This window comes from Wenzhouxiangella psychrophila (assembly GCF_042310375.1).
In the GTDB taxonomy this organism is placed as follows: Bacteria; Pseudomonadota; Gammaproteobacteria; order Xanthomonadales; family Wenzhouxiangellaceae; genus Wenzhouxiangella.
Map to the genome: position 1 here is coordinate 222883 of NZ_JBHJMQ010000003.1, position 114961 is coordinate 337843.

Annotated in this window: 103 protein-coding genes and 2 tRNA genes (1 of these 105 cut by a window edge); 48 read left to right on the top strand and 57 right to left on the bottom strand. The window is 64.6% G+C overall.

The annotated features are described in order from the left end of the window. Positions 1–401, top strand: the end of a protein-coding gene (locus tag ACDC66_RS05725) for a tail fiber domain-containing protein (RefSeq protein WP_376695726.1). The gene continues 571 nt to the left of window position 1, outside the view; only the last 401 of its 972 coding nucleotides appear in the window; the start codon falls outside the window, past its left edge; its stop codon occupies positions 399–401. Between the two features lie 468 nt (positions 402–869). On the opposite strand, the gene ACDC66_RS05730 is transcribed toward ACDC66_RS05725, so the two are convergent. The 5 genes from ACDC66_RS05730 to ACDC66_RS05750 form a co-directional block, all read right to left on the bottom strand. Next, a complete protein-coding gene (locus ACDC66_RS05730; protein ID WP_376695727.1) occupies positions 870–1205 on the bottom strand; it encodes a hypothetical protein in 336 nt (111 codons plus the stop codon). Positions 1206–1208: 3 nt separating this feature from the next. Continuing rightward, the gene (locus ACDC66_RS05735; protein ID WP_376695728.1) at positions 1209–2909 is read right to left on the bottom strand and encodes an RCC1 domain-containing protein; all 1701 of its coding nucleotides are present in this window, start codon (positions 2907–2909) and stop codon (positions 1209–1211) included. 610 nt (positions 2910–3519) lie between these two features. Next, positions 3520–3596: transfer RNA gene (locus ACDC66_RS05740), tRNA-Ile, on the bottom strand. A gap of 7 nt (positions 3597–3603) precedes the next feature. Beyond that, positions 3604–3960, bottom strand: coding sequence for a DUF3144 domain-containing protein (locus tag ACDC66_RS05745; RefSeq protein ID WP_376695729.1), 357 nt, complete (start codon positions 3958–3960; stop codon positions 3604–3606). Positions 3961–4050: 90 nt separating this feature from the next. After that, on the bottom strand, positions 4051–4881 hold the full coding sequence (locus tag ACDC66_RS05750) for a methyltransferase domain-containing protein (RefSeq protein ID WP_376695730.1): 831 nt from the start codon (positions 4879–4881) through the stop codon (positions 4051–4053). Between the two features lie 48 nt (positions 4882–4929). Here ACDC66_RS05750 and ACDC66_RS05755 point away from each other — a divergent pair, with 48 nt between their 5' ends. Then, a complete protein-coding gene (locus ACDC66_RS05755) occupies positions 4930–5631 on the top strand; it encodes a ComF family protein (RefSeq protein WP_376695731.1) in 702 nt (233 codons plus the stop codon). A 2-nt stretch (positions 5632–5633) separates the two neighbouring features. On the opposite strand, the gene ubiA is transcribed toward ACDC66_RS05755, so the two are convergent. Genes ubiA through ACDC66_RS05790 form a run of 7 tightly spaced genes read right to left on the bottom strand, consistent with a single transcriptional unit; the run spans position 5634 to position 11561 of the window. Beyond that, the gene (ubiA, locus tag ACDC66_RS05760) at positions 5634–6524 is read right to left on the bottom strand and encodes a 4-hydroxybenzoate octaprenyltransferase (protein ID WP_376695732.1); all 891 of its coding nucleotides are present in this window, start codon (positions 6522–6524) and stop codon (positions 5634–5636) included. Positions 6525–6526: 2 nt separating this feature from the next. Then, entirely contained in the window at positions 6527–7195 is a 669-nt protein-coding gene (locus ACDC66_RS05765; RefSeq protein WP_376695733.1) for an SPOR domain-containing protein, read from the bottom strand. Continuing rightward, positions 7192–7926, bottom strand: a complete 735-nt coding sequence (locus tag ACDC66_RS05770; protein WP_376695734.1) for a type III pantothenate kinase — start codon at positions 7924–7926, stop codon at positions 7192–7194. Before ACDC66_RS05770 ends, ACDC66_RS05765 begins: the two co-directional genes overlap by 4 nt. Further along, complete coding sequence (locus ACDC66_RS05775; protein ID WP_376695735.1) at positions 7916–8869, bottom strand: biotin--[acetyl-CoA-carboxylase] ligase; 954 nt, start codon at positions 8867–8869, stop codon at positions 7916–7918. Before ACDC66_RS05775 ends, ACDC66_RS05770 begins: the two co-directional genes overlap by 11 nt. 14 nt (positions 8870–8883) lie before the next feature. Further along, a complete protein-coding gene (plsY, locus tag ACDC66_RS05780) occupies positions 8884–9522 on the bottom strand; it encodes a glycerol-3-phosphate 1-O-acyltransferase PlsY (protein ID WP_376695736.1) in 639 nt (212 codons plus the stop codon). Beyond that, positions 9515–11329: a DAK2 domain-containing protein gene (locus tag ACDC66_RS05785; RefSeq protein WP_376695737.1), complete on the bottom strand. Its 1815-nt coding sequence runs from the start codon at positions 11327–11329 to the stop codon at positions 9515–9517. The genes plsY and ACDC66_RS05785 overlap by 8 nt, the downstream gene beginning before the upstream one ends. A gap of 1 nt (position 11330) precedes the next feature. Continuing rightward, the gene (locus ACDC66_RS05790; protein WP_376695738.1) at positions 11331–11561 is read right to left on the bottom strand and encodes a glutaredoxin family protein; all 231 of its coding nucleotides are present in this window, start codon (positions 11559–11561) and stop codon (positions 11331–11333) included. A gap of 106 nt (positions 11562–11667) precedes the next feature. Here ACDC66_RS05790 and ACDC66_RS05795 point away from each other — a divergent pair, with 106 nt between their 5' ends. Together ACDC66_RS05795 and ACDC66_RS05800 are read left to right on the top strand one after the other, a co-directional pair. Further along, positions 11668–13038 carry an L-serine ammonia-lyase gene (locus ACDC66_RS05795; protein WP_376695739.1) on the top strand — a complete coding sequence of 457 codons (1371 nt, stop codon included), beginning with the start codon at positions 11668–11670 and terminating at the stop codon, positions 13036–13038. A gap of 73 nt (positions 13039–13111) precedes the next feature. Next, positions 13112–14002 carry a peptidoglycan DD-metalloendopeptidase family protein gene (locus ACDC66_RS05800; protein ID WP_376695900.1) on the top strand — a complete coding sequence of 297 codons (891 nt, stop codon included), beginning with the start codon at positions 13112–13114 and terminating at the stop codon, positions 14000–14002. 3 nt (positions 14003–14005) lie between these two features. Here the strand turns inward: ACDC66_RS05800 and ACDC66_RS05805 are convergent, their stop codons facing one another. Further along, complete coding sequence (locus tag ACDC66_RS05805) at positions 14006–15694, bottom strand: hypothetical protein (RefSeq protein WP_376695740.1); 1689 nt, start codon at positions 15692–15694, stop codon at positions 14006–14008. After that, positions 15691–17409, bottom strand: a complete 1719-nt coding sequence (locus ACDC66_RS05810; protein ID WP_376695741.1) for a hypothetical protein — start codon at positions 17407–17409, stop codon at positions 15691–15693. Before ACDC66_RS05810 ends, ACDC66_RS05805 begins: the two co-directional genes overlap by 4 nt. A gap of 146 nt (positions 17410–17555) precedes the next feature. Here ACDC66_RS05810 and ACDC66_RS05815 point away from each other — a divergent pair, with 146 nt between their 5' ends. Together ACDC66_RS05815 and ACDC66_RS05820 are read left to right on the top strand one after the other, a co-directional pair. Further along, positions 17556–19157, top strand: coding sequence for a peptide chain release factor 3 (locus ACDC66_RS05815; protein WP_376695742.1), 1602 nt, complete (start codon positions 17556–17558; stop codon positions 19155–19157). A gap of 181 nt (positions 19158–19338) precedes the next feature. Further along, positions 19339–21429, top strand: coding sequence for a protein kinase domain-containing protein (locus ACDC66_RS05820; RefSeq protein ID WP_376695743.1), 2091 nt, complete (start codon positions 19339–19341; stop codon positions 21427–21429). Positions 21430–22301: 872 nt separating this feature from the next. Here the strand turns inward: ACDC66_RS05820 and ACDC66_RS05825 are convergent. Beyond that, positions 22302–23318, bottom strand: coding sequence for a CsgG/HfaB family protein (locus ACDC66_RS05825; protein WP_376695744.1), 1017 nt, complete (start codon positions 23316–23318; stop codon positions 22302–22304). Positions 23319–23544: 226 nt separating this feature from the next. Here ACDC66_RS05825 and ACDC66_RS05830 point away from each other — a divergent pair, with 226 nt between their 5' ends. Continuing rightward, positions 23545–24807 (top strand): NupC/NupG family nucleoside CNT transporter, encoded by a 1263-nt coding sequence (locus ACDC66_RS05830; protein WP_376695745.1) that lies wholly within the window; start codon positions 23545–23547, stop codon positions 24805–24807. A 13-nt stretch (positions 24808–24820) separates the two neighbouring features. Beyond that, positions 24821–25339, top strand: coding sequence for a GNAT family N-acetyltransferase (locus tag ACDC66_RS05835; protein ID WP_376695746.1), 519 nt, complete (start codon positions 24821–24823; stop codon positions 25337–25339). 7 nt (positions 25340–25346) lie between these two features. Here ACDC66_RS05835 and ACDC66_RS05840 read toward each other — a convergent pair whose 3' ends face one another. After that, positions 25347–26084 carry a class I SAM-dependent methyltransferase gene (locus ACDC66_RS05840; RefSeq protein WP_376695747.1) on the bottom strand — a complete coding sequence of 246 codons (738 nt, stop codon included), beginning with the start codon at positions 26082–26084 and terminating at the stop codon, positions 25347–25349. On the opposite strand from ACDC66_RS05840, the gene ACDC66_RS05845 reads away from it, so the two are divergent. Genes ACDC66_RS05845 through rsmA form a run of 5 tightly spaced genes read left to right on the top strand, consistent with a single transcriptional unit; the run spans position 26044 to position 32455 of the window. Continuing rightward, the gene (locus tag ACDC66_RS05845) at positions 26044–27114 is read left to right on the top strand and encodes an aminopeptidase (RefSeq protein WP_376695748.1); all 1071 of its coding nucleotides are present in this window, start codon (positions 26044–26046) and stop codon (positions 27112–27114) included. The two genes, ACDC66_RS05840 and ACDC66_RS05845, sit on opposite strands and share 41 nt — an antisense overlap. Before the next feature lie 54 nt (positions 27115–27168). After that, a complete protein-coding gene (locus tag ACDC66_RS05850) occupies positions 27169–29337 on the top strand; it encodes an LPS-assembly protein LptD (RefSeq protein WP_376695749.1) in 2169 nt (722 codons plus the stop codon). Between the two features lie 32 nt (positions 29338–29369). Continuing rightward, positions 29370–30671: a peptidylprolyl isomerase gene (locus tag ACDC66_RS05855; protein WP_376695750.1), complete on the top strand. Its 1302-nt coding sequence runs from the start codon at positions 29370–29372 to the stop codon at positions 30669–30671. Positions 30672–30686: 15 nt separating this feature from the next. Then, the gene (gene pdxA / locus ACDC66_RS05860; protein WP_376695751.1) at positions 30687–31658 is read left to right on the top strand and encodes a 4-hydroxythreonine-4-phosphate dehydrogenase PdxA; all 972 of its coding nucleotides are present in this window, start codon (positions 30687–30689) and stop codon (positions 31656–31658) included. Beyond that, positions 31655–32455, top strand: a complete 801-nt coding sequence (rsmA, locus tag ACDC66_RS05865) for a 16S rRNA (adenine(1518)-N(6)/adenine(1519)-N(6))-dimethyltransferase RsmA (protein ID WP_376695752.1) — start codon at positions 31655–31657, stop codon at positions 32453–32455. The genes pdxA and rsmA overlap by 4 nt, the downstream gene beginning before the upstream one ends. A gap of 16 nt (positions 32456–32471) precedes the next feature. Here rsmA and ACDC66_RS05870 read toward each other — a convergent pair whose 3' ends face one another. Continuing rightward, positions 32472–32876, bottom strand: a complete 405-nt coding sequence (locus tag ACDC66_RS05870) for a DUF2782 domain-containing protein (RefSeq protein ID WP_376695753.1) — start codon at positions 32874–32876, stop codon at positions 32472–32474. 91 nt (positions 32877–32967) lie between these two features. Here ACDC66_RS05870 and polA point away from each other — a divergent pair, with 91 nt between their 5' ends. From polA to ACDC66_RS05895, 5 genes are all read left to right on the top strand, one after another. Beyond that, the gene (gene polA, locus ACDC66_RS05875) at positions 32968–35655 is read left to right on the top strand and encodes a DNA polymerase I (protein WP_376695754.1); all 2688 of its coding nucleotides are present in this window, start codon (positions 32968–32970) and stop codon (positions 35653–35655) included. Between the two features lie 456 nt (positions 35656–36111). Next, the gene (glmU, locus tag ACDC66_RS05880) at positions 36112–37470 is read left to right on the top strand and encodes a bifunctional UDP-N-acetylglucosamine diphosphorylase/glucosamine-1-phosphate N-acetyltransferase GlmU (protein ID WP_376695755.1); all 1359 of its coding nucleotides are present in this window, start codon (positions 36112–36114) and stop codon (positions 37468–37470) included. A gap of 78 nt (positions 37471–37548) precedes the next feature. After that, positions 37549–37956: an ExbD/TolR family protein gene (locus tag ACDC66_RS05885; protein WP_376695756.1), complete on the top strand. Its 408-nt coding sequence runs from the start codon at positions 37549–37551 to the stop codon at positions 37954–37956. A gap of 36 nt (positions 37957–37992) precedes the next feature. Continuing rightward, the gene (locus tag ACDC66_RS05890; RefSeq protein WP_376695757.1) at positions 37993–38370 is read left to right on the top strand and encodes a DUF4870 domain-containing protein; all 378 of its coding nucleotides are present in this window, start codon (positions 37993–37995) and stop codon (positions 38368–38370) included. Positions 38371–38435: 65 nt separating this feature from the next. Then, positions 38436–39563 carry an acyl-CoA desaturase gene (locus ACDC66_RS05895; RefSeq protein ID WP_376695758.1) on the top strand — a complete coding sequence of 376 codons (1128 nt, stop codon included), beginning with the start codon at positions 38436–38438 and terminating at the stop codon, positions 39561–39563. Positions 39564–39699: 136 nt separating this feature from the next. Here ACDC66_RS05895 and ACDC66_RS05900 read toward each other — a convergent pair whose 3' ends face one another. Genes ACDC66_RS05900 through ACDC66_RS05915 form a run of 4 tightly spaced genes read right to left on the bottom strand, consistent with a single transcriptional unit; the run spans position 39700 to position 42631 of the window. After that, complete coding sequence (locus ACDC66_RS05900; RefSeq protein ID WP_376695759.1) at positions 39700–40491, bottom strand: TatD family hydrolase; 792 nt, start codon at positions 40489–40491, stop codon at positions 39700–39702. A 25-nt stretch (positions 40492–40516) separates the two neighbouring features. Continuing rightward, positions 40517–40960, bottom strand: a complete 444-nt coding sequence (locus ACDC66_RS05905) for an Rrf2 family transcriptional regulator (RefSeq protein WP_376695760.1) — start codon at positions 40958–40960, stop codon at positions 40517–40519. 10 nt (positions 40961–40970) lie between these two features. Then, positions 40971–42176: an NnrS family protein gene (locus ACDC66_RS05910; RefSeq protein ID WP_376695761.1), complete on the bottom strand. Its 1206-nt coding sequence runs from the start codon at positions 42174–42176 to the stop codon at positions 40971–40973. Beyond that, complete coding sequence (locus tag ACDC66_RS05915) at positions 42158–42631, bottom strand: YbaN family protein (RefSeq protein ID WP_376695762.1); 474 nt, start codon at positions 42629–42631, stop codon at positions 42158–42160. Before ACDC66_RS05915 ends, ACDC66_RS05910 begins: the two co-directional genes overlap by 19 nt. Positions 42632–42829: 198 nt before the next feature. Between ACDC66_RS05915 and ACDC66_RS05920 the strand changes: the two genes are divergently transcribed. After that, positions 42830–42905 (top strand) — tRNA-Thr (locus tag ACDC66_RS05920). Positions 42906–42978: 73 nt separating this feature from the next. Further along, positions 42979–43530, top strand: a complete 552-nt coding sequence (locus ACDC66_RS05925) for a lipocalin family protein (RefSeq protein WP_376695763.1) — start codon at positions 42979–42981, stop codon at positions 43528–43530. A 2-nt stretch (positions 43531–43532) separates the two neighbouring features. On the opposite strand, the gene mnmC is transcribed toward ACDC66_RS05925, so the two are convergent. Continuing rightward, positions 43533–45392 carry a bifunctional tRNA (5-methylaminomethyl-2-thiouridine)(34)-methyltransferase MnmD/FAD-dependent 5-carboxymethylaminomethyl-2-thiouridine(34) oxidoreductase MnmC gene (gene mnmC, locus ACDC66_RS05930; RefSeq protein WP_376695764.1) on the bottom strand — a complete coding sequence of 620 codons (1860 nt, stop codon included), beginning with the start codon at positions 45390–45392 and terminating at the stop codon, positions 43533–43535. A gap of 105 nt (positions 45393–45497) precedes the next feature. Here mnmC and ACDC66_RS05935 point away from each other — a divergent pair, with 105 nt between their 5' ends. After that, the gene (locus ACDC66_RS05935) at positions 45498–45923 is read left to right on the top strand and encodes a MerC domain-containing protein (RefSeq protein ID WP_376695765.1); all 426 of its coding nucleotides are present in this window, start codon (positions 45498–45500) and stop codon (positions 45921–45923) included. A 70-nt stretch (positions 45924–45993) separates the two neighbouring features. Next, positions 45994–46383 carry a glycine cleavage system protein GcvH gene (gene gcvH / locus ACDC66_RS05940; protein ID WP_376695766.1) on the top strand — a complete coding sequence of 130 codons (390 nt, stop codon included), beginning with the start codon at positions 45994–45996 and terminating at the stop codon, positions 46381–46383. On the opposite strand, the gene nfi is transcribed toward gcvH, so the two are convergent. From nfi to hemH, 7 genes are all read right to left on the bottom strand, one after another. Further along, positions 46356–47021 (bottom strand): deoxyribonuclease V, encoded by a 666-nt coding sequence (nfi, locus tag ACDC66_RS05945; RefSeq protein WP_376695767.1) that lies wholly within the window; start codon positions 47019–47021, stop codon positions 46356–46358. The genes gcvH and nfi overlap by 28 nt on opposite strands. Next, positions 47022–49574, bottom strand: a complete 2553-nt coding sequence (gene glnE / locus ACDC66_RS05950; protein ID WP_376695768.1) for a bifunctional [glutamate--ammonia ligase]-adenylyl-L-tyrosine phosphorylase/[glutamate--ammonia-ligase] adenylyltransferase — start codon at positions 49572–49574, stop codon at positions 47022–47024. Continuing rightward, entirely contained in the window at positions 49571–50356 is a 786-nt protein-coding gene (locus ACDC66_RS05955) for a gamma-glutamyl-gamma-aminobutyrate hydrolase family protein (protein WP_376695769.1), read from the bottom strand. The genes glnE and ACDC66_RS05955 overlap by 4 nt, the downstream gene beginning before the upstream one ends. Continuing rightward, on the bottom strand, positions 50353–51345 hold the full coding sequence (locus tag ACDC66_RS05960) for an amidoligase family protein (RefSeq protein ID WP_376695770.1): 993 nt from the start codon (positions 51343–51345) through the stop codon (positions 50353–50355). Before ACDC66_RS05960 ends, ACDC66_RS05955 begins: the two co-directional genes overlap by 4 nt. 46 nt (positions 51346–51391) lie before the next feature. Further along, positions 51392–52138: an SGNH/GDSL hydrolase family protein gene (locus ACDC66_RS05965; protein ID WP_376695771.1), complete on the bottom strand. Its 747-nt coding sequence runs from the start codon at positions 52136–52138 to the stop codon at positions 51392–51394. Between the two features lie 27 nt (positions 52139–52165). Further along, the gene (locus ACDC66_RS05970) at positions 52166–52555 is read right to left on the bottom strand and encodes a hypothetical protein (RefSeq protein ID WP_376695772.1); all 390 of its coding nucleotides are present in this window, start codon (positions 52553–52555) and stop codon (positions 52166–52168) included. Positions 52556–52650: 95 nt separating this feature from the next. Further along, entirely contained in the window at positions 52651–53790 is a 1140-nt protein-coding gene (gene hemH, locus ACDC66_RS05975; protein ID WP_376695773.1) for a ferrochelatase, read from the bottom strand. Between the two features lie 184 nt (positions 53791–53974). On the opposite strand from hemH, the gene ACDC66_RS05980 reads away from it, so the two are divergent. The 4 genes from ACDC66_RS05980 to tatC are packed head-to-tail and all read left to right on the top strand — an operon-like array spanning position 53975 to position 56233. Then, on the top strand, positions 53975–54934 hold the full coding sequence (locus ACDC66_RS05980; protein WP_376695774.1) for a DUF6923 family protein: 960 nt from the start codon (positions 53975–53977) through the stop codon (positions 54932–54934). Between the two features lie 56 nt (positions 54935–54990). Continuing rightward, on the top strand, positions 54991–55227 hold the full coding sequence (gene tatA / locus ACDC66_RS05985; protein WP_376695775.1) for a twin-arginine translocase TatA/TatE family subunit: 237 nt from the start codon (positions 54991–54993) through the stop codon (positions 55225–55227). A 3-nt stretch (positions 55228–55230) separates the two neighbouring features. Beyond that, the gene (tatB, locus tag ACDC66_RS05990; RefSeq protein WP_376695776.1) at positions 55231–55494 is read left to right on the top strand and encodes a Sec-independent protein translocase protein TatB; all 264 of its coding nucleotides are present in this window, start codon (positions 55231–55233) and stop codon (positions 55492–55494) included. Further along, a complete protein-coding gene (gene tatC / locus ACDC66_RS05995; protein WP_376695777.1) occupies positions 55469–56233 on the top strand; it encodes a twin-arginine translocase subunit TatC in 765 nt (254 codons plus the stop codon). The genes tatB and tatC overlap by 26 nt, the downstream gene beginning before the upstream one ends. On the opposite strand, the gene ACDC66_RS06000 is transcribed toward tatC, so the two are convergent. Both ACDC66_RS06000 and ACDC66_RS06005 read right to left on the bottom strand, forming a co-directional pair. Next, the gene (locus ACDC66_RS06000) at positions 56218–57054 is read right to left on the bottom strand and encodes a BPSS1780 family membrane protein (RefSeq protein WP_376695778.1); all 837 of its coding nucleotides are present in this window, start codon (positions 57052–57054) and stop codon (positions 56218–56220) included. The genes tatC and ACDC66_RS06000 overlap by 16 nt on opposite strands. Next, entirely contained in the window at positions 57051–57650 is a 600-nt protein-coding gene (locus ACDC66_RS06005; RefSeq protein ID WP_376695779.1) for an LOG family protein, read from the bottom strand. Before ACDC66_RS06005 ends, ACDC66_RS06000 begins: the two co-directional genes overlap by 4 nt. Before the next feature lie 31 nt (positions 57651–57681). Here ACDC66_RS06005 and ACDC66_RS06010 point away from each other — a divergent pair, with 31 nt between their 5' ends. The 8 genes from ACDC66_RS06010 to ACDC66_RS06045 all read left to right on the top strand — a co-directional run bounded on the left by ACDC66_RS06010 (position 57682) and on the right by ACDC66_RS06045 (position 66046). Next, positions 57682–58155 (top strand): c-type cytochrome, encoded by a 474-nt coding sequence (locus ACDC66_RS06010; RefSeq protein ID WP_376695780.1) that lies wholly within the window; start codon positions 57682–57684, stop codon positions 58153–58155. After that, positions 58152–58805, top strand: coding sequence for a rhomboid family intramembrane serine protease (locus ACDC66_RS06015; protein WP_376695781.1), 654 nt, complete (start codon positions 58152–58154; stop codon positions 58803–58805). Before ACDC66_RS06010 ends, ACDC66_RS06015 begins: the two co-directional genes overlap by 4 nt. Before the next feature lie 27 nt (positions 58806–58832). Then, a complete protein-coding gene (locus tag ACDC66_RS06020; protein WP_376695782.1) occupies positions 58833–61775 on the top strand; it encodes a ligand-binding sensor domain-containing diguanylate cyclase in 2943 nt (980 codons plus the stop codon). A 138-nt stretch (positions 61776–61913) separates the two neighbouring features. Further along, on the top strand, positions 61914–62474 hold the full coding sequence (locus ACDC66_RS06025) for a MarR family winged helix-turn-helix transcriptional regulator (RefSeq protein ID WP_376695783.1): 561 nt from the start codon (positions 61914–61916) through the stop codon (positions 62472–62474). A gap of 46 nt (positions 62475–62520) precedes the next feature. Further along, the gene (locus tag ACDC66_RS06030; protein ID WP_376695784.1) at positions 62521–63720 is read left to right on the top strand and encodes an aspartate kinase; all 1200 of its coding nucleotides are present in this window, start codon (positions 62521–62523) and stop codon (positions 63718–63720) included. Next, positions 63710–64216 carry a diaminobutyrate acetyltransferase gene (gene ectA, locus ACDC66_RS06035; protein WP_376695785.1) on the top strand — a complete coding sequence of 169 codons (507 nt, stop codon included), beginning with the start codon at positions 63710–63712 and terminating at the stop codon, positions 64214–64216. The genes ACDC66_RS06030 and ectA overlap by 11 nt, the downstream gene beginning before the upstream one ends. Positions 64217–64251: 35 nt before the next feature. Continuing rightward, positions 64252–65538 (top strand): diaminobutyrate--2-oxoglutarate transaminase, encoded by a 1287-nt coding sequence (gene ectB, locus ACDC66_RS06040; RefSeq protein ID WP_376695786.1) that lies wholly within the window; start codon positions 64252–64254, stop codon positions 65536–65538. Positions 65539–65653: 115 nt separating this feature from the next. Continuing rightward, positions 65654–66046, top strand: a complete 393-nt coding sequence (locus ACDC66_RS06045) for an ectoine synthase (protein WP_164231472.1) — start codon at positions 65654–65656, stop codon at positions 66044–66046. 475 nt (positions 66047–66521) lie between these two features. Here ACDC66_RS06045 and alkB read toward each other — a convergent pair whose 3' ends face one another. Then, on the bottom strand, positions 66522–67190 hold the full coding sequence (gene alkB / locus ACDC66_RS06050; RefSeq protein ID WP_376695901.1) for a DNA oxidative demethylase AlkB: 669 nt from the start codon (positions 67188–67190) through the stop codon (positions 66522–66524). On the opposite strand from alkB, the gene ACDC66_RS06055 reads away from it, so the two are divergent. Beyond that, a complete protein-coding gene (locus ACDC66_RS06055; RefSeq protein ID WP_376695787.1) occupies positions 67189–68223 on the top strand; it encodes a serine hydrolase domain-containing protein in 1035 nt (344 codons plus the stop codon). The genes alkB and ACDC66_RS06055 overlap by 2 nt on opposite strands. A gap of 990 nt (positions 68224–69213) precedes the next feature. Here the strand turns inward: ACDC66_RS06055 and hemF are convergent. The 5 genes from hemF to ACDC66_RS06080 all read right to left on the bottom strand — a co-directional run bounded on the left by hemF (position 69214) and on the right by ACDC66_RS06080 (position 75455). After that, positions 69214–70125, bottom strand: a complete 912-nt coding sequence (hemF, locus tag ACDC66_RS06060) for an oxygen-dependent coproporphyrinogen oxidase (protein WP_376695788.1) — start codon at positions 70123–70125, stop codon at positions 69214–69216. Between the two features lie 7 nt (positions 70126–70132). After that, positions 70133–72562: a DNA topoisomerase I gene (locus ACDC66_RS06065; RefSeq protein ID WP_376695789.1), complete on the bottom strand. Its 2430-nt coding sequence runs from the start codon at positions 72560–72562 to the stop codon at positions 70133–70135. A gap of 114 nt (positions 72563–72676) precedes the next feature. Beyond that, entirely contained in the window at positions 72677–73153 is a 477-nt protein-coding gene (locus ACDC66_RS06070) for a Smg family protein (RefSeq protein ID WP_376695790.1), read from the bottom strand. A 12-nt stretch (positions 73154–73165) separates the two neighbouring features. Continuing rightward, positions 73166–74314, bottom strand: a complete 1149-nt coding sequence (gene dprA, locus ACDC66_RS06075) for a DNA-processing protein DprA (RefSeq protein ID WP_376695791.1) — start codon at positions 74312–74314, stop codon at positions 73166–73168. Positions 74315–74324: 10 nt separating this feature from the next. Continuing rightward, complete coding sequence (locus tag ACDC66_RS06080; protein ID WP_376695792.1) at positions 74325–75455, bottom strand: LysM peptidoglycan-binding domain-containing protein; 1131 nt, start codon at positions 75453–75455, stop codon at positions 74325–74327. Between the two features lie 165 nt (positions 75456–75620). On the opposite strand from ACDC66_RS06080, the gene def reads away from it, so the two are divergent. The 9 genes from def to ACDC66_RS06125 are packed head-to-tail and all read left to right on the top strand — an operon-like array spanning position 75621 to position 85663. Beyond that, positions 75621–76139, top strand: a complete 519-nt coding sequence (gene def, locus ACDC66_RS06085; protein WP_376695793.1) for a peptide deformylase — start codon at positions 75621–75623, stop codon at positions 76137–76139. Next, on the top strand, positions 76139–77056 hold the full coding sequence (gene fmt / locus ACDC66_RS06090; protein ID WP_376695794.1) for a methionyl-tRNA formyltransferase: 918 nt from the start codon (positions 76139–76141) through the stop codon (positions 77054–77056). The genes def and fmt overlap by 1 nt, the downstream gene beginning before the upstream one ends. 12 nt (positions 77057–77068) lie before the next feature. Further along, on the top strand, positions 77069–78382 hold the full coding sequence (gene rsmB / locus ACDC66_RS06095) for a 16S rRNA (cytosine(967)-C(5))-methyltransferase RsmB (protein WP_376695795.1): 1314 nt from the start codon (positions 77069–77071) through the stop codon (positions 78380–78382). After that, the gene (locus ACDC66_RS06100) at positions 78342–78911 is read left to right on the top strand and encodes a DUF4390 domain-containing protein (protein WP_376695796.1); all 570 of its coding nucleotides are present in this window, start codon (positions 78342–78344) and stop codon (positions 78909–78911) included. The genes rsmB and ACDC66_RS06100 overlap by 41 nt, the downstream gene beginning before the upstream one ends. Next, positions 78901–81033, top strand: coding sequence for a sensor histidine kinase (locus ACDC66_RS06105; protein ID WP_376695797.1), 2133 nt, complete (start codon positions 78901–78903; stop codon positions 81031–81033). The genes ACDC66_RS06100 and ACDC66_RS06105 overlap by 11 nt, the downstream gene beginning before the upstream one ends. A 54-nt stretch (positions 81034–81087) precedes the next feature. Further along, a complete protein-coding gene (locus ACDC66_RS06110) occupies positions 81088–82437 on the top strand; it encodes a sigma-54-dependent transcriptional regulator (protein WP_376695798.1) in 1350 nt (449 codons plus the stop codon). Between the two features lie 21 nt (positions 82438–82458). Further along, entirely contained in the window at positions 82459–83835 is a 1377-nt protein-coding gene (trkA, locus tag ACDC66_RS06115) for a Trk system potassium transporter TrkA (RefSeq protein ID WP_376695799.1), read from the top strand. 9 nt (positions 83836–83844) lie between these two features. Next, positions 83845–85299, top strand: a complete 1455-nt coding sequence (locus ACDC66_RS06120; RefSeq protein ID WP_376695800.1) for a TrkH family potassium uptake protein — start codon at positions 83845–83847, stop codon at positions 85297–85299. 55 nt (positions 85300–85354) lie between these two features. Next, entirely contained in the window at positions 85355–85663 is a 309-nt protein-coding gene (locus ACDC66_RS06125; protein WP_376695801.1) for a tetratricopeptide repeat protein, read from the top strand. 1 nt (position 85664) lies between these two features. Here ACDC66_RS06125 and ACDC66_RS06130 read toward each other — a convergent pair whose 3' ends face one another. The 4 genes from ACDC66_RS06130 to ACDC66_RS06145 form a co-directional block, all read right to left on the bottom strand. After that, positions 85665–88094, bottom strand: a complete 2430-nt coding sequence (locus ACDC66_RS06130) for an FtsX-like permease family protein (protein ID WP_376695802.1) — start codon at positions 88092–88094, stop codon at positions 85665–85667. Continuing rightward, entirely contained in the window at positions 88091–88795 is a 705-nt protein-coding gene (locus ACDC66_RS06135) for an ABC transporter ATP-binding protein (protein ID WP_376695803.1), read from the bottom strand. Before ACDC66_RS06135 ends, ACDC66_RS06130 begins: the two co-directional genes overlap by 4 nt. A gap of 32 nt (positions 88796–88827) precedes the next feature. Next, entirely contained in the window at positions 88828–90021 is a 1194-nt protein-coding gene (locus ACDC66_RS06140) for an efflux RND transporter periplasmic adaptor subunit (protein WP_376695804.1), read from the bottom strand. Positions 90022–90194: 173 nt separating this feature from the next. Then, positions 90195–91088, bottom strand: coding sequence for a lysophospholipid acyltransferase family protein (locus ACDC66_RS06145; protein WP_376695805.1), 894 nt, complete (start codon positions 91086–91088; stop codon positions 90195–90197). 90 nt (positions 91089–91178) lie between these two features. Here ACDC66_RS06145 and dtd point away from each other — a divergent pair, with 90 nt between their 5' ends. Further along, positions 91179–91619 carry a D-aminoacyl-tRNA deacylase gene (dtd, locus tag ACDC66_RS06150; RefSeq protein ID WP_376695806.1) on the top strand — a complete coding sequence of 147 codons (441 nt, stop codon included), beginning with the start codon at positions 91179–91181 and terminating at the stop codon, positions 91617–91619. 8 nt (positions 91620–91627) lie between these two features. On the opposite strand, the gene ntrC is transcribed toward dtd, so the two are convergent. The 5 genes from ntrC to ACDC66_RS06175 form a co-directional block, all read right to left on the bottom strand. Beyond that, entirely contained in the window at positions 91628–92998 is a 1371-nt protein-coding gene (gene ntrC / locus ACDC66_RS06155; RefSeq protein WP_376695807.1) for a nitrogen regulation protein NR(I), read from the bottom strand. After that, the gene (locus tag ACDC66_RS06160; RefSeq protein WP_376695808.1) at positions 92991–94025 is read right to left on the bottom strand and encodes a two-component system sensor histidine kinase NtrB; all 1035 of its coding nucleotides are present in this window, start codon (positions 94023–94025) and stop codon (positions 92991–92993) included. Before ACDC66_RS06160 ends, ntrC begins: the two co-directional genes overlap by 8 nt. Continuing rightward, positions 94026–94553 carry a DUF4124 domain-containing protein gene (locus tag ACDC66_RS06165; RefSeq protein WP_376695809.1) on the bottom strand — a complete coding sequence of 176 codons (528 nt, stop codon included), beginning with the start codon at positions 94551–94553 and terminating at the stop codon, positions 94026–94028. Between the two features lie 81 nt (positions 94554–94634). After that, positions 94635–96044: a type I glutamate--ammonia ligase gene (gene glnA / locus ACDC66_RS06170; protein ID WP_376695810.1), complete on the bottom strand. Its 1410-nt coding sequence runs from the start codon at positions 96042–96044 to the stop codon at positions 94635–94637. 170 nt (positions 96045–96214) lie between these two features. Further along, positions 96215–96844, bottom strand: a complete 630-nt coding sequence (locus ACDC66_RS06175) for a YbhB/YbcL family Raf kinase inhibitor-like protein (protein WP_376695811.1) — start codon at positions 96842–96844, stop codon at positions 96215–96217. Positions 96845–96920: 76 nt separating this feature from the next. Here ACDC66_RS06175 and ACDC66_RS06180 point away from each other — a divergent pair, with 76 nt between their 5' ends. Then, on the top strand, positions 96921–99461 hold the full coding sequence (locus ACDC66_RS06180; RefSeq protein WP_376695812.1) for a M14 family zinc carboxypeptidase: 2541 nt from the start codon (positions 96921–96923) through the stop codon (positions 99459–99461). A 137-nt stretch (positions 99462–99598) separates the two neighbouring features. On the opposite strand, the gene ACDC66_RS06185 is transcribed toward ACDC66_RS06180, so the two are convergent. Together ACDC66_RS06185 and hemN are read right to left on the bottom strand one after the other, a co-directional pair. Continuing rightward, the gene (locus tag ACDC66_RS06185; RefSeq protein WP_376695813.1) at positions 99599–100366 is read right to left on the bottom strand and encodes a helix-turn-helix domain-containing protein; all 768 of its coding nucleotides are present in this window, start codon (positions 100364–100366) and stop codon (positions 99599–99601) included. A gap of 14 nt (positions 100367–100380) precedes the next feature. Beyond that, entirely contained in the window at positions 100381–101775 is a 1395-nt protein-coding gene (hemN, locus tag ACDC66_RS06190; RefSeq protein ID WP_376695814.1) for an oxygen-independent coproporphyrinogen III oxidase, read from the bottom strand. 158 nt (positions 101776–101933) lie between these two features. Between hemN and ACDC66_RS06195 the strand changes: the two genes are divergently transcribed. Together ACDC66_RS06195 and ACDC66_RS06200 are read left to right on the top strand one after the other, a co-directional pair. Continuing rightward, positions 101934–104423 (top strand): S9 family peptidase, encoded by a 2490-nt coding sequence (locus ACDC66_RS06195; RefSeq protein WP_376695815.1) that lies wholly within the window; start codon positions 101934–101936, stop codon positions 104421–104423. 106 nt (positions 104424–104529) lie between these two features. Continuing rightward, positions 104530–107247: an IPT/TIG domain-containing protein gene (locus ACDC66_RS06200; RefSeq protein WP_376695816.1), complete on the top strand. Its 2718-nt coding sequence runs from the start codon at positions 104530–104532 to the stop codon at positions 107245–107247. Positions 107248–107328: 81 nt separating this feature from the next. On the opposite strand, the gene ACDC66_RS06205 is transcribed toward ACDC66_RS06200, so the two are convergent. The 9 genes from ACDC66_RS06205 to ccoO all read right to left on the bottom strand — a co-directional run bounded on the left by ACDC66_RS06205 (position 107329) and on the right by ccoO (position 114957). Next, on the bottom strand, positions 107329–108039 hold the full coding sequence (locus ACDC66_RS06205; RefSeq protein WP_376695817.1) for a sulfite exporter TauE/SafE family protein: 711 nt from the start codon (positions 108037–108039) through the stop codon (positions 107329–107331). 160 nt (positions 108040–108199) lie between these two features. Beyond that, the gene (gene ccoS, locus ACDC66_RS06210) at positions 108200–108466 is read right to left on the bottom strand and encodes a cbb3-type cytochrome oxidase assembly protein CcoS (RefSeq protein ID WP_376695818.1); all 267 of its coding nucleotides are present in this window, start codon (positions 108464–108466) and stop codon (positions 108200–108202) included. Between the two features lie 115 nt (positions 108467–108581). After that, on the bottom strand, positions 108582–111056 hold the full coding sequence (locus ACDC66_RS06215; protein ID WP_376695819.1) for a heavy metal translocating P-type ATPase: 2475 nt from the start codon (positions 111054–111056) through the stop codon (positions 108582–108584). After that, entirely contained in the window at positions 111053–111565 is a 513-nt protein-coding gene (locus ACDC66_RS06220; RefSeq protein ID WP_376695820.1) for a FixH family protein, read from the bottom strand. The genes ACDC66_RS06215 and ACDC66_RS06220 overlap by 4 nt, the downstream gene beginning before the upstream one ends. 4 nt (positions 111566–111569) lie before the next feature. Further along, positions 111570–112958, bottom strand: a complete 1389-nt coding sequence (ccoG, locus tag ACDC66_RS06225; protein WP_376695821.1) for a cytochrome c oxidase accessory protein CcoG — start codon at positions 112956–112958, stop codon at positions 111570–111572. Next, on the bottom strand, positions 112955–113239 hold the full coding sequence (locus ACDC66_RS06230) for a hypothetical protein (RefSeq protein WP_376695822.1): 285 nt from the start codon (positions 113237–113239) through the stop codon (positions 112955–112957). Before ACDC66_RS06230 ends, ccoG begins: the two co-directional genes overlap by 4 nt. Next, a complete protein-coding gene (gene ccoP / locus ACDC66_RS06235) occupies positions 113226–114140 on the bottom strand; it encodes a cytochrome-c oxidase, cbb3-type subunit III (RefSeq protein WP_376695823.1) in 915 nt (304 codons plus the stop codon). Before ccoP ends, ACDC66_RS06230 begins: the two co-directional genes overlap by 14 nt. Beyond that, positions 114137–114310, bottom strand: a complete 174-nt coding sequence (locus tag ACDC66_RS06240; RefSeq protein ID WP_376695824.1) for a cbb3-type cytochrome oxidase subunit 3 — start codon at positions 114308–114310, stop codon at positions 114137–114139. The genes ccoP and ACDC66_RS06240 overlap by 4 nt, the downstream gene beginning before the upstream one ends. Further along, positions 114307–114957 (bottom strand): cytochrome-c oxidase, cbb3-type subunit II, encoded by a 651-nt coding sequence (ccoO, locus tag ACDC66_RS06245; protein ID WP_459117383.1) that lies wholly within the window; start codon positions 114955–114957, stop codon positions 114307–114309. Before ccoO ends, ACDC66_RS06240 begins: the two co-directional genes overlap by 4 nt. Positions 114958–114961 lie beyond the last annotated feature (4 nt).

The following is a 114961-nucleotide window of genomic DNA, read 5'->3' on the forward strand; positions in this document are numbered from 1 at the left end:
ATGCCAAAACCGACTTTCAGCCGGTGAGTCCCGATGAAATTCTAGCGGGTGTTGTGCAGATGCCGATCACCAATTGGGAGTACAAGAGCGATCAGGGTGTGCGTCACCTGGGACCGACGGCACAGGATTTCGCTGCGGCCTTCCAACTCGGCCGTGGAGACAAGACCATTTCCACGGTCGATTCCGATGGCGTGGCGTTAGCCGCCATTCAGGCTCTGTATGGGCAGCTGGAGCACAAACAGCAGCAGATTGAAAAACTGGACATGCGCCAGACTGCGCTGGAAAACGAGAACACCGAGTTGCGCCGCCTGGCCGAACGCAACGCTGAGCTGGAAGATCGACTGGCTGCTCTTGAAGCACTGCTGGTCGATCACGGTCAGCTGTCCGAAGTGGCGCCATGATGGTTAGATATAGGTGGAGATGGTTGCAAGGGATTCGGTTTTCCCTTGTGAGTGCCGCCGTGCCCTTCATCAGGGCAATCTAGACCGGCTAGTGCCCGGTTGCACCGAGTCGGTGCCCGATCGCTCCGTTGCCGCCGAATGCCTCACTCGAGAGAAATGGGCCGCCCAGCCGGTGGGGAAGTTCTGCCAGGCGAGTAGGCGAGTGGCCGGGCGACCCGACGATGAGGTTAGCGAGGTCGCTTGGTCCCCGCCACAGGGGGAGCCGCAAGAGATCCTAAAGGCGTTGTTCCCAAGAACTGGAAGGTCTCCAGGGGGGAGCAACTGCCCACTGCAAGTCAAGGAGACGGTCGCCAGTAGTCGCTGACTGGCCGCTCGTGCCAGGATCTCGTAGCGCTCGTCCAGTCAGGTCTCCACAACACCCCGCGGTCACCGTCCCGTTTGAATATCCCCCAAGCGCGCCGTGGGCTTTCAATCCATGGACGTTTGGAAGCGGTCGCTGAAGATAAAATCTTCCGTAGGTGGCGGCTCAGGCTCGGATTCGGTCGCCGTCGGGGTCCAGAAACCTCCGGTGACAGTCCAGTTATTATTGCTCACGGCGCGGGGAGGGGTCGCTTCCCATTGGCCCAACGTGCCGGAAACACGCCACTGATTGTCGGCAGTCCATGTCTTGAGCGTGCCGGCCGTTGCAAAAACGCTGCGGGTTAGCTTCAGCTGTTCGGCCAGAAGCAGGCCGGGCGCGACGGCCAAGCCCAACCCCAGGGCAATGGTTCGCAGCAGAGTAGATCGGTTCAAATGCCAGCGCATGACCTATTGCTCGACCAGGCGCAGCACCGGAATGGCGCGGGCCACAGTGTGCGTACCGCCATAGACGTTATCGTCCTGGAAGGAACCACGCTCCGATCCCAGTTGGCCGCTTGGGTTGTATCCCCAGCACCAGGCCCGACCCCCGCTGTCCACAGCACAGCTGAATTCGTCCATGGAGGTGCTGACCTGCGCTACGCGGGTCAGCACGCCGCCATCGGCTCCGAAACGGTCGAGGCGATCCTGGTAGACTCGAACCGCACGCGATATGCTCATGGGCTGAGCAACCCCGTTTCCGAGCTGTCCTACATCGCCAGATCCCCAGCACCAGGCGCTGCCGTCTTTTCGGGCTGCACACGCGTGATCCCCAGAGCCCGTGCCTCCGCCGCCGGCTTGGCCGATGCTGTGCAATTGATCGAGCGGGCCGCCATCGGCCGTACCGTCAGCGATTCTGATTTGCTGTGGAAAGACGAAATTTCCACTGAACTCGCCATTGCCCAATCGTCCAGAGGAGGCGGATCCCCAGCAATAACCCTGATTCTGCCCGCCATCGGAGACAACCGCACAGGTGCTGCTATCGAACGCTGAGACGTTGAAAACGTTGGTGAGCGAATTGGCTTCATTGCGGCGGATTCGGACCGGAATACTGCTACTAGCGTCAAATCCCGATTCGCCGTTGCCCAGCTGGCCAGCATTGCCTTGTCCCCAGCACCAGGCGTCACCATCTTTGGTGGCGGCGCAGGTATGTTCCCGTCCTGTTGTAACCTGAACAATCCCGCTGAGAATTCCGGCGCTCTCTCCCACGACCTGTTGCGCCCGGCTCTGGCTGATCGTGTTGCCAATGCCCAGCTGGCCACGGCCATTCCAGCCCCAACACCAGACGCTACCGTCAGCGTCAACTGCGCAGGCATGATTTTCCCCAGTGCTCACCTGCTCCGCACTGTCCAAAGGGGAGCCGGTGCCCTTGATAACCGCGACTGCCCGAGTCGTGTCGGCGTTGCTACCGTTTCCAAGCTGGCCATCGGAGTTGGCACCCCAACACCAGACTTGCCCGTCTGAATCCAATGCGCAGCCGAAATCATCGCTGGCGGCAACGCCGATGGCGCCGGTCAGGGGGCCACCATTGTTTCCGCCATCGTCGACCTCGACCTGAACCGCACCGTATACACGGTCTGAAGAGCCTAAGATCCCGTCGCCCAGCGAACCCGATGATCTTACACCCCAGCACCAGGCACTGCCGTCGTCGAGTGCCGCGCAGGCATGATCGGTCCCGGCAGCGATGTCGACCACGCCGGCCAGGCCGCATAGCGGCAGGCCGTCATCGCGCATACCCAGCAGTGGCCCGCCGGCATCGCAGAACGAACTATCGCGTTGGGCAAAGCGTGCCTGCGGGGTGGCGCCCACCCGTTGCCTATCGGCTAGAACGCTGCCGGCCACTTCAATCTCCAGCCACAGCGGGCGGCCGTCGAAGACATCGCCGTACTCCAGCTCAACCTGGAACAGCCCGTCGACCACGCTGACCGTCCCGGCATCATGCACGGCCACGGGCTCGCCGCCATCCGGCGCATCGAAAAGCAAAAAGCGCATTGTCACGCTTCCGTCATAGGGCCCTTCAGGATCTTCAAGTTGGCCCTGGTAGGTAATCGGTGCGGCCTGGAGCGTGAGCGCAAGACCCAGGGAAAAAGCCAAAGTAATGCTACGAATCATATTTGCTTCCCTCTGCCATTTATTGCCTGTATACCCACCACTATACGCAGTTTAGGCAAAATAGCTGACATTCGTTGCCATCCGCGGGCACGACGTATTCCCGAATGAACTTTGGGTGTCTATGCAGAGAAGGGAGGCATTGATAAGTGCCTCGTAGCGGATCTTTTTTGAAAATGATCGTCCTGTTACAAGGGTTTGGGATGAACCCTTCAGGGAGTTTAAAGCCCGCCCCATGGCAATCCGGCGAAGCCGGTGCGTGGTTGATCAGTGCGCGTGCCCGATTGCAGCCGGTTTCGCCCGGGTCGGCTTGGGACCGCCTCCGATTTTCTGGATATCTGGGATTCAGATTGGAGTTTCTTAGTGTGCTGGATACATTGGACTCCCAAGATCAGACCTTCGAGTGGGTCTCATCGTGAGGGTCCGAAGTGTTTATGGATCGGGGGACATTCAGCTTTTAACGTGCCTCCCCCAGTGACCTTGGTCAGGTGGCTGTAGCCCATCGCGGCCTTGGGGTCGGAGTAGCCGAGGGCAGTCACACTACGCCTCGACCCGACCACCCGACCGCAAGTCTATGAGTCACCCTCCCGTAAACTCATAGGATTCAATGAAATGGTGGGCCCTGCTGGACTTGAACCAGCGACCTACCGATTATGAGTCGGCTGCTCTAACCAGCTGAGCTAAGGGCCCGATATTTTCAGTCGTCATCGGTCTTGGTGTCGGCGCTGGTGCTGGCGGGGTTCTGCGCGTCGCCCTGGGCTTCGGCCATGGGCTTGGGCTGGAGGCCCTGTGCTTCCAGCTCTTCCTTCTTGCGCTTCTGGATGTAGTTGAGGTTGTTCTTGTACATGCTGGCGACCTTCTCCACGCCGTTTTCGGCGAGAAAGCCCTGGTTTCCTGCGGCCACGAAGGTGGCGTAAATGCCGGAGGCGGCCATCAGTGCCGCGGACACCACGTTCTGGTTGAATCCGCGATCGTTGACCATCTTGTTGGCCAGCTCGATGAATTCGTTGGTGGCCTGGTTATGGGCGTCGATCTGGTTCTGTTGTTCGGACATGATTGGCTCGAAAATCTTGTGAATTGGTGCCCGGCAGGCGGCGCTGCCGGCAGAGGCGCAAGAATATCATGATCGATGACGGCTTGGCCGTCAGTTGCGGCGCTTGCGGATGCCCAGGCTGGCGGCGGAAATGCTGGCTTCGTCGCCGCGCTCGGTTCGGATGGGCTGCCCCTCGTCCGGCGACCAGGCGGTGGCGTAGAGCATTTCCCAGGTCATGGCGATTTCGCCATCCCCGCTTTTCAGGCCGAGCCATTCGGTGCCGCCCGGCAGGGTGTAGCGCAGCCCCAGGTGCTCGAGATCGGCGAGAAGGCTCGAGAGGTCGCCGTGGGTGGTCGTGAGCCAGTCTGTGTCGAGCACCGGTTCCTGGAATCCGGCGCGGGTGAGCAAATCGCCCAGCTCCTGCGCGTGGGTGCGCGTGCCGCCGTCGACCACGGCGCCGACGCGCTGCAATTCGACCAGCGTGTCGGGTCCGGGCAGGGTCATCAGCAGCAGGCCGCGGGGGCGCATGATGCGGCGCAGGCCCGCCAGGGTGGCGGCCAGGTCGCCGCTCCACTGCAGCGACAGGTTGGCGTAGACGAGGTCGACGCTCGCCTCGGCCAGCGGTAGTCGGGACACATCCGCGCAGGCCAATTCGAATCGGGGGCGCCAGCGGCCGCGCCGTTTTCGGGCTTGGCCCAGCATCGATTGCGCGCCGTCGATCGCCAGTAACCGGGCCTGGGGGTAGCGTTCCCGGAGCTCCAACGCGTGTCTTGCGGTACCGCAGCCGAGATCGACGATGCATTCGGGGTCGAATCGCAAACCGTCGAGTCGTTCAAGCAGGCGGCGGCCGACTTCGTCGAACAGGGCGGCGTGCTCGTCGTAGCGCTCGGCGGCGACATCGAAGCGGCGCCGGACTTCGCGGGCGTCGGATCCGGTCGTCATCGGTGATAGCCTTTCAGGTGGTGTGGAACCATCCGGGGGCGGGCGGTCATGCGCGTGGAAAGTGTTTCTTCAGGAATCGGTCGCTGGCTGCTACCGCCAGTATGCCTGATCTGCGGCCAGCGCGCCCGGGAAGGGCTCGATTGCTGCAGTGGTTGCGAGGCCGATCTGGTGGTCATCGACAGTCAGTGCTGTCGCTGCGGTTTGTCCATGCCGGTGCCGACCCGGGCATGCGGCCGTTGTACCCGCCGCCCGCCGGCGTTCGATCGCACCTGGCCGGGATTCGCCTACGCCGGCCCGGTCGAGCGCCTGGTTCATCGTTTCAAGTTTCACCATGATCTGGCCGCCGGGCGTGTCCTGGCAGGTCTTTGCGCCCGTCGTCTCGCGGCGCTTGGCACAGACCGGCCGCAGGCCCTGGTGCCGGTGCCGCTTCACTGGCGGCGTTACCTGTGGCGGGGTTTCAATCAGTCGCGAATGCTGGCCGAGGATCTGTCGGGTTTTCTCGGCGGTATTCCCGTGTCACCGCTTCTTTCGCGTTCTCGCGCGACGCCGGCGCAATCTGGCCTGCCGGCGGCCAGCCGCGGGGCCAATGTCCGCAACGCCTTTCGGGCGCGCCTGCCCGGTTGTCGCCCGCGGCATGTCGCCCTGGTCGACGACGTGATGACGACCGGCACGACGCTGGATGCCTGTGCGCGGGCGTTGAAGAAATCCGGTGTTGAGCGGGTTGATGTCTGGGTCGTTGCGAGAGCCTAGGATCAGCTACCGCGCATGGCAAGGGACACGGCGGCGCCGACGAAGATGAACAGCCCGACCCAGTGGTTGCTCAGGAAGGTGCGGAAGCAGGCGGCGGGTTCGCGTTCGCGGATGCGCCAGAGCTGGAGCTGGAAGTGGAGGAACACCAGCGCCACGGCCGTGAACCAGGCTGGGTGGGGCAGGTACTGCAGTCCGATTGTCAAAAGCAGCGCCGTCATCACGCCCATCAGCGCGCCCAGGATGGGCACGTCGGCGCGGCCGAAGGCGATGGCGGTCGATTTGACGCCGACCTTGAGATCGTCGTCGCGGTCGGCCATGGCGTACTCGGTATCGAAAATCACCGTCCAGACAAAGTTGGTGGCGAACAGCCACCAGGCCAGGGCCGGCACCTGGCCGGCCTCGGCGGCGAAGGCCATGGGAATGGCCCAGCTGAACGAGGCCCCCAGCACCAGCTGCGGGAAATGCGTGAAGCGCTTGAAGAGGGGGTAGGTCGCGGCCAGCAGCGCGCCGAAGAAGGCCATTAGGATGGTCAGGCGGTTGGTCAGCAGCACCAGTACGAAGGCCATGAGCAACAGGCCGAAAAACAGCATCAGCGCCTGCCGTGCGGCGATCTCGCCGGCGGCGATGGGACGGTCGACCGTGCGGGCCACGTGCGGGTCGAGGTCGCGGTCGGCGTAGTCGTTGATGACGCAGCCGGCCGCGCGCATGATGATGACGCCGAGCGTGAAGATCACCAGGTTCTTGATGCTCGGCACGCCGCCGGCGGCAAACCACAGGCCCCACCAGGTGGGCCAGAGCAGAAGGGCGATGCCGATGGGGCGGTCGAATCGCATCAGCCGCAGCCAGGGCCCGGCCGGGCTGGAAAAGATCCGGGCACGCAATCGGAACTCCATGGTCAGTCTCCGTTGCCGTCGGTGAGTCGATAATCGGTGCAGGGTACCCGCACGCGCTGGGCGTTGGGTGAGGCGCGCACGATGAAACGCCACGGCGGTGATTCGCCGGGTTCAACCCGGTAGTCCACCCAGAATCGTGGAACCTTCTCCCGCCGCACTTCGAGCTGGGCGTTGAAGCCCATGGCCCGGATGCGCCGCTGCCGATCGCGGGCGTTTTCGATGTTTTCGTAGAGACCGACCGACACCGCGTTTTCCAGGCTTCCGCCGGCCACGACGTAGTAGTCTTCGACGCCGCGTTCGGCCAGCGCGCGCGTGAGTCCGAGGGCCTCGCTGCGGTCGGCGGCGGGCAGGTGGACCCACCAGCCGCGATCTCGGTCGGCTTCGGTCTGGCGGGTCTGCAGCCGGCTGGTAAAGGGCGCCAGGCGGTCACTGGCGCGTTGCTGGGCCAGCAGGGTCGGCAGCGGGCCGAGGGTGTAGCAGGTCGGGCCGGACCCGTCTTCATCGCCGCCCATGGCGTCGACCAGTTCCGCCCTGGGCAGATTGGGATCGAGCTCAGGCAGCTCACCGTCGCGTTCCGGCGGTGGCGCTGCGCCGAGGCGTCCAATCACGAAGATCACGGCGTTGACGACGATGAGGGCGACGGCGATCCAGCGCCAGTTGAGGTCATTCATTTCGATTGCGTTGCAATGGCCAGTCCGTGAAGCACCAGGTGCTGCTCATGCCGGGCCGGTCGCGCGAGAAGCGGAGCCAGCTCGGCGGCGTTTCCCCCGGTCAGCCACAGGCTGACGTGTTCCTCGGCGGCGCACTCGGCCGCGCCGACCGCGCGATCGATTCCGCCTGCGGCCAGCATCAGGCCGCCTCGTGACAGCGCCGAGCCGGTATCGAGGGCCGGCGCGTCGGCGTCGTCAGGCTCCGGCAGGTGGCGATCCAGTCGGGGCGCGCGGGCGAACAAGCCGTCGCGCGCTGCCTGGATGCCGGCCATGATCCAGCCGCCCCGGTGGTGGCCCTTGCCGTCGACGAGGTCAACCGTGATGGCCGTCCCGCTGTCGATCACCACGAAAGGCCCCGATCCTTCCAGCCGGGGCTTCTGCAGTGCCAGCCAGCGGTCGCAACCCAGTGACTCGTAGGCCGGTGCCACCGGCAGCGGGCGATCGCCGGTGGTCATGATATCGACTTGCAGGCCGGTTTGTCGCAGAAGATCGGCAATTCGTGCGACCGACCCGGGTCGCGATTGGCCGGAAAGCAGGGCGCGCCTGCAGTCCAGTTTGTCCACTGCGGCGACAAGCCCATTCGGCGATTCGGTCTCGCCGTGTCCGATGCTGTCCGGCTCGAGCAGGCCCTCGCGAGCACGGCCCCACTTGATTCGCGCATGACCGATATCGATGACCAGATCAGCGGACACGAACGCTCACCTCGCCGCTGGCCACGGCCATCGTTTCTCCGCCGGTTTCGAGTTTCAACCTGCCCTGGCGATCGATGCCGCGGGCCTGCCCCGTCGTTTCCGTCCCGTCGCCGCGAATGACCCTGACCGGCCGGTCCCGGAGGGCATCGAAACCCGGCCAGCGGGCCCGGAAATCCTCGAAGCCGTCGCGATCGAAGTCTGCCAGCGCGTCGGCCAGCGCGTCGATCAAGGCGGCGGCCAGCGCGTTGCGACCGACCGTCCGGCCGTGGTCTTCCAGTGCAGTAAATTCCTGGTCGATGCCGTCCATGGCCGCTGTCCGGAACAGGTTGATGCCGATGCCGACGACCGCGCGGCAGGGGCCTTCGGCAGCGCCGCCGAGTTCGACCAGGCAGCCGCCGAGCTTGGCGTCGGCGACGAACAGGTCGTTGGGCCACTTGACCTCGACCGGCGCGCCGCTGGCGCTGCGAAGGGTCTCGGCCGCGGCCAGTCCCACGACCAGGCTCAGCGGCGCCAGCCCGGCCAGGCCCGACTCGAAATGCCAGGCCAGCGACAGATAAAGGCCGCTGCCCGGCGGAGACTGCCAGCCGCGCCCGCGCCGCCCGCGCCCGGCCGTCTGGGCTTCGGCCACCAGGGCGTGAGCGTGCCGACTTCCGGCCGCCGAAAGACGGGCGTTGGTGGAGTCGACCGCTCCGGCCGTTTCAACGTGAATTCCGGGCGACTCGAGCTGCGCGCAGATAGCCTCCTGGTTCAGTAATTCGATAGCGTGCGGGAGGCGGTAGCCGTCCCCGGCCGTGCCCGGGATCTCCAGGCCCATCCCGCGCAGGGATTGCATGCGCTTCCACACGGCCGCACGCGTGATGCCGAGTTCTTCGGCCAGTGTTGCGCCGTTGTGGAGCTGGCCGTCGGCCAGGCGGGCGTAAAGCTCGTGGATTCCGGGTTTCATTCAATCAGCTTGTTTCAACGTCGCTTGAGCAGGCGCGCTTTCTCGAAACGATTTTCGTCGCCGGCGCGCATGCGCGCCAGGTTGGCCCGGTGCGTGAAGATCAGCAGCACAGCCAGGCCGATGGCCAGCGCGGCCAGGGCCGGGGGCAGGGGATCGGGGCCCAGGGTCCACATCGAGGGCACCAGGCTCAGCCCCGCCAGAATGGTCGCCAGGCCGACGTAGCCGGTACCGACGAGGGTCACCACCCAGACCAGCAGCAGCGGCGCGAGGCACCAGGGCGCGACCACGGCAATGGCGCCGACGGCCGTACCCGCGCCCTTGCCGCCGCGAAAACGGAAGAATACGGGCCAGACATGCCCGACGACGGCCATGAAAGCACCGATGGCGGCCAGGGTGATGAATTCGACCGGCTCGGCCGCAACCAGCGGGGCGGCCAGCGGCAACACGCCGGCGGCGAGCGCGCCCTTGCCGACGTCGATGATGACCACGCCCAGCGCGAACTGCCAGCCCACCGTGCGCAGGGCATTGGTGCCGCCGGCATTGCCCGAGCCCATGCCGCGGATATCGATACCGCGCAGGCGCCCGAGCAGCAGGGCGCCGGAAATCGAGCCCAGCAGGTAGCCGCCGACGAGCGCGATGATGACTTCAATCATGGCGTGCCTCCGGCGGCTTCCAGACGTGCATGCCGGCGATCAGGGTGCCGGGACCGGCGTGGGCGCCCACGGCCGGGCTGGCTTCGACCACCCAGCAGGCGTCGACCCGTGGATGGCCGGCGAGGATCCGTTTGCGTAAATCCTTTGCGTCGGCCTCGGCGTCGGTGTGGCTGATGATGACGCGGTAGGTGGCGTCATCATTCATCCGGCGCAGCAGGTAGCGGGCGAATTTCTCCACGGTTCGCTTGCGACCGGGGATCACGCCCCGTGCGACGAGATCCCCCTCGGGTGAGGCGGTCAGAATCGGATTGAGACGCAGACTACGCGCCAGCTTCTCCATCCAGGGCTTGATGCGGCCGCCGCGCACGCCCCAGCTCAGATCGCGCGCCAGGGCGAACGTCTTGAACGACTCGCGCATTTCCGTCAGTTTCGAGCGGATGGCCACGCGCTCCCAGCCCTTTGCCGCGGCCTCGGCGGCCCACAGCACCATCAGGCCCTGGCCGCAGGCGGCGTTGCGCGTGTCCATCACCTCGATGCGCTCGGGGTCGACCCGTTCAGCGGTCTGGCGCGCGGCCTGCAGGGTGCCGCTGAGGCGTCCGGAAAGCTGTACGCCCAGCACTTCAAGGCCGTGCGAAGTCAGCAGCTCGTATTGTCGTCGGAAATCGGCCGGCGGCGGCTGCGAGGTCTGCGGGTGGACCGGGGAGTCGGCCAGGCGCGCGTAGAACTGCGACGGCGTCATGGTGAGCTTGTCGAGGAATTCCTCGTCGCCGAAGTTCAGCCGCACGGCCACGACGTGGATGCCCAGGCGCTCGATCTCCTCGGCCGGCAGGTCGGCGGCCGAGTCGGTCAGGATGGCGACCTGGCCCTGGTGGTTCATCAACCCGTGCTGGCGGGTCATGTCGTCGGCTTTCTGCTGTGTCAGCTCGCCGAATTCGCCGCACAGGCTGAAGATCTCGCCGGGGCTGTCGGTATGAATGTGCACGCGGGCGCGACGCTCACCGCCGGCGACCACCAGGGAACTGGCGTCGAGTTGGTCCAGGCGTTCCCGCAGTCCCGCCACGTCCAGCTCAGTGCCCTCGATCAGGCATTCGGTGCAGAAGCGGTGCCTGTCCGGCGCGGCGTGTCCGCCGGTGCTGGCGGTCGGCGGCACCTCGGCCTTGTCGGCGAAGCGCGGGATCTTGCCGCTTTGCATGTAGCCCCACATGCCCTCGAGCAGGTCGACGAAGCCCTGGGCGCCGGCATCGACCACGCCGGCGTCGCGCAGGGCGGCCAGCTGGTCTGGCGTGCCCGCCAGCGATTTGCGGGCCCGCTCGAGGCCGCGCCGGAACATCTCGCGGATGTCGTCGACCCCGTCGCGGGCGACACGCATGAGCTCGTCGGCGAAGTCCTCCAGCACCGTGGGCAGCGTGCCGGGTACCGGCTCGGACATGGCCGACCAGGCCGAGCGTGCTCCCGCGGCCGAGACCGTTGCAAGGCGCTGGCCGTCGAGTACCTGGAAATCGCGCGAGGATTCGCTCAAGCCCTGGAAATACTGCGCCATGATCGCGCCGGAATTGCCGCGCGCGCCGTCGAGGGCGGCATCGGCCACGCCCCGCAGCAGCTCGGGCAGGTTGCGCGCGGGCTGCCCCTCGATGGCGCGCCGGACGCTCGCCAGGGTAAAGACGAGGTTGGTGCCGGTGTCGCTGTCGGCGACCGGGAATACGTTGATCGCGTTGATGTGGTCGCGCTGGCGAAACACGTTGGCGATACCGGCCAGCAGAGCCTGCTCCAGCCGACGGGCATCGACGTGGGAAATGGCCTGCTTCACGTCAGTCGGCGACCAGTTCGCGCACCTGCGAGGCGGTGAACGGCCAGGACAGCTTTTCGCCGGTTTCGGTGTTGTGCAGCACCGGGACCTTGTCGCCGTAGCGCTCGAGCAGCTCCAGGTCGGATTCGATGTCGACCTTTTCGTAAGCGCTGCCGAAGCCGCCCTCGGCGAGCAGGGTTTCAGCCTTGTTGCAAAGGCCGCAATCCGGACGGGTGTAGAACTTGAGTTTCATGGATGTGTTCGGCGCAGTTCGCGGTCGCAGAGTGTTGCATTTTATCGTCAATGAATCCACCACGCTCCGATGTTGTCGAAGCGGCAAAGACGCTACACTCTGGATTATGGCTGTCAGTATTTTCGACCTTTTCAAGATCGGCATTGGTCCGTCGAGTTCACACACCGTCGGCCCGATGCGGGCGGCGGTGACTTTCGTCGATCGCCTGGCCTCATCCGGCCAGATAGGCGAGGTGGCCCGCGTGCAGACGGACCTGTTCGGCTCGCTCGGGCACACCGGTCGCGGTCACGGCTCCGATCGCGCCGTGATCCTTGGGCTGGAGGGTGAGATGCCCGATCGGGTCGATCCCGATCATATTCCGCGCCGCATGGACGAGATCGCCGAGTCGGGCCGCATGCGCCTGGCCGGTGAACACGAGATTGAGGTCGATCTGCGCAAGGACCTCGTCTTCCACAAGCGCAAGACCCTGCCGCACCACCCCAACGGCATGCGTTTCACCGCTTTCGATGCAGACGATAACGAGCTGCTGTCGCGCGAGTACTACTCGGTCGGCGGCGGTTTCGTGGTCAATGCCGACGAGGCAGCGGCCGACCGCATCGTCGCCGACGAAACGCCCATGAAGTATCCCTTCAACACCGGCGATGAACTGCTCGCGATCTGTGCTGAGCACGACCTGCGCATCAGCGACGTGATGCTGGCCAACGAGACCGCCTGGCGCAGCGAAGACGAGATTTGCGACGGCCTGCTGACGATCTGGCAAGCGATGCAGGAATGCGTCGATCGCGGCATCGGCATGGAAGGCACCCTGCCCGGCGGGCTGAAAGTTTCGCGCCGGGCGCCGGCGCTGTACAAAAAGTTGGTCGCGCGCGCGAAAGAAGACAATCTCGACCAGCTTGACTGGATCAATCTCTACGCCCTGGCCGTAAACGAGGAAAATGCCGCCGGCGGCCGGGTCGTGACGGCGCCGACCAACGGTGCGGCCGGCATCATTCCCTCGGTGCTGCACTACTACCGACGCTTCATCGAGAGCGCCGACGAGGACGGCATCATCGAGTTCCTGCTCACCGCCGGCGCCATCGGCATCCTGTACAAGGAAAACGCCTCCATTTCCGGCGCCGAGGTCGGTTGCCAGGGCGAGGTTGGCGTGGCCTGCTCGATGGCCGCCGGCGGTCTCACGGCCGCCCTAGGCGGCAGCATGGGCCAGGTCGAGAACGCGGCCGAGATCGGCATGGAGCACAACCTGGGCCTGACCTGCGATCCGGTCGGCGGGCTGGTTCAGATTCCCTGTATCGAGCGCAATGCCATGGGTTCGGTCAAGGCGGTCAACGCCATGCGCATGGCCATGGCCGGCGACGGCAAGCATCGCGTGAGCCTCGACAAGGTGATCAAGACGATGCGCGATACCGGGGCCGACATGAAGTCGAAGTATAAGGAGACTTCGCGGGGTGGGTTGGCGGTGAACGTAATTGAGTGTTAAGTGTGAAGTGTTCAGTGTGAAGTGGGCTGGGCGTGGATTGGTCTGGCGGCTCGGTGTCCTGGGTCTTGGGTTGGTGCTGTCGTTGGGGGCGATGGCGCAGACGATCTATATCTGGGAAGACGAGGACGGGATCAAGCACTTCACCGATCGCAAGCCGGAGACCGATCGTGAAGTCACCATTCAGCGTGCCGTGGCCGAGCCGCAGCGCCTGGTCGACGTGGTCAAGGCCGGCACCGGGGACGACCCGGTCTGGCGCTTCCGTAATCGAATCCACGGCCCGGTGACGGTTCGCGTTTCCCTGGCCGAGGCCAGCAACGTGGTCAGCGAGCCTCCCCTGCCGGCCAGTTTTGTGCTTGATGCGCTCGAGGAGCGCGAGCTGGTCACGCTGGGACCGCTGAACGAACGCCGTTCCTGGTCTTACAAGTTCAGGACCGCCAGCCTGCCCGGAAGCATCGAGGCCGAGCATGCGCCAAAGCGCCCGTATCGACCGCCGATCGCGCCGGGCAGTCGGTTTCGCGTCGGCCAGGCTTTCGGCGGCGAGTACAGCCACAAGGGCCCTTCCGGTTTTCACGCCGTCGATATCCAAATGCCGGTGGGAACGCCGGTGCACGCCGCGCGCGAGGGCGTGGTGATGGCCGTTGCCCGCTACTTTCATAAAGCCGGTGAGGATCTCGAACGCGACGGTCCGCGCGCCAACTACGTGCGCATCGTCCACGATGACGGCTCGATGGCGCTCTATGCCCACCTCGACTACGAGGGCGTGCTCGTGCGCGAGGGCCAGCGCGTCGAGCGCGGCGATCGCATCGCGCGCTCGGGCAATACCGGCTACAGCACCGGCCCGCACCTGCACTTCGCCGTCCAGCTCAATCGCGACATGGAGTTGACATCGGTGCCGTTCGAGTTCGAGGGCGAGAGCGGAAAGGCATTGGCCCCGGAGCCGGGGCAACTGCTCACGGCCGATTAGCGATCAGTCGCAGTCGGCCAGCTTGGGCTGGGCGAGGCGTTCGATGGGATATTCGCCCGAGCCGTAGCCGTCGATGTTGCTGTTCCACTCAACTCGACCGGTGTCCTCGTCGTTGAACTCGATGATGAAATCGCCCCATTCGACCAATTGCACATCGTCGGGATCGAAATTGTGACCAAAACTCCCACCGGTGGGCTGATACAGCTTCAGTTCGGCCCGCTCCTGCCATGGCCACGCCGGGGCGAGCACGACACCCTTGTCGACAAAGCTGCCATCCCCGACCATCCAGGCCTGCCGGCCGGAATCATCCGGCTGGTAGGTGAACCAGTACGCGACGATGCGATGGTCGGGCAATACTTCCACGAGAAAACCTTCGCCCGAGCTTTCGGGGTTATACCAGGCGCCGGCGTACTGCTGGAACGGGCTCTGGTTTTCGCAGGTGGTGCCGGCCAGTTGCGATAGCTGGCGATACTCGAGCCGGTCGGAGAGGCTGTCGCCGAAGCAGTTCAGAACAGGTGGATAGGGGAGAATGCAGGCATTGGAAGTCTCGTCGATGTAGACGCGTTCGGTGAGGATCCGGTCAGCGTCCAGCCGGTCGAGGCGGAAGCTGCCGCGGTTCTGCATGGCATTTCCTTGTTCCAGCAGTCCGGTGCCGAAACGGCCTTGCGTGCGCAGAAGTTCGCGCCAGGAAATATTGTTGTCATTCGGAGACTCGGCGCCGACCAGCCACTGCTGGTGGCCGTCCTCGTCGAAGGTGAAGACGTAGTTGAGCACGGTGCCGTTGTCGAGCGCCTGCACGACGATGCCTTCTCCGTTGCGGTCGGGGTCGAACCAGCTGCCGCTGATGGCCATGGCAGGATCGAGGGGCTGGCGCTCGGCCGAAAGGCAGCTTTCGAATTCGCCGCCGACATGTCGGCTTCGCAGCCAGTCCCGAAATTCCACGCTCTCGGGGACGGCCCAGTCGTTCCAGCACAGGTTCAGTCCGCCACCCCAGCGGGAGGGTCCGTTGTGCGGCATGAAGTTGCCTTCCATGAGCGTTGTCGGCAGCGCACCCGAGAAATTGTTGTCCGACAGGTCGAGGAACTGGCCGTTGGAAAATTTTGATCCGTCCAGCAGCGACATGGGCAGCCCCTCCAGCCGATTGTTGGCGAGGCTCAGCCAGCTTCGCCCGGACCAGCCGGAAGGGACTTCGCCCTCGAAGTCGTTGCTTGAAAGATCCAGGAACCAGTTGCCGCTCGGCGGGCCGCCGGTGACTTGGCCGGCTACCGCGCTTGATCCGGTAGGCAGTTCGCCCACGAAACGGTTTCTGGATAGATCCACTTCGCCCGGGGAGCCCGGCAGGTGGTCGAGCGTCCCGCCCAGCAGGTTGTCGCTGAGGTCCAGCCGGTTGTGAACGATCTCGAAGATGCGCGTGTCCAGCGTGCCCGAGAGGTTGTTGCCGGGCAGTTCCACGCTCGAGACGATATCGCGGCCGATGTCGCCTCGAAACGCGCAGTTCACGCCGTACCAGGTACAGGGATCGCTGCCCGGCTGCAGCCAGCGGTAGTTGCGGTGCCATTCGTCACCGTTGGCTGCCTGGTAGAAGGCTTCGAGGATGTCGCGTTCTTCTTCGGTCACGCTGGCACCGGCCGGTGCGGCCAGGGTCAGGGCCAATACGGTCGCGCAGGGGATACTGAAATGCTTGGCATTCATTGGCTGTCGCCCTCTGGGCACTCGGCCAGCATGGGCTTGGCAAGGCGCTTGATGGGATATTGGTTACTGCCGCAGCCTTCGAGACGGCTGTCGAACCAGACGCTACCGTTGCCTTCGCTGCCAAAAATCAGTGTTAATTCTCCCCAATCAAGATTTTCCACGCCGGTTGTGCTGGCCGGGAAGCTTTGGCCGGCATCGATCGGCAGGTTCATTTGTTCGATCTCGATGACCGCATCTGGCGGCTCGCAGCCGGGTGCGAGGCAAGTTTCGGTGCCGGCGGCGATGCTGCCCTGGCCGATCATCCAGGCCTGGTCGCCGGTTTCATCAGGCTGGTGGGTAAACCAGTAGACCACCGCTCCATCATCGGGCAGGACTTCGACGATAAAGCCTTCGCCCGCGCGCTCCGGGTTGTACCAGGCGCCGGAATATTGCTGGAACTCGCTCTGATTGTCGCAGGTGGTGCCGGCCAGTTCGGACAGGCGGGCCAGGTCGGCCCTGAAATCCAGCGGGTTGGGCGCGTGGATGATCGGGCCGTCGTCGGGCTGCGCCACTTCGCCCAGCCAGTAATTGATGTGTGCAGACAGGTGCAACTGCCCGTCGGCGACGCCGTCCATGCGCTGCTCGCCCTTGCGTTCGATGGGATCCGAAACGTCCCCGTATCCCTGCCCGAAACGGCCTTCCGTGCGCAGCAGCTCGTCGAAGAACAGCGTCGTGTCTTCGTGTCGGCCCGCTCCGACCAGCCACATCTGGCGGCTGGCGCTGATATGCGTGAACCAGTAAATCAGCGGCGTGCCGTCCTCGAGCAGCATCAGTGAATAGCCCTCGCCATCGCGGGTGGGATCGAACCAGCTGCCGCTGACTTCGGGTCCGACCGTGCGGCGTTCCCGGTTCATGCAGCTGTCGAAATCGGGGCCGCCGACGTGGCGCTCGGCCAGCCACTCCCGGGTGGCTTCGTCGCCGACGGTCAGTCCGGTCCAGCAGATATTGACGCTGCCGACAACTCCGAAGCGGGAGTCCAGCGGCAGCTCGGTGATCCAGGCCGGCAGTTCGCCGGAAAACGCGTTGTCGGACAGATCCAGGAGGCTCGCCTCGGCCGGGTCGAGCGCCTCGACGGCCGCACTGACTGAACCATCGAGCGCGTTGTTGGATAGATCCAGCTGGATGAGGGACAGATCCTCCCAGCTCGACGGCACTTCGCCTTCGAAGGCATTGTTGTTCAAGCGCAGGAATTCCAGCCCTTGGGTGACGGCGTCGGCTTCGATCGTCGGCAACTCGTTGTCGAAGCGGTTGTTGCCCAGGCGGACTCTGCGGGTGAAATGCGGAAGCTTGTGAAGTGTGCCCTCGATGGCGTTGTCGCTCAGATCCAAGCGCATTTCCGGGGCGACACTGCTGGCAAGCAGCTCGGCCAGTCTCGGCGTGATTTCTCCGGTGAGATTGTTGTCGGCCAGGTCGAGCGCGTAGAACTCGAAATACCCCGGCCAGAATTCCTCGCCGCAGACGACGCCGTGCCAGTCGCACCAGTGGACCTCCGGATCCAGCCAGCCCTCGTTGTTGTGCCAGTTCTCGCCGCCCAGGGTTTCGTAGAGCAGGGGCAGGAGTTCGTCGTCGGCTTGGGGTGGCGGGGGAGACAGGGCGAACGCCGTGGTGGAGAAGGCGATCAATGCCGTGGCTAAAGCCGTGCCGGTGGCTCGAATAATGCCTGGATAGTTCTTCATTAGAGGCCACCTTAGCCTGTACCAACACAATCCCCGTATCCGATAGTACGAAAGTGGTCCGACTTGCGCAAATCCAGTGTATTGGCCCCGTGCGTCGGAATGGGTCGCGCCGGTATAATGACGGGTTTCCCTTTAACGGCTGCACCATGCCCCGACTGACCGACGAAATCGAGCGTCGGCGAACGTTTGCGATCATCTCGCACCCTGACGCCGGCAAGACCACGCTGACCGAGAAGTTCCTGCTGTTCGGCGGGGCGATCCAGCTTGCCGGTTCGGTCAAGTCGCGCAAGGCCGATCGCCACGCGACTTCCGACTGGATGGAGATGGAAAAAGAGCGCGGTATCTCGATCACCTCCTCGGTGATGCAGTTCCCCTACCACGAGCGCATCGTCAACCTGCTCGACACCCCGGGCCATGCCGACTTCTCCGAGGACACTTACCGCGTGCTCACCGCCGTGGATTCGGCGCTGATGGTCATCGACTGCGCCAAGGGCGTGGAGGAGCGCACCATCAAGCTGATGGACGTTTGCCGCATGCGCGCCACGCCGATCTTCACCTTCATCAACAAGCTCGACCGCGAGGGCAGAGAGCCGATCGAGCTGCTCGATGAGGTCGAGGAAGTACTCGGCATCGAGTGTGCGCCGGTGACCTGGCCGATCGGCATGGGGCGGCGCCTGAAGGGTATCTACCACCTGCTCCGCGACGAGATTCATATCTACGAGTCGGGCAAGAACTACATGCGCCAGGATCCGAAGGTCATCGCCGGCATCGACTCCCCCGAGGCCGACGAGGCCCTGGGCGACATGGCCGCCGAACTGCGCGATGAGATCGAACTGGTCGCCGGCGCCAGCCACGACTTCGACCTGGCGCGTTACCTCAAGGGCGAGCAGACGCCGGTGTTCTTCGGCTCGGCCCTGAACAACTTCGGCGTGATTCCGCTGCTGGACGAGTTCGTGGAACACGCGCCGCAGCCGCAGCCGCGCGAGACCCTGGGCCGCAGCGTCGATCCGGCTGAAGAAAAATGCACCGGCTTTGTGTTCAAGGTGCAAGCCAACATGGACCCGGCCCATCGCGACCGCATGGCCTTCATGCGCGTGTGCTCAGGGCGTTTCGAAAAAGGCATGAAGCTGCATCACGTGCGTATCGGCAAGGAACAGCGCACCCACGGCGCGCTGACCTTCATGGCCGACGAGCGCGCCACGGCCGAATACGCCTACCCCGGCGATATCGTCGGCCTGCACAACCACGGCACGATCGGCATCGGCGATACCTTCACCGAGGGCGAGAAGCTGCAGTTCGCCGGCATCCCGAGTTTTGCCCCGGAGCTGTTCCGCCGCGTGCAGCTCAAGGATCCGCTAAGACTCAAGGCGCTGACCAAGGGCCTGGCCCAGCTGTCGGAAGAAGGCGCGACGCAGTTCTTCAAGCCCTTGATCGGCAACGACCTGGTCGTCGGCGCCGTCGGCATGCTGCAGTTCGACGTGGTGGCCTACCGGTTGAAAGAGGAATACAACGTCGAGGCGGTGTTCGAGGCGGTTAATGTCGCCACCTGCCGCTGGGTGAATGCGGAGTCCGACCGGGAGCTGGAGAAATTCCGCAACAAGAACGAGCAGCACCTGGCCGAGGACGGCGGCGGCCGCCTGGTCTACCTGGCGCCCACCCGAGTGAACCTGCAGCTGGCCGAGGAACGCCACCCCGAGATCACCTTCCGCGCCACGCGCGAGGTCAGCGTCTACGTCGACACTGACTGAGCCCTCCCTTCCCGGTCCCGACATGGCGCGCTGACCGTTTTTCGGCGCATTTGTCGTTATTTAAGGATGGCGAGGAACTGCCCTGAAAGCCGTTCATCGAGGATTTAGCTAACCCTCTGCTATATTGCCGGGCAAGCAGTCGGCATGGCAGCGGAGGGACAAGGGGAAGGAGGACGAGTTTATGGCACAGGTACTGGGCCGCTATCACATCATCAATGAGCTCGGCCGCGGTGGCATGGGCGTGGTCTACAAGGCGCTCGATCCCAAGCTGGAGCGCTTCATTGCCATCAAGTGCCTGAGCGAGGAGCTCAGCGCCGACGAGATCGTCGTCGCCCGCTTCCTGCGCGAGGCGCGCAACGTGGCCGCGCTCAATCACCCCAACATCGCCCAGATCTTCATAGCCGACGAGCACGAGGGCAAGCCCTACTTCGTCATGGAATATGTCGACGGCGAATCCCTGGCTGAATTCATCGACCGCGAGGGACAGTGTTCGCCCGAAATGGCCCGCCGGGTCACGGAGCAGGCGGCCAATGCGCTTGCGGCCGCGGCCGAGGAAGGCATCGTTCACCGCGACGTCAAGCCCGGCAACATCATGATCGACCGGCGCGGACGAGCCGTGCTGACCGACTTCGGCATTGCCTGTGTGACGGCGGAGCAATCCGGATCGAGCGGCAGCCAGTTGATCATGGGAACACCCGGCTACTTGCCGCCGGAGGCGCTCAACGGCGAAGCGGTGGATTCGAGAAGCGACATGTTCGCGCTCGGTGCGGTCTGGTACGAGATGCTCACCGGCCAGCGCCTGATGCCCTGGCGCGATCTCAAGGGAGCGTACAAGCAGCTCGCCGCCGGCGATTTTCCGAACCTGTCCGCACTCGAGGGCAAGGTGGACGAGCGCGTTATCGAAATCGTGCGCAGAATGCTGGCAGTGAAGCCGAAAGATCGATATGCCGATTGGCGGGCCCTGCTGGTGGATATGGAGCCGCTCAAGACCGGCCGCACGGGGCCGGTCGAGCGCTCGGATTCCGGCCCGTCGACGGCCGAACGCGAAATGACCGCGGCGCTTGCGACCAAGCGCGTGGAAGAGCGGAAGCCGACCGAACCCGCGCCGCAAGCCGCCACCGTCGTGAAGACCCAAACTGCGAGTGCGACTGCAACCCAGACCGAGGGTCAGCACCCCGTTCCGGCACAAAAGGAATCAAAACCGGGAGGCGGGCGATTTGCGGCCGTTGCGATCGTGCTGGTTCTCCTTCTGGCGCTGGCGGGCGCCGGCTTCGGCCTGGCCTACGTCGCGCCCTCGACCTGGAACAAGATGACCGCCTGGCTGCCGGGCGGCGAAGAACAACCGGCCGCGGCATCGGCCGACGCTGAATCCGATGCGGAGTTGGCGGATACGGCCACGGCGGATACCGGCACGGATGATTCGGCTGCGTCCGGCCAGGACGAACAGGCTTCAACCGCAACGGATGCCAGGGAGTCGGCCAGGGCCGGCCTGGCGCTGGCCGATGAAGACTCGGGCGAAACGGCTCAAAGCGAAGAGGGCGGTAGTCCGGAAGCCGGTTCCAATGCCGATATGGCCGAGTCGAACAGCGAGACGGACCAATCCCGGTCGGCGGCCGATGAGTCGGCGACGGGGGAATCCCCTGCCGTTGCCGGTGAACCGTCCGATGACTTGTCGGCGCCTGAGGAAACTGGCCCTGCTGATCGCGCCTCCGGCGCCCCGAAATCGGAACCGGGGGCGAACGATGACCGCAGCCTGGCCATGGCCGATTCCGAGGCGGCCGAGGCAGCTACAATGCCGGCACCTGAAACCACCAGCCGTGCATCCGAGCCGCCGCCACCGCCGCGCGGCGTCCTGGTCGTCGGTGTCGGTGATCCGGTGATTGCCGACCCCATGGTGCGCGAGATCGAATCGGCCCTGCGCGGCGGTTCCCACCCGCTCGTGCAACCGAACTTCGTTCGCGGCTACCGCGATCATGTTCAGGGCGAAGAACTCGACCTGGCCGGCCTGAAAGCGCCGGCGCTGGATGCAGGAGCACGCTACGTGGTGGTAGCCCGGGCACTGCCGGCCGGCGAGCGAGAACTGCAGTACTACAACCGCGTCGAAACGGCCTATATCGCCCAGCTCGAGGCCGTTACCTACGACCTCCACGAAATGCGCCAGATGGGGTCCTCGCCGGTCGAGCAGATCGAGTTCACGTCGCTCAATGCCACGCGGCGGGCGGTTGATTCCGTCAGGCCCTGGTTGGCGGGAATTCGGGATCAATTTGATTGATGATTCTTTGCGGGGGCATCGGGTTGTTTTGCCTCTGGGCAGATTGTTGCCACCGCACGGGGTGGCGTCCTCGACAGGTCAACTGCTGTTCCGCCCGCCTGCTTCGCAGGCTGATGGCGGGTACTTTTTTCATGCGCGAAAAAAGGCACGAAAAACGCGCTTAAAAGATGGACGGGTTCCTCTCAGGAACCTTTTCGCGGAGCGGCTTCAGTATTGCGACTGGGGCTTTGCTCTGGCCCGGCCGGATTCATTGAGCCCTCGATTCGAGGCTTGGCGTGGCCCGACCGACTGCCCCGACCCCGATGAATACCAACAGCGGCGCTGAAGCGCCCACACTGAAAGCACGGTGTCACATCTCCAGCTTTCCCCACAGCGATTGGAAGTTGGCCTTATCGAAGTCGTACCTTTTCGGTGCGGGCTACGCCCGATCCATACTGAAGTCGCCACCCAATTCGACCGAGCAGGAGCGAAGATGGCGGCAAAATACTGAAGCCCGCACACCAGCTTGGTCCTGCGGCGCATCCGCAATCTTTTAAGCGCGCTTTTGGTCACTTTTTTCGCGCGAGAAAAAAGTGACTCGCCGCAAGAGCCTGCGAAGCAGGCCGGGCGAAACAGCAGTTGACTTGTCGAGGCTCGCTCAGCGTCCGGTGGCGCCACTCAGTCCAGTGCTAGCGGTGTTGACGAACCACCCGCCATCAGCCTGCGGAGCAGGCGGGCGGAACAGCCTTTGAAGTGTCGAAGCCCGCACCGCCTCCGGTAACTTCCAACTCTTAAAAGTGATTGCTTGCCAAGCCAACTTGGCACAAAAAAGGCCCCGCTAAAAACGAGCGAGGCCTTTTCACGATCAAGCGACGCGAGTCGCGCTGACTGACTTACTGCACGTCGAGCGTGTACTCGGACGCGACCCACCCGGTGCGGCCTTGATCGTCGCGGATCTGGAGCCAGTCGCCGGCGCGGGCCATCACGTCGGCCATGGCGCCCGAACTCAGGCTGAACTGAACGGAGCTGTCGCCATTGGGGCCGGAGCGGACGTTGAGCGAGTTGGCGGTGATCACCACGCGCTCGCCGGTGCCGCCACCGCTGCTGCTGCCGCCATTGCCGCCTGAGCTGGTAGCCTGGTAGCCGGCCGCCTGGCCGCCGCCGTGGCGGTAGTAGCGTTGCGGCGTGCGGCTGACGACTTCCTCGACCGCCTTTCCGATGACCTGGCGCAGGGCCTTTTCGCGCGGCGTGTTCTCCCAGCTCGACAGCGAGCCGCCCAGGGCGTGGCGGCCGGTGTAGCCGGCCAGCGCGCCGCCGATGTCGAAGTCCTTGGCCTCGCCCTCGACGCTGGTGGCTGCCAGCACGCGGCTGGTGTTGGTATCGATGATGCGCAGGTCGATGGCCATATGCGCGCTGCTGCTGCCGCCGGCGATGCCGCCGATCAGTTTGCCGATGCGGCCGCCACCGACCGAGCCGCGGGAGCCGCTGGCGTTTTCCGAAAACTCGGTGACGGCGGCGACGACCAGCAACTCGGCCCCTTCGATTTCGCCGATGGCGGCGGCGGTGTCCTCGCGCACGCGACCGCTGGCACCGAGATCCTGCTCGGACATGATGTCGTCGATCGCTTCGCGTTCGAGGACGATGAAGCGGCCGGAGCTGAACAGGGCTGTGGTCAGCATGTCGGCCATGCCGTCACCGATTGAGGGGTTCCACCAGTTGCCCGAGCTGCCCGCCTTGTTTTCGAAGCGGGCCACGGCGATACGGGCCTGCGGGCCGTCGTAGGCGGCCGAGCGGGCTTCATCCATGCTCGGTCCGGAACCGCTGTCGCGGACCTGGGTGGTGGTGCCGGCCGCCGGGCAGCCGGTCAGCATGGCGAGTGCGCAAATGCCGGCGATCAATCTCAATTTCATGGTTCTATCCCTCCTGGATTCATCCAATTACGTGCTTCACTGCGATCCCGACAGGATCGGCGGGCCGTATGACGGTGTACCCCACTAACGAAATTTCTGCTTCAATCCGGCCAGTGTTCGGCTGGGCAGCAAGTTTATTCTAGTCCCGCCGCGAGCTGATGCGCCAGAGCGGCGTGCAAAACAATATGTTAAAAGTACCGGCGCATCATTCAGGGAGTCGAACGAATTGATTCAGAGTGTTCTCGGGCTGGCGGGCATCGCCGTCCTGCTGGGTATTGCCTGGGCCCTGTCGTCGGCTCGCCGGGAGGTCGCGTGGCAAACCATTGCCGTGGGGCTCGTGCTGCAGCTCTTGCTGGCCATCCTCGTGCTGTGGGTGCCGCTGGGCAAGCTGTTGTTCGATCAGCTCGGGCAGCTGTTCGTGACCCTGATCGGGTACACCAGCGCTGGCGCCGAGTTCATCTTCGGGCCGCTGGCCGATGCCGAGGAATTCGGTTTCATCTTCGCCTTCCAGGTGCTGCCGACGATCATCTTCTTCGCCTCGCTGATGGCCTGCCTGTATCACATCGGCATCATGCAGAAGCTGGTCGAAGTCATGGCCTGGGTGATGACCCGTTTCATGAAGGTCTCCGGCAGCGAGTCCCTGGCCACGGCCGCCAATGTCTTCGTCGGCCAGACCGAGGCACCGCTGGTGGTGCGTCCCTTCATCGCCGGCATGACCCGTTCGGAACTGTTCGCACTGATGACCGGCGGCATGTCGACCATTGCCGGCGGCGTGCTGGCCGCCTACGTCATGCTGCTTGGCGGTTCCGACCCCGCCGAGCAGGCCTTTTTCGCCAAGCACCTGATCTCGGCATCGATCATGGCCGCGCCGGCCGCGCTGGTCGTGGCCAAGCTGTTGCTGCCCGAAACCCAGGAGTCGGAAACCGCCGGCACTGTGCGCACTGCCATCGACCGGCCGCACACCAACCTGATCGAGGCGGCCGCAGGCGGGGCCGGTGAGGGCCTGAAGTTGGCGCTCAACGTGGGTGCCATGCTGCTGGCCTTTCTGGCGCTGATCGCGCTGGTCAACGGGCCGCTCGGCTGGCTGGGCGAGATCAGCGGCCTGGAAGCGCTGGTCGGCCAGCCGATCGAGCTGGCGCTGATCCTCGGCTGGGTCTGTGCTCCGCTGGCGATCCTGGCCGGTGTGCCGATCGACGAGGCGGTGGCGGTGGGCGGCCTGATCGGCCAGAAGATCGTGGCCAACGAATTCGTCGCCTATGTCGCGTTGACCGAGATGCAGTCGGAGCTGTCCGAGCGTGCGGTCCTGATCTCGACTTACGCACTTTGCGGCTTCGCCAATTTCGCCTCGATTGCCATCCAGATTGGCGGCATTGGCGGGATTTCCCCGTCACGCCGCGCCGACCTGGCCCAGCTCGGTCTCAAGGCCGTTCTCGGCGGCACGCTGGTGTCCCTGCTCAACGCAGCCTGGGCCGGCATTCTGGTGGGTTAGTGGGCGCCGGCTGGTGACCACGTTACGAACGCAGCGTCTGATTATCCGGCCCTGGCGGCAGGATGATCGCCCGGCGCTCGAGCGCATGGTGCGTGATGCCGACATGATGCGCTACGTCACCCAGGGAAGGACCTGGTCTGACGAGTCGGTCGACGAGATGCTCGAACGCCAGCAGCGCCACCTGGCGCAGCACGGGGTGTGCTTCGGTGCGGCGGAGTTGGCGACCACGGGAGAAGTCATCGGCCTCGTCGGCCTGCAGCAACTGGACGACGGCGACTTCGAGCTCGGCTGGTGGATCTGGAGGGATTACTGGGGACAGGGTTTCGCCACCGAGGCCGGCGGCGCCTTCGTCGCCCATGCCCGCGACGTCATGGGCCTGAAAACCCTCGTCGCCGTGATCGATCCGCCAAATGCCGCTTCACGGGCCGTGGCCGAGAAACTCGGCCTGCGCTTCGAATGCACCAAGAGCGCGCGCGAGACGATTTCCCGCCGAGAGGATCTGCCGATCGCCTTCTACAGGATTCGATTCTAGGCCTGCTCTAGTCGCCTGCCACGACAATCAGCCGTTCGGCTTCCAGGTCGTAGGGCTGTCCCGTATAGCCACCGTGGAGTGCGTGGACATTGAACCCGGAGGCGGCCAGCAGGCCTGCAATTTCGCCGCCGGACCAGACGCGGTGAGAAAACTCGTGGTAGTGGGCGCGGTCGCCGTCGATCAGCATCCATTCGTTTTCCAGGCGGGTCATGTCCTCCGTCAGGTCCGGGCGTTCGACCAGGATCCGGCCGTCGTCGTATTCGGTCAGGTGGACGGGCTGGAGATGTCGGCACAAGTACTCCAGGCCGACGAGATCGAGCACGAGGCTTCCGCCGGGCTTGAGGCTTTGGCGAATATTGGCCAGCACGCGCCGGTGATCGGCTTCGTCGGTGAAGTAGCCGAAACTCGTCCACATGACGATGACCAGGTCGAAGGCTTGCGGGCGGACAAACTCGCGCATGTCGGCCTCGACGCTCTCGATGGTGCGTTCGCCGCGCTCGGCTTCGAGTTGTTCAAGCAGGGATGGGCTGGTGTCGACGGCGGTCACCTCGAGCCCGGCATCGGCCAGGGGCAGGGCGTGCCGGCCGGGACCGCAGCCGAGATCGAGCACGGTTTGCGGTTTTGAGTCCAGCAGGGCGAGCAGCTGCTGGACTTCTTGCGAGCCGCGCGCGAAAGTGTCGGCGTTGAACATCAGCGAGCCGAAGTTGCGCCAGAAATCGTCGTCCAGGTACCAGTCGTCGCTCAAGGTTGTCCTCCTGTCTGCCGCGCTGCTGGGTCTGGCCGGATGCGCGACGGTGGCCTGGTACGGTCAGGCCGCCCGCGGCCAGATCGAAATCCTGGCCAAGCGCGAGGATATCGCAGAAGTCATCGCCGATCCGGCCACGGCCCCTGAATTGCGTGAGCGGCTCGGCACCGTGCTCGAAATTCGCGACTTCGCGGCGTCGGCCATGGGCCTGCCCGACAGCCGGAGCTACACCCTGTACGCCGACCTGGGGCGCGATGCCCCGCTTTGGAACGTGGTGGCCACGCCGGCCTACTCGGTCACACCCGAGACCTGGTGTTACCCGCTGGTGGGCTGTCTCGCCTACCGCGGCTTCTTCAAGCGCGCTCGCGCGCAGGAGCTGGCCGCCGAAATGTCCGGGGACGGATTCGATGTAGCGGTATTTCCGGCCACCGCGTATTCCACGCTGGGCTGGTTCGCGGACCCGGTGCTCGACAGCATGCTCGATCTCGACGACGCCGCGCTGGCCGAACTCATCTTTCACGAGCTCACCCACGAGATGCTCTACGTCAGCGGCGACACGGCTTTCAGTGAAGCGTTTGCGACATTCGTCGGCCGCCTGGGGACGGAGCACTGGTTGTCCCGGCAGGGGGATGCGGAGACGCTGCGGCGGTGGCAGGACACCCAGGCGCTGGACCGCCAATTGACCCAGGTGCTGCTGGACGCACGCGAGCGTCTGGCGCAACGCTTCGATGAGGCTTCCGGCCCGGATCAGCTGGCGGCGGCCAAGCAACGCGAGTTCGCGCGCCTGAAAGATGAGTTGCGGGGGCTGGCCGAACGGCACGACAGCTGGCGAATCGACGCCTGGCTGTCGCGCGAACTCAACAACGCGCACCTGGCGCTGATTGCGACCTACGAGTCCGGGGTGGCTGCCTTCGAAGCGCTCTACCGCGAGGAATGCGGCAGGGAACTGGACTGTTTGTTCGAGCACGCGCGGCGGCTGGCGGCAGCCGATCAACGTGAAAGGGCGACGTTTCTTGCCTCAGGCCATTGAACAATTGCGGGGGATATGCAAACTTAGCCGGTTCGTTCAAGGCCGGAATCCGACTTGTATCCGCACTATCTGCTGCCCGCCGCGATTGCCCTGGCGCTGACCACGGCCGCCGCAGCCGCACCGGCCGACGCCCAGGCCCCGATGGCCTGTCCGCCGCCGGCCCCGCTACGTTTTCCCGAGGCGCAGCCGGAAACCGGGTCCGGGCGTATGAATATCGACGCCGAACACTTCGCTGCAAGCCCACAGGACGAGGTGCGCTTTCGCGACACCGTTCGGCTGCAGCAGGGGCAGCAGCAACTCGAGACCGACGAGTTGATCTACGAACCGCAGACCGGTCGCGTGCGCATTCCCGGCTGGCTGCAGTACAGCGGTCCCAGGCTCAACGTCGATGCCGGGAGCGCCAGCTACGATACCCGCCGCAAAAGCGGCCGGTTCGATTCGGTGCGCTACACCATTCCGGGCACGACTGCCCGCGGTTCGGCCGCCTCCGCCGATCTCTACGACCCCGAACACGCGCGGCTCGAGACCTTTGATTTCACCACCTGCCCACCGGACCAGGACGACTGGCAGATCGAGGCTTCCAGCGTCGACATGGACCTGGAAGAAGGTGTCGGTACGGCGCGCAATGCCCGCCTGACGTTCAAGGGCATTCCGCTGTTGTATTCACCGTGGCTGAGTTTTCCGCTCGACGATCGCCGCAAGAGTGGTTTTCTCTACCCGGGATTCGGCTATTCCGCCGATGACGGCTTCGACATTTCCGTCCCCTGGTACTGGAACATCGCGCCCAACCAGGACGCAACGATCACCGCGCGCTGGATCGAGAAGCGCGGGCCGATGCTCGGCCTCGAGCATCGTTTCCTCACCCAACGACAGACCGGCGAATTGCGTATCGACTGGCTGCCGGAGGACCACCGCACCAACGACAGCCGGTACTATGGCGAATTCGATTACCGGCTCCAGCCGCATCCGGGCTGGATAGCGTCGGCCAACCTCAAGCGGGCCAGCGACGACGAGTACTTCATCGACCTCGGCAGCGACCTGCGGGACTCGTCCATCCAGTTCCTGCGTTCTTCGGCCAGCCTGCGCGGGTCGGGCCGTTACTGGTCGCTGGAGATGCTGGCCGATACGTTCCAGGTGCTCGACGATAGCGTCGGCCCGACGCAGGAGCCCTACCGCCGTCTGCCGCGCACGCTGCTCGATATCGACCGGCCGCTGCCCGGTCGATTCCGATTCTCGCTCGACGGCGAGGCAGTCTACTTCGACCGCGACCTGGGGGTGACCGGTGCGCGCGTCGACCTGTTCCCGAGGCTGCACTACGACCTGGTCGCGCCGGGCTGGCACATCCGGCCGGCCGTGGGCGTGCGATCGACGGCGTACGAACTCGATGGCGGATCGGACTCGAGCCTGAACCGCACCACGCCGATCGCCACGCTCGATGCCGGGCTCGCCTTCGAGCGGCGTCTCGACAGCGGCCGCATCCAGACCCTGGAGCCCCGACTGTACTACCTGTACGTGCCCTATCGCGATCAGAGCGGTTACCCGGACTTCGACACGCGCGAGCTGACCTTCGGCTTCAGCCAGCTCTTCCACTACAATCGTTTCAGCGGTCCCGACCGCCAGGGCGATGCCAACCAGCTCACGCTGGCATTGACCTCGCGCCTGCTCGAAGCCGATGACGGGTTCAGCCGGCTCGAGGCCAGCCTCGGACAGATTGTCTATTTCCGCGATTTGCGCGTGCAGCTCGACGATGCCGAGCCCGATACCCGCGAGCGATCGGCCACTGTGGCCGAAATGACGTGGCGGCCGGCCCGCCAGCTGGCGCTCAACGCAGGCCTGCAATGGGACGACGAGGCCGATGAAACCGAAGTTGCGCGATTCGGTCTCAACTGGCAGGGTCGGGACGCCCGGCAGGTGGCTTTGGGTTACCGATTCCGCCGCGACCGGGTCGACCAGGCCGACGTGCGTTTTCGCTACCCGGTCAACCAACAGCTCAATCTTGTCGGCCGCGTAACGTATTCTTTCGAGGAAAATGAGACACTGGAGGTGCTCGGCGGTATCGAGTACGACAGTTGTTGCTGGTCGCTTCGCTTTACCGCCCGGGAGTGGATCAGCGACCGTGAATCGGACAAACGCACGGCGTTTTTCGTCGAACTGGAACTGAAGGGGCTCGGCAGCATCGGCCGTTCCCCCTACCGGCTGTTTACCGGCCCTACCTGGCAATGACAGGCACGAAACCTCAAGGACACTGATTTGCAATGAAACAGGCAACGATTCAAATTCTGGCAGCGCTGACGCTGATGACGCTGCCGCTTCTGGTCTCGGCACAGAGCGAAGCCGAGAGCGAGAGCCAGAGCGAGCCCTTCGATCGAATTGTCGCGCTGGTCGAGGAAGACGTGATTCTGCAGAGTGAACTCGATGAGTCCATCAAGGCCATCGAGCAGCAGGTTCAGTCGCGCGGCGAGAGTCTGCCGCCGCGCAGCGTCATGGAAGAGCAGGTATTGGAGCGCTTGATCATGCAGCGCCTGCAGATTCTGCGCGCCGAACAAAGCGGCATTCGCGTATCCGACCCCGATGTCGACAACGCCCTCAACCGGGTTGCCCAGCAGAACAACATGCCGCTGGCACAATTGCGCCAAATGCTCGAAGCCGACGGCGTCGAGTTCGAGGAATTCCGGCGCGAAATCCGCAACGAGATCATCACCTCGCGGCTGCAGCAGCGGGTGGTCAATTCCATGGAAGAGATTACCGAAACCGAGATCGATATCGCACTGGCATCGAATCAGTTCGGCGGGCAGGAATACCTCCTCTCCCAGATCGTGATCCAGGTGCCGCCGTCGGCCACGCCCGAACAGGTTAGCGAAGCGCAGTCCCGCGTCGAGGAAATTTATCAGCGGCTCGAAGACGGGATGGAATTCTCGGCCGCGGCGATCAGTTATTCGCAAGGATCGGACGCGCTTGAAGGCGGCGACGTGGGCTGGCGCAGCACCAACGCACTGCCCCGTTCCTTTGCCGAGGCCATCGAGGATAGTGAACCGGGCAAGGTAACCGAACCGCTGCGTACCCAGAACGGCTTCGTCATCCTCAAGGTGCGTGATGTTCGTGAGCGCAGTGAGATGATGGTGGAGGAATACCGGGCGCGACACATCCTGATCAGCCCCTCCGAACTGGTCACGCCCGAAGAGGCCCGAGAGCAGATTCAGGACCTCAGGCGCCGCATCGAGCAGGGTGAGGATTTCGCCGAACTGGCGCGCGAGTATTCCAGCGACCAGAGGACGGCGAACATCGGCGGGCTGCTCGACTGGTTTCCGGCCGGTGGCTACGGACAGCATATCCAGGAAGCGATCAATTCACTCGAGCCCGGCGAGTTGAGCGAGCCCTTTCGCGGTCCGCAGGGCTGGCACCTGGTCAAGCTGCTGGATGTGCGTGAGTCCGATCGAACCGAGGAAATCCGGCGCTCTGAAGCGCGTGAGATGATCTCCGACCAGAAGTCCCAGGAAGAACTGGATCGGTTCATGCGCCAGCTGCGCAGCGAGTCCTTCGTCGAAATCCGGCTCTGACGGGCGGAGTCCGCGGTGCTCGAGCAGCTTGTCGTCACCCCGGGTGAGCCGGCCGGCATCGGTCCGGAACTGGCCTGCCGGGCGGCTGCGCTCGACCCGGCCCTGGTGCTGGTGGCCGATCCCGATCTGCTTCGCGAAACGGTCAACCGGTTGGGGCTGAACACGAGCGTTCACGAACTCGAAACCGTGGAGGCCGGGGCCACCGGCGGCATTCGCTGCCTGCCGGTCGAACTGAATCAGGCGGCCGTGCCCGGCCGCACCGATCCGGCCAACGCCCAATACGTGCTCGAATGCCTGCGTGTGGCCGCGCGGCACTGTATGGCAGGCCGGGTGCATGGCCTGGTGACCGGCCCCGTGCACAAGGGCGTGATCAACGAAGCGGGCGTGCCGTTCAGCGGGCACACCGAGTTCCTGGCTGCCGAGGCGGGTGTCGAGCGGGTGGTGATGATGCTCGTCGCCGGCCAGGTGCGCGTTGCCCTGGCGACGACGCACCTGCCCCTGCGCGAGGTGCCCGATGCAATCGATGCCAGCAGTCTCACAAGCACGCTGGAGATAATGCATGCCGGGCTTCGGCGCCAGTTCGGCCTGAAGAATCCGAAGATCGCCGTTCTCGGGCTCAATCCCCACGCCGGCGAGGGCGGTCATCTCGGCCGCGAGGAGATCGAAATCATCGAGCCGGTCATCAAACGGCTCGGGGGGCGGATATCCCTGACCGGTCCACTGCCTGCCGATACCGCTTTCGTGCCCGATCGCCTGCGCGAATTCGACGCCGTACTGGCCATGTATCACGACCAGGGCCTGCCGGTACTCAAGCACGTTGGTTTCGGGCATGCGGTCAACGTGACACTGGGCCTGCCGTTCATCCGCACCTCGGTCGATCACGGCACGGCGCTCGACCTGGCCGGAACCGGCAAGGCCGAATCCGGCAGCCTCAACGCCGCCATCAACCTGGCGCGCGGCATGCAGCGGCCGCGCGCGAGCGCATGAAGCCTCATCGGCCGCGCAAGCGCTTCGGCCAGCATTTCCTTCACGACGCCGGCATTATCGCCCGGCTGGTTTCAGCCATTCGGCCTGCGGGTGAGGACAACATTATCGAAATCGGCCCCGGCGAAGGCGTGCTGACCGGCCCCTTGCTGGAGACCGGCGCCCGGGTGACCGCCATCGAACTCGATCGCGACCTGGCCGCGGCCCTGCCCGAGCGCCTGGGATTTCCCGAGCGGCTCGAGGTGATCCAGGCCGATGTGCTGGAAGTCGACCTGGCCGCCGTCGGCGGTCAGCCTATGCGGGTGGTCGGCAATCTGCCGTACAACATCTCCACCCCGATCATGTTCCACCTGTTCACGTGGCGCGAATCGATCGTGGACATGCATTTCATGCTGCAGAAGGAAGTCGTCGATCGCCTCGTGGCATCGCCGGGATCGAAGCAGTACGGACGCTTGTCCGTGATGGCCGCCTTCCACTGCCGCATGGAGCGCCTGTTCACCGTTCCGCCGGGCGCGTTCCGCCCGCCCCCGAAAGTCGATTCGGCGATCATTCGCATGGTGCCAAAGACGCTCGACGAGACCATGCTGGAACGCCTGCCCCGTCTGGAAAAAGTCGTCCGCCACGCCTTCGGCCAACGCCGCAAAACCCTCCGCAACGCCTTGAAGGGCCTGCTGGACGAAAAAGCGATCGAATCCGCCGGCATCGACCCAAAAGCCCGAGCAGAGACGTTAACGCTAGAGCAGTATCTAGCCTTGGCCGATCAGCTAACCAGCCAACAAGCTAACCAGCCAACAAGCTAACCAGCCAACCAGAGAATCACCATTCGGCGATCTTCCAGTACGCGGGCTTCACCGGCTCCATATGCTCGTGGCGGCTTTCGAGTTCGCCGTCGCCGTCTTCATCGATCAGGTAGTAGGAGGGGCCGCCGTCGATCGGGGTGACCTTCACCATATAGACCTGTCCGCCCGAGCTGTATTCCTCGATAATGCGATCGTCTTCGCGCCTGATCACGACTTGCGGTTGAATCTGCTCGTCGGGGTCCTGCACCTTCGGCGGCAGGGGTTCGCGAATCGGCGGTGGCGGAGGCGCGTCCTCTGACGGCGGGTCATCCTGGGCCAGGGCCGGCCAGGCCATCAACAGCATCAGGGAAATCAGGATGAATCGCATGGTGACGGCCTCTTCGATGACGTTGGAAAAGTTTAACAGAGACCCCGGATTCACTTTTTGATTCCGATCATGATGATCGGCGGTCCGGGTATCCCATTCCGGTTCTTTTATCATGGGCCACTGATCAAAGCGAATGTCTGTCAGCATGTCCAAAAAGCCCCTGTGCCTGGTCGATGGCTCGTCCTACCTCTACCGGGCGTTTCACGCCCTGCCCAGCCTGACCAGTGGGGACGGCCAGCCCACCGGCGCGATCTTCGGTGTGGCCAACATGGTGCGCCGTATGCTCGAGCACTACGACCCCGATCATGTGGCCGTGGTCTTCGATGCGCCGGGCAAGACCTTCCGGCACGATACCTACGCCGAGTACAAGGCCACGCGCCCGCCCATGCCCGATGAGCTGAAGTCGCAGATCGCGCCGCTGCATGAATTGATCGACTCCATGGGGCTGCCCCGGCTGGTGATCGAGGGCGTCGAGGCCGACGACGTGATCGCAACGCTCACCCGCCAGGCGCGGGAGGCGGGTATGCCGGTATTGATTTCCTCCGGCGACAAGGACCTGGCGCAACTGGTCACCGACGGCGTGGTGCTCGAGGACACCATGCAGGACAAGCGCTACGATCCCGCGGCCGTGGAGGAGAAATTCGGTGTCGGCCCGGAGCTGGTCGCCGACCTGCTGGCGCTGACCGGCGATACTTCGGACAACATCCCAGGCATCGAGAAGGTGGGGCCGAAGACGGCGGCGAAGTGGTTGAAAGAATATGGTGACCTTGATGGCGTGATCGAACACGCCGACGAGATCGGCGGCAAGATCGGCGAGAACCTGCGTGGCGGGCTGGACCAGCTCAAGCTTTCGCGTGAACTGGTCACGCTGGACGAATCGGTTGACCTGGAGGGCGGGCTCGAGATGCTCGGGCGGGGTGAACCCGATCGTGAACGCATGGTCGGGTTGCTCAAGCGCTTCGGCTTCTCGACCTGGCTGAAGCAGTACAGCGAGGGGGAGGGCGACGGCCCTTCTTCTTCCAACGGCGAGCTGGAGGTCGAGACCGTGACCACGAAAAGGCAGCTCGAGGCCCTCGTGGAGGAGCTGGAATCCGCGGAGCTGATCGCCTTCGATACCGAGACCACCAGCCTGGAGCCGCTGGACGCCGACCTGGTCGGATTTTCCTTTGCCGTCGAGGCCGGCAAGGCCTGGTACCTGCCACTGGCGCATGTCGACCAGGACAACGAGTTCACATTCGACGAAGCCATCGACGCCTTGCGCGGCATCATCGAGGACGAGGGCCGGCCCAAGGTCGGTCAGCATTTCAAGTACGACCTCAATGTGCTCGAGCGTGCGGGGATCGCGCTGCGCGGGATTCGTCACGACACCATGCTCGAGTCCTACACGTTTCATTCCACGGCCACGCGCCACGACATGGACTCCCTGGCCTCGCGCTATCTCGGCCGACAGACGACTTCCTACGAAGCGGTTGCCGGCAAGGGCAAGAGCCAGGTGAGCTTCGACCAGGTGCCGGTGGCCACCGCGGCCGACTACGCCGGCGAGGACGCAGAGGTCACCTTGGCGCTACACCAGCATCTCTGGCCCCGGCTCGAAAGGCTGGAGGGACCCAGGCACATCTACCGCGAGCTGGAAATCCCGCTGATTCGGGTGCTCGCGCGCATGGAGCGCACCGGCGTGGCCCTGGACGCCGAGGTGCTTGCCGAACAGAGCCGCGAGATCCACAAGCGGCTCGAGGAGCTGGTCGAGACCGCTTATGAAGAGGCCGGCCAGGCGTTCAATCTGGGTTCGCCCAAGCAGTTGCAGGAGATCCTTTTCGATCAGCTGGGCCTGCCGGTCAAGCGCAAGACCCCCAAAGGGCAGCCGTCAACGGCCGAGGACGTGTTGCAGGAGCTGGCGATCGAGGGCCATGAGCTGCCCAAGCTGATTCTCGAGCACCGCGGCCTGGCCAAGCTCAAGAACACCTACACCGACCGCTTGCCGGAGCGGATTCATCCCCGTACCGGGCGCATTCACACGCACTATCACCAGGCCGTTGCAGCCACCGGCCGACTGTCTTCGACCGACCCCAATCTCCAGAACATTCCCATTCGCACCCCCGAGGGCCGCAAGATTCGAAAGGCCTTCATCGCACCGGAGGGCGCTGTTCTGCTGGCGGCGGACTACTCGCAAGTCGAGCTGCGGATCATGGCCCATCTCTCCGGCGACGAGCGCCTGCTCAAGGCTTTTGCCGATCGCGAGGACATTCACCGGGCCACCGCCGCAGAGGTCTTCGGGCTGAGCATCGACGAGGTCAGCGACAACCAGCGCCGCGCGGCCAAGGCGATCAACTTCGGTCTGATGTACGGCATGAGCGCCTGGGGCCTGTCGCGCCAGCTCGAGCTGCCCCGGAGCGAAGCGCAGGACTATATCGACCGCTATTTCGACCGCTACACCGGTGTGCGGGATTTCATGGACGATATCCGGGAGCGTGCGCGCAAGCAGGGCTATGTCGAGACCTTGTTCGGTCGCCGCCTGTGGGCCGACGAGATCAACTCGCGCAACGGCCAGCGCCGGCAGGCGGCCGAGCGGGCCGCCATCAACGCGCCCATGCAGGGCACGGCGGCCGACATCATCAAGCGCGCCATGATCGACGTCGATGCCTGGATCCAGGCTGAAGACGTGCCGGCGAAGCTGGTCATGCAGGTCCACGACGAACTGATCCTGGAGGTCGACAAGGACGCGCTGGAGTCCGTCCGGGAGGGGGTCGTCGAGCGCATGCAGCGGGCGGCGGAACTGAAAGTCGAGCTCCTGGTCGAAGCCAATAGCGGGCCAGATTGGGAAACTGCCCACTAACTGACTGAATTACAAAGGAAAAAAATTTTTAAAATTTGGGCGAATTTCTGGAACTTTTGCTCAACAGCGCCGGTCTCAGTATTTACCATGCGCATGGTGTGGTCCGCTTCCCTCCCTAGGCGGACCAGCAGGATTCGGTTACAGTCCCCAAACCGGATCCGACTACAGGCCCCGGGTCCTCCCTCGCCCGGGGCCTTCTTTATTCCGAAATCGCCGGATGACGCGCCGAGAGCCCTGCTGTCGGCGCCCGGCGGTACTCGGAATCCTCATGTATTCGCACATACACTCCGGTTCCTGCGTTCCGGCGGTCACCGACAGCAGCGCTCTCGCCACGCCCTCCGACGATTTCACCGACCGCGTACGCTTTTCCCTGAAATGAAACCTGAAACCCCGAACTCCTAACTCCGCTTCGAGCGATATACTGGCCGGCAGGTTTCTAGGGGTAGTGGTTTTTCAATGCTGGAAGTAATCATTCTCGCCGCGGGCGAGGGCAAGCGGATGAATTCGGCCCGGCCCAAGGTGTTGCAGCCGGTGGGCGGGCGACCGATGCTGGCGCACCTGGTGGATGTGGCACGAAAGCTCGAGCCTGCGGCCATTCGGATCGTTATCGGGTTCGGGGCCGACCAGGTTCGCAACGCCATTGGCGGCGAGGATATTGAATGGGTGATGCAGCACGAGCGCCGCGGAACCGGGCACGCCGTGGCCCAGGCACTGCCCGGTGTTGATCCAAATTCCCGCGTGCTGGTTCTGCCCGGCGATATGCCCCTGATTCGCGCCGAAACCCTGGCCGGCCTGCTCGAGAGCCGGGCCGGCCTGGCCGTGCTCAGTTTCGTTCCCGAGAATCCTGCCGGCTATGGCCGGATCGTCCGTCGCGAGGGCCGAGTGACGGCCATCCGCGAGGAAAAGGATGCGAGCGCCGACGAGAAACGCATCGACGAGGTCAACAGCGGTGTCCTGTGCGCCGCCGCTCAGGATCTCTCGGCCTGGCTCGAACGGGTCGGCGATGACAACGCTCAGGGCGAGTACTACCTGACCGATTGCATCGGTATTGCCGCCGAGCAGGAGCAAGAGGTGGATGCCGTGGTCGCAGACGACGCCGGGGAGCTGTCGGGCGCCAACGACCGCGCACAGCTCGCCGCCCTGGAGCGCGAATTCCAGTCGCGGGCCCGAAAGACGCTTCTGGCCGCCGGTGTCACCTTGCTCGATCCCGATTCCGTCCAGGTGCGCGGTCCCGTAGAGTGCGGGCGCGACGTAATGATCGATGTCAACGTGGTACTCGAGGGGCGCAACCGCTTTGGCGATGATGTGGTGATCGGGCCGGGCTGCGTCGTCCGCGATTGCGACCTGGCGGCCGGCACCCGCCTCGAGCCGATGAGCGTGCTCGAGGGCGTTCGCACCACCGGCGCCTGCGCGGTCGGGCCCTTCGCCCGGCTGCGGGCGGGTACGGAACTGGCCGAGGGCGTGAAGGTCGGCAACTTCGTCGAGACGAAGAAGGCGAAGCTGGCGGCCGGCGCCAAGGCCTCGCACCTGAGCTATATCGGCGACGCCGAAGTCGGCGAGGGCGCCAATATCGGCGCCGGGACCATTACCTGCAACTACGACGGAGCCAACAAGCACCGTACGGTGATCGGTGAGGGCGCCTTTATCGGCTCGAACTCTTCGCTGGTTGCACCGGTCTCAGTCGGCGAGGGTGCCACCATCGGTGCCGGTAGCGTCATTTCCGGAGACGCGCCAGCCGGGCAATTGACCCTGGCCCGGGCACGCCAGCGCAGCATTCCGGGCTGGAAGCGGCCAGTGGCCAAGGATAAAAAATAGTCGCTCAGAGTTGGCGAGAGGGCCGCGCCTGCGGTATTCTCGTCCCCTTAAAGTTTTCACCAGAGATTTCCGTTCAAAATGCGTAAACGCCATCGTCAAGAGGAAGAAGCCGAGATCAACATCACACCGATGCTCGACATCGTGTTCATCATGTTGATCTTCTTCATCGTGACCACCTCGTTCGTCCGCGAGCAGGGGCTGGATATTTCCCGTCCGTCGGAGAGCGAGCAAAAAACCGTGCAGGAAGATGAAAACCTTCCCATCGTCGTGCGCATCGACCAGACCAGCATCATCACGGTCAACAAGCGCCGTGTCGAGCCGGATGCACTGCGGGCCAACCTCGAGCGCGAGTATGCTCAGAGCCCGCAGTCTCCGCTGATCGTGGCCGCCCATCCGGATGCGAACACCAACGCCCTGGTACAGGTGCTGGATTCGGCCAACGTGGTCGGGATCAGCAATATTTCTGTAGCCACTGAAAGCCAGTAGCGGTGCGACAGCCCGCAGACCAGAGAGGAGCCCCAGATGAACGAAGAATACTCCCCGGAGTCCAATGTGACCGCGGACGACAAGGACACCCGAACCTGGGCCATGATCCTGCATCTGTCGATGCTGTCGGGCCTGGTGGTTCCGCTGGCCGGCCTGATCGTGCCCATCGTCATCTACTTGCTCAAGAAGGATGAGCTGCCCGGGCTGGTGCCGCACGGACACGTCGTGTTCAACTGGATGATCAGCGCGGTCATCTACGCCGTCATCAGCATGATCCTGATGGTCGTTGTCGTTGGCGTCTTCCTGATGATGGCGCTGGCTCTCGTGAGCCTGGTGTTCCCGATCATCGGCGGCGTCAAGGCTTCCGACGGCGAAGTCTGGCCATATCCGCTGTCTATCAAGTTCTTTAAATAAACACGTCAACGCCGCTCGCCCGGATTCCGGGCGGCCGGCGCCAGCGTGAGGAAAACGTACCGCCCATGCCTCAACAGAAACCCCGCCTGGTCTACGAAAACCTGACCTTCTTCATTGCCATCACCTTGCTCGGCTTCGTCGCCGCACCGGTGTGGTTCTTCCTTTATGGCTTCAGCGGCTGGGCCTGGCTGTTCGCCGGCATCTTCTGGGTGCTCAGCGGCCTGTCCATAACCGCTGGCTACCATCGCCTGTGGTCGCACCGTACCTACAAGGCGGCATGGCCCCTGAGGCTGTTTTTCGCCATCTTCGGTGCGCAGTCGCTGCAGAACTCCGTCTTGATCTGGGCGGCTCGTCATCGCGTGCATCACCGCCATGTCGACGATGTCGAGCGCGATCCGCACTCGATCAAGACTGGTTTCTGGCACGCCCACATGGGCTGGATGCTGCGCAAGTGGCCGACCAGCGAAATCGACTTCGACCAGGTGCGCGACCTCGAGCGCGACCCGATCGTGAAGTGGCAGCACCGCTGGTACTGGCCGCTGACCTGGACCATGAACCTGGGCCTGCCGCTGCTGGCCGGCTGGATGGTCGGTGACATCATCGGCATGGTATTGCTGGCCGGCGCTTTCCGACTGGCGTTTTCCCAGCACTGCACCTTCTTCATCAATTCGCTCGCCCACACCCTGGGTAAGCGCAAGCACAACCTCGACAACACGGCACGCGACAGCGGCTTCGTTGCGCTTTTGACCTGGGGCGAGGGTTATCACAACTTTCACCACGCCTTTCAGGCCGACTACCGCAACGGCATCAGCTGGTGGCAGTTCGATCCGGGCAAGTGGTTGATCGCCGCGGCTTCCTGGATGGGGCTGGCGTTCGAGCTGCGACGCACGCCGCGCTTCAAGATTCGCCGTGCCCGCCTGCAGGTGCAGTTCAAGGAACTGCAGGAGCGACTCGCCGGTGATCCTTCGGCGAGGAGCTGGGCCGAGACGCTCGATTGCGAATACCAGCAGTTCAAGGAAACGGTGGCACAGTGGCAGGCCGTCCAGGCCGATCGCGTCACGGCCGGCAAGGCCGCGCTGCGCGACAAGTGGCGCCGCACCGAGCTGTCGACCCGCTACCGCGAACTCGAATACCGCCTCAAAATGCAGGCCCGCCGCCTGGCCACGCTGCGCCAGGCCGCCACTGCGGCGTAGCGCCGAATAAGCACCAAATCCCAAGCACCAAATTCGAAACAAATTCGAAATGCGAATGTTCGAATGATCAAAACGAGGGGTGCGGGGGCAGGGCCTGCACATCGGGGTTACATCCCCGGTGGACGAGGTCTTTTCGTTAGTCGGTCAGTCGAAAGAAGCGCCGTGCAGTGGCAGTGGTCTCCTCGGCCAGCTGGTCTGGCGTGACGCCGCGGCAGGCGGCGACGGTGCCGGCGATCCAGGGTAGCCACTGCGGTTCGTTGCGGCGGGTCTTGATCTTGGGTTTCATGTTGCGCGGCTTGAGGTAGGGCGCATCGGTCTCGAGCATCAGGCGATCGGCCGGAATCTCGTGCACGAACTCCTTGAGGTGAAAGCCGCGCCGCTCGTCGCAGATCCAGCCCGTAATGCCGATGTGGCAATCCATTTCGAGGTACTCGAGCATGGCCTCGCGCGTATCGGTAAAGCAATGCACCACCGCCCCGGCCAGGTGCGGACGGAACTCCCGAAAGACGGCCACGAAATCGTCGTGGGCGTCGCGCTGGTGCAGGAACACCGGTTTGCCGCAGTCGACGGCCAGCTCGAGCTGTTTCTCGAACGCTCTTCGCTGCGCGGGCCGCGGCGAGAAATCGCGAAAGTAGTCCAGCCCGCACTCGCCGACGGCAACCACCTTGTCTGACCGGTGCAGGTCGGCCAGCACGCTGAGCGTTTCCCCGGAGACCTCTTCGGCGTGGTGCGGATGCACGCCAGCCGTGGCGTACAGGACGGTCGGCCAGTCATCGGCCAACGCGCTCGCCTGGATGCTGCCGGCCTCCGTCGCCCCGGTGACCACCATCTGCTCTACGCCCGCCTCGCGGGCGGTTTCGATAACGGTCTCGCGGTCCTGGTCAAAGGAGTCGTGCGTGAGATTGCAGCCGATGTCGATCCATTTCATGGCGCGGGATTGTACCGCCTTCGGATCAGTCGCGCGGAATCCTCAGGATGCGCGCCATTGCCGGGGCGGTCTTCGGCGTGACCAGGTCGGCAAGCGTGTACTGGTCGAGCACGGCCAGGAAGGCGCGCAGCGCTTCGTCGAGCATGGCGGGCAGGGCGCAGGCCGGCGTGATGATGCAGCGGTTCTCGGGACGGAAGCACTCGACCAAGCCGAAATCCGGCTCCATGTCGCGCACGACGCGGCCGATGCCGATGGAACCTGCCGGCTGGCCCAGCCGCAGGCCGCCGCCGCTGCCGCGGGTCGACTCGACGTAGCCTAGCCCGGCAAGCTTGTGGGCGACCTTCATGAGGTGATTTCGCGAGATGCCAAAGGCATCGGAGATTTCGCGGATGGTCACCCGGCGTTCTCCGCTCAGCGCCAGATGCATGAGTACGCGCAAGGCCAGGTCGGCGTGATGGGTCAGGCGCATGCGGGCAGGCTCATCCGGGTCGGCCGTCGACGCGCGGGCGTACCAGGATCGGCAGGCAAACCCACAGAAAGACCAGAAAGGCGCCCGTCCAGGCGAGGGTCGTGGTCAGGATTCCCAGCTTCCAGGGCATCCAGTCGAGTGCCGTGGCCAGGCGTACGAAGGCCGCGACGAGAATCAGGGCATAGCTGACCACGGCACCCCGCGGAAGCGCCAGCGAACGCCCGGTATGGCCGAGCGCAACGCGAGTCATGACGCCTAAAATCATCACCGCCATGGCGCCGGGGCCCAGCGCATGCTGCCAGGCGGTGGCGGTGACATCGAGGGAACCATAGGACATCGCCATCAGCAGCAGGCCCAGCGGCACCCAGGCGTAGCCGATGTGCAGGATCCACACCAGCGGATCCCGGCGCGCACGCCAGCCGCGCCAACCCAGCAGCCTGACTACATTGGCCAATCCGGCCAGGGCCGCCATGCTTGCGGTAACCAGCGAGGGTGCGCCGGCCAGCAGAAGCAGGGCCAGCAGGGCAACGCTGGTGACGCTGCTGACCTCGACCCAGGCCCGGGTTTTCACTGGCTGGGGATCCTCTTGACGGCGCAACAGCCAGTTGCGGGTGAATGCCGGGATGATCCGGCCGCCGATGATGACGATAAGCATGACGATCAGCAGCAGGGTGCCGAGTTCGGCACGGCGCACCAACCCGGTGTCGCCGCTCCACACCCCGGCGTGACACAGCAGGTTGGTCAGCCACAGGACGCTGACGACAGCGACGAGTGGCAGGTTCCGATAACTTCCCGAACCGATGATTACCCGCCCGGCGTATACGGCAACCGCGGCGAGAAAACTCAGATCGATCACTGCGACCAGTTCGAGTGGCAGCCAGTTCGACAGCCACATGCCGATCCGGCCGGCCAGCCACAGGCCGAACAGCATCTGCAGTCCTGATCCCGACAGCGGGGTCGCGCCGGTCCAGTTGCACATGGCCGTGAGCAGGAAGCCGGCGATTGCCGCCGCGACCATGCCGAACAGCATCTCGTGGCTGTGCCACTGCATCGGCGCATAATCTCCCGCCAGTGGCCAGCCCAGCAACAATACGCCCAGCCAGCCCGCCAGCGACAGAACGGCGTAGGACGCTGCGGCCAGGAAGAAGGGGCGGAACGGGCAGTCCCAGAGTGCCGAGCCGGCCGGGGTGGAGACGGCTATCGATTCGGGTTGCATGGTCGAGGCTCGGCAGAGGGTGTGAGGTGAGTCGGTCGAGTGAGAATGAAGCCGGCCACGGCGACGAAGAACAGCCCCACCATCGACAGGACGAAGGGCGCTGCGCCGATCAGCCACAACAACAGAAGGCTGGCGACCATCAGCAGGCAGGCAGCCTGCTTGGCGCGTACAGGTACCGCCCCTTGACGATGCCAGGCCCGCAGGCCCGGTCCGTATCGCGGATGCCGATACAGCCTGAAGCGCAGCCGAGGTGACGAGCGGGCAGCCGCCCAGAGCGCGACCAGCAGGAACGGCGTGGTGGGCATCACCGGCAACACGGCGCCGACGGCGCCCAGCCCCACGCAGCCGTAGGCAAGTGCGAGGTAAACCAGGCGACGGCCGGGTGGACGTAGCCCCCACGTCGAGCCATTTTCCGTTTCAGGCGCACTAATCATGTATTTAGTATACTTCTTCATGAACGCGCCTGTACAGTTGATATTCCGGATTTGAGCGGCTGGATTGTTTAGAATATGTCGCGTTGCCGGTTTAGCTCAGTAGGTAGAGCTGCTTTGGTGTTCCGGCGGCGCTCCTTTCAAGCTGCGCTTGAAAACCGCACCACCGGAACGATTAGAATTGATTTCCGGGTCATTGGTAGCAGTTCATTGAACCTTGTTGCCGGTTTAGCTCAGTAGGTAGAGCATCTGATTTGTAATCAGAGGGTCGGGGGTTCGACTCCCTCAGCCGGCACCATCTCCCTTCCCCTGAAGCTTCCTTCACAGTCCAGGCGCTACGTTTCGCGGCATTCGTGGAACGGAGCATTGCAATGAGATATTTCCTCGGTACGATCGCGCTGCTGGCGCTGTCGGGTTGCGCCATGATGCGCGGCGGGCCGCCGCTGGAGACGGTCGAGGAAGTCGACCTCGAGCGCTACATGGGGCAGTGGTACGTGATCGCCAACATTCCCTATTTCGGCGAGCGAGGCAATGTCGCCGGGCGTGCGATTTACCGCATGCGCGAGGACGGCCGAATGGATGACATTTATCGCTACCGTGACGGCAGCTTCGACGCGCCCGAAGAGGAGATGTCCGGCGTGGCCTGGGTGGTCGACACCGAGACCAACGCCGAGTGGAAAGTCCGGTTCTACTGGCCGATCCGCTTCGGTTATTACATCGTCGGACTCGATGACGACTATCAGTGGACCGTGGTGGGACATCCCTCGCGGGAGTATGCCTGGATCATGGCGCGCGAGCCCGAGCTTTCCGATGAGCGTTACGCGGCCTTGCTCGACATGCTCGAGGCGCGCGGATTCGATGCCTCCCGTCTCGAGAAGGTGCCGCAACGCCCGGATCAGGTCGGAAAGCCGGGGTTCCAGTGATGTCAGGGCGTCCAGTCGGGATCGCGACGGCGCCAGCGCTCGATGAACCGCTCGGGTGCGAGCGAAGCCATGACGGCTGAATCGATGGGTGCCGGAAGGCCGGAGGCGTGATCCGCGATGACATCGGCGCAAAGCGGCGTGTGGGTCAGTCCCTTCGAACCGTGGGCAATGTTCAGCCACACGCTCCGGTCGAGCGTATGCGGATTGCGCCCTGCATCCGGGCAGGGGCCGACCAGCGGCAGGGTATCGGGCGACTGGCAGCGCACACCGGCATGCTGACCGACGACGTCGATCTCTTCGCCGCCGAGCGCCCGCCAGAGTTCCGGGATATTGCTTTCCAGTTCGGCCAGATTACGCTCGTTATCGACGGGGTCGATGACCGGAGACTGGCGCTGGCGATCAAAGGTGGCGCCGACGCAGTGAGTGCCATCAAAAGCCGGGGTGAGGTACCCGCTGTGGCAGTGCGATTGCCGCCAGTGACGGCTTGCTTCCGTCGCGCGGCAGAAAGTGACCTGGCCGCGTACCTGGCGCAGGGGCAACCAGTCCAGCCCCTTGAAATGGCTGGTGGCGCCGGCGGTGCACAGAACGGCCATGTCAGCCTCGAGCATCGAGCCTGATTCCATTTTCAGCTCGGCCGAGCTACCGCCGCCGATTGAACTGACGCGATCGGCGTCTGCCGTGATACTCGGGTGATCGAGCAGGAATCGGCACCAGCGGCCCGGCTTCAGGCTCCCGGCGCCCTCGAGCCGCACCCGGCCCTGGGCCTCCGCAGAGAGCAGCGCCCGCGGCCAGGCACCGGTTTGCATCGCCAGTCTGGTCTTCTCGGCCACGCGTGGGTCGACCAGGTGCTGGATTACGCCCTCGAGCCGGCCGTCGGATTCATCACGCGGAAAGCCCAGGCGCTCGAGCCAGCGTTGTGCGTGCAGGAGGGCACCGAGATAGAAACGATTCTGGGCGTTGAGGTGGTGGCTGGCCGTGGCATAGAGAACGGCAGAAAGCTCGGGCGGCGCATGCCGGGCGAGCGCGGGGTCGACCACCCGGACCCGCCAGCCGCGTTCGGCCAGCGCCCGGGCGCTGGTGCAGCCGGCCAGGCCCGCACCGACGACGACGGCATCGCCGCGCCGGACCCGCTGCGGCTGCCATTTTCCCGGCATGCAGGCGGTGAGGCGGTGGCGCTTGTCGCCAAATCCCCGGCGGCGCTCGATGGCAAATCCCGCGGCCGAGAGACCGCGCCGAACCGACCCGGCGGCGGTGAATGTCGCGACGGTCGTTCCGGGTCGGGAGTGCGCGGCTACCGTCTCGAGCAAATCGTCGCTCCAGAGATCCGGGTTGCGCGACGGCGCGAAGCCGTCGAGGAACCAGGCGTCCACCCGGTCGGGCCCGGCCGGCCAGAGCGCGGCGGCGTCACCGAACATCAGGGTCAGTTCGACGCTTTCGCTCAGGCGGATCCGATGAAAACCGGGTGCCGGCGGCGGCCAGGCGGCGAGTAGCGCCCGTCCCGGCCCGGCCAGTTCGGGCCAGTGCAACAGCGCGCGTTCGAGATCCTCGCGCTTGAGCGGGCGGCACTCGGCGGAAAAGAAATGCAACCGGGCCGTGGCCGGGGCGTGTCGCGTGAAGCAGTCGGCCGCCAGCAGGGCGTTCAGCCCGGTTCCGAAGCCCGTTTCACCAATGACGAAGACGCCGTCGTCGGGCAGCGCAGCAAATCGTTCGTGAAGGTCGCTGGCCTCGATGAATACAGCCCGGCTCTCCTCCAGACCATGCCCGGGCATGAAGTAGCTATCGCCGTAGTCGTCGGCAAATGGCGTATCGCCCTGCCAGTCGACCTTCGCCGGTTGCAGCGGGGGGAGGATGAAATCGGTCATCGACGTAGCCGGAGAAAGCCGACATTTTAAGACACTCGGGCCCCGTGACGGCGAGCCTCAAATGTTATATCATACGCTTTCACGCCGACGAACCAGCCCTGAACCATGGCCGCAGTCTTCAAGTCACCGGAGCGGATCAAGCGAGCCAGCCTGCTCGACCGGGCAGGTATCTGCGTGTCCGCGGTCTGCCTGTTGCAGTGCCTGCTGCTCAGCCTGGTGATCGTGCTGGCACCCATGCTCTCTCTGGGAATCTTCGGCAGTGATCTGTTCCACTTTCTGCTGCTCGCAGTGATCCTGCCGCTGGGCGCAGCCGCGTTCTGGATGGGGTATCGGTCTCATCAAAGCATCGCTGTATTGCTGACCGGCCTGGTCGGCCTCGGGCTTGTCCTGGCCGCAGCCGTGCTCGAAGCGACCGTGCTGTCGCCGCTGGCGGCCTCGGGAGTGACGTCCATCGGCGGCGTGATGCTGATCGTGGGCCACTGGCTCAACCTGCGTCGCCGGCGCATTGCATGTATGCGGCCGGTCCGATAACCGGCGACTCCATCTCGGCAGGCCCCGGGTTTGCTGATAGAATCTTCGCAAATTCTCATTGGACGGCTTCATGAGCGACATTCCTTCCGATCTGCGTTACGCGGAAAGCCACGAGTGGGTCAGCCAGGAAGAAGAGGGTGTGGTCAAGGTGGGTATCAGTGACCATGCCCAGGAACAACTGGGTGACCTGGTGTTCGTCGAACTGCCCGAGGAAGGCGAAACCTTCGGTCGGGGCGATGCCTGCGCCGTGGTCGAATCCGTGAAGGCGGCCTCCGACATTTACTGCCCCGTTACCGGCGAAGTGGTCGTGGTCAATGAAGCCCTGGCCGATACGCCCGAAATCGTCAACAACGATCCCTACGGCGACGGCTGGCTGTTCTCGGTCAAGCTCGACGATACCGGCGAGCTCGACGACCTGATGGACGCCGACAGCTACCGCGAACACCTGGCCGAAGACTGACCGGCAAGGCGATCGGCGAGGCGGACCGGTTCCGGCAGCCGGTATTTCGGCGTGCAGGCCAGCACCAGTTCGACAGCCGTTTGCAGGCTGACGCGATGGCCGACCGAGATGTAGACCGGCCGCACCCGTCGGCGTGAGCGCAGCACCCGGCCGATCAGTTCATCTTCATCCAGCAGGTCCACCGCATCCCCTTTCTCGGGCCCCGGCTCCTCGTGCCGGCCGCACAAGCGGCTCTTGCCGACTCCGATGGTGGCCAGGCCGGTTATTACGCCCAGGTGGCAGGCGATGCCGAAGCGGCGTGGATGGGCGCGGCCCTGTCCATCGCACAACACCAGATCAGGCGGCAGCGACAGGCGATCCAGTGCGCCGAGGATCGCCGGCAGCTCGCGGAATGAAAGCAGCCCGGGAATGTAGGGCAGTTCGGTGGCCTGTTCGTGGACGACCTCCTCCACCGGCTCCAGATCCGGGAAGCGCATGAGTACGGCCGCCGCCCGCGTCGTGCGGCCCTGGTCGGGAAAAGCGGCGTCCACGCCGGCCACCAGACCGGGCGGGAGTCGCAGGTCGTCGCGTTCGATGACCTGCTTTGCCAGCCCTCGCTGGCGCTCCATCAATGCCTTGGCGTCGATCCGCGATCGCAACTACTCGTCCCGGGCCTGCCCGAACCGGGCAGCCCAGGCCTCATCGATCATCGCGTGCACGCTTTTTGCGTCGAAGGAGGCCGGCTCGCGCCGCAGCCAGTCCAGGTGCCGGGCCTGAAGCAGTTGCCGCCAGGCTTCGGCCAGTTCCTGCGCTTGCTCATCGTCGATCCATTGTGTCCGGGCCAGCGCATCCAGTTGTGCGCCGGTGTCACGATGGTCGACCAGCTCCGGGTGGTCAGCGGCCTGCGTGAGTACACCGAGTTCGGCCAGGAATTGCAGGTCGGTCAACGCTCGCTTGACGGGTGATTCGCGTCTTTCCCGACGCTGGCGGCGGCGCATTTCGGCAAGGTCCGCCGTCACGCTGTCCGCGTCGCGGCGCTGTGTAAGCACCTGCTTGCGGATGCCGTCGAACGCCTCTTCGAGCGCCGGATCCCCGGCGATCCACCGTGCCCGGATCAGGGCCTGGTGTTCCCAGGTCCAGGCCTTGTTGCGCTGGTAGTCGTCAAAGCTGTCCAGCGTCGAGACCAGCATGCCGGCGCGCCCGTTGGGACGCAGCCGCGTGTCGATCTCGAACAGTCTCCCGCCGGGTAGGGGCACCTGCAGCGCACTCACGAGGCGCTGGACGATGCGGCGGGGTGCTTCACCGGCGCGATGCAGGAACACCAGGTCCAGGTCGGATTCGAAGTGCAGCTGACCCGCGCCGAGGTTGCCGTAGCCGATCACCGCGAGATCCGAGTCACCCCCGCCGGTCAGCGCGAGCGCCCGATCGACGATGGTGTCGGCCATGAAGCTCAGCTGTCGGCCGGCGTCGACGGCGTCCAGCCGATCGTCGAGTTCGGCCAGGGCGGTGCGCAGAAAACCCGCCTGGCGCCAGCGCGACAGGGCCCAGAGGCTGGCTTCCTTGTCGTTCGGGTCGGGCGTGGGTGCGGCCGGCAGCTCCAGGCCGTTGATCGGGTCGAGCAGATCGTCGAGCAGCTGCGGCGAGGCAATGATCCATTCGGCCACGCGCTGGCTCAGGTGGAAGACCCGCACGAGGCGCTCCAGCGTTTCCGGGCGCTCTCGCAACAAGGCCAGGTATGCCGACCGGCGCGAGATCTGGTCGATCAGTCGGAGCAGGTCGGCCAGGCCGGTATCCGGTGTCTGCTGGCGGCCGACCGATTCGATCAGTCCCGGCATCAATCGTTCGAGCCGCTCCCGCCCCTCCGCGCTGAGGGCACGCCGTGTGAGCTCGGCGTGGCTGCGCTCGAGGTGTTCGGCTGCGTCCTCGGGCTGCCGGAAGCCGGCCTCGCGCAGGCGCTCGACGATGTCGTCGCCGGGTGGCCACAAAGCGCTCGGTTCGGCCGAATCCGCGTCCGGGTCGCGGAAGCGCTCGCTGAAATGACGGGTTACGGTTTGACGCTGGGCCGTGAGGCTTTCGCTCAACGCGCTCCAGTCGTCGAAATCCATCAGCTCGGCCAGTCGCTGCCGGTCTTCGGGATCGGTCGGCAGTTCATGGCCCTGGCGGGCGGTCATGGCCTGAAGGCGGTTTTCGAGAATGCGCAGGAATCCGTAAGCACTGCGCAGTTCATCCGCCTCTTCGGCGGGGATCAGGCCAAGGTCGGCACAGGCTTCGAGGGCGGGCAAAAAGCCCGTCTGTCGCAATCGCCGCTCGCGGCCACCGCGCAGGATCTGCAGGCTTTGCACCAGAAACTCGAGCTCGCGAATGCCGCCACGGCCGCGCTTGATGTCCTTGCGATCGCTGCGGGCGCGGGCATTGGCATCGATTCGCCGGTGCAGCTCACGCAGGCTCTCGAAGATGCCGTAGTCGAGGTAGCGCCGGAATACGAATGGTTGCAGGGCCTCGATGAGCCTCCGGCCGGCCGCCAGGTCGCCGGCCACCGGCGCGGCCTTGAGCCAGGCATAGCGCTCCCAGGTGCGGCCCTCGCTGAGGAAATACTGCTCCATGGCGGGAAGCGACCAGACCAGGGCGCCGGACTCGCCGAATGGACGAAGACGCGCATCGACGATCCAGGCCCGGCCGTTTTCGTCGACGGTATCGAGCAGCCGGATCAGTTCGCGCGCGACCCGCTTCATCCAGTCGGCCGCGTCGACGCGTCTGGGGCCGCTGCTTCGGCCTTTCGCGTCATGGGCGAAGACCAGGTCGATGTCGGAATTGAAATTGAGTTCGTCGCCGCCGAGCTTGCCCAGACCGAACACGATCAGCCGCTCTTGCTGTCCATGCTCGTCCTCGAGCCAGCCGTGACGCTCGGACACATGCCGTTCGGCGGCTGACAGGGCCATTTCGATGCACTCCCGCGCCAGGGCGGACAGTGCTCGACCCGTTTGAGCGATGTCGGCCTCGCCGGAGAGATCGCGCCAGAGAATATGAATCGACTGAAGCTGGCGGAAACGGCGCAGCGCCCTTTCCGGTTCATCGGCCATGGCTTCGGAATCGGGGGCTTTGACCGCTTCGGACGGACCGGGCGCCTGTTCAAATCGCCGCCAGGCCTCGGCCGCGAAGCGGCAATGCGAGCGAAGCAGTTCCGAATCGATTGATTGCAGCTTTCGTCTCATGAAGTCATGTCCAGGCGGGCTGCTTCCACCAGGGCGTGGAACAGGGCCTGCTGCCGTTTTCGCTGGGGCAGGTACTCGGGATGCCACTGTACCCCCAACAGCCATGGCGCGTTGCGGCGTTCGGCGGCCTGGATGATGCCGTTGGCCTCGACGGCACCGACCACCAGGTCGTCGGCGAGCCGATCGATCGCCTGGGAGTGCAGTGCATTGACCCAGCATGGGCCATCTCCGAGCAGTTCGGCGATATGGGTCCCGGACTCGATTTCCACTTGCTTGCGGGGCAGTACGGAACGGACGGCCGGATACTCGTCGTAGAAGCCGACCAGGTGCTGGTGCAGGCTGCCGCCGAGCGCGACGTTGATCAACTGCATGCCGCGGCAGATGCCGAGCATCGGCAATCCTTTCTCGCGCGCTTGTCTGATCAGGTCGTACTCGAGCTCGTCGCGGGCCTGGTCGGGCCCGCCGTGCTTGGTTGTGAGCAATCGTCGAAGGCCGGCGACCAGTGGGAACAGGACTATTCCAAGGAGGCGACGCCAGCCCCGGGCGCTTTGGTCGGTCATGTGCCGGGACCGCGGCTGGTGCTGCTGTCCATAAAGTCCCGGGCTGACGTCCGCGCCGCCGCCGAGGATGAGACCGTCGAGCTGCCTGATTTCCGCGGGTCGGCGGGGACAGATGCGAACAGGCCGGCCGCCGGCGCGCCTGACGGCCAGCGCCGAGAACCACCACGCCGCCAGCCCGCCCCGGTCCGGGCCGGTGATGCCGATCACCGGTCGGCGGGTCATCGACGCAGCTTGCGCCAGGCCTGGGAGAGCCAGCGGCGCAAGGGGCTGGAACTGGACAGCCGTTGCGCGCGTTTGCGCTCCAACCGCTCGCCGTCGTCGGCCAGGCGTTCGATTTCAATCCAGCGGTTCCAGGCCGTGGCAAGCGACCAGTCGGGCTGGTCGATCAGGCAATTGGGCAGGCGGTAGTGGAAGGCCGGCCGGGCCTTGATCAAATGGGTTTCCACCGGCGCACTCATGACTCGATTCTCGTCGAGAAAGGCGAACATCGGCAGCATATCGAGCGGCCGGTTTCGCGTCGGCGTCAGGTGCAGGTAGTCGTCGATCAACTCGTCGAGTCCCGGCGTATAGTCGGCCTGAAGGACGTGCGCCAGGTACTCCTCGGGAAACGGCTGGACGTAAGGGGTAATCCGCCGCGACAGGTCGACGCGCTCGGCTTCGATCAGCTTGTCGTAGCTGAGCAGGAAGGCGCGGATGATCGACAGCAGGTAGTCGGCCTGCAGGCTCGCCGCCTCGATGTTGAGCTGCATGCCGAAGGCGTAAAACGGCGAGGATTGCGTGCCGCGCGCGCCTGCGCGATGGAGTCGCTCGCGGATACCGTCGAGTGCCTCGAGTCGGGTCCAGGGCACGGGTGGGGCGACCAGTTCCAGCGGAACGACCAGGCCGGCCACGCGCGAGATCAGCGCCTCGATCTGTTCGCGTTCGTCGCCTTCGCCGATATCGATGCCGAGCTCGGCCAGCAAATCCTGATACTGCCGACTCTTGAGCAGATCAGCGTCGAGTTCGACCTGAAAGTCTCCGAATTCCGTGTCGCGGATTCGCGTCAGGAAAGCGCTGTCGACTTCGACGCTGCCGCCGATGCAGTCGGTGACCGCCTCGGCGACCTGCTCCGGGCGCAAGCCGGCCATCTCGATCTCGATGCCGACGCGACGGGTCGAACCGTCTGGATTGTCTGAACGGGGTGGGGGCTGGAAACGCGCGGTGTCGCTCATGTCGCCACTGTCAATTGTCGCAGCACACAGGATACCGAACGCCCGGCTACGGTTTTACATCGAGCAGTTTCGCCAGTTGCCGCGCCCATGTTTTGTGCGCGGTGGCATTGGGATGAAAGCCGTCCGAACAGAACATGCCGTCGGGCCGATCGGTGAAACGCATGGGTGCGTGCAGCAGGTCGGCGTCGTGTTCAGTCAGACATTGCAGTACCGAGTCGAGCAGGGCGGCGCGTAATCCCAGCATCGCCGAAAGCGGAAACGGCAATGCCGGGAAATGCTGCATCGGCGGTACGCCGGTCACGATGATCCGCTTCGGGTCGAGTCGGCGGCGAATGGCATCGAGGAGTTGCTGCAGGTCCTGCTCCCAGCGCTTCGCCGAACTCAGGGCCAGCGTGTCATTGACGCCCAGGCCGATGACCACAAGATCCGTCGGGTCCGTATCGACCCGCCTCAGCAGGTTTTCAGTGGTGAATCGGGCGGTGGCGCCGCTTTGCGCGGCCGTTTGCCACGTGACCCGCTGTCCCGATGCAGCAGCCAATTCAGTAGCAAGCTGCGGGATGACACCCTGTGACTGTTTCGCCAGGCCGACGGCGGCCATCGGGGATTCTCCCAGGCCAATGATCCGGTAGGCCGGGGCGGACCCGGCCAGGATTCCCGAGCGTTCGCCGTTGGCCTCATCCAGCCGGGGCGTTCGCCGGCGAACGCTCCGGCCCTGAAACCAGAACACCGGCGCGGCCGCCAGCGCCATTGTGGCCGCCGCCTGGAGCAAGATGATCCGGCTGAGCGAGCTCAAGGATCCGGAGCGCGCGGGGGAGCCAAGCTAACCCAGCGACCAGTGCTGATCGTCGTCACGCAGCAGGAACAGGGCGATGCATGCCCCGAGCATGGGGATGGCGGCCAGGAACAGCATGTTGTTGAACGGGTCGAGGTATTGCTGCCACGACGAGATCGTGGAAATGGCATGGGTGACGAGCACGAAGCCATAGGTCCAGAACTTCCACAAGCCGAGCACGAAAGCGATTTCGATCGCCAGCTGCACGAGGCCGATCACCAGCAGCACGGTGCCCCCCATGCCGGCGAGAAAGTAGAAATTCTCGAATATGGCGGCGGCATGCCCCGGGTTGAGCAGTTTGTCGAGCGACCACATCGCCATGACGATGAACACACTGAAGCGAAGGATGAACAGGGAAATGCCCAGGTGGTTTTTCATGATTCAGTACACGTGGTTGGCATGAATGACCCAAGCTATCAGGCTGTTGCCGGGGGCGTCTCTAGGTAGTTGCCGAAGCGGCCCGGCTTATGCGCTCAGTCCAGATTGAGACGCCGGGCGGCCTCTGCCGAGCGCTCGACGCGCGCCTTGAGCTCCGATTCGCCGGCGTCGCGGCCGCCGGCGAATTCGGGCCACCCCTGGCCGTGCTGTCGGCACAGCGCACTCAGGACCTTGACATGTTCGGGCGAGTCGTTGAGGCAGGGGATGTAGTCCAGCGATTCGCCGCCGGCGGCAATGAACTCGTCGCGGCCCTCGACGGCGATTTCATCCAGCGTCTCCAGGCAGTCGACTGAAAAGCCGGGGCACACGACCTGAAGCTTCTTCACGCCCTGCTTGCCCAGTTCTTCGAGGGTCTGGTCGGTGTAGGGCTTGAGCCATTCGGCACGGCCGAGGCGCGACTGAAAAGTGACCAGCCACTCGTCGTCGGCCAGTTCCAGGCGTTGGGCGATTTGCCGTGCACTGGCCTGGCACTGGCAGTAGTAAGGGTCTCCGGCAAGCAGGTTTCTCTTGGGAATGCCATGGAAGGAAAACAGCAACTTGTCCGGCTTTTCCCGCGCTTGCCGGAAGCGGCGGATGGACTCGGCGACGGCTGCCTGCCAGTTCTCGTCGTGATGGAAATCGTTGATGAAGCGCACCTCCGGCAGCCAGCGCAAGCGCCGCAGCGAATCGGTCACGTGGTCGAAAACCGAAGCGGTGGTCGTGGCCGAGTACTGCGGATACATCGGCAGGACCAGCAGTCGCTGGATGTTCTCGCGTCGAAGCCGGTCGATGGCCGAATCGATGTCCGGCTGCCCGTAGGTCATCGCGAGCATCACCTTCACCCGCGGCAGATCCTGTTTGAAGTCCGACTCGAGCTTGTGGGCCAGGCTGCGGCTGTCGACCAGGAGAGGGGAGCCCTGCTCGGTCCAGACCCGGGCGTACGCTTCGGCCGAGCGCGGGGAGCGGAACGGCAGGATGTAGCCATTGAGGATGAACCACCAGAGCAGCTTCGGCGCCTCGATGACGCGCCGGTCGGAGAGAAACTGCTTGAGGTAAGGTCGCAGTGCCGCAGCCGTGGGCGCCTCGGGCGTGCCGAGGTTGACCATCAGCACGGCGGCGCGGGCGGCTTCCCCGTGGGCATTGACCTGGCGCGTGGCGTCGACGGTTTCGACCGTCTGTTCTCGGGAACCGGACATGAAACTTGCTCGGATGAAATAAGTGATCCGAATTGTACCGCCTGCAACGTGAGCGGTCGGTCGGATACCCCCGGCCCCACCTGACCACTGGGGGTTTGTGGACTTTTTTGCTATGATGCTGTTTGTCGGAGTAAAAGGAATAAAATAAAGAATGCGCCCATGCACGCCTCTCTGCTGGAGAAGTGTGATTCTGGCTGTCACTCTGACAGTCAGCGGTTGGGCGTGCGCGCAACCCGAGGGATGGGTCATCAATTCCCGCGACTATCTCTCCGAGGAAGACCAGATCGGCGCGCTCTGGCAACTCGACCTTGCCAGTGGTGATGCCCGGCTCGAAGGCCGTTCTCGAATCCAGCAGTTCCTCTTTATTGAAGGCCTGGCTTTCAGCGGCGACGAACAACTCTTCGGCGTGGACGACTCCACCAATACCTTGGTTCGAATCGGCACCCGGAGCGGAAACGCGGTGGCCGTGGGGCAGGAGTCTGGCAACCTGGGCCTGCCACAGGGGAACCACGATTTCGGCATGACCTTCACCTGCGAAGGCCGGCTGCTGATTTCAACCGATTCCGAGTCGCTCGGATTGTCGCTCTACGAGGTCGATCCCGAAACCGGACAGGCCGAACGGATCGGTGATCTGGGCGCTCCCATTGTCGACATGACCAGCCTGGGTGATCAGGTCTACGGTATTGGCAGGGGTATGGCCAGCGAGGACAACCAGGCTTCTCCCAATCTTTACCGGATCGACCCCGAAACCGGCCGGGCCGAGCTCATCGGCGCGCTGGGCAGCGAGGCCGATTTTTACAACAAGGCGGGGCTGGCCGCCGATTCGGACGGAACGCTCTGGGCCGTGACCGAGCGGCGCGAACGCTCGGACCGGGATTCGTCCCGCCCGAGCCAGGTTTTGCGCATCGATCCGGCAACCGGCCAGGCCGAGCGCGTGGCCGAAGTCGGCTCGGCCGAAAGCGGTGGCACCCTGATCGGCGTTGAATCCCTGGCCATCGCACCGCCGGGCGACTGCAGCCGCGGCGTTGCCGCCGGTGTCGGTTCCATTCCGGTCCCCGCGCTTTCCGCCCCGGCACTGTGGCTGCTGACCCTGCTTGTGGTGACCCTGGCTGTCACGACGCTTCGCCGGCCGGGCACGAACTGATAAACTGCCCGTTTTCCCGATCGGGCCTTTGCGGCCCAGTATTTGAGGTCTAGCGCATGGGTATCGGCAACATCAGTTGGCCCCAGATCCTGATCATCCTCGTCATCGTGCTGCTGATCTTCGGCACGAAGCGTATACGCAATATCGGCAGCGATCTCGGTGGCGCCATTCGCGAGTTCCGCAAGGGCGTGGGCGAGAACGAGGACGACGACTCCGCTGACGACCGGTCGCAGAAAAAGCCCTCGCCGCAAGGCGAAGAGCAGGACGAGTCGACCTCCAAGCGGGAGCGCTGATACGTGGGCGGCGTCGGCTTCAGCGAGTTGCTGCTGCTGGCCCTGATCACGCTTCTCGTCGTCGGTCCGCGGCGACTGCCCGAGATCGCGCATACCGTCGGCCGCTGGACGCGCCATGCGCGCGGCGCCTGGGCCAGCCTCAAGTCCGAATTCCAGGACGAGATGGATCGCGATCACAACCGGCGCATCCTGGAAGCCGAGCAATCTCACGAACAGTCCGAATCCGTCGAGCAGGAAGCGCATGAGCGAAGAGACGACGCGGACTGATCCCGACCTGTCCCTGATGGATCACCTGGTCGAGTTGCGCAGCCGCCTGCTTCGAGCGGTGGCCGCGATCTTCGTTGTCTTGCTGGTGCTGGCACCTTTTGCACGCCAGCTTTACGGCATTCTCGCGAAGCCGCTGGTCAGCCACCTGCCCGAGGGCGCGAGCATGATCGCCATTGACGTGGCCTCGCCGTTCCTCACCCCCTTCAAGCTGGTGCTGATCCTGGCGCTGCTCATTGCCATGCCCGTCGTGCTCTACCAGCTCTGGGCCTTCGTCGCCCCGGGTCTGTATCGCCGTGAGCAACGCCTGGCCCGACCGCTGCTGGGCATGGCCGTCGTGCTCTTCTACGCCGGTTGCGCCTTCGCCTATTTCGTGGTGTTCCCGGTGGTGTTCGGGTTCTTCGCCTCGATGGCGCCCGAGGGCGTGGCCATGATGACCGACATCGATCGCTACCTGGACTTTGTACTGACGCTGTTCATCGCGTTCGGCCTGGCCTTCCAGGTTCCCGTGGCCACGATCATCCTGGTCGCCCTGGGTATCACCACGCCGGAGGCGCTCGGCCGGGCGCGCGGCTACGTGATTGTCGGTGCCTTCACGGTCGCGATGCTGCTGACCCCGCCGGACATGATTTCGCAGACTCTGCTGGCCCTGCCGGTGCTGCTGCTCTACGAGATGGGCATCATTGCCTCACGCGTGCTGGTGAGACGCTCGGCCGAGTCCGACGATCAGGCCAGTAACTGATCCTCCGGTTCCTGGCCGTCTCCGCCGGGCGATCCGAACACGTCGGAATAGGCCACCCACTGAGTGCCGGCCATAAGCACCTGGACCAGCATGGCCGCGAGCATGAACACGACCTGGGCGATCATCTGTCCGGCCGTCCCCAGTGCCAGGCTTACGGTCACCATGACGAGGCCGAACACCATGCCCAGGGCGACGACCATCGCGATGACCACCAGACCGAATCCCAGGAATGCCGACCAGTTGGCGAACACGGCCCGCAGGCTGGTGGTCAGGGCGCTGGCGGTGCTGATATCGCGAAACATCACCAGGGGAATGGCGAAATACATGGCCGCCATCACGACGGCAATAATGCCGGCGGCAACCAGCAGCATCGGCCCGAGTGTCACTTGCTCGAGCATTTCGGCCATGGCCTGCGTGGATTGCTGTGCGGCCTCGATTTGTTCGGGTGTTACCTGCCCGGCCAGCCAACTGGCCACAACCAGCAATGCCAAAAGGCTGCCCACTATCCCGAAGGCGCCGAGACCGAACAGGCGGTTCCGCAATTGCGGCCGGCCCCAGGCGGCAAACAGCATGGTCGGCGCTGGCCGTCGCCCGGCCGCGACCTGGCCGAAGGCGGCGATGGCGCCGGCAGTCAGCAGGGGCGTGATCAACATCACGGCCAGCTGACCGACAAGCGGAACGATGGCGATGACCGACACCAGCAGCCAGAGCGCGGCCAATCCGGCGAGCGGCCCAAAACCGGAAAAGAACACCTCGGCGGCGGCCGGCAGCCAGCGCAGCCCGGCCGCGAACCCGGGTTTCCTGTAGCCTGGGGTGCTCATGGCGTCCGGCGGACCGCGGCGGATTCGAGCGCTTCGTGCGTCGACCAGGAGACAGCCTCGCGCATGGCGCGCAGCACATCTTCGGGCTGCTTGACCGTCTGCCACATGTCGAGATGGGTGTGGTTCATGAATCGTTCCTTCACGCTGTGGCCGAGAAAATCGATCAGGCGGTCGTAATAACCTTGCGTATTGATCAGCACGATCGGCCCCAGAAACTGTCCCAGTCGCTTGAGTGTCATGGCTTCGAACAGTTCCTCGAACGTTCCGCAGCCGCCGGGCAGTGCGATGACGGCATCGCCTTCCTCGAGCATGCGCGCTTTGCGAACACGCATGTCCGACACCACTTCAAGTGTGTGCAGGCCTTGATGTCCGCGCTCGACACGCGTGAGAAACTCGGGGATGATGCCGAGGACTTCGGCGCCCTCGGAAAGCGCGCCGTCTGCCATGGCGCCCATCAGTCCGGTGCTGCCACCGCCATAGATGATACGCAGGCCGGAAGCGCCCAGCGTGCGGCCGAGGCGCTCGGCCGCGTCGATGTAGACGGGCTCCAGCGCCTGGCTGGAAGCTGCGTAGACCGTTACGCTCTTGATGGACATGAATGGACTCGGATAACGAAGATCGGTGACGATGACTCATTGTAAACAGACGCCGCTCGCTGCGCTGCTGTTCGTGGCATTGCTGGCAGGCTGTGGTGAACAGGATCGCCCCGCGGAGAACGCGGAGCCCGGCCAGGCGGCTTTCGGCCGGTATTGTGCCGGCTGCCACGGCATGCAGGGACAGGGCCGTCCGCCTGCTTTCCCGCCGCTGGCCGGATCGGAGTGGCTGGCCCTGCCGGCAGAGGGATTGACCGCCATCATCCTCCTGGGCCTGCGCGGAGAAATCGAGGTGGCCGGCGAGTCCTATGCCGGTTACATGCCGCCCATGCAGCAAATTGACGATGAGCGAGTTGCCGAGGTCGTGCGCTACATCCAGGGCCGCTGGTCGAACGGGGCGCCGGATTGGACGGCCGAAGAAGTTGCGGCGCTACGAAGCGCGTTGGCCGGCCAGCGCACGCCGGAAGGCCGTGAGGGCGTGGACCGATTGCTCGAGGAGTTGCAATGAATCAGCCGTTTGAGTTCCAGCGCCAGAGCAACCCGCCGGTGTCCATGATTCTGCTCGGCGCCACCGTCGTGATGTATTTCGTCCAGATGACGGCGATGACCGACATGATCCGGCTTTTCGCGTTGTGGCCCTTGTCCACGCCCGATTTGATCCGCTTCGGCGATGGCGGCACGATGTCGACCGGCTTCGTCCCCTGGCAGCTGGTCAGCTACGGTTTCCTGCACGGCGGGCTGGGCCATCTTTTCTTCAATATGTTCGCCTTGTACATGTTCGGGCTGCCGGTCGAGCGCGTATGGGGCGCGCGTCGATTTCTCGTCTATTATTTCGTCTGCATGATCGGTGCGGCGGTCATCCAGCTGGCGGTTGCCGCGGTCACCGGCGACGTCTACCCGACGATCGGCGCCTCGGGCGCGGTCTTCGGCCTGCTGCTGGCCTACGGGATGATGTTTCCCAACAGCACCATTATGCTGCTCATTCCGCCGATTCCGATGAAGGCCAAGTACTTCGTAATCGGTTATGGGCTGTTAACGCTGTTTTTCGGCATGACCGGAACCATGGCCGGCGTGGCGCATTTCGCGCATCTCGGCGGGATGCTGTTCGGCTTCGGCCTGATTCTGTACTGGGGCAGCCGGCGCAGCCGGATGCGATAGGGCGTGACCCGGATGGCGAATCGACGGATGAAGAATGATCGGCAAAGCATCAGGGCGCTGTCCATTTTGCTGGTCATGACATGGCTGCTCTTTTTCGCCTCAACGGCCGTCGCACTCGATCCTCATCGGCTGACTTCCCAGTACGTCCACGATCACTACGGCCGTGACGAGGGGCTCCCGCCGGGTGCGGTCTGGACGGTTCTGCAATCGCGCGACGGTTACTTGTGGCTCGGGACGCAGAACGGGTTGGTCCGCTTCGACGGCATCGACGCCGACGTCTTCACGACCGCCTCTACCCCCGGTCTTGCCAATCACGATGTGCGCTCGCTGTTCGAGGCCGAAAACGGCGACCTCTGGATCGGAACTTACGGCGGCGGCGCCACACGATATCGCGACGGCACATTCGAACGTTTCGGGGCCGAGGAAGGCCTGGCCCACCCCATCGTCTACGACATCTACCAGGACGAGGATGGCGCGATCTGGTTCGGCACGGCCGGCGGTGTGACGCGGCTGGCGCCCGACGGCGGGATTTCCACGCTGACAAGCGCGGACGGGCTGGCTCACAACCGCATCTTCGACGTCCACCAGGACAGCTCCGGTGCGATGTGGTTTGCCAGCCTGGTCGGCGGCGTCACCCGCATGCGTGATGGGGAGATGGCCACCTACGACAAGTCCACCGGCCTGGTATCCGACCAGATCCATGCCGTCTACGAAGACCGCAGCGGCACGATCTGGATCGGCACATACGACGGGGGCTTCTATCGCATGGGGGAGTCCGGCCCGGAGCCCTACGGACTGCCCGAAGGCATTGCCGGCAATGGCATCCAGAGCATCCTGGAGGATGCCGACGGCAACCTCTGGCTGGGTACCTACAACAATGGCCTGATCCGGATACACGATGACGAAGTCGCGCATTTTGACCAGGGTGGGCTGGCCGAGGCTTTCGTCTTCGACCTGGTCGAAGACCGCGAAGGCAGCCTGTGGCTGGCCAGCCGCCAGGGCCTCCATCGCCTCGGTGACGGCAAGTTTCTGACATTCGGCGAACCGGAAGGCCTGGCCGATGCCACCTTTGTGGTCGCCGCCGATCCGGCCGACGGAGCCATCTGGGCCGGCACCGAGGGGGCGGGCCTGTTCCGGCTTGACGGCCGGAAGGTCGAGCGAATCACGGTCGACGACGGACTCGCCAGCAATAATGTTTCGGCACTGGCTCCCGACGGCGGGGGCGGCGTCTGGGTGGGCAGTTTCGGTGGCGGGTTGAACCACCTGACGGACAACGGCATTCGCACCTGGACGCGTGAAGACGGCTTGCCGAGCAATCACATTTTTGCGCTGCTGCTGGAGGAAGACGGCGCCCTCTGGGTGGCCGCCGATGGCGGTATCAGCCGTCTCGAGGATGGTGATTTCCGCAGCTGGACGCGTGATGACGGCCTTCCGGACGCGCTGGTGCGACAGATGCATATGGATCGCGAGGGTCGCCTGTGGCTGGGAACCAACGGCGGCGGTTTGAGCCGGTTCGACGGCGAGGTATTCGAGAACTTTCCGGCCGACGAAGGCGGGCCGGGCAATATTGTCTATGCCTTTCACGAAGACGTCGATGGACGGCTATGGATCGGATCGCGGGACAGCGGTCTGAGTCTTTACCGGGACGGCGAATTTCATCACTTCACGGTTGCCGACGGCCTGCCCCAGGGCTCGGTTTACGGCATCGCCGCCGACGATCGGGGCAATCTCTGGCTCAGCGGCGGGGGTGGCCTGGTTCGGGTCGATCGCTCGGACCTGCTGGCGATGGCGGCCGGTGAAGACGTCCAGCCCGATGCACGCCTGTTCAACGAGGCCGACGGTCTGAGAAACGGCCAGTTCGCCGGCGGCTTCCAGCCGTCGGTGACCGAGGACGCTGATGGAAATCTGTGGTTTCCCGGGCTGGCCGGCCTGGTGCGCGTGGCGCCGGACAGTCTCGATATCAATCGCGTCGAGCCGCCTGTTGTCATCGAGGACGTGGCCTATGACGGGCATTTCGCGCAGCCGGATGGCGTCGTGAGTCTGCCGCCGGGCAGCGACAACCTGGAGATCCATTACACCGCGCTGAGCCTGGCCGCGCCGAGCCAGGTGCGGTTCCGCTATCGCCTCCAGGGCTATGACCGGGCCTGGCAGGACGTTGGTGATCGAAGGACGGCCTACTACACGCGCCTGCCGCCGGGCGAATACCGCTTCGAGGTGCGCGCCAGTAACAACGACGGGATCTGGTCGAGCGAAACCGCAACCATGGCGGTAACGCAAGAGCCGTTCATCTGGCAGACAAACTGGTTCCGCGCGCTGGCGCTGGTGGTCGTAGGTCTGCTGGTTTGGCTGGTCTATCGACTCAGCGTGCGCCAGTTCCGGGTTCGCGAAAAGCGCCTCTCGAGCCTTGTCAGTGAGCGCACCGAGCAGCTCGAGCAGGCGCTGGAAGCGGTCGAGAGGAGTTCGCGCATCGACGGGTTGACCGGGGTGGCCAACCGCGGCTATTTCGACGAGCGCTTGAAGAAGGAATGGGCCGTCGCCCGCCGAGAAGGTTCGCCGCTGGGCCTGATCCTGGCCGATATCGATCGTTTCAAGCGGCTCAATGACAGCCAGGGTCACCAGGTCGGGGACGACTGTCTGCGTGAGGTTGCGGATTCGCTGCTGTCCATGGTCCGTCGTCCGGGCGACCTGGTGGCGCGTTATGGCGGGGAAGAATTCGTCGTCCTGCTGCCGGGGACCGACATCGGTTCGGTCGGCGTCCTCGCCGAACGGATGCGCGCGGGGGTCGAGGCGCTGGGCTTGCCCCATCCCGATGGCGGCATCAATGCAGTGGTCACCATCAGTGCCGGTGGCGCGGCCGTCACGCCGGACGGGGACCTCGAAGCTCGCGTCCTGGTCGAGCGCGCGGATCGGGCGCTCTACGCGGCCAAGGACGCCGGGAGAAACCGTGTAAGCGTCGAGCCGGCATCCTGAATCAGGGGCTGTAGCAAGCCGTTTCCTGCCCTATCCAGTTGAAATTTTCGGGATTGACGCCACATTCGGTGCATCGCAGACACTTTTTGACCAACTAATTAGCCACAAACTTGTTTTTTGGCATATAATTAGCCGCAAATGAGATCAAACGAAAACGACAAGACTGCAGCCGACGGCACCCGCCCGCCGCTGAAGACCGCGACGGATGGGCCGTTGGTCAATGAACCTGACGACCCGCGTGTGATGGGCGTGGTGCGGAATTTCCGCGTCGCCGTTCGCGCGGTGCAGGCGCATTCGGCCTGGGTGGAAAAGCAGTGCGGCCTCAGTGCCGCTCAGTTGTGGGCGTTGTGGGAAGTGGATCGCTCGCCCGGCATGAGCGTCTCCGAGATCGCACGCCGCCTGTCGATCAAGCCGGCGACGGCCAGCAACCTGCTCGACAAGGTCGAAGGCAAGGGACTGCTGACCCGATCGCGTCAGGGTCCGGATCAACGCGTGGTGCAGCTATTCGTCACCGATGAAGGTGCCGATTTGCTCGCGACCGCGCCGTTGCCGGCCCAGGGTGCGCTGCTCGATGCGCTCACTCGCCTGCGCGAGGACGAGCTCGATGAGCTCACTCAGGGCCTGGAGGCGCTGGTCGACATCCTGCATACCAAGGACGAGGGCTCGGCCCTGTCGCCGATGCATCCGGGCAAGAGTTGAATCAAACGAACTTCTTACACTCAAATACATAAAGACGTTGGAAAAGATGGATATCATCGTTCAAAAATATGGCGGATCCTCGCTCGCGGAAGACGGACAACTCCGGGCGGTGGCCCAACGCGTGGCTCGCTGCCGCGAAGAAGGCAAGGCCGTGGTCGTTGTGGTCTCCGCGCGAGGCAAGACCACCAGCCAGCTGCTGGCGCGCGCCGGCAAGCTGAACTCGAATCCCGAGCATCGCGAGCTCGACATGCTGCTCGCCGCCGGTGAGCAGGCCTCGGCCTCGATGCTGAGCCTGGCGCTGCACGACCTGGGTCACGAAGCCGTGTCCCTGACCGGCCCGCAGGCGGGTGTCAAGACTTGCGACGCGCACATGAATGCACGCATCAAGTGCGTCGATCCCGAGCGCATGCTCGAGACCCTCGAGGAAGGCAAGATTGCCGTGGTTGCCGGCTTCCAGGGCGAGAGCCCGGAAGGCGACATCACCACGCTCGGTCGCGGCGGGTCGGATACGACCGCCGTTGCCCTGGCCGCGGCGGTGGGCGCCGGGCGCTGCGAGATCTATTCCGACGTTGACGGTGTCTACACCGCCGACCCGCGTAAGGTGCCCGACGCCACGCGCCTGAGCATGATCAGCCTGGCCGAGATGAAAACGCTGGCCCATCACGGCGCCGGTGTGCTCAACGAACGCGCCATCGACTACGCCATCGAGCACGACGTGACCATCGTCTGCCGCAAGGCGCACGGTGAAGGCGGCGAGACGATCGTCCGCGCCGAACCGGGCCTGGGTCGCTCGCGCATCGTCGGCGTGGCCTGTCACGACGAATTGCTTCAGGTGGAGTTCGACGAGTCGGCCGATCACGCCAACCTCGCCGAGCGCCTGGACGATCTCGATGTGTTCGTCCCCGAGTTGGCCGAGGGCAAGTCCGGTCGCTATCTGATCTCCATCGGTCAGCTGGCTGACGATGAAGGCCTGGCCAAGTCGATCCGTGAAGAGTTCGACACCGGTGTGATCGTGGGCGGCCCGATTGCCAGTGTTTCGGCCGTCGGCTACAAGGCCGGCAGCGAGGCCGGCGCGGAAGAAATCGCGCGCAAGGAACTGGAATCCGAGGGCATTGCCGTACACGAGGTCATGCGTTTCGAGCACGCGGTGACCTGCCTGATCGACTGCAATGCCGTGGAGCGTGCCATGCAGATCTTTCATGATCGCTTCGAGATCACTGACACCGAGGTGGCCGATGTCGCCTGAAGGCGCACAAACACTGGCGGAACCCGTGTTTCGCAAGGCGCGTCCCGCAGACGGGGCTCGCATGTACGAACTGGTCAAGGAGATGGGCGGTCTCGAGCTGAACACCGCCTATTTCTACGTCCTGTTCTGCATCGACTTTGCCGAAACCTGCGTGGTCGCCGAGGTCGAGGGCGAGATGGCCGGCTTCGTGCTGGGTCATCGGCCGCCGGAGCGCCAGGACACGGTGTTTGTCTGGCAGGTCGGTGTGGCGCCGTTCATGCGCAAGCGGGGCATGGCGCGCCGTCTGCTGGAAGCATTTCTGGCGCAGAATCCGGATGCACGCTGGCTGGAAGCTTCGGTCACACCGAGCAATACGGCCTCGCGCAAGCTGTTCCGATCAGTGGCCCGCGATCACGGCGTCGACTGCCAGGTGAGTACATTCATGCTGGCCGAGCATTTTCCAGACGGTCACGAGCCGGAAGAGTTGTTCCGAATCGGACCATTTGAATCCAACTGAACCGAATTCAATCTGAAGTAGTGAGTAAAACAACCATGAGTCATCATCTAGACACCATCAATCGACTCGAATCGGAAGTGCGCAGTTACGTGCGCAATTTCCCGACCGTGTTCACGCATTCGCGTGGCGCCCGCCTGACCGACGAAGATGGCCGTGAGTTCATCGACTTCTTCGCCGGTGCCGGCGTGCTCAACTATGGTCACAACAACCCCGAGATCAAGTCCGCATTGATGGACTACCTGGCCGAGGACCATATCGTTCACAGCCTCGACATGGCCAGCAGCGCGCGCGCGCGCTTCCTCGAACGCTTCGAGGAGGTCATCCTCAAGCCGCGCGGCATGGACTACAAGGTCCAGTTCCCGGGGCCCACGGGCACCAACGCGGTCGAGGCTGCATTGAAGATCGCCCGCAAGGTGACCGGACGGCACAACGTGATCTCTTTCACCAATGGTTTCCACGGCATGACCCTGGGTTCGTTGGCGGTGACCGGCAACGCCATGAAACGTGCCGGTGCCGGCGTGCCGCTGGCCAACGCCTCCCAGATGCCCTTCGACGGTTATCTGGAGCAGGGCAGCGACAACAGCCTGGCGCTGCTGGAGCGAATCCTCGGAGACGAGGGCTCGGGCGTCGACAAGCCAGCCGCGGTCATACTCGAGACGGTGCAGGCCGAAGGTGGCGTCAACGTGGCCCGCATGGAGTGGCTCAAGGAGCTGTCGGAGCTGGTCCAGCGCCATGGTGTGCTGTTGATCGTCGATGACATCCAGGTTGGCTGTGGCCGTACCGGTCCCTTCTTCAGCTTCGAGGAGATCGGCATCAAGCCCGATATCGTTTGCCTGTCGAAATCACTGAGCGGATTCGGGCTGCCTTTTGCGGTGACGCTGATCAAGCCGGAATTCGACAAATGGCAGCCGGGTGAGCACAACGGCACGTTCCGCGGGCACAATCTCGCCTTCGTAACCGCCACCAAGGCGCTCGACTACTGGACGAACGACGAGCTGACGAACGACGTTCGCCGCAAGACCGAGATCATCGAGTCGCGCCTGGGTGCGCTGGTCGATCGCATCCCGGTTGAAGCGACCCTCAGAGGGCGCGGCTTTATCCAGGGCATCGCCTTCAAGGACCACGAGTTGGCCGGCAAGGCCTCGGCCGAGTGCTTCGAGCAAGGGTTGGTGATCGAGACTGCCGGTATCGACGACCAGGTGCTCAAGCTGCTGCCGCCGCTGACGATTTCCGACGAGGATCTCGAGAAGGGGCTGTCGATCATCGAAGAAGCGGTGACCAAGGTAGCGAACGGCGCGTCACCGGATCGAAAGGTGGCCTGACCAGCAATTAAAGGCGGTTCCGAGCCGCCTGGCTCGGCGCAAGTCAACATGCAATAGTCGCGTCGGGGAGCCCCGGCGCGACTTATTTTTTATCCAACTTCAGGAGGCAACAAACATGATCGTCAAGAAACTGCAGGACATTCTCGGCACCAAGGACGACGTCGATACCGAAGGCTGGAACAGCCGCAGGCTCCTGTTGAAGGACGCCGGCATGGGCTACTCGGTGCACGACACCGTCATCAAGGAAGGCGCCGAGCTGCACATGCACTACAAGAACCATCTCGAGGCCGTCTACCTGATCGAGGGCAAGGGCGAGATCGAGACGGTCGAGGACGGCAAGGTCTATCCGCTTGAGGCCTTCACCATCTACGCCCTGGACCAGCACGACAAGCACATCCTGCGCGCCAACAAGGGCTCGCACATGCGCATGGTCTGCGTGTTCAACCCGCCGGTCTCCGGCCGCGAAGTCCACGGCGAAGACGGCGCCTATCCGGCCGACCTCGACTGAGGGGGAGGAACGGGTGGTACCGGGCGTGAGCGGGCGCCAGTCGGCCAGCGGCGCCCGCGGCTGCTTCAAGCAAGGTGGCGCTTTGGTGCCGGCAAGATTGACTGGGTGCCCAGCCACGATCGCAGCTATCTATCCCGCCTTGCCGCATCCGCGAATGCGGTTGTGATGGTGCCCGCCGCCGGGCCGACTGCTGCCCGCTCACGCCCGGCACCACCCGTTCTGACACGTGTTATGAAACTCCAACCCTTCCAGATGGTGGGTGGGGGTGTTTTTCCCGGGAAGCGTAGCGCGGAAGGGGAAAACACGTCAGCCGAACTCGAATACTTGTGAATTGTCGCTCGGGACCGATTTTCCTTGAAGTGATGCACCGGGTGTTTTGTCGGCACCCAGGAGCCTCCTATGCCCGATGACTTAACAAGCGCGCTCGCTGCGCTTCCCGGGAAAAACACCCCCACCCACCATCAACTCTCCGCTCCTATCCCGCCTTGCGGAAGGTCAGGTTGATGCGCTGGGCGCCCAGTAGTGGGTGCTCGCCTTCGGGTAGCGGCAGGATGCCGTGGTAGCGCAGGCGGTCCGGGCCGCCCCAGACCAGGACATCGCCATGCTCGAGCAGGAGCCGATCGGGCTTGTCCTTCCTGCGGAACCCACCCCAAAGAAAGGTCGACGGCAGGCCGAGTGAAAAAGACACCACCGGATGGGCGTAGTCCCGCTCATCCTTGTCCTGGTGCAATGACAACTTGGCGCCGGGGCGGTAGCGGTTGATCAGGCAGGCATCCGGCTCGTAGCCCGGGAAGCCGGCGTCTTCTGCGGCAGATCGCGCCAATTCGCTGAAAAGCGCGGGCATCGCCGGCCAGGGCTGGTCGCTTCCCGGATCCGTCGAGGTATAGCGATAACCCTTTCGGTCTGTCATCCAGCCGAGTTCCCCGCAGGATGTCATCGATACCGACATCTTGTGGCCGCCCGGGGTAATCAGGTGCCGGAACGGTGCCTGCCGGTTGATTTCGCGGATTGTTTCGACGACGGCTTCGGCCTGCTCGGTGATGCGTCCGTGAAACAGCACGGCGCCTTCGGAGAGACGTTCGGCCGAACCCCTCGGGTGGATGTTGTCAAAAAGTTGACCGGAAACGGGCATGCTGTCATCCATGAAATTCACTGACAATCTTCGATCACGGCCGACCCAACTGATGCTCGGCCTGTTCGGCATTCTAGCGCTGGGCGCAAGCGGGTCGCTTCACGCCAGTGAAATTTCGGCGACCGAGCGGCAGGCCATCGTTGACCGCGCCGATTCGATTGCTCGGCTGCACAGTCTGCTCGTGCTGCATCAAGGCGAGGCCGTGGTCGAGCATGTCCGTGCCGGGCCCGGGTTGTCGACGCCGGCCAACCTCAAGTCCCTTTCAAAGACCGTGTTGTCGGCGCTGGCCGGCATCGCGATCGAGCGCGGCCTGGTCGAGGGCACCGGGCAGCCGATCGTGGATCTGCTTGGCTCGCGTGTGCCCGAAACCACGGCCGCGGAAGTCAGCGAGATTACCCTCGGTCACGCTCTGTCGCTGCAGACCGGCCTGCGCAGCACCTCCGGGCGTCACTACGGGGCCTGGGTTCAGAGCGAAAACTGGGTGGCGCACGCGCTCACCCGTCCCATGGTCGATGAGCCCGGCGGGCGCATGATCTACTCCACCGGCTCGAGCCATCTGGCCGGCGCCGCGCTCGTCGAAGCCAGCGGTCGCTCCCTTCTGGCGTTGGCGCGGGATTGGCTGGGGGAGCCGCTGAATATTCGAATTCCCGACTGGATGCAGGACCCGCAAGGCATCCACTTCGGCGGTAACGAAATGAAGTTGAGCCCGAGGGCGCTGGCTCGTTTCGGTGAACTCTATCGCCTCGGCGGCGTTATCGACGGAGAACGCGTGCTTTCAGAATCCTGGATCGAAGCGTCGTGGACGCCGAGGGGCCGCTCCCCATGGAGTGGCGACCGATACGGCTACGGCTGGTTCATCAGCGAGCTGGCCGGAGAACGCTCCTACCACGGCCGCGGCTACGGCGGGCAGGCGCTGTTCGTGATACCCGGCGCCGATTTGACCATTGTCGTGATCTCCGATCCCACACCGCCTTCGAACGGAGCGCACTTTGGCCGCCTCAAGAGGTTGGCGGCGAGTATCGTCGAGGCTGCAGGGTCCCCCTGAGGGTGGCCGGGAAGTGCGCCCGTCTTACTAGCGCTTCACGCTTGGGGCGCTAGGTTGTTCTTTGCCGTTGCAGGCAGTGGCTGCCTCGCCAAGTCAAAGTCAAAGGCGGTTTCGCCCGGCCTGCTTCGCAGGCTCTTGCGGCGAATTCCTTTTGCCTCGCGCGGCAAAAGGAATCAAAAGCGCGCTGAAAACCCAGACGGATTCGACTCAGGAACCTTCCAGCGGAGTGGCTTCACAGGATTACGGCTGGGGCTTCGCTTAAGCCCGGCTGAGGCACATGCTGGCTTACGACGTCCGCTTGGCGCGGCCCGCATCTAGCACTACGACCTCGGATGCCGCAATCGCTGGTCAAGGCACAGCGGTGCCGGTGCAGGCTAAGGCGCTGAAGCCATCCGGCTTCTCGGTGCTGGCCGAAGCCGGGTCGAGCGAGGTCGCGCCTATCAGGTGCGGACAACTCCCGATCTCCGTCGAAAACGCCCTGTCTCTCGACCGAGCCCGAGCGAAGACGCGGGCCAAATCCGAGCAGCCCCTGACTAGTTGATCCTGCGGCCCGACCGCGTGGTTGTAAGAGCGCTTTTGCTTACTCTACCCACGAGAACGGGGTTGGGCTGAAACTCAGAGTTTCGGACGCGTTCGCCTGCAAGGCTCGGCGGCGCCGGCGTAGTGGTACTACGGCAAGTCGCCTCAACGCCGCAGGGGGACGCGTCCGAATCTCCCGAAGGGCTCACTGTGCAGCGCTCGTGGACTGCGTTCTCGGTGCTTGGTGTAGCTACGGCTACACCGGCGCACCGACGCCTTGCCACAAACGCTGCACAGTGAGCTGAGCTTTTGCCCAACCCCGTTCTCGTGGGTCGGTCGCGATTGACAAAAGTTAGTCGTCGCAAGACCCCGCAAAGCGGGCCGGGCGAAACAGAAGTTGACTTGTCGAGAGCGCCGCGGCGAGCAATGGCAAAGAACAATCTAGCGCCTGGTAACCAGACGCCCCCGCCGTTACACCCAGTCCCTCGCCTGAAGGTAGTCCTTCAACCGAGCTTCCGGTGACCCCTCCTCGGGTTGCCAGTCGTAGCGCCAATGGGCGACGGCGGGCAGGCTCATCAGGATCGACTCGGTGCGCCCGCCGGACTGCAGGCCGAAAAGGGTGCCGCGGTCGTAGACCAGGTTGAACTCGACGTAGCGGCCACGACGGTAGCGCTGGAAGCCGACTTCCCGGTCGCCGTATTGGTGATCCTTGCGCTTTTCGACGATGGGCTGGTAGGCGGCCAGGTAACCGTCGCCGACGGCGCGCAGGTAGGCAAAGCAGGTGTCGAAGTCCCAGTCATTGAGATCGTCGAAGAACAGGCCGCCGATGCCGCGGGTCTCGTCGCGGTGCTTGAGATGGAAGTACTCGTCGCACCAGCGCTTGTGTTCGGCGTAGACGTTCTCGCCGAAAGGCGCGCAGAGGTCATGCGCAGCTTGATGCCAGAAGCGGCAATCGTCGTCGAAGGGGTAGTAGGGCGTGAGATCGAAGCCGCCACCGAACCACCAGACCGGCGGCTCGCCGTCTTTCTCGGCAATGAAAAAGCGCACGTTGGCGTGGCTGGTGGGCACGTAGGGATTGACCGGGTGCATGACCACCGACACGCCCAGCGCCTGGAAGTTGCGCCCGGCCAATTCCGGCCGTCGTGCGCTGGCCGCCGCCGGCAGTTCGGCGCCGTGGACGTGCGAGAAGTTGACGCCGCCTTTTTCGAACACCGCGCCGTCCTGGATCACCCGAGTGCGGCCGCCACCGCCTTCGGGTCGGTCCCAGGCGTCTTCGTGGAACTGCGCCTGGCCGTCACTGGCCTCGAATGCCGCGCACAGGCGTTCCTGCAGATCGAGCAGGTACTTCTTGACGTCGCCGACGCTGGATTCGTTGTACGTCATTCCCCGGTCAGGCCGACGTCTTCTTCTTGGCGGTCTTCTTCTTTTTCGAAGCCTTCTTCTTGCCGGCTTTCTTCTTCGATGACTTCTTCTTCGCCGCTTTCTTCTTGCCGGACTTCTTGGCCCCCGCCTTCTTGCCGCCGGCCTTTTTCTTGCCGAACTTGCCGCGGCGGCCCTTCGGCGGGGCTTCGGCCAGCATCTTCTGGCATTCCTCGAGCGTGAGCTTCTCCGGCTCCTGGTCCTTGGGTACGCTGGCGTTGCGCTTGCCGTCGGTGACGAAGGGACCGTAACGGCCCTTGAGCACCTGGATGCCCTCGGCGCTGAATTCCTGGATGATGCGTTCCTTCATCCGCTGCTTGTGCTCGGCGACCAGTTCCAGCGCCTGGTCCAGGGTGATTTCGTGCGGGTCGTGCTCCTTGAGCGAGACGAAGTTGCGCTGGCCGTAGCGGACGTAGGGACCGAAGCGGCCGATATTGGCCTGCACCGGTTCACCTTCCGGCGTCTCACCGAGATTGCGCGGCAGCTTGAACAGCTCCAGCGCTTCCTCGAGGGTGATCTTGTCCATCTTCTGGCCCGGTCGCAGGCCGGCGAACTGGGGCTTCTCCTCGTCCTCGGCGCTGCCGATCTGGGCGAAGGGCCCGTAACGGCCCAGGCGCACGATGACCGGCTTGCCGGTCTTCGGGTCGGTGCCGAGTTCCCGTGCCTGCTGGGCTTCCTTGCGGCTGACGGTCTCGTCCTTTTCCTTGACGCGATCGATGAACGGCTGCCAGAACTCTTCGAGCAGCGGCACCCAGTCGTTCTCACCGCGCGAGATGGCATCGAGTTCGTCCTCCAGCCGGGCGGTGAAATCGTAGTCGACGTAGCGGTCGAAGTGCTGCGACAGGAACTTGGCCACCACGCGGCCGGTGGAGGTCGGAGTGAATCGACGGCTTTCGAGTTCGACGTACTCGCGGTCCTTGAGCGTCTGGATGATCGAGGCGTAGGTCGAGGGCCGGCCGATGCCGTACTCTTCCAGCGTCTTGACCAGGCTCGCTTCCGAAAAGCGCGGCGGCGGCTCGGTGAAATGCTGTTCGGGCCGGACCTGGATGAGCGGGATCTCGTCGCCCTCGTTGATCTCGGGCAGGCGCGTGTCCTGCTCGGCCCGGGAATCGCGGTAGACCTTCAGGAAGCCGGGCTCGATCAGGGTCGAGCCCGAGGCGCGGAAAGTGGTCTCGCCGACATCGAATTCGGCGCTGACCGTGTCGTAGACGGCCGGGATCATCTGGCTGGCGACGGTTCGGTTCCAGATCAGCTCGTAGAGCCGGTACTGGTCGTCGCTGAGGTGGTTTCTCAGCTTGATCGGGGTCAGCATTGCCGAAGTCGGGCGAATGGCCTCATGGGCTTCCTGCGCGTTCTTCGATTTCGACTGGTAGAAGTTGGGCTTCTCCGGCGCCAGGTTCTCGCCGAACTCCGAGGCAATCGTCCGGCGGATCTCGTTGATCGCCTCGCCGGCCAGGACCACCGAGTCGGTCCGCATGTAGGTGATCAGGCCCTGGTTGCCGCTGCCGGTATCGACGCCCTCGTAGAGCTGCTGGGCGATGCGCATGGTGCGCTGGGTGGTGAAACGCAAACGGCGCGCGGCTTCCTGCTGCAGCGTCGAGGTGATGAAGGGCGGCTGCGGTCGGCGCCGACGCTGGCTTTTCTTGACGCGGGCGACCTTGAAGCGTCCGTCGGCGGCCTGTTCGATCTGCGTCTTGAGCTTGCCGGCCTGGTCCCCGTCGGTGATGTCGAACTGCTCGAGCTTGCTGCCGTCGAGCTTGACCAGGTTGGCGTTGAAGGCCTCCTCCTCGTTTTCGCCCAGGTCGGCCTCGATGGTCCAGTATTCCTGCGGCTCGAACTTCTCGATCTCTTCCTCGCGCTCGACGATCATCCTCAGCGCCGGCGACTGCACGCGGCCGGCGGAAAGGCCGCGACGAACCTTCTTCCACAGCAGGGGTGAGAGATTGAAGCCCACCAGGTAGTCCAGCGCACGGCGGGCCTGCTGGGCGTCGACCAGCGAATTGGCCAGATCCCGCGGTTCGGACAGCGCCTTCTTGATGGCGCGCTCGGTGATTTCGGAGAACACGACCCGCTTGACTGGTTTTTCTGAATTGACGCCGCGTTGCTTGAGGATCTCGGCAATATGCCAGGAGATCGCTTCACCTTCGCGGTCAAGGTCGGTCGCGAGATAGACCGCGTCGGCCTTTTTCGCCGCCGCCACGATCTTGTCGACGTGTTTCTTGTTGCGCTCGATGATGTCGTAGCGCATTGCGAAGCCGTGCTCGGGATCGACCGCACCCTCCTTGGGCACAAGGTCGCGCACATGGCCATAGGAAGCCAGCACCACGAAATCGGGCCCCAGGTACTTGTTGATGGTGGTCGCCTTGGCCGGCGATTCGACAATCAGCAGATTTTTTGACATGCGATCTTGTTCGGTTGTGCTGCGGGCTTTAGTGCTTTCTGCAGCAGCGTGATGGCGAAGTGACTTCGCCGTAGGTTGTCATGACTGGAGTCCCCGGTCTCCCGATCGGCACCCTCAATGCCGATACTCGCCCTCCTCGTCGAACATCATTTCTTCCATCCAGGCGTAGTTGGCTTCCTGGCCCGGCTGGTTGAACAGCACCATCAGGATGACCCACTTGACATCCTCGAGGCTGATGTCGTCGGTCTCCAGCGCGGACAGGCGGTCGATCACCATCTCGCGCCTGAGCGGGTCGAGAACGCCAACATTTTCAAGGTACAGGATAAACCCGCGCGCGTTCACGTCCAGCCGTCGGGTCTCTTCGTCCGTGAAGATCCGGATGGGATTGCTTTCGTGGCCGCCCAGTTCGGGCAGCTTGCGCTGCTCGGCCAAGCCGTCGAGCCAGGCGAAGGCGCGATCGATTTCCGCGCCCGAGAATCCGGCTTCCTCCAGGCTTTCGCTCAGGGAATCGCGGTCAGGCTCCTCCTCCGGTTCGTCATAGATGTAATTCTCGAAAAGATACATCAGCAGATCGAGCACGTTTTCCTTCATTCAGTTTCTTCCTCAGGCGTTACGGCTGTAGCGGCCGCCGGGGTGCGCGCAGACTTTGCCGTCCAGTTCCAGCATCAGCAGCATCGAGGATACCGCCGCGGGCGTCAATTGCGAGCACTCGATGATTTCGTCAACCGGGGTGGGGTCGAATCCGACGGCGTCCAGCAGTCGCTCGTATTCGGGATCATCACTCATATGCGGTGATCCGGACGATTCCTCAAGTCCAGCGCCGAAATCAGCTGGCCGAGGTGCCAGCAGATGCTCGATTTCCGAGGCCAGTTCCCGCGCCAGCGGGGCCAGCTCCCCGGCCACCTCGTCGGCGGTCTCGACCAGGCGGGCCCCGTCGCGGATCAGCCGGTGGCAGCCGCGCGAGAGTGGATTGTGGACCGAGCCGGGAACGGCGAAGACCTCGCGTCCCTGTTCATTGGCCAGGCGGGCGGTGATCAACGAACCGCTCTTGAGGCCCGCTTCGACCACCAGAACGCCCAGGCTCATGCCGGAAATGATGCGGTTGCGTGCCGGAAAGTTGCCTCTGAGCGGTCCGATCCCCGGTGGAAACTGGCTGACCAGGGCGCCTGAGTCGGCGATCCGGCGGGCCAGGTCGCGGTGCCGGGCCGGATAGACCTGGTCGAGTCCGGTGCCTGCTACGGCAATCGTCGCACCCCCGGCATCCAGGCAGCCGGCGTGCGCCATTCCGTCGACGCCCTCGGCCAGGCCGCTGCTGATCACGAAGCCGTTCCGGGCCAGCGTAGCGGCAAAGGAGCGGGCATGCTTGAGTCCGCCTGAAGTCGCGCTGCGGCTGCCGACGATGGCAATTTGCGGTGCGACCAGCACATTGGGGTCACCGACCACGAACAAGGCGACCGGAGCGTCGGGAATGCGCCTTAGCAGGGGCGGGTAGAGCGGATCGTCGCGGGTGATCAGCCACCGTTTCTCGCCGGCCAGCCAATCGAGGCAGTGCTTCAGCCTTTCCTCGTCGGGCCGGCGCAGCTGCCTGATGTGCTTGTCCGAGAGCCCGGCCTCGCGCAGTACCCGGTCACTGGCGTCGTGCCAGTCGCTCGGGCTGGAGAAGCGTTCCTCCAGCGCTGCGATGCGTTTCGGGCCCAGCCCGTCGACGAGGACGAGGCTCAGCCAGTCCCGGGCTTGCTCCGACGCGGGCACGAACCGCGGATCAGAGGTTTCGGTCGGGGTGTGCGAGGACGTCGTCGACCTGGATGGTGTTTCCGCTGCCCTCGAGTACCAGCGCGTAACTGATATCTTCGAACGTCCGGAACACCATGATGCGGCCGGCGAACTCGTCGGGCAGATCCACAAAGCGCTTTTCCGGTTCGCGGAATGCGGCGCGGCTCATCAGCGAATAGCGCTCGTCACGGATGGTCTCGCCCGGGCGGAAGGCCGAGAAGGTGTGGCCCGCTTCGATGCCGTCGCCAGAACCCAGGTTGATCGCGACTACCTGGTAGTGGCCGGCGCCGTAGCTGCTGCCGGTGATTGCAATGACGCGGCCGTCGGCGGGGATTTCGTCCATTGCCCGCGGGTGGAAGGTGGCGTCGTAGACATGATCGCGGACCGGCAGCACGAAGTCATTCTCCATGGTCTCGCGGCGGCCGGAGGTGATCTCGATGATGGCGGGGTCGCCGGTCTTGGCGACGCGGCCGCGCCCGGTCTCCCAGAGTTCATAGCCGATAACCGGGTAGTTGTAGCGATCGATCTGGCCGATCGTCGACTTCCACAGGGCGCTGGCCGGACGCAGATCCGCAGGGACCTGGCTGCCGTCGCGCTGGATCAGCTTCTTCTTGATCCGCACGTCGCTGTTCGGATTGACGCTGCGGTCCTCGAACATGTAGTTGACTCGGGCCAGGACCACTTCATCACCTACGCTCGCATCCTCGAGCCCGCGTGCGTAGGTGCGATCGCCCGGCCCGGCCATTACGCGCTGCTCATTGTTGGCAATGATGTAGGGCAGCTGTTCGAATTCTTCGGCCGAGACCACGCGGGGTGCCTTCAGGAAGGTTTCGATCGCGTCGAGCGGAATGGTGGAGATTGGCCCGTCGATGCGCTCGCGTCGGACTTCGGGGGAAAGCCGCCGCACCGAATCGTCGACGCTCAGCCGCGGTTCGCCGTCGACGAACGACAGCGAAATGACGTCACCGGGATAGATCAGGTGCGGATTCTCGACTTGTGGATTGGCGTCCCAGATGGCCGGCCATTGCCACGGCCGGGTCAGGAAACGACCAGCGATGTCCCAGAGCGTGTCCCCCTCCTGCACGACATACTCACGAGGATGATCCTCGCGCAGTTCCACGTCCTGAGCCTGTACAGTGAACGCCGCCAGTATAATAGCGGTCAGAAATATTAAGCGTTTCACGGAGCGACTCCCTCCAGCAATGCCCACAGGCTTGATTTTTCGCAGACTATCATAAACATTATCATTGCAAAACGCACCTTTAAGCGGTTTTCTTAAATTCTCATGTCAAAACTCAATATTCTTGAATACCCCGATCCACGCCTGCGACGCGTCGCCCGGCCGGTTGAATCCGTCGGTGAGCGCGAGCGCAAGCTGGCCGAAGACATGCTCGAAACCATGTATGAAGCGCGTGGAATCGGCCTGGCCGCCACCCAGGTCGACGAGGATATCCGCGTTGTCGTAATGGACTTGAGCGACAGCCGTGACGAACCGCAGGTGTTCATCAACCCTGAAATTACCGAGCGCAGCGGCAGCCAATCCTATGAAGAAGGCTGCCTATCGGTGCCGGGCTTCTACGCCGAGGTCACGCGTGCCGAAAAAGTCGGCGTGCGAGCGCTCGATATCGACGGCAAGCCCTACGAGGTCGACGCCGACGGCCTGCTGGCGGTGTGCATCCAGCACGAAATCGATCATCTCGACGGCAAGATGTTCATCGACTATCTCTCGCCGCTCAAGCGCCGGATGATCGGCAAGAAGTTGCGCAAGCAGCAGAACAGCCGCGAGAAAGAAGCTACAGCCTGATGCGGATTGTTTTCGCCGGCACGCCGGATTTTGCGGTGCCGGCTTTGCGGGCGTTGCTCGACAGCGCGGCCTGGCGGCCGGTGGCGGTCCTGACCCAGCCCGATCGCGGCGTGGGCCGCGGTCGCAAGCTCCGCTTCGGCCCCGTCAAGCGTGTGGCCGTGGATGCCGGCATCGACGTCCTGCAGCCGTCCTCACTCAAGCACCCTGATGCCCGGGCCGCCCTGGCGGATTGCCAGCCGGACCTGGTCGTTACCGCCGCCTACGGCTTGATCCTGCCGCGCGCTGTGCTCGACATGCCCGCGCAGGGATGCTGGAACCTGCACGCCTCCCTGCTGCCGCGCTGGCGCGGAGCCAGCCCCATCAACCAGGCCATTCTCGCCGGCGATGCCGAGACCGGGATTTCCCTGATGGAGATGGCCGCCGGCCTGGACACCGGACCGGTCATTCTGCAGCGCGCCACGCCGATCGGCCCGGAAGAGACGGCCGGCGAGCTGCACGACCGACTGGCCGGTATGGCCGGCGAGGTGCTCGTGGACGCCCTTGACCGGCTCGATCGAGGCACCCTTCCGGCGGCAAGCCCGCAGGACGAGGCACTGGCCACGCACGCCCCGCTGATCGACAAGAGCGATGCCCGCCTGGACTGGTCGCGACCGGCCGATGAGCTGTCCAGGGTGGTTCGCGCCTATCATCCCTGGCCGATCGCCTTCGGCGAAATCGCGGGCGAGACCTGGCGTATTCATCGCGCTCGCGCCGCTGGAGGCAACGTCCCACCCGGTGAATTGCTGGCCGGGCGCGGACCCGATGTCGTGGCGGTCGGTTGCGGGGATGGCGTACTCGAGATACTCCAGTTGCAGGGGGCCGGGCGCAAGCCGGTGAGCGCGCGCGACTGGTTCAACGCGCGGCGCGGCAAGCAGTGACGGCGTGGATTCATGATGCATGACGGCGCCTTGCCCAGGCAGGTTGCCGCGCAGGCGACCATGGCGGTGCTTGACGGCGGCCGCGCGCTCGATGCGGCCCTGGTTGCACTGCTCGAGCCCCTGAACGACCCGCGCGATCGCGCGCTGGCCCGGCGCCTGAGCCATGGCGTGCTGCGCGACTGGCCGGCTCTGGACTGGCTGATCGGGCAGCTCGTGGAAAAGCCCTTGAAGGGCCACAACCGCAGCCTGCACTTTCTGCTCGCGGTGGCCCTGCACGAACTGCGGGACGGGCGCGAGCCCGACCATGCGGTGGTGCATGCCGCCGTGGCGGCGGCCCGCGCCTTGCGCGGACAACGCCTGACCGGCCTGGTCAACGGCGTACTGAGAACGTTCGGCCGCCGGCGTGACGACCTGCTGGCCGAACTGCCGGACACGCCCGTGTTTCGATTCGGCTACCCCGGCTGGTTGCTGGGCAGGATCGAGCAAGACCATGGCGCCGAAGCGCCGGACATCCTGGCTGCCGGCAACGCGTCGCCGCCGCTGTGGCTGCGGGTCAATCGGCGCCGGATCCCGCGTGACGACTATCGGGCGAGACTGGCACAGGACGACATCGAGGCGCATTCCGTTGACGGCTTTCCAGACGCGCTGCTGCTGATCGACCGGATCGCCGTCAGCCGCCTGCCGGGTTTCGAACAGGGGCTGGTCTCGATCCAGGACGGTGCGGCGCAACTGGTCGCCGACGACCTCGACCTCGCCGAGGGGCAGCGCGTGCTCGATGCCTGTGCCGCGCCGGGCGGCAAGACCGCGCACATTCTCGAACGCGCCGACGTCGAGCTGACCGCACTGGATATCGACGGCCAACGACTGTCCCGGGTCGGCAAGGGTCTCGCGCGGCTCGGGCTTCAGGCCCGCCTGGTCGAAGGCGACGCCGCGCAGCCGGAGCGCTGGTGGGACGGACGACGCTTCGACCGCATCCTCATCGATGCGCCCTGTTCGGCTACCGGCGTCATCCGGCGGCATCCCGACATCCGCTGGCTGCGCCGTGCCGGGGATATCGAGCGCCTGGTCGAGATTCAGCGCGGGATTCTCGACGCCTTGTGGCCCTTGCTCGAACCGGGCGGTATCCTTGTTTACGCGACCTGTTCGCTGTTGCGAGCCGAGAACGACGAGCAGGCCCGCGCCTTTCTGGAGCGCCATGCAGATGCCCGTGAAATCGACAATACCGACAAACCCGGTCGGCCGGCCGGGCCGGGCCGCCAGATTCTGCCTGGCGATCACGGCTGCGATGGTTTTTTCTACCTTGCCGCTCGCCGGCTGTCGGAGTAAGTCGGAGACCGACTGGCACGTGGACTTCATCGAGCCGCGGCTGGCCCGGACCGAGGAGGGGCTGGAAGTCATCGCCGGCGTCGATCTCGATCCCAGTCCAGCCATGCTCGAAGCGCTCGAGCGGGGTGTCAGCATCACTTTCCTGGTCGCGCTTCGCGCTTCATCGGGCGAAATCTGGCTCCCGGGCCTGGACGAGCGGCGTCGTCACCGATTCCGCATCAGCTACCTGTCCCTGAGTCGCCACTACCAGCTCGACGACCTGCACAACGACACGCGCACGACCTATCCGAGGCTGAGCATGCTCGTCCGGGCGCTGCGCGAGCCGCGCTCCTGGAGCATCCCGCTGGCCCCGGACGAGACGGCATCGCTGGTGCGCGCCCGCATTACGCTCGATCGTACGCGCCTGCCCTCACCGATGCGCCTGCCGACCTGGTTCGAAGCGCAGTGGCATCTCGACAGCGATTGGCTGCGGCTGACGCCGCCCGGAGAGCCGTCCGGTAACCCTGCGGGGCAAGCGAATGATCGGTAAGCGAGGCCGGCTGCGCATCCTGCGCGCGATTCCGATCGCCGCCGTCCTGGTGCTGTTGCTTTCGGCGCTTTACCTGGTCTCCACGGTCGAGCAGGAAGCCACGCAGCTCGGCAGGCTGGCGCAGTGGATCTTCGCACTGACTGGTGTGGCGGTATTGGTCCTGCTCGCCGTGATCGTTGGCCGGGCCGTGCGCTTGTTCGGTCGGCTCAAGGCCGAAGAGCCCGGTGCGCGCCTCACCGCCCGGCTGGTGGCGGTTTTCGTCGCCTTGACCCTGCCGCCGGTCGTCATTCTCTACCTGTTCGCCATCCAGTTCCTCAGCAACACGATCGACGGCTGGATGGACACACGTGCCGAGCAGGCCCTGGCCGATTCGATCGAACTCGGCCAGTTGTTTCTGGATCTGCGTACGCGCGATGTGCGCGACGAGATCGGCCGTCTGGCCGAACAGCTCGATGCCGGCGATGAAGACCGGATGTATCGTCAACTCCTGCGCCACGTCTCCAGTGCCGGCCCGACCGACCTGTCGGTGGTCGACGCCTCGGGTGCATCGACCGTCAGTGCCAGCATCAATCCGGGGCGGATCATGCCGGAGCGGCCGGGCGATTTCGCGCTCAGCCAGGCGCTGCAGGACGAGGAGTACGCAGCCGCTGAACCGGCCGACGAGGGGATCCGTATCCGGGTCCTGCACAGCCTGGGGAGCCGTACCTTCGGCGGCGACACGCTCCTGCTACAGGCGATCTACCCGCTGCCCGACGAGTTCAGTGAGCTGGCCGGGCGCATCGAGAGCGCCTACCATCGTTACCAGAACGTCGCCTATCTTCGGGCGAGGCTGCAGCAGAGCCTGATCCTGATTCTCTCCCTGGTGCTGCTGCTGACCGTGCTGCTGGCCATGCTGCTGGCTTTCAATGCCGCACGCAGACTCACCCAGCCGATTCGTGAACTGGCCCAGGCAACCGAGGAGCTGGCCGCCGGCCGTTTTCCGGGCGACCTGGAGGTCACCACGCGCGACGAGCTGGGTTTCCTGGTGCAGTCGTTCAATACCATGACGCACGAGCTCGCCAGCAGCCGCCAGCAGCTCGAGGCCCAGCGGCGCTATCTTGAAATCGTACTGGGACGCCTTTCCGCCGGTGTGCTCGCCATTGACGGCACAGAACGGATCAGCGCCTTCAACGACTCGGCCTCGCGCATTCTCGGACTCGACCCCGAAACCGACAGCGGGCTGGAACTGACCCGGGTTTCCGAGCGCCACCCGGACCTGGCTCCGCTGGTCGATCTGATCATCGAACGGCATGCCGCGCCCGGCACCGACTGGCGCCAGGAAATCAAGCTGGGCTCGGCGGAGCAGCCCCTGGTGCTGGTCTGCCGCGGATCGGATCTGCCCGCCGAAACCGGCGGGCATGTGGTGGTCTTCGACGACGTCACCGTGCTAGACCAGGCCCAGCGCGAAGCCGCCTGGGCGGAGGTCGCACGGCGCCTGGCGCACGAGGTCAAGAATCCGCTAACGCCCATTCAGCTGGCCGCCGAGCGCCTGGCCTGGAAACTGGCACCAGCACTGGAGGATGAGCAGCGCGACCTGCTTACACGTGCCACGCAGACCATCGGCACCCAGGTCGATGCCCTGCGGCGGCTGGTCGACAGTTTCGGTGACTACGCCCGACCGGCGCGGCTCAAGGTCGAGCGCCTCGATCCGATGCGGGTGATCAGGGAGGTTGTCGATCTGTACGCCAGCGGCGACGTGCCTATTCGTTTCGAACTGGTTCCGCCTGGGGAAACCCTGACGGTGTCGGCCGATCCCGGGCAGTTCCGCCAGCTGCTGATCAACCTGGTGAGGAACTCGCATGAGGCCCATCCCGACGGCCAGCCCGAAATCCGGATCGCGCTGGAAGGCTCGACCCGCAACGGCCAGCGCGGCGTCGAGGTGATCCTGCGTGACGATGGGCCCGGTTTCTCCGACGAGGTGCTCTCGCGCATCTTCGAGCCCTATGTCACCACCAAGCCGCGCGGCTCGGGCCTGGGCCTGGCGATCGTGAGACGCATCGTGGAAGATCACGGCGGCGCGATTTCCGTCAACAATGTCGAGCACGGCGGCGCCGAGGTGCGTATCTGGCTCCCGGCCGGGTAACCGGCCTCCCCGTGGGGTATCCTCTCGGTCCCGAATCGGTGCGAAAATAAGGCAATGAGCAGCGCACGTATCCTGATCGTCGACGACGAGCCCGATATCCGCGAGATGATCGGCGAGATCCTACGCGACGAGGGTCACGAGACCACTTTCGCCGGTAACGCCGCCGAAGCGCGCGAACAGCTTCGCGAGTCCGCTCCCGACCTGATCCTGCTCGACGTGTGGATGCCCGACACCGACGGCATCAGTCTGCTGCGCGAATGGCGCGACGCCGACGTGCTGCGCTGCCCGGTCGTCATGATCTCCGGTCACGGTTCGGTGGAAACGGCCGTGGAGGCCACGCGCCTGGGCGCCTTCGATTTCGTCGAAAAGCCGGTTTCGATGGCGCGGCTGATGCTCACCATCGAAAACGCGCTCGAAGCCGGCCGGCTCAGGCGTGAGAACGAGGGTCTCAAGCGAAGCCAGCCGGCGGTGCTCGAACCCCTGGGCCGCTCGGCGGTGGTGCAGCAGTTGCGCCAGCGTCTCGAGCGCGTCGCACAGCACGATGCGCCGGTGCTGATTGCCGGCGAGGCCGGCGTGGGCAAGCAGGAAGCGGCACGCTGGATCCATGCGCATTCCGGGCGCAGCGAAGGGCCGTTCGTCAGCGCGTCGACGCGCGTCGACGGCGCTTCGTTCAAGGCCCTGTTGATGGGGGAGCACAGCGGCGAGGGGCTGCTTTCCGAAGCGCAGGGCGGTGTCCTGTTCATCGACGACGTCTCTCGCCTGAATCGCAGTGCACAGACGCTCCTGCTGAAAGTGCTCGAGACCCAACGCATCGATCCCGACCAGGCCGACAGCAGCGAGCTGGACCTGCGTGTGATTGCCGGTAGCGGCCAGCCGCTGGAAAAACTCGTGCGCGAGGGCCGCTTCGACGAATCCCTGTTCTATCAGCTCAATGTTCTGCCGCTGGAGATTCCGCCCCTGCGCGAGCGCCAGGAGGACGTGCCCGACCTGATTCGTTTTTACGCGGAGTTCTACCCCGGGCGCGACGGCACGCCCTACCGGCATTTCCCGGTGGCGGTTCAGAACCGGCTGCGCCAGTACCACTGGCCCGGCAACCTGAGAGAATTGCGCAACCTGGTGCAGCGCCTGCTCATTCTCGGCGGCGGCGAAGAGGTGACGGTGGCCGAGGTCGAGGAGGCCATGGCCCAGTCCGATACCGGCGAGACGGTCGGTGATCGGAAGATGCCGGTCCTGTTCAACATGCCCCTGCGCGAGGCGCGCGAGGAATTCGAGCGTCAGTATCTGACCTTCAAGCTTCAGTCGGTCGAAGGCAGCGTCGGCAAGCTGGCTGAAATCGTCGAGATGGAGCGCACCCATCTCTACCGCAAGCTCAAGCAACTGGGCATCGACCCCAAACAGGTCTAATTGCCGCCAAGGGAGCGAGCCATGCAGATCATCATTCTAGGTGCAGGGCAGGTTGGAACCGGCATGGCGCGCAGCCTGTCAGCCGAGAATTTCGACATCACCGTCGTCGACATGGACGCCGAGCGTTTGCGCGAACTGCAGGAGAAGCTCGATATCCGCACCGTGCTCGGCCATGCCTCCCATCCGGAAACGCTGATCCGGGCCGGCATCGAGGATGCCGACCTGCTGATCGCGCTGACCAACTCCGACGAGACCAATATGGTCGCCTGCCAGGTCGCCTACTCGCTGTTCAATACGCCGACCAAGGTGGCACGGGTGCGGGCTGCCGACTACCTGGCGCACCCGGAGCTATTCAATCGTGACAGCACACCCATCGACGTGCTGATCAGCCCGGAAGGCCTGGTGACCGATCACATCCAGCGCCTGATCGAGTATCCGGGCGCCCTGCAGGTGCTCGATTTCGCCGACGGGCGCGCCCAGCTCGTCGGTACCCGTGCCTTCCACGACGGGCCGCTGGTCGGTCACGAACTGCGGGCGCTTCGCGAAAAGCTGCCCAGCGATGTCGATGCCCGGGTGGCCGCGATCTTTCGCAACGACGAACCGATCATCCCGAAGGGCGATACCGTCATCCAGGTCGACGACACCGTTTTCTTCCTGGCCGCGCGCGACGATATTCCGGTGGTGATGCGGGAGCTGCGGCGGATGACCGAACCGGGGCACCGGATCCTGCTCGCCGGCGGCGGGAACATCGGCGCCAGCCTGGCGCGCCGGCTCGAACGCAGCCATCACGTCAAGCTCATCGAGCGCGATCCGGTGCGTGCCGAGCGAATCGCCGAGGATCTCGACACCGCCATCGTATTGGTCGGCGACTGTGCCGACGAGGACCTGCTGCACGAGGAAGGCATCGACGAGACCGACGTCTACTGTGCCCTGACCAATGACGATGAAGCCAATATCCTCTCGTCCATGCTGGCCAAGCGCATGGGCGCTGACAAGGTCATTGCCCTGATCAACCGGCCGGCTTATGTCGACCTGGTCGAGTCCGACCGCATCGATGTGGCCGTCAGCCCCCAGCAAGTCACCATCGGTGCCCTTCTGACCCACATCCGCAAGGGCCACATGGTGCGCGTGCACTCGCTCAGACGCGGCGCGGCGGAGGCGATCGAGGCGGTTGCGCATGGAACGCCGGCACAGTCGAAGGTGGTCGGCAAGCGCATCGAGGAAATCGATCTGCCGCCGGCAACAACCATCGGCGGCATCATCCGCGGGGACGATGTCATCATCGCCCACCATGACGTCGTCATCGAGACTGACGACCACGTCATTCTGTTCGTGGCCGATCAACGCTCCATCAAGCGCGTCGAGCGGCTGTTCGCCGTCGACGCGGTCTTCGTCTAGCCCATCCTCATGCAGTTTCGCGCCTACGCACCGGTCCAGCGCATCGTCGGGGTTCTGCTGATGTTCCTCAGCCTGGGTTTTGTGCCGCCGATGCTGTTTTCCCTGTTCAGCAGTGACGGCACACTCGATGCCTTTGCGGCCAGCATGCTGGTGGTCGCGGTTGCCGGCCTGGCGCTCTACCTGCCCGTGCGGCGTTCACACCGTGATCTGAGGATTCGTGACGGGTTCCTGGTGGTGGTGGCCTGCTGGGCGGCGGTCAGTCTGGCCGGGGCCGTGCCCTTCGTTCTGGCCATCGACGCCAGCCTGGCTGATGCCGTGTTTGAATCCACTTCCGGGATAACGACGACCGGTGCAACCGTCTTCGTCGGCCTCGACGACATGCCCAGATCGATCCTTTGGTATCGCCAGCAGCTGCAGTGGATGGGCGGGTTGGGCATTATCGTTCTGGCCGTCGCCATCCTGCCCATGCTGCGCATCGGCGGCATGCAGGTCTACAAGGCCGAGGTCACCGGGCCGGTCAAGGAGAGTCGGCTGACACCGCGCATTGCCGAGACGGCCAAGGCGCTGTGGCTGATCTACATCGGCCTGACCGTTCTGTGCGCGGCGGCCTACTGGGCGGCGGGCATGTCGCTGTTCGACGCCGTGGGGCACAGTTTCTCGACCATTTCCACGGCCGGCTTCTCCACCCACGACGCTTCGATCGGTCATTTCGACAGTGCGCTGATTGATTGGCTGGTGGTCTTCTTCATTTTCATTGCCAGCCTCAACTTCGGCCTGCATTATCTGGCTCTGCGTCGTGCCACGGCCCAGGTCTATCTGCGCGATCCGGAACTGAAGCTCTTCGTGCTGTTGCTGTTGATTATCTCGGTAGTGGCCACGCTGCTTTTGTGGCAGCAGGATGTGTATGCCGGTTTCTGGAATTCGCTGCGCCACGCGGTCTTTCAGTCTGTCTCCTATATGACCACGACCGGCTTCGCCACTGCCGAGGTCTATACCTGGCCGGGCACGCTGCCGCTGCTGCTGTTGCTGATCAGCGCCCTTGGCGGCTGTGCGGGGGCGACGACCGGCGGTTTCAAGATTATTCGTGTGTATCTGCTGACCAAGCAGGGCATCCGTGAGCTCAAGCGCCTGGTTCACCCGCGCGCGGTCGTGCCGCTCAAGCTCGGCGGCCGAACGCTGAATCAGGAAGTGGCCAATGCCGTATGGGGCTTCGTGTCGCTCTACATTCTCTGCGTGGTGGTGCTGACCCTGATCGTTTCCGGGATCGAGCGGGATCTGGTCACAGCCGTTTCCGTGGTCTTTTCGTCGATGAACAATCTCGGTCCGGCCCTGGGTCAGGCTGGATCCAACTACGGCGGCCTGGCTGATACCACCAAGTGGCTGATGAGCTTCGCCATGCTGCTCGGGAGGCTGGAGATCTTCACCATCCTGGTGCTGCTCACTCCCACCTACTGGAAGCACTGAATCCTCGATGGCCCGTCCCTTCACACTTCACACTTAACCCTTCACACTATCCCCCATGGATCCAGAAGCCATCGAAAAACTGATTAACCAGGGCCGCGATACGTACGAGTCGCGCCTGGCCGCCGGACAGGCGCGACTGAAGAAAGGTGACCTGGCACTGGCCATCGAACACCTGGAAGTGGCCACCGGCCACCAGCCGGAACAGACCACGGCCTGGCAGGAACTGGGCAAGGCGCTCAACGAATCGGGCCGGCACGAGGCGGCAAGGGGCGCCTGGGAAAAAGGTCTGGAGGTCGCCCGCGACAACGGCGACAAGCAGGCCGAGAAGGTCATGACCGTCTTTCTCAAGCGCCTGGAAGTCTGACTCACTCTTCCTTGAGTAAGTCGCCCGGTCGTAGTCTCGCCGCGCCGACCGCCGGTTGCAGGCTGGCCAGCAGCATCAGTGCCAGTAATCCCCCCGCGACCGCCGCACCGATCACCGCCGGCGACACGCTGTCGGTGACGTAACCCTCGTTCGTCAACCAGGCGACGACGATCAGCGCCAGCAGGCCGCCGACCAGCAGCCCGGGCGCGCCCAGCCGCAGCCCCTGCATCAGCACGTACTTGCGGACCGATCTCGGCCCGGCGCCGAGCGCCATCCGGATGGCGGTTTCGCGCCGGCCGGCGTCGACCAGGAAACGCTGCATGGCGAAAAACCCGAAGGCGGTCATCAGCACGATCACCAGGCCGAACAGGCCGGTCACCTTGCCGCGAGCGCGATCCTTCGCGGTCAGTTCCGCGACGATTTCCGACACCGGTTGGACTTCATTGACGTGCAGCAGATCGAGGTGCGTCTCCAGCGCGGCATTGATGACTTCCTCGACCCGCTCGTGATCGGGGTTGCCCCGGATCAGGGCGGCGCTCATGAAGGCGCCGAAACCGGAGCGGCCCGACAGCATCAGGGGACCGGGCGGCTCGTCGGGATGTTCGTAGTTGACGTCGTCGATCACGCCGAGAATGCGGCCGCGCTCGTCGTCGGGATTCGAATCGTCCTGCCAGACCGTCCGTCCCACTACGTCGGTCTCGCCCCAGGCCTTTTCGGCGAAGTGACGGCTGACGATCATGCCGGGCTCGCCGGCGGACTCGAAATCCCGCCCATGCAGCAGGTCGATGCCGAGCAGCTCGATGAAACCCGGCGCCACGTTGATGATGCGTGCACGGATGGTTTCGCCGTTGATGTTGTAGCCCGAGATGGCCGTCATTCGATTCCCCGGAAGCGGTGACCCGAAGCTGACCGCTTCCACGCCTGGCAGCGCGAGCAGGCGTTCGCGCACTGCCTCGCGATACGCCCAGGTCGCTTCCTCGGCGGGCGGCTGGAACTGGCCGGTGGGTGGCTCCCGGAAGGTCACGCTGGCGGCCAGGACGCCCTCCGTCGACAGGCCGGGGTCGCGCTGGTCCATGAGCCACAGGTGCGCCATGAAGCCCGTCGCCGCCGCGGCGACCAGGCCGGCCAGGCCGAGCTGCACCAGGCCGGCGGCGTGTTGGAACGGCCCCGGGCGCGCGCTGAACTGACGGCTGCCCTCGCTGAGAGTACGGCGAGCCAGGGTTACGATCGGGACCAGCGCCACCAGCAGTGTGAGCACGGTGGCCAGCGCAGATGAGTAGCCTATCGCCGGCAGGTTCAGCCAGCTTCCGGTAAAGGCCGCGCCCTCGAGAAAGCGCATCTCGCGAAAACCGGCTGCCAGCCAGATGGAAAGCAGCACGCCGAGCGCACTGCCCAGCAGCACCAGTACTGCGGCCTCGACCAGGAGCTGGCCGGCCAGGCGCCGGCGGGTGGCGCCCACGGTTTGGCGCAGGGCCAGTTCGCGCTGACGAGCGGGTGCGCGGGCGAGCAGGAAGATGCCGACATTGACCGCCGCGACCAGGGCGATCAGCACCGTGGCGATAAGCAGCATCGTCACCTGGCGCTGCGCGCTTCGATGCGCTCGCGGATTCTCGACCAGGCCGGAAATCGCCATCAGCTCTCCGGGCTTGGGGGCCATGGAGCGCTCGGCTGAAGACAGTTGGTCGAGGAAACGGTCGAGTTCGGCCTCGACGGCTGCCGTGCCGATTCCCTCGGACTTGCGACCGAAGATTTTCCACATCGGGATCCGGTCGACCATTTCAGGCGGCACGCTGGTCTGGATCAGGCGAAAGTAGCTTTCATAGGGCGCCCAGAAGTGAAATCTGGAAGCGCCCACACCGTTGAATTCGGGTGCAAGCACACCGACGATCCGCCACTGATCTTCGCCGACCGCCACTTCCCGACCGACAATATCGGTATCGCCGTCGAAATGGTCCTGCCAGAAGCGGTGGCCGAGCACCATTACGCGCGCGCCTCCATCGGCGAAGTCCTCCTCGCGCAGGCCGCGGCCGAGCCGCACGCGCGGTTCGAGCAGCTCGAAATAGCCGGGCATGACGGGTGCGGCCTGGCCGTCGACCGGCCGGCCGTCGATGTCCGTTTCCGGGAGTCTGCTGAAACCGGACTCACCCGTCAGGCCGGTCAAGGTCTGGCTGCTCGAGGCGAAGTCCTTGATCAATCCCGCACCGAGCGTGCCACCGAACCTGTCGTCGGCGCGTGGGCCAAACGTGAGCAGGTCGTCGCCGGCTTCGATGCCGGCCGGGTGGGGGTCATAGAGTTCCGACCACAGACTGGCCATACCGCTGACCAGGGCCATGGCCACGGCCATCATGATTACCGCCAGCGCACTCTGCCACGGCGTCTTCAGATACAGGCGCGCGGCGTGGCGCAGGTCGAGCAACAGGCCACCAATCACGCCGCCGGGCTCCCGTCGGTGTCGATACGGCCGTCCTTCATCCGCACCCGCCGCTGGGCGCGCCCGGCATAGTCGGGGTCGTGGGTGACCATCACCAGGGTCGAGCCGTCGGCGTGCAGTTCGTCGAGCAGCTGCATGATGCGTTCGCCCGAAGCGCTGTCGAGGTTGCCGGTGGGTTCGTCGGCCAGCAGGAGGGACGGTTTTCCGACCAGGGCCCGGGCGATGGCGGCGCGTTGCTGCTGGCCGCCGGAAAGCTGTGCGGGGCGGTGTTCGGCGCGGGCGCTCATGTCGACGCGTGCCAGGGCCTCGTCCACTGCCCGGCGTCGTTCGGCCGCCGCGAGCCCGCCACGGTAGATCAGCGGCAGCTCGACGTTCTCGCGCACCGTCATCTCGGGAATCAGGTTGAAGCTCTGGAAGATGAATCCGATTTCGCGGTTGCGCAGTCTTGCCTGTTCTTCGGCGTCGATGTCGGTCACCGGTACGCCGGCGAGCCGGTACTCACCCTCGCTGGCTTCGTCGAGCAGGCCCAGCACCGACAGTAGCGTGGACTTGCCGCAGCCCGACGGCCCCTCGACGGCCACGTATTCGCCATCGTCGATATCGAGATCGATGCCGTCGAGCGCGTGGGTTTCCAGTTGCTCGGTGGTGAAGATTCGCCTCAGATCGCGCAGCCGGATCAGTGGCCGGTTCGTTTCGCTCATACGCCGTCCTGTTCGTCTTGTTGGTTGAAAGGCTACCGAACGCGGATCGTCTCCTGGTCCTCGTGGTCGCTCATGTCGGCCAGGACGATGCGCTCCCCCGGCGCCAGTCCTTTGATGACTTCCGCGCGCGAGGTCGAAAGTCGCCCGATCTGCACGCGCCGCCGCCGGGCCGTTTCGTCGCCTTCGGCCACGAATACCGTGATGGTCTGGTTCGGTTCGCGCACGCCGGCAGGCCGCGGTACGTGAACCGTCTCCTCGATTCGTTCGAGCTCGATGCGCCCGCTGATGGTCTGTTCGGGCCGCAGCGTGGGGAGCTCTTCGGAGATCAGTTCGACGTCCACGGCGATGGTCCGGTCGGTCGCCGTCGGATCGATTCGGATCACCTCACCTTCGATTCGTTCGCGTCCGAGCTCGAGCGTGACGGGCAGGCCGGGCAGGACGTCGGCCGCCTCGCGTTCGGGGACTTTCAGGCGCGCGATGAGGTGGGACGGATCGACGATGCGTGCGATCAGTTCGCCGGCCGTGAGTCGTTCGCCCTCGGTCACGTTGACTTCCTGGATCACGCCCTCACTGCCGGCGCGTACCTCGAGCTGCTCGACCAGCGACTCCAGGTGGGCGACCTCGTCGCGCTTTCGCGCCAGCCTTGCCTCGGTGGCACGCTCCTGGGCATCGCGGTATTCCGGCGAGCGGTCGAGCCGCGCCTGTTCGGCCTCCAGTCGTTTCTTGAGTTGCTGGACCTGCAGGCGCTGCCGTTCCAGTTCCAGGGACGAATACACCTGTGCTTCGCTGAGTTCTTCCTGGGCCTGCAGCTCGAGCAGGGCGCCAGTGTACTCGGCCTCGGCGCTGGCCAGTTGCGCGACGATGTCGAGATGCCGATTTTCCGCATCGACCTTCTCGACCGCTTCCTCGGCTTCTGAGGCGGCGAGATCCCATCGTGCCTGGGTCAGGTCCTCCTCGAGTTCGGGGCTGCTCATGGCAATCAGGACGTCGGCGTCGGTCACACGGTCTCCGGGCAGGACGTGGACTGCTTCGACGATGCCGTCATTGCGGTTGGTTACGGCGCGAATGTTCGGCGCCACCAGCTGGCCCGAGGCCGAGACTTCGCGGACCAGTTCGCCGCGTTCGACTTCGCCGTACCAAAGCCGCTCCGAGTCGACCGAAGGTGGCCGTTCGAGCATGGCGAAGGCCACGGCGGTAAGCAGGATGACAACCACGACAATGATCAACAGAGGCAGCCGGCGTAACCAACGCCGTCGACTGGATGATGGTCGCTGAATGTCCACGATTCGTCGCCCGTCAGTTTGTGCTCGACTTGATCCGGATGCCAACACCGGCAGGAACGGGAAAACTAACCGCTCGACGCCGCGGGATCAAGGCGCGCTCCAGATTCTGCCGTCGTTCAACCCCGGCGCCGCGGATAGGGTGAAGGCTGCCCGTCGGGCTGCAGGCTGAATCGTTTGTAGCTCCAGAGGTACTGCGCGGGGCTGCGCTGGATTTCCTCTTCCAGCCAGTGGTGCATGATGGCGAGGGCGGTCTTCGGGTCATCGTCGGCGATGCGTTCGTCGGCGGGGTTCAGCCGCAATGCCCAGCCTTGTCCCCTCGGCAGTCGTTCGGCGCTGATGAAGACCACGGCCGCGCCGGTGCGGCGCGCGAGCCGGTTGACCAGGGTCATGGTCAAAGCCGGCCGGCCGAAGAAATCAACGAACACGCCTTCGCCCTGCTTGGGTTGCTGGTCGGCCAGGATGCCGATCATTTCGCCCAGCCGCAGCGCGGCGAGCATTTTCCGCATCGATGGCGAGCCGCTGGGCACCATGCGGCTGCCGAATCGGCTGCGCGTGCTGGTGATCAATTGCTCCAGCTCGGGCTGCTTGGGCGCCTTGTAGAGTGCGGTCAGCGGCCGGTGGATGGACAGCCACAGCGGCAGCACTTCCCAGTTGCCGAAGTGCGCGCCGACGATGATCACGCCGCGCTCGCCGTCGATCAGTTCGCGCGTCGCCTCCCAGCCCTCGACGTTCGGCACGTGCCGCTTCAGCCGTTCCGCCGACCAGTAGGAGATTGCGCCCGACTCCAGTACCAGCCGGAGTGTCTCGACCAGGTGGCGCCGATATAGGGCTTCGCGCTCGCGGTCGTCCAGGTCGGGAAAGCACAACTCCAGGTTCGTGCGAACGATGGCATGTCCACGCCAGGGCATCAGGCGCATGCCCCAGGCCAAGGGCACCGCCAGCGCATGCAGAAGACGCAGGGGCATCCAGGAGAGCAGGCGGAGCAGGGCGATGGCGAGAGGTCGGATCATGCAGCGTCTGGGTCTGGTGCGCGGTGGCGCGACGCGCCAAACGGGCAGTGTATTCTACTGCCGATTATCGAACCATCAGCAAGGAGCCCCATGATCGGATTGCTTCAGCGCGTCACCGAAGCGTCAGTGACGATCGACGGTGAAACACTCGGCCGAATTGGCCCCGGCCTGCTGGTCCTGGCCGGGTTTCGCCAGGGTGATCGGGCCGAGCGGATTCCGCGCTTCGTCGAACGCCTGCTCAACTACCGCGTGTTCGCCGACGACAAGGGCCGGATGAACGTTAGCCTGCGCGATGCCGGTGGCGGCCTGCTGGTCGTGCCCCAGTTCACCCTGGCGGCTGATACGAATTCGGGTAACCGCCCCAGCTTCACCCCGGCGGCGCCCCCCGCGGAGGGCGAGGCGTTGTTCGGAGCGCTTGCCGAACAGGTCAAACGGGACTGGCCCGACAGCGCCTTCGGCCGCTTCGGCGCTGACATGAAGGTGGCGCTGGTCAACGACGGGCCGGTGACGTTCTGGTTGGAAGTCGATTAGAAAAAAGGCTAGCCCTTCAACATCCTCGCCAGCGTATTCCGGCTGATGCCCAAACGGCGGGCGGCTTCGGACTGATTGCCGTCGCAGGCGGCCACGGCGGTCTGCGCCAGGCTGGCCTCGAAACGAGCCTGGAACTGTGCGTGCAGGTCGTTTTCCTCGCTGGCCAGGCGCTGTCGCAGGTCGGCCTCCATCTGGTGTGCCCAGCGGGGTGAACCTGCCTCGCTTCGGGATTGGACATCCCGGTATTCCTCGGGCAGGTCGTCGGTGCCGATGACCTCGCCCGGGGCGAGGGCCGCCATGGACTGGCAGAGGTGGCGGAGCTCACGCACGTTGCCCGGCCAGGGCAGGGAAGCCAGGTGCCGGATCAGGGCCTCGTCGGCACTGCGCTCGGGCAGGTTGAATTCGGCTGCTGCCTCCTGCAGGAAGTGACTCGCCAGCGCGGGAATGTCTTCGCGGCGTTCGCGCAGCGGCGGCACCTTCAGTTCGATCACTTTCAGTCGATGGTAGAGATCGGCGCGAAAGCGCCCCCTTCGCACCAGCTCGGACAGGTCGTGGTGGGTGGCGGTGATCACGCGCAGATCGGAGCGAATCAGGTCATGGCCGCCCAGGCGGTAGTACTCGCCCTCGGCCAGCACACGCAGCAAGCGCGTCTGCAGCTTCAGCGGCATGTCGCCGATCTCGTCGAGAAACAGGGTGCCGCCTTCGGCCTGTTCGAAGCGGCCTGGGCGACGGCCTTCCGCGCCGGTGAAGGCCCCTTTCTCGTGGCCGAACAGTTCGGACTCGAGCAGGTCTTCGGGGATGGCCGCCGTATTGATGGCGACGAATGGCCGATCGGCACGCGGCGAATGGCGGTGCAAGGCACGGGCGACGAGTTCCTTGCCGGTGCCGGTCTCGCCGGTGATCAGTACCGGCACATCGCTGGCCGACAGGCGGCCGATCATGCGTACCAGGTGCTGGAAGGCCGGCGAGGCGCCGATCAATTCGGTATCGCCGGCCGGGGCTTCTTCGCGCCCTGGCGCACGCCTGAGCGCCTTGGCAACCAGCTTGCCGACCTCGTCGAGATCGAAGGGTTTGGCCAGGAATTCGAAGGCGCCGCCTCGGAAGGCGCGCACCGCCGAGTCCAGGTCGGAATAGGCGGTCATGACGATGACCGGCAGGTCGGGGTGGCGCTCGTGCAGGCGCTGCATGATATCGAGCCCGCTTTCGCCGTCGAGGCGCACGTCGGCCATGACCAGCTCGGGCATGTCTTCGTCGAGTGCGGCAGTCAGGCTGGCGCCGTCGGCGAAGCTTCGGGCCTGCATGTTCTGGCTGCCGAAGTATTCCTCCAGCACGTAGCGGATGGCGGGGTCGTCGTCGATGATCCAGATACGCTCAGACATCGTGGTCTTCCAGGTCGGGCGGGTTGGCCGTCGGCTCCAGCGGCAGGCGTATCCGGAAGCGGCTGCCGTGTTCGAGCGGCCGATACTCAACTAGCCCCCCGTGGCTTCGGGCGATCTGCTGGACGATGGCCAGGCCGAAGCCCGAGCCCTGGTCGCGGCCGGAGACCAGCGGCAGGAAAAGCTTGTCGCGCAGCGTGTCAGGAACGCCTGAACCATCGTCGTCGAGGTCGACGCGAACGGCAGGCCCGCCCGGTCGGTCGAGCAGGGGCGAGTTGTGCTCGATGCGGGTGGTCAGTCGAACCAGGCTCGCGCCGGCCTGGGCGCTGTTGCGCAGGAGATTGAGAAACAACTGGTGCATCTGACCCTCGTCGGCGCTCAATTCGGGAATGCTGGGGTCGAAATCGCGTTCGACGCGCAGGCGGCCGTGCTGCTCGGCGGCAACCAGTTCGGCGGCTTCGGCCAGTACGCGGTGGAGATTGATCGGCGAGGCGTGTCGTTCCCCGTTGCCTGCGAAGCGGTCGATCAGGCTCGTGATGCGGTCGGCCTCGCGCTGGATCATGGCCGCATGCCGGCTGCTGGCATCGTCGCTGCCGCGCGCGGCGATCAACTGGGCCGCACCGCGCACGCCGGCGAGCGGATTGCGCAGTTCGTGCGCCAGTCGGCGCGTCATCAGCGACAGCGCCTGCTCGCGGTCGGCCCGCTCGGCCATCTCGCGCTGGCGAACGCGCTCGGTGATCGGGTGCAGTTCGATCAGGATGGCGTTCCCGACCGGATGCAGATACGCGTCGACGACGGTAGTGCCGTCTTCGAGCAGTGCTTCGGGGGCGTGTAGCGAGCGTCCCTGCGCAGAAACCTGTTCCACCCACTCGCCCAGTGCCGGGGAGAGCTGCTGGATGCTGTGCTGCTTCAGGCTGGCGCCCGGCGGTGCCAGCAGGGCGTTGGCCGAGCGGTTGAACCACTCGATCCGCCCGTCGGCGGCGACCCGGACCAGACCGGTAGCCAGTTCATCCGGGTCGAAATTGTGCATTCAGTCGCCGTCGGGGGCCACCGTGGTGAAGGTGACCGGATCGGTGGTGCCCAGGACACGCCCTGAAGGTGTCTCCAGACGGGCGAACAGGCGATGCTCGCCGGGTGAGGGTGCCGGGATGTCGGTCTGCAGCGTCCGCACCGGCGTCAGTTCCCGGCCGTCGAGGACGAGGGTGATCTGCGCGGTGGGCGGCACTTCGATGTCGATGCCCATTACGATGCTGATTTGCTCGCTCCCGGGCGTGATCTCGGTATTGTCGGCCGGCTGCTCGATGCGGAAATTCATGGGCTGCGCTTCGCCCTGACCCTGTGCATTCTCACCCTCGGTTGCGATGCCGGGAAGGGTGTCTTCATCGCCCTCGAGCACGTTGAGTTCGGGCAGTTCCATGGGCTCGGCGTTGTCGTCTGGCTTCTGGTCCGTGTAGGTCACGTTGCCGTTTTCGTCGACGACCCGGTAGACATCCTGGGCATTGACCGAGACGGCCAGTGTTGCCAGCAATGCGGTGAGGAGGATCAGCAGCTTGTTCATGGTGTGCACCTTGATTGTGACCAGTCTGCTGACATTTTAGCGGTCCGGGCCGCCCGGCGGCGACCCGGACTTCGCCGCTGGTCAGCTGGAGTAATACATGTCGAATTCGACCGGGTGAGTCGACATCCGGAAGCGCGTGACTTCGTCCATCTTGAGCTTGATGTAGCCGTCGATGAGGTCGTCGGTGAACACGTCGCCGGCCTTGAGGAAATCGCGATCCTTGTCGAGTGCGTCCAGGGCCTGGTCGAGGGCGTGACAGACGCGCGGAATATCGCGCTCCTCTTCCGGCGGCAGGTCGTAGAGGTCCTTGTCCATCGGCGCGCCCGGGTCGATCTTGTTGATCACCCCGTCCAGGCCGGCCATCAGCATGGCGGCGAAAGTCAGGTACGGATTGCCGGCGGCGTCGCCGAAGCGGATCTCGATGCGGCGGGCCTTGTCGGAACTGACCCACGGCACCCGGCAGGAGGCCGAGCGGTTACGCGCCGAGTAGGCCAGCAGAACCGGCGCCTCGAAACCCGGAACCAGGCGCTTGTAGCTGTTGGTGGTCGAGTTGGCGAAGGCGTTGATGGCGCGAGCGTGCTTGAAGATGCCGCCGATGTAGTGCAGGGCGGTTTCGCTCAGGCCACCGTAGCCGTCGCCGGCGAACATGTTATTGCCGCCCTTCGAGAAGCTCTGGTGGACGTGCATGCCCGAACCGTTGTCGCCCACCAGGGGCTTGGGCATGAAGGTCGCCGTCTGGCCCTGGCGGTGTGCCACGTTGTGCACCACGTACTTGAGCATCAACATTTCATCGGCTTTGCGCACCAGGGTGTTGAAGCGCGTGCCGATCTCGCACTGGCCGGCCGTGCCGACTTCGTGGTGATGGACCTCCACCGGGATTCCGATGGCTTCCAGCGTTGCGCACATGAGGCTGCGGAGGTCAGCCAGGCCGTCGACGGGCGGAACCGGGAAGTAACCGCCCTTGACGCGCGGTCGATGCCCGTAGTTGCCGTCCTCGTAGGTCTTGTTGGTGTTCCAGGCGGCTTCCTCGGAATCGATTTCGAAGGAGCAGCCGGAAATGTCGTTCTTCCAGCGTACGTCGTCGAAGACGAAGAATTCGGGCTCGGGCCCGAAATAGGCCTCGTCGGCGATGCCGCTCGACTGCAGGAAAGCCTCGGCACGCTTGGCCAGGGAACGCGGGCAGCGGCTGTAGCCCTGCATGGTGTCCGGCTCGAGGATGTCGCAGGTGAGGTTGAGGGTGGCGTATTCCGAAAACGGATCGACGTAGGCGGTCTCCGTGTCCGGCATCAGCACCATGTCGGATTCGCTGATGCCCTTCCAGCCGACGATCGACGAGCCGTCGAACATCTTGCCTTCCTCGAAGAAGTCCTCGTCCACGGTGTGGGCCGGCAGCGTGACATGCTGTTCCTTGCCCAGGGTGTCGGAGAACCGAAGGTCGACGAACTCGATTCCCTCGTCGGCGATTCGCTTGATGATGTCTTTAGCGGCCATGTCGGCTTGTTACCTCTTCGAATGTGAAAGTGAAGGATCGCCGGTGATGTTGCACGCGCCGTGCCAGTCCGCAGGCCCTGTAAGTTGGGGGCCTTGCTGCCCGACACTGCTTATCATTTGAGCGCGCCGATCCGGTTTCGTTCAATAAATGAGCAAATTCGATTTCGGCTTCAACCCGAGACGGCCGGGTTGAGCGTGTAGGTCCCGGTCATACTGGCCTGATCGAGTACGTGACCCTTGACGGCTTCGACCACGTCGTGACCGGTAAAAGAGCCGGGCAGATCGAGGCGATCGGTGTCGAGTGCATAGACGGTGAACACGTAATGATGCAGGCGTTCATCGTTCCAGGGCGGGCAGGGGCCGTCGTAGCCGAAGTAGTTGCCCGCCATGTCCGCATCGCCGGCAAGGAAGTTGGTGTAGTCGTTCAGGCCCTGGCGCGCACCGTCAGGCCCCGGCGGGTTCTGCTTGCCTTTGGGCGTGATGCCGTCGCAGCATTCGCCGGTGGCGAGTTCGGTGACGCTGGCGGGAATGTCGACCATGGCCCAGTGGCAGAAATCGACGCGCGGCATGTCGGCCGGCAGGGTCTTGCCTTCCTGGTTGACGTCGTCGGCTTCGGACGGGACGTCGGGATCCATGCAGACGACGGCGAAAGAGCGCGTTCCCTCCGGTGCTTCCGACCAGGTCAGGTGCGGGCTGAGATTGTCCGACAGCGCCATGTGCGATTCGGCATCCTGCCGGGCGAAGGCATAGCGCGGATCGATGGGCGCGCCGTCGGTGAGATCGCGGGATTGAAGCTGCATGTGAACTCCTTCTCGGTCTGCGAATTTCATGTGGTTTAAGCTTACCAGCCTCACTTGAACACTGCCCCTCGTCCCAATGACAAAAAAGCTTCTGATTCCGTTCCTGATCCTGCTGCCTTTTTCGGCCTTTGCCGCGCCCGGGCTCCCCGACAACGCGGAAATTGACGATTCCGTGCCCACGCCCGCCGAGGTGCTCGGTTTCGAGCCCGGCGAACGCCATCCGCGACACGACCAGATCGTGACCTATCTGCGTCGCCTGGCCGAGCACTCCGATCGGGTGAAGCTCGAGGAGATCGGTCAAAGCCACGGCGGACGTCCGCAGGTTCTGCTGACCTTCGCCCGCCCCGAGCGCCTGGCCGAAATCGACGACATCCGCTCCGGCCGTCAAGAGGCCGCCCGCAACGGCGAGGGCCCGCCGGTGGTCTGGATGGGCTACTCGGTGCACGGCAACGAGGCCTCGGGCGCCAGCGCCGCGCTGGTCATGGCCTGGTATCTCGCCGCCGGGCAGGACGAACGCGTGACTCGCTGGCTCGACGAGATGATCATGGTGATGGAACCGGCCATCAATCCCGACGGCATCGACCGCTTCGCCCACTGGGTCAACATGCATCGCGGAAATCATCCGTCACCGGATTCGGACGACCGCGAACACCAGGAGGGCTGGCCCGACGGTCGCACCAACTACTACTGGTTCGACCTCAACCGCGACTGGCTGCCGGTGGTCCACCCGGTCTCGCAGAATCGCCTGCGCCATTACCACCTTTGGCGCCCGCACGTCATCACGGACCACCACGAGATGGGGAACAACAGCACCTTCTTCTTCCAGCCGGGCATTCCCGAACGCGCCAATCCGCTGATTTCCGAGGCCAACCAGGAACTGACGGGCGAGATCGCCGAGTTCCACGGCATGGTGCTCGACGGTGCCGCCGAACCCTTCTATGCGCGCGAGTCCTTCGACGATTTCTACATCGGCAAGGGCTCGACCTATCCCGACGTCACCGGTGGCATCGGCATCCTGTTTGAGCAGGCCTCCAGCCGCGGCGCCGTGCAGGAGAGTGACTACGGGGTCAGGCGCTTCGCCGAAACGGTCGCCAACCAGGTCCGCACGAGCGTGTCGACGCTCGACGGCGCCCTGGCTCACGCCGACGAACTCGTTGGTTACCAACGCGACTTTCTCGACGACACGCGCGACCAGGCCGACGACTGGGGTCGGGCCGGCTGGCTGCTGGGCGACGGCGGCGACCCCGTGCGTGCCCACGCGCTGGTCGGCATGCTGCTCAACCACGACGTGGCGGTTCATCCGGTGGACGACACGGTCGAGATTGGCGAAGCGCGTTTCGAGCCCGGTTCGGCCTGGGCCATTCCCGCCGACCAGGATGCCTACCTGCTGCTGAAGTCCGTATTCGAGGCGGTCACCGAGATGGACGTGGAAACCTTCTACGACGTGTCGGCCTGGCCGATGGCCATGGCCCACGACCTGCCGCTGGCGACCACGCGGCGCCTGCCGTCGGTGGGCGAGGCGCTGGCCGAGGCGCCGGTGCACGATCCGGCGGCGGTCCAGACCAGCGCCCTGGCCTGGCTGGTGTCCTGGAATCAGTACCGCGCCGATGCGCTGCTGGCCGATCTGCTCGACGACGGCTACCGGGTCCAGGCGGCGACCGAACAGCTGACCGTCAAGACGGCGGAAGGCGAGCGCGACTTCGAGCGCGGCAGCCTGGTCATTCACCGGGGTATCCAGCCCGACGAACTCGACCCGGTGGGTGACCGCCTGGCCGAACTCTCGACCGAACACGGCGTCGACGTGATTGCCGCCCGGCAGGGCATGGCCCTCAGCGGCGTCGATCTCGGCTCGCCCTCGGTGCCGGTACTCGAGCCGGTCAGCGCCGCGCTTCTGACCGGTTCGGGCGTGAGCGCCTACGCCGCCGGTGCGGTCTGGCACTGGTTCGACACGCGCCTGGCCGAACCGGTCGCCCAGCTCGACGTCAACCGCCTTCGAGGCGGCGATCTGGAAGAACACACGCACCTGATCGTGCCGCCGGGCTGGTACGGCTCGCTGAGTGATTCGGTCAAGTCGACAATCGTCGACTTCGTCCGTGGTGGCGGCACGCTGGTGGCCTTTGGTGAGGCCGCTGAAATGGCCGAGTCGTTGGAACTCGGCTGGGACCTGGTCGAGGAAAACGATGAAGAGGAAGAAGCCGGGCCCGAACGCAAACCCTACGGCGACTACCGGCAGGACCGTGCTCGCGAACTGATCGGCGGTACGGCCCTGCGCGTTGATATCGATCGCACCCATCCGCTGGCCTGGGGTTATGCCGACGACGAGCTGGTGCTGTTCCGCCAGGGCGCGCATCGCCTCAAGGCGGTGGATAACGATTACGCCCAGGTCGGCATCTACACCGACGATCCCCTGGCCGCCGGGTACCTGTCGGAGAAGAATCGCGAAGAGCTGGCGGGCACGCCGGCGGTCAGCGTCAGTCGGCACGGCGCCGGCACGGTGGTGCGCATTGCCGACGAGCCGCTGTTTCGCGGCTACTGGCGCGGCGGTGAGAAGCTGTTCGCCAATGCGCTTTTCTTCAGCCAGCTGGTGTCGCCGACGCGCTTGCCCGACGAAGAATGAGTCACCTTGTCGTCCCGGAAACGGCGTATGCCGTTATCCGGGACCTCGCGGGGAGGCTGTGACACGGTCGAGGGGATGGGCCGTGCCGAGTTGATACTTGCGAGGTCCCGGCTCGCGGGCCGGGACGACAGGAAGGCTCAACCGGTCGCGCGCTGCCGGCCGGTACTGTCCTCTAATTGCGCCAGCTCGCTCAGCGCCCGGCGATCGAGGATTCGAACGTTCTTGCCTCGGACATGGATGACGCCGTCGCGCTGCAGCGCCGAGAGTGTGCGCGAGATGGTCTCGATGGTCAGTCCCAGGTAGTTGGCGATATCCCGACGGTCCATCGACAGGCGGAACAGGTCCGGGTCGAGCTGGCGGCGTTCGAGCCGGCGCGAAAGGCTGAGCAGGAACAGGGCCACGCGGGTCCGCGCATCCAGTCGCCCGACAACCAGTAGAAGCTTGCGCGCCTCGGCCATTTCCTCGGCCAGCAGGCGGAGCATCACCTGGTTCAGCCGCGGGCTCTCACCGAGCATTTTCTGGAAGTCGGCCACCGGGATTTCGCACAGCCGGCATTCCTCCAGCGCCACGGCCGAACCGGCGTGCCGTCCGGTCGAGAAGGCGTCGAGGCCGACGATATCGCCGGGGAGATAGAAACCGGTGACGAGCTCATCGCCCTCGCGCGAGACCTCGTAGGCCTTGATCGAGCCCGAGCGCAATACCGCCAGTTGCCGGGCGGGCTGGCCGCCGTGATGGAGATGAGCATTGCGATGCACGCCCTGGCGGCGGTGGATGACGCCGTTGAGGCGTTCGCGCTCGTCCGGTGCGATGTCCTGGGCGAAGCACAGGCTGAACAGCACGCAATCGTTGCAGGAGTGCTCCCGGGAACCGACGTCGGGTCCGTCGCTTTCGCTGGTCGAGGACATGGCGTCTCCGGGCCCTAGACGATGCGGGAGAACCGGCCGCGCGCCTGGCCGGCTGGCGCCAGGTAGGCGTCGAAGGTCTTGGCGATCGCGCGCAGGAACAGCAGTCCGTTGGCCGTGACCTTGAAGCCGCCGTCGTTCAACACGATCAATTCGTCGTCGGCGAGCGGCTGCAGGCGCGCGAGCTCATCCGTGAAGTAACGCCGGAAAACGAGCTGATACTCGCGTTCGATGTCGTGATAGACGAGTTCGCCGTTGCACATGATGCGCTCGATGATGTCGCCGCGGATGCGGTCGTCGGTGTTGCGGGTCAGGCCGCGAGCGGTCGGCAGCCTGCCCTCGATCAGCGATACCGTCCAGTCCTCGAGCTTGCGGTGGTTCTGCGCGAAGCTGTCGCCCACCTGGCTGATGGCGCTGGGACCGAAGCTGATCAGATCCAGGCCGCCGTGGGTGGAATAACCCTGGAAATTGCGCACCATGGTGCCGTTGCGCTTGGCCTTGACCAGCGAGTCGTCGGGCCGGGCGAAGTGATCCATGCCGATGAACTCGTAGCCGGCGTCGAGCAGGCGCGCGAGCGTGTTGCGGAAGACGGCGAGCTTGGTCGCCGGGCTGGGCATCTGCTCGATGTCGATCTGGCGCTGAGCCTTGAACAGGTGCGGCAGGTGGGCGTAATTGAACAGCGAAATCCGGTCGGGGTTCATCGAGATGATCGACTCGACGGTCTTCGAAAAGCCGGCAGTGGTCTGCAGCGGCAGGCCGTAGATCAGGTCGACGCTGATCGAGTCGAAGCCGACCCCGCGCGCGGCGCCGATGATCGAGCCGACCATGGCCGTGTCGTGAACGCGATTGACGGCCTTCTGCACCTCCGGATCGAGATCCTGCACGCCGACGGAAATTCGGTTGAAGCCGATGTTCTTGAGTTCGCGGATATCGGCCGGTTCGACGGTGCGCGGATCGATCTCCAGGCCCAGCTCGGCGCCGGGGGCGAAATGGAAATGCGTACGCAGCAGCGCCATGAGCTGGCGGATCTGGTCGGTGCGCAGAAATGTGGGCGTGCCGCCGCCGAGGTGAAGCTGGCGCACCGGCCGGTCGCGGTCGAAGCGCGGCGCGACGAGCCGGAGCTCCTTCTCCAGGTTGACCAGGAATTCCTGCCCGGCCGTGGTCGAGCGTGTTATCACCCGGTTGCAGGCGCAGTAGAAGCACGGGCTGGCGCAAAACGGCACGTGCACGTAGATCGACAGGTCGGCCGGGATCGGCAGCCGGTTGCTCTCGGCAATGGCGGCGTCGTATTCGGTCGGCCCGAAGTCCTCGCTGAACTGCACGGCGGTCGGGTAGGAGGTATAGCGGGGTCCCTCGCCGCCGAATTTCTCGATCAGCTCGGCATCGAAGTTGGGGCGCATCAGTTCGGACATGGTGGTTCTGCCGCAAGCAATTGAGTGGATCAGGGCGCCAGATTAGTTGCGATGCAAGCGGACCGAATTGACCATCGTCAAAAAGGCGCAACACCGCCGGCAGCCGGCGCTTCTGTTACATTCTGCGTCTGCATCCAACCCGCTTTCCGGAGCCCCCAGTGATTCGACATTGCCTGTTCGCCTTCATCCTCCTGGTGCCGTCTTCCCTCGTTCTGGCCGAGGAAGAAGCACCCGAGCCGCTCGCCATTGACGAAGTGCTGGCGCTCGGACCGCTGCCCGTCGACGTCGAAATGATGGACAAGGCGGGTCACGCCGACGACCTGCGCCGCGCCCTGGTGGGGCAACTCGGCGACGGCGCGCTGCCGCGTGCCGGCCAGCCTGTAACCGCCTTCGGTCAGACCAGGGAGTGGCAGTCCGTATCGCCCGGCACGCTCGATTCGGAGCGGGCGCTGCAATTGTGGTGGTTCCAGCTCGAGGCCGATCGCTTCGTACGCGGTCACCTCGAACTCGAGGGTCTGAGCAATGCCGCCGTGTTCGTCGACGGCCGGAAGATCGAGGGCGGGGACAAGGGCCATGCCCTGGACCTGCGCAATGGCAGTCACCCGGTCTGGATCGTGCACGACGGCCCCGCTGAAGAGAGTGAGCCCGCCCTGGCCTGGCAGGGGAGCGCCGAGCAGGATCGCGTCGTGGCGCATATTCGGCCCGAGCGCCGCGTCTCCGCGCAACGCCTGACCAACGCCGAAACCGTGAGTGATCTGGCCATTTCGCCGGACGGCCGTTATCTGGCACTGGCCTACGAGCGCCGCGACGAAACGGCCGATACCGATATCCGCCGCCTCGAAATCCGCGATCTGCAAACCGATCGTATCGTCCGCCAGTGGACCGCCGACCGGCCCGCCGCCCTGGCCTGGAGCCCGGACGGCTCGAAGCTGGCCGTACAGACCGGCGACAGCCTGTGGCTTCACGATCGCGACTCCGGCCGGGCCCGGGCGCTGCTGCTCGAGCACGAGGGCATCGGCAGCTGGCGCTGGCATCCGGATTCGCGCTCCATCCTGTTCAGCTGGGTCAAGAAGGACGATGCCGACACCGAAAAGCGTCGCCGCCTGCGCGCGCTCGAAGACCGCTGGGCCGGCTTCCGGGATGTCAGCCAGATCTACCAGGTCGATATCGATAGCGGCATCGTCCGGGCGCTGACCGCCGAGGAGCGTTCGGTGAACCTGCACGATGTCGCCGATCGCCGGGTGCTGCTTTCCCACAGCGTGATCGACTATGACGAACCGCCGCATGGCCTGACCCGCGTGTTCGAGCTCGACCTCGAAGACGGCCAGAAGCGCGAGATTGCGCGCCTGCGCCAGTTCAACGACATTCGCTACGCCGACGAGGGCTACTGGCTTCTGGCCGGTCCCGGCCTGTCCATTGGCGACGGCGACACGACCCCCGAGGACGTGACGCCCAACGATTACGACACGCAGCTCTATCGCCTGTCCACCGACGGCACGGAAGCGGCCAGCCTCAGCCGCGATTTCGATCCGGCCTTCAGCGGCATCGAGCGCCTGGCCGACGGCAACTTGCTGCTGTCGGCCGTCAGCGGCGAGGAATCCGTACTGGTTCATTTCGACCGCGACGCCGACAGCCTGGCGATCGTCGACAGCGGGGTTGCGGTGATGGAGTCCTTCGTCGCCTCGCGTACCTCGCCGCCGACCGTGGTCGTGCGCGGCAGCGACGCCGACGCGCCGCAGCGCGTGCATCGTGTCGGACTCGACGGCGACAACGAAGTGCTGGTCGACTCGCGCGAGTCGGCATACGCCGACGTCGTGCTGGGAGAAGTGCGAGACTGGACATTCACCAATGCCGACGATGTGGAAATCGACGGTCGCTACTACCTGCCGCCGGATTTCGATCCGGAACAGCAGTATCCGCTGATCGTCTACTACTACGGCGGCACCATGCCCGTGAACCGCCAGTTCACGGGCCGCTATCCGTTCAATCTCTGGGCCGCAAACGGTTACGTGATCTATGTCGTGCAGCCCCGAGGCGCCATCGGCTACGGCCAGGATTTCTCGGCCAGGCACGTCAATGCCTGGGGCGAGTATGCTGCCGACGACATCATTGAGGGCACGCAGAAGTTCGTCGAGGCGCACGAGTTCGTCGATGGCGAACGCATCGGCAACATCGGTGCCAGCTACGGCGGTTTCATGACCATGTACCTGGCCACCCGGACCGACCTGTTTGCCGCCTCGATCTCGCACGCCGGCATCAGCGCCCTGACCAGCTACTGGGGCGAAGGCTGGTGGGGTTACTCGTATTCGGGTATCGCCAGCCAGGGCAGCTTCCCCTGGAACAACCGTGAGCTCTACGTCGAGCAAAGTCCGGTCTACAGCGCCGACAAGGTCAATACGCCGCTGTTGCTGCTCCACGGCGAGGCCGATACCAACGTGCCCGTGGGTGAGAGCGACAATATGTTCACCGCGCTCAAACTGCTCGGCCGCGAAGTGGAAATGGTCGAGTTCCCGGGCGAAGATCACTGGATTCTCGACCGCGAAAAGCGCTACGTCTGGTGGGACAGCATCCTGGCCTGGTACGACAAGTGGCTCAAGGACGAGCCCGAGTGGTGGGAGCACCTGTATTCCGAGTCATCGGACTCGTAGTCAGCGATGGAGGCTGGTGGCCCACATCCAGGTAGGCGTGGGTCGAGCGACTCGTCTGCTATAGTGCTTTGCAGCATGTCTCGCTGGTGATGTGGGAGGTTCCGGTGTGAAGAAATTTTTGCTGCTTTTTGCAGGCTTGGGCTTGATGGTGGGAGGCGCTTGGGGTCTGGAGTCGGAACTGTCAGTATTGATCGACGCCGACAATGATCCCGCAACGGGTTGCGAGGTAGTTGCGCCGACCGGACTCATGGCAGGTGTCGACGGGCGCATTGACCTGCTGATTGAGAGCGACGATGCGGCGAGTGGGGAAGTTATCGGCGCCGTGCATCGGACCTGTCTTTCCGAGGCCCAAGGATTTGGGCAACCTTCAGCGTCGCCCGACAATCTGGGTCCGGTTGCAACCGGTCTGGATGGCTTCAACGCCGTGGAAATTGAACTTGCTTCGCCCTTCGGTGATTTTGCTGAAGGTGGCGTGCTTCGCCTCGGGGTGCTCGCATCCAACGACGAAGGGGCCGAGTCTTCACTGCTCGCCACCACGCCCGGTAGTCAATCGCCGATTCTACTTTCGATCGATCCACCGTTCGTCCCGATTCCGGTTCCCGTCAGCGGTCTGGCCCTTTTGCTGATGCTGGCTCTGCTCATCCTGGCCTCGGTAGCGGTCATGCTGCGATTTCGAAAGATCGCACTGTTATCGCTGGTCGGCTTGTCCGGCGTGTTACTGGCCCAGGATGCCGGGTTGCGATTCGAGTGGATCAATCCGCCGCTGGCGGAGTCGAGCGCCACTGATCCGACCTCGGGCGTGGACATTCGTGCCCTGTTTGCACAGGCCAGCCGTGAGGGCTCGCTCAATCTGTTTTTCCGTGTCGATATGGCATTGGCAGCCGAGCCGGTGCCCATCGAGGTGCAGGGCTCGCCCCTAACTTTGGCGACCAATGGTCCGAACGGCGAGCTCACTGTTCTCAATACATCGAACGTCACAAGCGCGCTGGATATTGAAGCCGACCTGACGGGTACGGCACTGGAAGGTGAGATAAGCGTCACTGGTAATACCTGCGATTCCGTCATGCCGGGAGGCAGTTGTACGATTGCGTTCAAGGCCGGTGCCAATCCGGTGACTGAAACCGGCTTTGTCGTTGGTGGCTCGAATACCCAGGAGATCGACGCGGCGATCATAGTGGACTACGGCAGCCTCCTGTCTGTCGAGCCGAGCGAGTTAACGTTGGTTGCGGGGGATTCCGGCCAGTTCCAAATCAGCAATGCCACCGATGCCTTGCAGCCTGCCAGCGACATCGACATCACCTTCCCGGGCGGTAGCGGGCTGTCGGTGGTCGACAACAGCTGTGGGAATGAGTTGCCGCCGGGGGATGCGTGCATGGTAAAGGTCACAGCCTCCGATCCGGAAGGTCCGACGACCCTGACGGTAAATGCCGGAAATGCCGAGCCGGTCAGTGCCGAGGTAACGGTTGAGCCCATACCGCAGGCCACGCTGTCGGTAGTGCCAGAGACCCTTTCGTTTGTTGAGAATACCGCGGGCGATTTAACGGTCACGAACGATGCCGCCTCGCCGGTTGCCGCAGACAATGTTTTCGCCAGCATTCCCAATGGTAGTGCTCTGTCGATTCAAAGCACCACATGCGGCACTAGTCTGGCAGTCGGAGCGAGCTGCACGATTACGCTTGCCGCTTCAGATCCGGAAGGGCCAACCGAGCTAGCAATCGAAGGTGACAATACCAATTCGGTCTCCGCATCGGTTACGGTAACCGCCGAAGTCATCGACCTGTCGGTGAACCAATCACCCCTGACTCTGTTGGTCGATGGTCCGAGCGGCAGTCTGACGATCACCAATCTATCGGAGAACAATTTAGCGCTTGATATCATTTCGGATTTTTCCGGCACCGCGCTTGAAGGCAACGTGAGTGAGACCGGGAACACCTGTTCGTCAGTTCCCCCAGGCGACAACTGCACCCTGACCTATACGCCGGGCAACAGTACCGTGCCGGAAACGGATTTCACCATCCAGGGAAGCAACACGGCACCGATCACCGCCTCCATTGCCGTCGAGTCCGGCTCGACGCTGACCGCCATCAGCCCCGTCTCCGGAACCGCGTCGGGTGGGACCGGAGTCACGTTGACCGGAACCGGATTGACCGGAGCGACGTCGGTGAGCTTTGACGGGGTTCCTGCTGCCTCGGTGAACGTGGTCAACTCGACTACGGTGACGGCAGTGACGCCGGCACACGCAATGGGAACGTTCGATGTCGAAATTGACACTCCTGCTGGTGGCGCGACGCTTGTCAACGCTTATACCTATGAAGCAACGGCGGTCGGGCAGCCCTCCGGCGGCGGCACCATCGCCTGTCTGGGTGGTGGGTTGCAGAATCTGATCGCGGCAACCGCAGACAACAGCATAGCCATCGAGTGGGGCGGCCTGGGCAGCGCGATCGGTGCAGGCGCGCAAAGCGATACCGATGGGGCAGCCAATACGACCGCCATCGTCTCTGCACTCGGCAATAATGGGGGCAGTCCCTACGCTGCACAGTTGTGCAACGATTTCGAGGTGGACTCTCAGGGGAATACTCCGTGCCAGGTCGGAAACATTTGCTATAACGACTGGTTCCTGCCAGCCTCGGACCAACTGACTTGCCTGTATGACAACCGTGTTGCCGTGGGCGGCTTCGCTTCCGATTTCTATTGGGCCTCGACCGAGTTTTCGGGTGATCCCGCGTTGTCTGCTTGGGCGCAGTCGTTTTTAGATGGAACCCCGGTTACTAACAATAAAAACCTTAGTCTTCGTTCGCGCTGCGTGCGTAGTTTTACGCCGTAAAGTGCCCGTGCAGCCGGCGTTGGTTCCAAGAATGGAGTTGACTGCAGCGTGCCATATAACAAGCCAAATTCCAGAGCGCGGCTAACTGACGCACTCCACAAGGAACTGCATCCAGGGGTGATCGATCGCGTGCGCCAGCCAGGGGCCGGCGGCAATCAGCAGTCCTGTCAGCGCAAGTAACGAAGCAGCCAGCCAGCGCAGGCCGGGACGGTTGATGGCCGAGCGGAATTTCAGCATCAGCAGGCCGCCGCCGAGCAAAAGCGGCACGGTACCGATGCCGAAGGCCAGGATCATGGCGGTGGTGGACAGCGGGTCGGCCAGCATCACGGCAGTCGCAACGACGGTGTAGAGCAGGCCGCAGGGCAGCAGGCCCCAGAGCAGGCCCAGGCCGATGGCGTTGTCGAGCGATCGTACCGGCAGGAATTTCGAAAATACAGGCATCATGCGCCTGGTCAGCGGGGCGGCGAGTTGTCCGGCAACGTCCCGGAACCGTCCCGGCAGCGCGATGTAGACGGCCATCAGCACGATGATGGCGCCGAGCAACCAGCGCATGACCTGCGGCGCCGCGTCGGGCACGGCGGCGGCCGGCAGCATGCCCAGGCCGGTCGCCAGCAGGCCGATGGCCAGGTAGCTCGAGATCCGCCCGACATGAAAGCCGATCGCCAGCGCACCGCGCCCGGAAGGAATCTGCGCGTGCAGCAAGCCGACGATCCCGCCGCACATGCCCAGGCAATGCGTCGACCCGAACAGGCCGGCGAGCAGGCCAGTCAGCAGTGCCGTTTCAACGTTCATGGGGTGGAGTCAGTCGAGCGCATTGGAGATGAAAACCTTTAAAACGCAAAGCCGCAAAGCAGCGAAGAACGCAAAGTTAAAAAGAATAAAACCACGGAAGACACGGAGGGACACGGAATACCCGTTTTCATTTCGAAATGGAAATTCTCCCATTCCGCGGTCATCGGTTTTTCGTCTTTTCTTCGCGTTCTTTGCTGCTTTGCGTCTTTGCGTTTTTCAGGTTTTGATCTTCCGTGTCATGACTTGCCTCAGCGCCCTGTTTCGATCGCTTGCCCGCGGCAAACTCCTCGTCGTCGTCGTCGAGGATATCCAGCGCGGGGGTATCGAGGTCGTCGAACTGGTCGTTGCGTACCGCCCAGAAGAACGCGCCGATGGCCAGGAGCATCAGGAGGATCGACAGGGGGATGAGGACGTAGATGATGTTCATCTGAATTCAGGGTTCAGGGTTCAGGGTTCAGGGTTCAGGGTTCAGGGTTCAGGGTTCAGGGTTCAGGGAAAATAACGGTTTCCGGTTTCAGACCACAGACTACAGACCACAGGCTTCACGCCTCCGCAACTGACCCTGGCGTACTACTCGCCGGGCCGGCCTCCTGCCGGGGTGCGGATGAGCGGGGCAGCTTGCCGGCTCTGCGGCCGTTGGCGACGACCAGCAGGCTCGACAGCGACATGCCGATGGCCGCCGCCCAGGGCGGGATGAAGCCGGTGGCGGCCAGGGGCAGGGCGGCGAGGTTGTAGGCGAACGCCCAGGCCAGGTTCTGGCGGACGACGCCGACCACGCGCGGGGCCAGCTCGAAGGCCTGGCTGACGCGGCCCAGGGACCGGCCGGTGATCACCAGGTCGGCCTGTGTACGGGCGATGTCCGCGCCTTCGGCGAGTGCCAGCGAGACATCGGCGCCGGCCAGCACCGGGGCATCGTTGATGCCGTCGCCGACCATCGCCACCCTCGCGCCTCGGGCCTGCAGGCGCTGGACCAGCTCGAGCTTGTCGGCGGGCTGCAGATCGCCCTCGAATCGTTCGATGTCCAGCCGCTCGGCCATCCGGGCGACGTTCTCGGTCCGGTCGCCGGAGGCTAGCAGTACCTCGACATTGCGCGCCTTCAGTTGTTCGACCAGCTCGCTTGCGCCGTCGCGCAGTGGACTGTCGAGCCGCAGCCAGGCGAGGAGGCGGTCGGCATCGGCCAGGGCGATCCATTGACCGGGTCCGGGCGGCGTTATTTCGCGACCGAGCCGTTCGGCGATCCAGGCCGGCTTGCCCAGGGCCAGGTCCCTGTTCTCAATCGAGCCGCGCACGCCGGCGGCCATGACGGCCTCGGCCTGCTCGACCTTGCCGCCGTCATCGTGATCCTCGAAGGCGCTGGCCACCGGGTGCCGGCTGACGCGCTCCAGGCGTCCCGCGAACCGCAGGATCGTTTCCTTTCCCAGCTTATGGTCCTCGATCGATACTTCGGCGACGCTCATTTCCGGCTGGGTCAGCGTGCCGGTCTTGTCCAGCACGACGTGAGTGACCCCCGGCAGCTTCTCGAGTACATCGCTGCCGGTGGTGAGAATGCCGAGGCGGGCGAAGCCGCGGGCCGCCGAAGCCAGCGCCACCGGCGTGCCCAGTGCCAGGGCGCAGGGGCAGGAGACCACCAGCACGGCGATAACCACCGGCAGCACTCGCGATGGATCCACCTGCCACCATGCGATTGCGGTGACGGCCGCCCCGGTCAGCACGAAAGCGACGAACCAACCCGCGATACGGTCGGCGACCCGTGCCAGGCGCGGCTTGTGGCTTCGCGCCTGCTCGAGCATCTGCACGATGCCGGCCAGAACGGTGGCCTGTCCGACTTCTCCCACGTCGACCACCAGCTGGCCGTCGCGCACCATCGACCCGGCCAGTACCGATTCACCGTCGCCGCGTCGCCGCGGACTGGATTCGCCCGAGAGCAGGGACTCGTCGATCATGGCCCGGCCCGAGACGATATGGCCGTCGGCCGGCACCGTCTCCCCGGCGCTGACCTGCACGCGGTCGCCCTGTTCGAGTTCCACCAGCGCCACCGGATCGAGCGTGCCGTCGGCGTTCATGCGCCGGGCGGCGGCCGGCAGGGAGCGCGCCAGGGCCGAGTGAACGGAGCCGGCACGCTGGCGCGTGACCAGCACGGCATAACGGCCGAGCAGAAGAAAGAAGATGAACATCACGACCGAATCGAAATACGCCTCGCCGGCGTCGAGCAGGGTAATGGCGATACTGGCGGTCAGCGCCAGCAACATGGCGGCCGCCACGGGCACGTCCATGCCCATGCGCCGGCTCTTGAGCGTGCGCCAGGCGGACTCGTAGAAGATTCGGCCGGAATACAGGGCCACCGGCACGGCGACGATCATGCTGATGAGCTGGAAGAAGCGTTCGCTGGTGGGATCGATGCCCTGGAAGGCGCCGATGTAGCCGGCCAGGGCGTAGCTCATGACCTGCATCATGCCCAGGCCGGCGACGACAATGGCCTTGAGCAGGCGGCGGCGTTCCGTGCGGTCGCGCTGCTCGCCGGCCTGCGGTGAGTCGAGGTGCGGACGGTAACCGAGTGCCGCCAGCCGGCTGGCGATCTCGCTCAACGGTGTTCGCGCCGGATTGAAGTGCAGCCGGGCACGGCCGTCTCCGATATCGACCTGGATTTCGGACACGCCGTCGAGCTCGCCGACAAAGCGCTTGATCAGCCAGGCGCAGGCGGCGCAGTGGATGTTCTCGAGCACCAGGGTGAGTTGCGCCATGCCGTCGCAGTCGGCTCGGGCGTAGTGGCGCAGAATGGCGTCTCGGTCCCACGCGCTGTAATCGTCCGGGCGCGCGGCGGCCTCCGGACGCCTTGGCAGCGCGTCGCGGTAGTCGTAGTAGCGGTCCAGGCCCGCCTGGTCGATCAGGGTGGCGACGGCCTGGCAGCCGTGGCAGCACATCGGCCGGGCCTGCCCAGCTATGGTCGCCTGCAGGTCGACGCCGTCGGGCACCGGCTCGCCGCAGTGCCAGCACGCCGTCGCTGCCGCCTGGTTCACAGCTGCGCCGGATCGAGCCCGATTTCGCCCGCGACATCGCCGGTATAGCGACCGCCCAGCCACCAGGTCTGTTCCAGGTCGCTGAGGATGACACGGGAACGTCCGGGGGGGCGGATGCTGCCGAGATCGGCCTGCCAGCGGCCGGCATCGACGCGACGCGCCACGGCCGAGACGTCGCGACCGGCGTCGGTGGGGTGCTGGAATCGAAGCAACAACTGGTCGGGCAGTTCCTCGATGCGATGGGCAGTGAGCACCAGTTTCGCGAGATCGTCACCGACCTCCAGGCTCGCGCTCAGTCCCAGGCTCGCGGCCCGCTCGGCGTGCTCGCGGGTGTCGACCAGGACCTTGCCCAGGGGCTGGTAGTCGCCGGTGACCATCTGGGGCGCATTCTTGATGCCGATGACCAGCACGCCGGTGCCCGAGGCCACACCCATGCTCAGAATGGCGAGTATGAACCACACCCAGAACTCGCGGTACCAGGGCCGTATTGTCGTTTCGGTCATGTCCATTGCATCACTCCAGTGCGCGGGCCGGGATGAAGAACCGCGTTTCGGTTTCGTTGAGCACCTCCCCGGCGGCATCGGTGGTGATGATCATGATCTCGTGCATGCCGGCCTGAGCCTGATCGATCGGCAGGCCGACGGTCAGGGGCTGATTGGCGACTTGCGAGGGGGCAACACTGATCGGCGCCGTCGGCTCGATCACGCGCAGGCCGGGCAGCCCCTCGGCTGCGATACGTACCGACAGATCGCGGTCGGTTCGATTGGACAACTTGAGCGTAAAGGGGTTCTCGAGCGTCTGCTCGGTCACCCGGTGCAGTGCGGTTCGATCGCGCAACACGTCGACCAGCAGCGGATCGCGGCCGGTGAGAACCAGGCCGACGAGCGTGGCCAGGGCCAGCAGGGCGGCGATGTAGATGAAGATGCGCGGCCGCAGGATGCGCGTGGGCTTGTCGTTGAGGGCGTTCTCGGTGGTGTAGCGAATCAGGCCGCGCGGATAGCCCATGCGGTCCATCACGTCGTCGCACACGTCGATGCAGGCCGCACACGCAATGCATTCGATCTGCAAGCCGTCGCGGATGTCGATGCCGGTGGGGCAGACCTGGACGCAGCCCATGCAGTCGATGCAGTCGCCGAGACCGAGCTCGTGCCGGTCGGCGGATTTCTTGCGCGGGCCGCGCGGCTCGCCACGTTTTTCGTCGTAGGAGATGACCAGCGAGTTGTCGTCGAACATCGCCGACTGGAAGCGGGCGTACGGGCACATGTACTTGCAGACTTGTTCCCTGAGATAGCCGGCGTTGCCGTAAGTGGCGAAGGCGTAGAAGAACAGCCAGAAGGTTTCCCAGCCGCCCAGGTTGAACTCGATCAGCCGCATGCCGAAATCGCGGATCGGCACGAAGAAGCCGACGAAGGTGAAGCCGGTCCACAGGGCGAAGGTGATCCACAGGAACTGCTTGGCCGACTTGCGCGCGATTTTCTCCCGGTTCCAGGGGCCCTGGTCGAGCTTGATGCGCTTGTTTCGGCGACCTTCGGTCACGCGCTCCATCCACAAAAAGACCTCGGTCCAGACCGTCTGCGGACAGGCATAGCCGCACCACAGCCGGCCGGCCAGGGCGGTAAAGAAGAACAGCGTGAGCGCGGCCATCGCCAGCAACAGTGACAGGATGATGAGATCCTGCGGCCACAGCGTGATCCCGAAGATGTGGAACTGGCGGTTGACCAGGTCGAACAGCACGAGTTGCTGTCCGTTGATGCTGATCCACGGCAGCGCGTAGTAAAGGCCCAGCAGTACCCAGGCGGCGATTACCCGCAGGCGCGCGAAGCGGCCCTTGACCTCGCGCGGATAGACCTTGGGCTGCTTGACGTACAGCGGGATCGCTTCGGTGCTGGCGCCGTTACTCATTGATGGATCCCGCGATTGAAGCGGCTGGCTGGTCGAAGCAGCAGCCAGGTGAACAGGCTCGAGGCGGCCGTGGCCGACCAGAACAGGAAGAAGCCGACCGTGTAGCCGGCCATGCGGCTCATTTCGAGCTCGGGAAAGGTCATGTCGCGCAGCATTAGTGGATCGACGATGGCGAAGAACACCATCGTCGCCACCCCGGCGGCGAAGAACGAGGGCCACAGGATGGCCCCCAGGCGCTGGGCCAGCGGGCGCGGTGGAATGTCGCGGTCAGTTCCCGGCATTGTCGTTATGACTCAGGCTGAGGACGTAGGCGGTGACCAGCCGTGTTCGGATTTCGCCGATCAGATCCATCTGCGCCGGCATCACCCCGTTGCGCCCTTCCCGAATGGTCTGTCGGATGGAGTCGAGATCGCCACCGTAGGTGTAGACACCCGCGGTCAGGTCGGGTGCGCCCAGGTGGATGTTGCCGGTGCCTTCCGGGCCGTGGCAGGCCGCGCAGTTCTGCTGGTAGAGCTTTTCGCCGGCCGCGGCCATGGTGGCGTCGACCGTTCTCCCAGCCAGTTTCTGCACGTAGACAGCTGTGCGCGTTACACCCTGCTCACCCAGGTTGTCGCCCAGCGGCGGCATCACCGCCTGCCGGCCGGCCTGGATCGACTCTAGTACGCGCTGCGGCGCCCCGCCCCAGATCCAGTGGTTGTCGGTCAGGTTGGGATAGCCCTCGGCGCCGCGGGCGTCGGAGCCGTGGCAGGTCGAGCAGTTGTGTGCATAGACATTGCGTCCTACGCGCAGCGCTTCCTGGTTGTCGACCAGTTGCTCGAGCGAATCATCGGCGAGGTCGGCGAACTGCGCCCGGAAGGCCTCGTCGGCTCGCTCCATCTCTGCCTCGTACTGCTTCTCCTGTGTCCAGCCCAGCGTGCCGTCGTAGCGGCCCAGGCCCGGGTAAAGCACCAGGTAGCCAAGAGCGAAGATGACCGACAGGTAGAACAGCCACAGCCACCAGCGCGGCATGGGATTGTTATATTCGCGAAGGTCTTCGTCCCAGACGTGACCGGTTGTGTCGGCGCCGTCACCATCCGGCTGCTTGTTCACCCTGGCGCGCCCGGTGGCGATGAACAGCCAGACCATCGCGGCGGTGAAGCCCAGGGTGATGATGACGACGAACCAGTGCCAGAACGCGCTCATGATGAATTCTCCTTGTCCTTTTCTTCCTCTTCGTGCCGGCTTCGGTCATCCTCGTCCAGCGGCAGGTTGGCCTGTTCGTCGAAGTCTTCCTTGCGCTTGAACACGAACACCCAGATGACGATCGCCACGAAGGCGATCATGGCAAAAGCCGTAATCAGCCCGCTGCTCATGAGTCACCTCCCTGAGATTCACCGGATGGTGGCGCGCCATCCTGGCCGGTCCAATCGGTACCCAGGCCCTGCAGGTAGGCGATTACGGCCTCGAGCTCGGTTCTCCCCGCTACAGTTTCAGCGGCGGCCTCGATCTGCTCGTCGGTATAGGGATGACCGAGGCCCTTGAGGACGCGCATGCGATTCTGGATCGACTCGGGATCGACAAAGCGTTCGGCCAGCCAGGGATAGGCGGGCATGTTGGACTCAGGCACCACGGCACGCGGATCCATCAGGTGCAATTCGTGCCAGGCGTCGCTGTAACGCCCGCCTACCCGGGCCAGGTCCGGGCCGGTGCGCTTCGAGCCCCACTGGAAGGGGCGGTCGTAGACGAATTCGCCGGCCACCGAGTAGTGTCCGTAGCGCTCGGTCTCGGAACGGAACGGGCGAATCTGCTGGCTGTGGCAGTTGTAGCAGCCTTCCGAGACGTAGACGTCGCGACCAGCCAGCTCCAGCGGCCCGTGCGGTTCCACGCCATCGGCCGGCTCGACCACCGCGGCCTTGAACATCAGCGGGACGATCTCAACCAGGCCGCCGAAGCTGATGGCGACCACGATCAGCACGGCCATCAGGCCAACGTGTTTTTCGATCTTGTCATGCATTGCCATGATT

Bases quoted from the DNA above. Each gene is read 5' to 3' on its own strand.
- ccoO (WP_459117383.1), bottom strand. From the start codon at position 114,957: ATGGCAATGCATGACAAGATCGAAAAACACGTTGGCCTGATGGCCGTG.
- ectB (WP_376695786.1), top strand. From the start codon at position 64,252: ATGAGTCATCATCTAGACACCATCAATCGACTCGAATCGGAAGTGCGC.
- ACDC66_RS05735 (WP_376695728.1), bottom strand. From the start codon at position 2,909: ATGATTCGTAGCATTACTTTGGCTTTTTCCCTGGGTCTTGCGCTCACG.
- ACDC66_RS06165 (WP_376695809.1), bottom strand. From the start codon at position 94,553: ATGAACAAGCTGCTGATCCTCCTCACCGCATTGCTGGCAACACTGGCC.
- ACDC66_RS06120 (WP_376695800.1), top strand. From the start codon at position 83,845: ATGCAGTTTCGCGCCTACGCACCGGTCCAGCGCATCGTCGGGGTTCTG.
- ACDC66_RS06205 (WP_376695817.1), bottom strand. From the start codon at position 108,039: ATGAACGTTGAAACGGCACTGCTGACTGGCCTGCTCGCCGGCCTGTTC.
- ACDC66_RS05900 (WP_376695759.1), bottom strand. From the start codon at position 40,491: ATGAAATGGATCGACATCGGCTGCAATCTCACGCACGACTCCTTTGAC.
- ACDC66_RS06010 (WP_376695780.1), top strand. From the start codon at position 57,682: ATGACTCATTGTAAACAGACGCCGCTCGCTGCGCTGCTGTTCGTGGCA.
- ACDC66_RS06240 (WP_376695824.1), bottom strand. From the start codon at position 114,310: ATGAGCAGCGGGCTGATTACGGCTTTTGCCATGATCGCCTTCGTGGCG.
- ACDC66_RS05915 (WP_376695762.1), bottom strand. From the start codon at position 42,631: ATGAAGAAGTATACTAAATACATGATTAGTGCGCCTGAAACGGAAAAT.
- ACDC66_RS05765 (WP_376695733.1), bottom strand. From the start codon at position 7,195: ATGAATGACCTCAACTGGCGCTGGATCGCCGTCGCCCTCATCGTCGTC.
- ACDC66_RS05935 (WP_376695765.1), top strand. From the start codon at position 45,498: ATGGCCGCAGTCTTCAAGTCACCGGAGCGGATCAAGCGAGCCAGCCTG.
- ACDC66_RS06055 (WP_376695787.1), top strand. From the start codon at position 67,189: ATGAAATTCACTGACAATCTTCGATCACGGCCGACCCAACTGATGCTC.
- rsmA (WP_376695752.1), top strand. From the start codon at position 31,655: ATGAAGCCTCATCGGCCGCGCAAGCGCTTCGGCCAGCATTTCCTTCAC.
- ACDC66_RS05925 (WP_376695763.1), top strand. From the start codon at position 42,979: ATGAGATATTTCCTCGGTACGATCGCGCTGCTGGCGCTGTCGGGTTGC.
- mnmC (WP_376695764.1), bottom strand. From the start codon at position 45,392: ATGACCGATTTCATCCTCCCCCCGCTGCAACCGGCGAAGGTCGACTGG.
- ACDC66_RS05895 (WP_376695758.1), top strand. From the start codon at position 38,436: ATGCCTCAACAGAAACCCCGCCTGGTCTACGAAAACCTGACCTTCTTC.
- ACDC66_RS05885 (WP_376695756.1), top strand. From the start codon at position 37,549: ATGCGTAAACGCCATCGTCAAGAGGAAGAAGCCGAGATCAACATCACA.
- ACDC66_RS05855 (WP_376695750.1), top strand. From the start codon at position 29,370: ATGAAACAGGCAACGATTCAAATTCTGGCAGCGCTGACGCTGATGACG.
- def (WP_376695793.1), top strand. From the start codon at position 75,621: ATGTCAAAACTCAATATTCTTGAATACCCCGATCCACGCCTGCGACGC.
- hemN (WP_376695814.1), bottom strand. From the start codon at position 101,775: ATGTCCGAACTGATGCGCCCCAACTTCGATGCCGAGCTGATCGAGAAA.
- trkA (WP_376695799.1), top strand. From the start codon at position 82,459: ATGCAGATCATCATTCTAGGTGCAGGGCAGGTTGGAACCGGCATGGCG.
- rsmB (WP_376695795.1), top strand. From the start codon at position 77,069: ATGATGCATGACGGCGCCTTGCCCAGGCAGGTTGCCGCGCAGGCGACC.
- ACDC66_RS06005 (WP_376695779.1), bottom strand. From the start codon at position 57,650: ATGTCCATCAAGAGCGTAACGGTCTACGCAGCTTCCAGCCAGGCGCTG.
- tatC (WP_376695777.1), top strand. From the start codon at position 55,469: ATGAGCGAAGAGACGACGCGGACTGATCCCGACCTGTCCCTGATGGAT.
- ACDC66_RS06230 (WP_376695822.1), bottom strand. From the start codon at position 113,239: ATGCCGGGAACTGACCGCGACATTCCACCGCGCCCGCTGGCCCAGCGC.
- gcvH (WP_376695766.1), top strand. From the start codon at position 45,994: ATGAGCGACATTCCTTCCGATCTGCGTTACGCGGAAAGCCACGAGTGG.
- ACDC66_RS06025 (WP_376695783.1), top strand. From the start codon at position 61,914: ATGAGATCAAACGAAAACGACAAGACTGCAGCCGACGGCACCCGCCCG.
- ccoS (WP_376695818.1), bottom strand. From the start codon at position 108,466: ATGAACATCATCTACGTCCTCATCCCCCTGTCGATCCTCCTGATGCTC.
- ACDC66_RS05970 (WP_376695772.1), bottom strand. From the start codon at position 52,555: ATGAAAAACCACCTGGGCATTTCCCTGTTCATCCTTCGCTTCAGTGTG.
- polA (WP_376695754.1), top strand. From the start codon at position 32,968: ATGTCCAAAAAGCCCCTGTGCCTGGTCGATGGCTCGTCCTACCTCTAC.
- ACDC66_RS06030 (WP_376695784.1), top strand. From the start codon at position 62,521: ATGGATATCATCGTTCAAAAATATGGCGGATCCTCGCTCGCGGAAGAC.
- ACDC66_RS06125 (WP_376695801.1), top strand. From the start codon at position 85,355: ATGGATCCAGAAGCCATCGAAAAACTGATTAACCAGGGCCGCGATACG.
- ACDC66_RS06070 (WP_376695790.1), bottom strand. From the start codon at position 73,153: ATGAAGGAAAACGTGCTCGATCTGCTGATGTATCTTTTCGAGAATTAC.
- ACDC66_RS06015 (WP_376695781.1), top strand. From the start codon at position 58,152: ATGAATCAGCCGTTTGAGTTCCAGCGCCAGAGCAACCCGCCGGTGTCC.
- tatA (WP_376695775.1), top strand. From the start codon at position 54,991: ATGGGTATCGGCAACATCAGTTGGCCCCAGATCCTGATCATCCTCGTC.
- ectA (WP_376695785.1), top strand. From the start codon at position 63,710: ATGTCGCCTGAAGGCGCACAAACACTGGCGGAACCCGTGTTTCGCAAG.
- glmU (WP_376695755.1), top strand. From the start codon at position 36,112: ATGCTGGAAGTAATCATTCTCGCCGCGGGCGAGGGCAAGCGGATGAAT.
- ACDC66_RS05905 (WP_376695760.1), bottom strand. From the start codon at position 40,960: ATGCGCCTGACCCATCACGCCGACCTGGCCTTGCGCGTACTCATGCAT.
- ACDC66_RS06220 (WP_376695820.1), bottom strand. From the start codon at position 111,565: ATGGACATGACCGAAACGACAATACGGCCCTGGTACCGCGAGTTCTGG.
- ACDC66_RS05955 (WP_376695769.1), bottom strand. From the start codon at position 50,356: ATGACCCGCCGACCGGTGATCGGCATCACCGGCCCGGACCGGGGCGGG.
- ACDC66_RS05790 (WP_376695738.1), bottom strand. From the start codon at position 11,561: ATGAAACTCAAGTTCTACACCCGTCCGGATTGCGGCCTTTGCAACAAG.
- ACDC66_RS05890 (WP_376695757.1), top strand. From the start codon at position 37,993: ATGAACGAAGAATACTCCCCGGAGTCCAATGTGACCGCGGACGACAAG.
- ACDC66_RS05730 (WP_376695727.1), bottom strand. From the start codon at position 1,205: ATGCGCTGGCATTTGAACCGATCTACTCTGCTGCGAACCATTGCCCTG.
- ACDC66_RS05750 (WP_376695730.1), bottom strand. From the start codon at position 4,881: ATGACGACCGGATCCGACGCCCGCGAAGTCCGGCGCCGCTTCGATGTC.
- ACDC66_RS05810 (WP_376695741.1), bottom strand. From the start codon at position 17,409: ATGAAGAACTATCCAGGCATTATTCGAGCCACCGGCACGGCTTTAGCC.
- ACDC66_RS05805 (WP_376695740.1), bottom strand. From the start codon at position 15,694: ATGAATGCCAAGCATTTCAGTATCCCCTGCGCGACCGTATTGGCCCTG.
- ACDC66_RS06105 (WP_376695797.1), top strand. From the start codon at position 78,901: ATGATCGGTAAGCGAGGCCGGCTGCGCATCCTGCGCGCGATTCCGATC.
- plsY (WP_376695736.1), bottom strand. From the start codon at position 9,522: ATGATTGAAGTCATCATCGCGCTCGTCGGCGGCTACCTGCTGGGCTCG.
- ACDC66_RS05960 (WP_376695770.1), bottom strand. From the start codon at position 51,345: ATGAGCGACACCGCGCGTTTCCAGCCCCCACCCCGTTCAGACAATCCA.
- ACDC66_RS05825 (WP_376695744.1), bottom strand. From the start codon at position 23,318: ATGAAATTGAGATTGATCGCCGGCATTTGCGCACTCGCCATGCTGACC.
- ACDC66_RS06185 (WP_376695813.1), bottom strand. From the start codon at position 100,366: ATGTCCTCGACCAGCGAAAGCGACGGACCCGACGTCGGTTCCCGGGAG.
- ACDC66_RS06180 (WP_376695812.1), top strand. From the start codon at position 96,921: ATGACAAAAAAGCTTCTGATTCCGTTCCTGATCCTGCTGCCTTTTTCG.
- ACDC66_RS05755 (WP_376695731.1), top strand. From the start codon at position 4,930: ATGCGCGTGGAAAGTGTTTCTTCAGGAATCGGTCGCTGGCTGCTACCG.
- ACDC66_RS06110 (WP_376695798.1), top strand. From the start codon at position 81,088: ATGAGCAGCGCACGTATCCTGATCGTCGACGACGAGCCCGATATCCGC.
- ccoG (WP_376695821.1), bottom strand. From the start codon at position 112,958: ATGAGTAACGGCGCCAGCACCGAAGCGATCCCGCTGTACGTCAAGCAG.
- ACDC66_RS06145 (WP_376695805.1), bottom strand. From the start codon at position 91,088: ATGATCCGACCTCTCGCCATCGCCCTGCTCCGCCTGCTCTCCTGGATG.
- dtd (WP_376695806.1), top strand. From the start codon at position 91,179: ATGATCGGATTGCTTCAGCGCGTCACCGAAGCGTCAGTGACGATCGAC.
- ACDC66_RS06135 (WP_376695803.1), bottom strand. From the start codon at position 88,795: ATGAGCGAAACGAACCGGCCACTGATCCGGCTGCGCGATCTGAGGCGA.
- glnE (WP_376695768.1), bottom strand. From the start codon at position 49,574: ATGAGACGAAAGCTGCAATCAATCGATTCGGAACTGCTTCGCTCGCAT.
- ubiA (WP_376695732.1), bottom strand. From the start codon at position 6,524: ATGGAGTTCCGATTGCGTGCCCGGATCTTTTCCAGCCCGGCCGGGCCC.
- fmt (WP_376695794.1), top strand. From the start codon at position 76,139: ATGCGGATTGTTTTCGCCGGCACGCCGGATTTTGCGGTGCCGGCTTTG.
- hemH (WP_376695773.1), bottom strand. From the start codon at position 53,790: ATGTCCGGTTCCCGAGAACAGACGGTCGAAACCGTCGACGCCACGCGC.
- ACDC66_RS06020 (WP_376695782.1), top strand. From the start codon at position 58,833: ATGAAGAATGATCGGCAAAGCATCAGGGCGCTGTCCATTTTGCTGGTC.
- ACDC66_RS06065 (WP_376695789.1), bottom strand. From the start codon at position 72,562: ATGTCAAAAAATCTGCTGATTGTCGAATCGCCGGCCAAGGCGACCACC.
- ntrC (WP_376695807.1), bottom strand. From the start codon at position 92,998: ATGTCTGAGCGTATCTGGATCATCGACGACGACCCCGCCATCCGCTAC.
- ccoP (WP_376695823.1), bottom strand. From the start codon at position 114,140: ATGAGCGCGTTCTGGCACTGGTTCGTCGTCATCATCACCCTGGGCTTC.
- ACDC66_RS05795 (WP_376695739.1), top strand. From the start codon at position 11,668: ATGGCTGTCAGTATTTTCGACCTTTTCAAGATCGGCATTGGTCCGTCG.
- ACDC66_RS05745 (WP_376695729.1), bottom strand. From the start codon at position 3,960: ATGTCCGAACAACAGAACCAGATCGACGCCCATAACCAGGCCACCAAC.
- ACDC66_RS06160 (WP_376695808.1), bottom strand. From the start codon at position 94,025: ATGCACAATTTCGACCCGGATGAACTGGCTACCGGTCTGGTCCGGGTC.
- ACDC66_RS05910 (WP_376695761.1), bottom strand. From the start codon at position 42,176: ATGCAACCCGAATCGATAGCCGTCTCCACCCCGGCCGGCTCGGCACTC.
- ACDC66_RS06175 (WP_376695811.1), bottom strand. From the start codon at position 96,844: ATGCAGCTTCAATCCCGCGATCTCACCGACGGCGCGCCCATCGATCCG.
- hemF (WP_376695788.1), bottom strand. From the start codon at position 70,125: ATGACGTACAACGAATCCAGCGTCGGCGACGTCAAGAAGTACCTGCTC.
- ACDC66_RS05820 (WP_376695743.1), top strand. From the start codon at position 19,339: ATGGCACAGGTACTGGGCCGCTATCACATCATCAATGAGCTCGGCCGC.
- ACDC66_RS06100 (WP_376695796.1), top strand. From the start codon at position 78,342: ATGGTTTTTTCTACCTTGCCGCTCGCCGGCTGTCGGAGTAAGTCGGAG.
- alkB (WP_376695901.1), bottom strand. From the start codon at position 67,190: ATGGATGACAGCATGCCCGTTTCCGGTCAACTTTTTGACAACATCCAC.
- glnA (WP_376695810.1), bottom strand. From the start codon at position 96,044: ATGGCCGCTAAAGACATCATCAAGCGAATCGCCGACGAGGGAATCGAG.
- ACDC66_RS05815 (WP_376695742.1), top strand. From the start codon at position 17,556: ATGCCCCGACTGACCGACGAAATCGAGCGTCGGCGAACGTTTGCGATC.
- ACDC66_RS05775 (WP_376695735.1), bottom strand. From the start codon at position 8,869: ATGAAACCCGGAATCCACGAGCTTTACGCCCGCCTGGCCGACGGCCAG.
- ACDC66_RS06000 (WP_376695778.1), bottom strand. From the start codon at position 57,054: ATGAGCACCCCAGGCTACAGGAAACCCGGGTTCGCGGCCGGGCTGCGC.
- ACDC66_RS06045 (WP_164231472.1), top strand. From the start codon at position 65,654: ATGATCGTCAAGAAACTGCAGGACATTCTCGGCACCAAGGACGACGTC.